This window comes from Ruegeria sp. N7, assembly GCF_056531345.1.
Genome location: NZ_JBQFLR010000013.1, coordinates 1 through 109855, shown reverse-complemented (window position 1 = coordinate 109855; position 109855 = coordinate 1). Strand labels below are relative to the sequence as shown.

The following is a 109855-nucleotide window of genomic DNA, read 5'->3' as shown; positions in this document are numbered from 1 at the left end:
CCAAGTAAGCACCCCGACCTAAGCAAATGGTCCCGTCTTTGGCGGGGCTTTTTTTGTTTTTACGCTCCCCTGTACCTTTACGCAGGATCAACCCGTTTACTTGATCCGTATCAATGTGAGCTCTGACGATTTCCGAACTAATCAGTTCAAGAGAAACCAAGGAGTTGCCACCATGCTGAACAAATCTCTTGTCGCGTTGATGATGATATCAGCCATGCTGCTGAGTGCCTGCGAAAACAAGGGCGAGACTTATCCTGTAACCGGCGAACAATGCGGACCGAACGATCCGGTCAAGACCCTGGATGCCGAAGATTGCTATATCCCACCCGCGGGTGTCTGACGCGGAACTGCATTTCCGTTGGTTTAGGGGGCCAACCGGCATCTAAACCTTTCTGGCAAAACATGTTACTCTGGCCTGACCCCAGCTGAATGGATGAATGAGGCGGCCATGCGTCTGATCTTGATCGCGCTGCTTTTGCCAGCCACCGCAACCGCCGACCCGGCGTTGGAATGTTCCGACGCCGGATCACAAGTCGAAATCGGATCCTGCGTCGGAGAGATGGAAGCACGGGTCTCGCGCGCGCTGCAGGTGAGTTTTGATTTGGCGGTACAATCTGCCAAGGAGCTGGACGAGGTCACCGGGCGGATAGTGGCTGAACCTGCCCTCATAGCGGCGCAACAGGCCTGGGAAACCTATCGCGATACGCATTGCACCGCCGTCGGCGCGTCGTTTGGTGGCGGATCGGGTACAGGTATCGCAATCACATCATGCCGGGTGAATTTAGGGCGGGCACGCGTTGAAGAACTGTTGAGTTTTGCCAACTGACTGAAACGATTCCTTTTGATCTTTGCACAGGTTCCTATATAGAGGCGCATCCCAAGCCAGAATCCTTGAAGATACGCCTCAGCAGGTACCACAATGTCGCCCAAAGCGCCGATCACTCAAGACGTCATGACCCTCCCTCGCAAATTGCCCGAGGGGAAGGTGAACCTTGTCGGTCTCACCCGCGACCGTTTGCGCGAGGTCCTGATCGAACATGGTACGCCCGAAAAGCAGGCAAAGATGCGCACCGGTCAGATCTGGCAGTGGATCTATCAATGGGGCGTGCGCGATTTTTCCCAGATGACGAATCTTGCCAAAGCCTACCGTGCGCAACTGGCCGACAACTTTGTGGTCGAGATACCCGAGGTGGTGACCCGACAGGTGTCCGAGGACGGCACCCGCAAATATCTGTGCCGGATCGCGGGCGGGCACGAGGTCGAGGTGGTCTACATCCCCGAAGAAGATCGCGGTACGCTGTGCATATCGTCTCAGGTCGGATGTACGTTGACATGTTCGTTTTGTCATACCGGCACCCAGAAGCTTGTACGTAATTTAACATCTGCCGAAATTGTCGGGCAGATCATGATGGCGCGCGACGATCTTGACGAATGGCCGACCCCCGGTGCGCCAAAGGATGAAACGCGCCTTCTGTCGAACATCGTTCTGATGGGAATGGGCGAGCCGCTTTACAACTTCGAAAACGTCCGCGATGCGATGAAGATCGCGATGGACCCCGAGGGGATTTCCCTGTCGCGCCGCCGCATCACGTTGTCAACCAGCGGAGTGGTGCCCGAGATTGCGCGCACCGCCGAGGAAATCGGCTGTCTGCTGGCGATCTCGTTCCATGCAACCACGGATGAAACCCGCGACGTGCTGGTTCCAATCAATAAACGCTGGAATATCGAGGAGTTGTTGCAGGCGCTGGCCAGCTATCCCAATGCCTCGAACTCCGAGCGGATCACGTTCGAATACGTGATGCTGGACGGTGTGAATGACAGCGACGCGGATGCCCATCGTTTGATCGACCACATCAAGCGTCACAAAATTCCGGCCAAGATCAACCTGATCCCGTTTAACGAATGGCCCGGCGCGCCGTACAAGCGCAGCTCGAACAACCGCATCCGCGCTTTTGCCAACATCATCTATCAGGCAGGCTACGCCTCTCCCATTCGCAAGACACGGGGCGAGGATATCATGGCGGCGTGCGGTCAGTTGAAATCGGCAACCGAACGTGCCCGCAAATCACGCAAACAGATTGAGTCCGAAGCCGGTTTAACCCGGTAGTTTTCCTGTCCGGTTCATCATGGATCGGGTGGTCGTGCTTTGATTGTCCAAGATGACCGCCTGCACGCATGAAGTGTGCCTGTAAACTTAATGTTTCAGATGCTGATTCAATATGCATAATTTGCTATATATTAATGATTCAATGCCGCAGGATGCAGGTTCAAATCGAAGCACAAGGCGGTGAGTTTCCGGGACCTGAGCTGGTAAGAGATCCCAGAGCCGCTAGAATAAGAACTCTGTCGTCACGTGGCGCTCAGGCGAACTGATTTTCAGGTGGGTCGTAATAATGGACTCGTATCTTCGAATAATTCTCCAGCACAAAGCCATTGCGTGCGCGATACTTCTGATTTCTTCAGGACTGGCAACGGCGGATGGTCACAACGCTCACATCGCGATCGAAAACCCGGCAGAGCTAAGCAAGGATGAGGCCGCGGCCCACTACCATTCACTAAGCCGTCGCATGGCACGGGGGTATGCTGCGGCGCAACTGGATCTGGTTCTAAACTACCAAAGCTGGCCGCTTTTCAACGATGCGCCATATATCTCGGCCACACACGGACAGCGTTTCGTAAACACGTATGCCAACCGAATGGCCCATAACTACGGGACATTGCAGCAAGGCGAAGAACTTCCCATGGGATCGGTGCTTGCCAAGGACAGCATGACGGTGACCGATGAAGGTCACATACATCCCGGCGCCATGTTCATAATGGAAAAACTGCCAGAGGGTACCAGCCCGAACACCGCTGACTGGCGTTATATCATGGTGCTGCCAGACGGGTCCTTGTATGGCGATACAATGGGCGCCCGTGCCAGCGAAGTTGCATATTGCCATGTCTGTCACGAACAAGTGGCGGATCGTGACTATACGTTCTTTGTTCCCGAAGAATATCGGGCGGGAAACTAAGCCGGTTCTCCCGGCAGCTTGAGTTCTGTCGCCTCGCGGCGGCTGAGTTGCTCGCCTTGCTTCCGTTTGGACAGTACCTCGCGGGCCAAAGCGTATTTGTCATCCTGCCAGAAGATCAGGCATCCGTTGCAGCCCTTGCCGCAGCATCCTTCCGTACCGATGCGGTTTGTCTTGAACCGGCGTTCGTTACCGTCTGCGCCGATCTTTTCAACCAGATCATCGCGACGGCGTGCATAAGCTGTTGGATTGTCTCGACCGGAGGTTTCCAATCCCTGCACGAGCTTGTCAAAGCGAATGCGGCTCCAGTGTTCGTCGGTCAGGGCGCGTTCCTTGCGCAGCACCGAGTAGACCGGAAAACGGGCGCGCAGGTCGTCGGTATCCTCGTGATCGAACAGGGTGAAAGGCATCCGAACGATGGTTTTTGTGCTGCCATGTACCACGCCCAACCGCGCACCATCATGGGCGCGTTCGAAATCATAAACCCGCAGCAGAACCGTCTCGCGCGAGATGGGCGAGACAAATTCCAGCACATCGCCCGGTTCCAGCTTGTTCTTTACCTCGACCAGAAAGGCATCCTCGGTCACTTCGGTGACGATCCCGGCATATTCCCACTGCGCGATGGACGCCGTGTGCTCGTAATCATGGGCGTAGTTGGTCAGACGCCCCTCGTGGAAGGCCAGCGTATAGCCGCGGTTTCCCACGGTCTCCAACTCGCGCATGTAACGCTTGGGGTCCCAATTCTCGGGGTCCGCGAAATAGTCATCGATGGCCATACGATAGGCCCGCGCGACGATCGCGGCGTAGTATTCCGATTTGCCGCGCCCTTCGACCTTGAGGCTGTCGACTCCGATTTTCAGGTACTCGTCCAGCTTCGGCATGATGCAGAGGTCGCGTGAGTTGAGGATGTATGAGCCGCGATCATCCTCTTCGATGGGCATCAGGTCACCGGGGCGACAGCCTTCTTCCAGCAGAAACTCGAACAAGTCGGCGTTTTCGTCGGTGATACGCAATTCCTGATGCGTGCCATCCTTGAGGCGCAGTTTCAGGCCATAGTTCCAGCGACAGGAATTGGCGCAGTTGCCTTGGTTGGCCCCGCGTTCGGCCATGAAGTTCGACAGCAGGCAGCGGCCCGAATAGGTCATGCACATGGCGCCGTGCACAAAGGCCTCGAGCTTGATATCAGGGCAATTCTCACGGATCTCGACCAGTTCGGGATAGGAAACCTCGCGGGCCAGAACCACCAGCTCGGCCCCCTGATCCTGCCAGAACTTCACCGACAGCCACGAACAGATATTAGCCTGGGTCGAGATGTGCAGCGGCAGTTCGGGCGCGCGCTCGCGGACGTATTGGAACACGCCCGGATCGGCGATGATCAACCCGTCGGGCTGCACCTTGCGCACCGTGTCGATATATTCGTCCAGCTTCGGGATGTCTTTGTTATGCGAGAACAAGTTCAGTGTCAGGTAGGCGCGCCGGCCATGGCTGTGACAGAACTCGACCCCTTCAATCACCTCGTCCAGCGAAAACTCGGACTTGGTGCGCAGCGACATATCTGGCGTGCCCAGATACACGGCGTCTGCCCCATAGAGGATGGCGAGCTTAAGTTTGCGCAGATTGCCCGCAGGCATCAGCAATTCGGATCTGGGCTGGGTCATGGAAGCTACCTGACAAAGGATCAAGGCGGCCTTCTACGCCAAAATCATTGCGCCCAAAACCCTGTTATCTGCGACGGAACCGCGCTGTGCCAATGACCTCGATCAGTTGTTGGCGCACCGGCTCGGGTTGCGCCTCGACTGCGTTCAGAACCTCACGCAGTTCAGCGCGCAGCCCATGCATCTGATCAATCAATGAGATCATCATCGACAGCGCATCGGCCTCCATGTCGTATTGCTCGTGCAACTCGCAAGCCAGTTCCAGCCGGGCAACGTCGATACTGTGATAGACCAGCCCCTGCTCCGATTGTTCAGGGATCACGATTTCGGCCGCAAGATACTCGGTCAGGCGGTCCGAGGTCAGGCGCGAGACGGTTTCGATCAGTTCCTTTTCGGTCAGGGTCATGACGGCATTCCTTTCCGCGGATCGTAGCGGTGCGTTTCGCGCCATGTCTCCATGAACTGCCTGAGATCATCATCGATCTTGTCGGGCATCGAGACAGTCAATTCGATCAGTTGGTCGCCGCGCAGGGACGAGCCGCGTTTCTTCACCCCCTTGCCGCGCAGGCGAAGGGTTTTGCCGCTGCTTGTGCCCGCCGGAACATTGACGTTCACACCGCCATCGATGGTGGGGGCGGCGACTTTCCCGCCCAGAATGGCCTCATCGATGCTGATCGGCAGCGTGATATGGATGTCGTCGCCCTGACGGTCAAACACCGGATGTTTGGCGACCGTGACGGTCACCAACGCATCCCCCGGAGGGCCTTCGCCATAACCCGGAGCACCCTTGCCGCGCAGGCGGATGGTCTGACCTTCGGTTATCCCGGCGGGGATCTTGACCTCGATCCGGTTGCCGTCTGGTAGCGTCAGTTTCTGACTGGCGCCAAACACGGCAACCAGAAAGCTGATTTGCAGGGAATAATTCAGGTTATGCCCCGGCGCATGAAACTCATGCCTTTGCTGGCCGCCAAATCCACCGCGGCCGCGCATGAATTCGGCAAAGATGTCCGACATGTCGTCCGGGTCCGCCTGACGCCCGCGATAGGGGTTTCCAGCGGCCTCGGCATAGTCCCGGTAATAGTGTTGTTGCGGGCGTTCCTGACCCGATGCGTCGATTTCGCCATTGTCGTAACGGGCGCGGGTTTCAGGATCTTTCAGCAAGTCATACGCAGCAGCTGCGGCCTTGAATTTGGCCTCGGCCTTGGCATCGCCGGGTTTCAGGTCCGGGTGGCACTCCTTGGCAATACGTCTGTAGGCTTTCTTGATTTCGTCGGCGCTGGCGTCCTTCGGTACGCCAAGGACGGAATAGGGATCGTCGCTCATCTCACACTCGCGGGTCAGGGACAGGTCTGATCTTGATGAATGTGTTCTACCACGTGTTTTCAACGGGTCAAAAGGAAGAGGCGATTGAATTGTCTCGAAAAAACTCAGAAGCCTGCTAATATCTTCATATTTCTGATTGTAGATTGACGGAGGCCATCCCATGTCGCGCAGAATCAAATCCGCTTTGGCCCTGCTGGCCGGCAATGCCATCGGGTTGTTGCTGGCTTCGCTGATACTGTCCGGTTTCGCGATCAAACCGATCTCATTTATCGTGGTTGTGATTGTTTTCACCGTCGTTCAGGTGATCGCCGAGCCCTTGATACTGAAGCTTGGCGAAAAGAAAGCGCCCGCATTGAAAGGCGGGATCGCCCTGGTCGTGACATTTGTGGGCCTGCTGGTGACCGACCTCATCGCGTCGGGGCTGACAGTTGGTGGTATCTCGAACCTGCTGGCGGCGACGCTGCTTGTCTGGCTGGGAGCGCTGATCGCCAGCGTGGTACTGCCGATCTACGTTTTCAAGGACCTGCGTGCCGCGAAGAAGTAATCACAGCGCGTTCAGGCTGGCCTCGATCGCTTGCCACAGTTCGTCCACCGGTTCGCATCCAACGGACAGTCGGATGAAGGCCGGGTCGACACTATCGCCCCAGCGCGCGCGGCGCTCGGCCGAGCTGTGAACACCACCGAAGGAGGTGGCGGGGCGCAAAAGCGGGCAAGTGTTGATGAAGGCCTCGGCCTTGTCTTCGCTTTCCAAAGTCAAGGATAGCAGAAATCCGAACCGTGCCGTTTGTGCCTGCGCCAGTGTGTGTGATGGATCTTCGGCCAGCCCGGGATAGCGGACCTGCTTGACCGCCGGGTGACCTGCCAACCGTTCCGCTATTACCTGAGCCGAGTTGCACATCCGGTCGAACCGGACATCCAGCGTTTCCAACCCGCGATGCAACAGCCATGCCTCATGCGGTCCGGGGATCGAGCCGGAGACTCTCCGCCATTCCTCGACCCGTTCCATGATGTCACTGTTGCGGCTGGCCACGTGACCCATCAGCATGTCGGAATGCCCGCCCATCGCCTTGGTGTCGGACGACACGACCACGTCGATGCCCAAATCCAACGGGCGCTGACCCAGCGGTGTCATCGTCGTATTGTCGGCAATCGTCACCCCGCCAGCAGACCGCACCTGTTCGGCTATAACTTTCAGGTCAATCATGTCCAGACCGGGGTTCGAAGGGCTTTCGGCGAACACAACGTCAAACTCATCAAAACCACCTGCGGCAAACGCTGTGGTCGGGCGCTCTTCAACTGTCACGCCAAGACGCGAAAGGAATCGGTCCGCCAGCAGACGGGTGACATAGTACCCGTCCGAAGGGATCAGAAGGCGCGACCCGGCTTGCACCGTTGCAAACAGAGCCGCAGAAATCGCGGCCATGCCGGACGGGAAGCTGAGACAAGGCGCGTCTTCCAGATGCGACAAAACATGCTCAAGATGTACCCAGGTGGGGTTATCGACACGGCCATAGGTCGGGTGGCCGTCCGGCGCACCGGGCAGATGGAACATGCTGCTTTGCGTCAGTGGAAGGGCGACGGGTTCGCCTTTTGACAACGCGTTGCCACGCAGGTGGAGCATTTCGCCTGTCTTTGGAGTTTTCATCGCTCAGCGCCCCGGAATTTCGTCGCGGGGCGGGGCGGGTTCCCAGTTCTCGATGATCTCGGCCGCCTCCTGCGCGGTATCGACAAAGCGGAACAGGTCCAGATCCTCGTCCGAGATCGTACCGGCATCCGCCAGTGCGTCCCAGTTGATGACCTTTTCCCAGAACGCGCGGCCAAACAGCAGGAAAGGCACACGATCCATTCTGCCGGTCTGGATCAGGGTCAGGGATTCGAACAGTTCATCCAGCGTCCCAAACCCACCGGGAAAGATGGTGATGGCGCGGGCGCGCATCAGGAAGTGCATTTTGCGGATCGCAAAATAGTGGAAATTAAAGCTGAGATCTGGCGTCACGAAGCTGTTTGGTGCCTGTTCGTGCGGAAGCACGATGTTCAGCCCGATCGAGCACCCGCCTGCTTCGTGTGCACCGCGATTGCCAGCTTCCATCACACCGGGGCCGCCGCCAGTGACGATCACATTCTCGCGGCATCCGGTTTCTTTCGATTTCACGGTCATCAGTCGCGCGAATTCGCGTGCCTCATCATAATATTTCGACAGACCGGCCAGGGTTTCTGTCCGCGCGGTGTGCTTTTGCGAGGGTTCGGGAATGCGGGCGCCGCCGAACATGACGATGGTCGACGTGATCTCCCGCTCGGTCATGATCATTTCGGGTTTCAGCAACTCAAGCTGCAACCGTACAGGGCGCAGCTCGTCCCGGCACAGAAACTCGTCATCCGCGAAAGCCAGACGGTAGGCCGGAGAGCGTGTTTGCGGTGTGTCCGGAACCTCTTTCGCGGTCGAGCGGTCGGTCTGCGCATCGCGAAACGGACTGTGGCGGTCTTCTCTCATCGGTGATCGATCCCTGCTTGCGTGTTTGACAAACAGCTATAGGGTTCGCGGGCAGAGTGCCAGTCACGGAAAGACGAGAATGAATTGGAAAAGTGAAATATCGGCAGCACGGGACCGCATCGCGGGATATGCGCAGGTGACCCCGGTTATGGAAAGCAACATTCCCGGCTATCCGGTTGAACTGAAACTCGAGCACATGCAGCATACCGGCAGTTTCAAGGCGCGGGGTGCGTTCAATACGCTGCTCAGCTCGGATGTGCCGGCTGCGGGTGTGGTCGCCGCATCCGGTGGCAATCATGGTGCGGCGGCGGCCTATGCAGCGCAGACGCTGGGGTATCCTGCAAAAATATTTGTGCCGGAACTGGCGGGCCCGTCCAAGATCGCACTGATCCGGCAAACCGGTGCCGACCTGAGTGTTGCTTCCGGTGAATACGCGAACGCGCTGACCGCAGCGCAAGAGCATGAGGCAACGACGGGTGCAATGCAGATCCATGCTTATGACGCCCCGGCCACGGTGGCGGGGCAAGGGACCTGTTTTGCCGAATGGGACGCCCAGGGCTTGCAGGCGGATACGGTACTGGTCGCTGTTGGCGGCGGCGGGCTGATCGCAGGGGCGCTGGCCTGGTTCGGTGGCGCGCGCAAGGTTGTGGCGGTCGAGCCGGAAACGTCCTGTGCGTTGAATGCTGCGTTGTGCGCTGGTGAGCCGGTTGATGTTTCCGTGTCGGGCATCGCCGCAAACGCGCTGGGCGCGCGGCGGATCGGCGAAATCTGTTTTGAACTGGCGCAGGGTATGAGTTCGGTTCTGGTGTCAGACGATGCCATCGCGGCGGCACAACAGGCGCTTTGGCGCGCGCATCGCATTCTGGTAGAACCTGCCGGCGCGACCGCATTGGCCGCCTTGACCTCGGGTGCGTACCGACCTGAACAGGGTGAACGCGTGGGTGTTCTGGTGTGCGGTGCAAATATCGCGCCGGACCCGTTCGCTGGGTGAATTATCGGGTTGTGGATGTGGATGGTGGATTTTATCTATAATCCATGACTGCAATGATTTCCGACACGATTTACCAAAGCCTCAGCCAGCGGATCATCACCGGAGAGCTGGCAGCCGGTGAAAAGCTACTGCAGGATCATATTGCCCGAACCTTCAATACCAGCCATGTTCCGGTGCGTGAAGCCTTGTTGCGGCTTGAGGCGCATGGATTGGCCCGGCATGAACCACGCAAGGGAATGCGGGTTACGGCGCTGGACCCGGCAGAGGTTCGGGAGGTGATCGAAATGCGCGTGGCGTTGGAAACGCTGGCGTTGCAGCAATCGATGCAAAACATGTCTCCGGTCGCGTTGGAAAAGATCGAAAACGCACGCATCGCCTGTGACGAGGCGCAGTCGATGCCGCAATGGGAGGCTCTGAACAGAACGTTCCATCGCGCCATTCTGACGCCTTGCGGGCTGCCTCGGCTTTTGCATGCAATCGACGATCTGCATATCGCAAGCGCGCGCCATCTGTTCGCGCAATGGCGGTTTAAATGGGTGCAACGGGCTGACACGGATCATGCGGCCATTGTGCGGGCTTTGAAGCGCAAGGAAATGGCCACAGCAACGGCGATCCTGACCCGCCATATTCGGCGCGCAAGCTGATGACCCTCTGCTTCAGACGCAATTGGGCCCGTCTACGTCGCATTGCGCCATGGGTCCGGCTTGCGTATAGGCCAAATCAACGTGAACAGATTCTGTAGGGAGACACCCCATGTCCAACGCGCAACTGGAAGCCGCCATCGAAGCCGCCTGGGAGGCACGCGAGACAATCACGCCCGCCACAACTGGCGAGCAGCGCGAGGCGATCGAGGATACGCTGAATGCGCTGGACAGTGGCTCGCTGCGCGTGGCGGAAAAGCTGGAAACCGGTGACTGGCACGTAAATCAATGGGCCAAAAAGGCGGTTCTGCTGGGCTTCCGTATCAAGGACATGGAAATCCAGCCGGGCGGTCCGCAGGACGGCGGCTGGTGGGACAAGGTGGACAGCAAGTTCGCCGGTTGGGGTGAAAACCAGTGGCGATCTGCCGGGTTCCGCGCGGTTCCAAACTGCGTGGTTCGCAAGTCGGCATTTATTGCACCGGGCGTGGTGCTAATGCCGTCTTTCGTGAACCTTGGGGCCTACGTTGACGAAGGCACGATGGTTGATACCTGGGCCACTGTCGGGTCCTGCGCGCAGATCGGCAAGAATGTGCACCTGTCGGGCGGCGTTGGTATTGGCGGAGTGCTTGAGCCGATGCAGGCTGGCCCCACCATCATTGAAGACAATTGCTTTATCGGCGCGCGCTCGGAAGTGGTCGAGGGATGTATCGTCCGCGAAGGCTCGGTTCTGGGGATGGGCGTGTTCATTGGTAAGTCCACTAAGATCGTGGACCGCGAAACCGGAGAAGTCATGTATGGCGAGGTTCCGCCCTATTCGGTTGTGGTCGCGGGTTCCATGCCGTCGAAGAACAACGTCAGCCTCTATTGCGCTGTGATCGTGAAGCGGGTCGACGAAAAGACCCGCTCGAAAACGGGCATCAACGAATTGCTGCGGGACTGATCGTTCTGGGAATGTCATAAGGCCGGAGCAGTTACGCTCCGGCCTTATTTGTTCTTTGGGTCAGGTCGGCTAAGGCAGATACCAAGCTTGTGGTCCTAGCCTGCCTTGAAGTGCTGCTTAGCGGCTCTCACCCTGCATGGCTTCCACTTCTGTGCTTCCTGCATTGGTTTCCGCACCACCGCCTTCGGCCTCGCCGCCGCCATCGGCTTCACTGCCACCTCCGGATTCACCATCGCCGCCGGATTCGCCTCCGCTTTCGGCCTCACTACCGCCTTCGGAATCGCTACCGCCCTCGGTGTCACTGCCACCTTCGGCCTCACCATCGCTGCCGGATTCACCTCCGCCTTCGGTCTGCGCGCCGCCTTCGGCCTCGCCGCCACCGGTGGTTTCGCCGCCTTCACCGCCCGCTTCTTGGGCATAAGCAGCATCACTTGTTACAAAGGACAGAATTGCAACAGCCGGTATACCGGAAAGTACAATCACGCTTGCTGTTGTTGTCATCAATCTGGACAGAACACTCATCTCAACTCTCCTTTGAAAATGACTTATGCAGTACCCGCAGCGTAGGGCCGGCATCGACGCTTAGTTGTGAATTGCTGGCGTCGTGTCCCGGCTAGCGGGAATTGGCCCAAAATGAAGAGGAAGACTGGCGCAAAAGTGCCGGATTCAACTCAACAGCTTTTCAGGCCGGAGGCCTTCAATCAATGAGGGAGGCCGAGACTCGCGTTCACTGAGTCTCTCACCCAGCTTATCCCTTGATCGGATATCGGTCCGGTTCCTCGAAAACATCTATGACCCGTGTGCCAGCCTTGATTTTGCCGCCATGTTCCACGCCTGATGGGATCGAATAACTGTCGCCCGAGCGGTAGGTCCGGGTCTGCCCGTCGATGGTCAATTCAATCTCACCCTCCACCACTATGCCCCATTGGGCTTTGTGAGAATGTAAGGGCAATTCGAAATCCTGAAGAAACGTAAAGAACGCCACCAATCCTGCATCCGACCGGATCACGGCCGTTTGCACCACGTCGTCGGGGAACGGTACGTCGAGGCTGGGAAAACTCGCTATGAAATCTGGGTAGGGCATGAAGACGTCCTTTGTATTCGGGATCGGTTTATTCCGGGTACTATGGGGGCAAGGCGGGGCTCCTGCAATTGTTGGCTGCTTGACCGCGAACCGGCGCGGGGCTATGGCCCGGTGCATGGAGAAGCAAAAGAAACCCTCGCGTCAGCAAGTCTATACCCTTCTGGTCCAGATTGGCCGCAAGGAGGGCGACGGGCTGCCCGATGGGGCGACCGGCGCGGCGCTGATGTGCTATGCCAGCGGCGTGGATGAGGCCGAGGCCGTGCGTGAGACGGTCGCGATCCTGAAGCAGGCCGACACCGCACCGCTGGATGTCACCGGATACGGCACATTGGCCGAACGTGAAGCGCAAGGTCACGATATCGAGGCGGACGAACGTGCGCTGATGCAAAGAGCATTGGATGAAAACGCAGTGATCGTCGCGCAGATGACACCGTTTTTCGGAGACGAGGCGCAGGCCTAGTTCCGCGATCCGAACCACTTGCGATAGATTTCGTCATAGGTTCCGTCTTCGCGCAAGCCAAGCAATGCCTGGTTTACATCCTCGACCAGTGGTGATCCGGTCGGGAAAGCGATGCCGTAGTTTTCGCGCAGGAAAACACCACCTGTCATCGACGCAATGCGCCGCCCTTCATGGGCCGCAAAATAGGACAGGATCGGCGCGTCGAATACGACGGCATCCAGATCTTCGGCCTTGAAAGCGTCCAGCATCTCATTCAGCCCCGGATAGCTGGTAAACTCGATCTCGCGCCGGTTCAGAAAACTTGCCGCAGTCGACCCTGATATTGTCCCGACAGTCTTGCCGTACAGGTCGTTCACCGAATTCACGCTGCCGGTAATGGCGTCCACGGTCATGACCGAGGTGATGCGGGCGGTGAACACCGAAACGATGAACAAGGATGACACCACCAGCACGACACCCAACATTCGACCGAACGGAGTGCGTGGCATTCGCTCTTCGAAGCCGCCATTCACAACCAAGTTCAGCGCCCACCAGAACGATGGGAACCACGCTTCGTTCAAGTCGCGGTCGAAATAGGGTTGGGCGCGGCGTTCAAAGCTCCACATCAACATGCCGCCACCGAGGAGAATGGCAAAGGCCAGCCCTATGGCGATGAACAGTTCTTTCGAGAGCAGGGCCTGCAACAGCGATGGTTTTCGTACCGCGTCCGAGGGTACCATGATCTGAAGACCCGCTTCGAAGATCGGCTGAGAGAAATCCATTTGCGTTTCACGCAGGGCGGTGATCGAGATATTGGCGATGGCAAGGTCTGCAGATCCGCTCTGCACGGCACCCAACATGTCAGAAAACGCCTCGACGCGGTTGACCGTGTGGTCCCAGTTCAGAGCCTCGGCCAAAGCCGCCAGCAAATCCATAGAGAAGCCGGTTTCGTCGCCATCCTCGACATAGGAAAATGGCGGGCGGGTCACGGTTGTGACCGAAAGGGACTGTGCCAGGCTTTGCTGTGCGATGACGGCGAAAGTCAGGCAGATCAGTGCGAAGAAGGCGCGCTTCATATTCAATTCACCTGTTTCGCGGCCCTGTAACGCGAATTTGTGGCGGGCGGCAAGGTGGTCGCAGGGTAAAGTGTCATGTTTTATTGGGGTGTCGCTTTGATATCTAAATATTCGGATGACCGTTTTTTTACGGATTGGGGTTGGAAAACCGGCCAAATCGTTGAATCTGTGCGCGAACCCGCGTCAGACACAGTTCCAGAGGCACCCGCATGATTGATCCCGTCCAATTGACAGCCGAACTGATCCGTTGCCCTTCGGTCACACCCTCAGAAGGCGGAGCACTTGTTTTGCTTGAGGCGGTGCTGTCGGAGGCAGGTTTCGAATGCACGCGCGTTGATCGCGGCGGCATCAGCAACCTTTTCGCGCGTTGGGGGCAGAAAGGTCATGCGCGCAGTTTCGGATTCAATGGTCACACGGACGTCGTCCCTGTCGGCGACGAAGCTGCCTGGACTGCGCCGCCCTTCGGGGCCGAAGTGCGGGATGGTGTGATGTATGGGCGCGGCACCACCGATATGAAATCCGGAGTTGCGGCTTTTGCGGCTGCCGCAATGGATTTCGTGCGTGACACCCCTCCGGATGGGGCAATTGTCCTGACAATTACCGGTGATGAGGAAGGCGATGCGTTGGACGGCACCACTGCGCTTCTCGATTACATGGAAGGCGCGGGTGAGCGTATGTCGGTCTGTCTGGTAGGAGAGCCAACATGCCCGAACAAAATGGGTGAGATGATCAAGATCGGTCGCCGGGGCTCAATGACTGCGTGGTTTAAGATTACAGGTGTGCAGGGGCATTCGGCTTATCCCCATCGGGCCAAAAACCCGCTGCCCGCAATGGCGCGGCTGATGGACCGGCTTGCCAGCCATGAACTGGATCAGGGCACGGACCATTTCGACGCCTCCACGCTGGCTGTTGTCACCATCGACACTGGAAACGCCGCGACCAACGTGATCCCGGCGCAATGCAGCGGCGCGGTCAACATCCGCTTTAACGATCTGCATTCCGGAGCCAGCCTGAGTGACTGGTTGCAGTCAGAAGCGGATCTGGTGGCAGCTCAGTACGGTGTCGAAATCGGTGTCACGATCAGTATTTCGGGTGAAAGTTTTCTGACCCCGCCGGGGCCTTTGTCGGATCTGGTGGCCAAAGCGGTCGAAGCCGAAACCGGCGTTACGCCTGAGCTGTCGACAACCGGCGGCACCTCGGACGCGCGCTTTGTCAAAGACCATTGCCCGGTGGTGGAGTTCGGCTTGGTCGGGCGCACGATGCATCAGGTGGACGAGTGTGTTGAGGTTGCGCAGATCGAGCAGCTCAAATCGATCTATACCCGTATCCTGACGGATTATTTCGCCTGATCCATGCAACGCACATTGGTGATCATGGTCAAGGAACCCAGACCGGGTCGTGTCAAGACGCGGCTGGCGCGCGATATCGGCATGGTTGGTGCCGCGTGGTGGTTTCGGCATCAGACCCGCGCCTTGATCCGCAGGCTACGTGATCCCCGTTGGCAGATTGTGCTGGCCGTGTCGCCCGATGCGGAGGGCCTTGTAAGCCGCGTCTGGCCCGTTGACCTGCCACGCGCGCCGCAGGGGTCCGGCGACCTGGGTGGCCGGATGAAGCGGATGTTGCGCGGAATGCCCAAGGGGCCGGTTTGCCTGATTGGTGCGGATATTCCGGGTATTTCGCGTGCACATATTGCCCGTGCATTTGGTGCGCTTGGGCGATCCCAGATGGTGTTCGGCCCCGCGCCGGATGGCGGCTATTGGCTGGTCGGTGCGCAGCGCTATGGCGCGCTGCCCGCAGGTCTGTTCCACGATGTGCGTTGGTCGACAGAACATGCTTTGGCTGACACACTTGCCTCAATCCCAAACTGCCGTGTGACCCTGCTGGACCAGCTGCGCGATGTGGATACGGTTGCTGATCTGAAACCCTGAGGTTTTTTGGTCATGACGCGGTCGCAAACGCGTGCTACGCCGGAAGCATGACTCGCATCCCCACCAAGCAGGAGGTCCTTGACTGGATCTCGGCGAACCCCACCCTGACCTCGAAACGCGACATCGCCAAAGCCTTTGGTATCAAGGGCGCGGATCGCATTGACCTCAAGCGCATCCTCAAAGAGCTTGAGGCCGAAGGACACCTTGAAAAACGCAAGCGCAGCTATCGCGATCCAGACCGTCTTCCACCTGTCAGTGTCTTGCAGGTGAAGGCCCCGAATGCCGATGGTGATCTGTTTGCCCGCCCACTGGAATGGCATGGCGAAGGCGTCGAGCCCATCGTTCTGATCATCGCGCGGGCCAGCGACCCGGCCCTGGGTGAGGGTGACCGCATTCTGGCCCGCCTGACCGTCGTGCACGAAGAAGATCACAATTACGAAGCCCGCCTGATCCGCCGAATCGGGACCAACCCGCGCAAGATCGTGGGCATATTCCGCAAAGGGGCCGAAGGGGGCAGAATCGTCCCTATCGACAAGGCGGGCCAGACTGAATGGCTGGTTGCCGATGGCGCGGTGCATGGTGCCAAAGACGGCGAATTGGTCGAGGCCGAACAGGCCGGGCCGAAAAATCGCATGGGCCTGCCGCGTGCGCGCATTGTTGAACGGTTGGGTGATCCGACCGCGCCCAAGGCTGTTTCGCTGATCGCGATCCACCAGCACGGTATCCCGGATGACTTTCCCGACAAGGTCATTGCTGAAGCAGACAATGCCAAACCCGTTGGCCTGAAGGGCCGCGAGGACCTGCGGGACATGCCGCTGCTGACCATCGACCCTTCGGATGCGCGCGATCGTGATGATGCCTGTTACGCGCACGCGGATGAAGACCCCAAGAACCCTGGTGGACATGTGATCTGGGTCGCTATCGCCGATGTTGCTGCTTATGTGCTGCCCGGCTCGGCCCTGGACCGCGAGGCGCGCAAGCGGGGCAATTCAAGTTATTTCCCTGACCGTGTGGTGCCGATGCTGCCTGATCGGCTGTCGGGTGATCTGTGTTCCCTGCATGAAGGTGTCCCGCGCGCCTGTGTCGCTGTGCGGATGCAGATTGACGCGGACGGTAACAAGATTGGTCATCGTTTCGTGCGGGGGTTGATGCGTTCGGTCGCGTCGCTGAACTATGCCGAAGTGCAGGAGGCCATCGACGGCAACCCGAACGACCGCACCGGGCCATTGCTGGAGACGGTCTTGAAACCGCTTTACGCCGCTTATGCCGCGCTGAAGAAAGCGCGAGCTGTGCGACAGCCACTGGAACTGGACCTGCCCGAGCGAAAGATCGTGCTCAGCGAGACGGGTCATGTCGAAAGCGTGGCGTTCCGCGACCGGTTGGATGCGCATCGGTTGATCGAAGAGTTCATGATCCTCGCCAACGTCTCGGCTGCCGAGACACTAATCGCCAAGCGCCGTCCGCTGCTGTTTCGCGTGCACGAGGAACCCGCACCCGAGAAGCTAGAAAGCCTGCGGGAAACGGCGCAGGCTGCCGGATTGAACCTCGCTAAGGGGCAGGTGCTGCAAACCCGACACCTGAATGCGCTGCTGAACGCCGCCGCCGGGACCGAGGATGCGGAACTGATCAACCTGACCACCCTGCGGTCGATGGCACAGGCCTATTACAACCCTGAAAACTTCGGCCATTTCGGGCTGGCGCTGCGGAACTACGCGCATTTCACCTCGCCGATCCGGCGCTATGCCGACCTGGTCGTGCATCGGGCGCTGATCTCAGCCCACGGTTGGGGCACGGACGGTTTGACCGAAGACGAGATTACCCGGCTCGAAGAAACGGCCACTCATATCTCGGATACTGAACGCCGATCCATGATGGCTGAACGGGACACGACTGACCGCTATCTGGCCGCATATCTCAGCGAGCGGGTTGGCAATGAGTTCACAGGCCGGATCAGCGGCATTGCCCGGTTTGGTGCATTTGTCAAAATGGACGAAACCGGCGCGGATGGCTTGGTTCCGGTGCGATCATTGGGGCGCGAGTTCTTCCATTTCGACCGCGAGGCCGGGACACTTATGGGGGCGGACACGGGGCTGATTATCGCCATCGGCCAACGTGTCACCGTTCGACTGACCGAAGCGACACCTGTGACCGGTGGATTGGAGCTGGAGCTGCTGTCCATTGACGACCAGACCCTGCCGCGTGGACATGGGCCAAAAGGGCGATCATCCCGGCGCAAAGCGATCAGCACCAAGCGCAAGAAAGACAAGATCAAGCGCAAGGTCGAACGCAGGCGCCGTCAGAGGTGATAGGTTAACGCGCGGGCAATCAGCCATCCGTGGCGTGTTGGATCGATTTGTGCGGTGTCATCAAACAGAACGGAACGGGTCCCATCGATCCGGTCCTCGGCCGGAAAGGCGGAAGTGAAATCGCTTATCAACCGGCTCTGACAGTGCACAAACAAGGCGAAACTTGCCGATTTGTGCGCGCCCAGCCGGATCGTTGACCCTTTGGGCGCAAGATAGGCGGGCTGACCCCAGCGCAGTTCCTCTCGCACCGTGCGGACGGCAGGCAGAGAGGCTGCCGTGTCAAACACAAGCTCCCGCAAGGCCAGCGCCCCCGCACGGGTTTGCGGGGGCAGGGTCTCAAAGGCCGAAGCGACCAAAGGGTTCTCAAAGGGTTTCATGCAATTGGTATCGCCTGTTCCAACCGGTCCACGTAGCTGTTCAGCAGGTTATCCTGTTTGATCCGGCGGGTCAGGGGGGTGTCCGCAGGTGTGGCGCGCATCGCGGCAAGCATTGGACCAACGCTCATGTCAGCCGATGTCGGACGGTCCCCAAGCAGGAAAGAGGATTGCCACAGATAGGCTGAGATCGCCTCGAGGTCACGTTCGATCCGGTCCAACCGTTCGGACAGCGAAAACCGCCCGATTCCCTGTGACGTAATCCCCTTCAGAACGGATTTCCGGATCGCATTGGATGCCGGTTTCCGGATCAACGCCGGAATTCCGGTAAAGAACGTATCGCGTAAGACTGGCCAGACTTCGTCATTGCCCCAACGATCCAGAACGATGTGAAAATACAGATGCTCTTCGGCCATGCGCACCAGTGCGCGGGACTGCGCCTTTTCGACATCCGTCAACCCTTTGTCGAAATCCGCGCCCTGCTGTTCCAACCAATCGCGGATCAGGTCGCTGTCCGGGACTAGGCGTTCCGGCGTCCGCAAAACGGGCAGCTTCTGGTGGGGCATCTTGCGGGGGTCAAGCATGTCCGAGCGCTGCCAGGTCTGGCCGGACTGCTGAAGCATCAATGCTGTCTTGACACAGAAGGGGCTGGCACTGAACAGGCCGAAGGCAGAGGGGAAGGTGAGAAGGGTCAGCATTATAAGGCTCCGTGTTATGGGGTGCTGACTGAGTATCGGGACCTAATGACAGTTTCTGTCATTAGGGATAAGCTATAATACATCATGTCCCGCACCGCCCGTTTGTTCCAACTGATGCAAGCCCTGCGTTCTGGTCCTTCGCCCAGAACATCCGAACAGTTGGCGCAGGATTTGGGTGTTTCGGCCCGAACAATTCATCGGGATATTGATGCATTGCGCGGACTGGGTGCCGTGATCGATGGCGAAGCGGGGTTTGGCTTTACGCTGATCGAGGACGCAACCCTGCCCCCATTGGGGTTCACTGATGATGAGCTTGAAGCGTTGGTTCTGGGCCTGCGCGAAGTTCAGGTGATTGGCGATCCGGCTTTGTCGGGCGCAGCGGGCACGGCCCTGCGGAAACTTCAGGGACGCTTGCCGCAACGCCAGTCCCACCGGCTCAGCCATGCGGTTCTGGCTGCTACGCGGTTCAACCGCCCGCCTGAACCCACGATTGACGTGGCCACTCTGCGGCAGGCGACGTGGGATGAGCGCGCGGTCGAGTTTTTCTATACGGACGCGAAAGGCGACGCTACGCACAGGCGCGTCAACCCTTTGAGCATCGTCTATCTGGATCACTCGAACGTGTTGTTGGGCTGGTGCCACCTGCGACAGGATTTTCGCGTTTTCCGGTTGGATCGCTTACAGGACATGTCAGTGACGGAACAAAGTTTCAGGCCGAACCGCGTGCCCCTGCTGCGCGAGGCATTGGAACGCATTCGGGCAGAGCGTGCTGCGCAGGAGCGTGAGGCGAACGTCTGAGCACTTTGTGAATTTCTGATTCTGCGCTACCCTGTGGTCGAGCAGTAATCAGGAAAAAACGGAATGCGAAAATGCGTAGGCGGCGTCATGACCGTCGCATTGTGGGCATCCATAGTGCAGGCGGAAACAACAGAAAACACCAGATGGGCAGACAGCGGGACTTCACGCGCAGCGCTGCAACTGGCTTCGGCGGATGTGACCGTTTCGATCCGTCCGGTCCCGCGCCCGTTGATTGAGGCCTTGCCCGTGGCTTCTGCGACAACGGCAAGGTTTCAGTCCTGGCTTGGCGCCTTTCAGGGACGCGCGCGGCGGCAGGGCATTTCGCAGGGAACACTGACTCAGGTGTTTTCGGGGATGAGCTATGACGAAGATGTCCTGGAACGGGATCGCAATCAGGCTGAGTTTTCGAAACCCATCTGGGAGTATCTTGAAACCGCAGTGTCGGAAACGCGCCTGTCGAACGGGCGCGCCGCCCTGCAGCGGCATCGGCAGGTGTTGAACCGGATCGAGGCTGAATACGGTGTCGAAAAAGAGGTGGTCGCTGCCATCTGGGGGCTTGAAACCTCTTTCGGGTCTTATCGCGGCAGCAGTCCAACGCTTCGTTCATTGGCAACGCTAGCCTTTGATGCGCGGCGGGCACAATTCTTTGAAACGCAGTTGGTCGCTGCCCTGCGGATTGTGCAGGCTGGCGATATCAGCGCCGGCAACATGCTTGGCAGTTGGGCGGGCGCAATGGGGCATACACAATTCATGCCCACGTCATATCTGGATCACGCGGTGGATTTTGACGGTGATGGCCGGCGGGACATCTGGTCGGATGACCCGACGGATGCGCTGGCTTCGGCGGCGTCTTATCTGGCGCGGCATGGTTGGACCAGGGGTCAGCCGTGGGGCGTGGAGGTTCGTCTGCCGACCGATTTCGATTACGCCTCAGCCCGTCGCGATTTTATGCTGATGCCGTCTGAATGGGCCGCTCAGGGTGTCGTGGCGCGGGATGGTACCGTCGTGCCGGATCATGGGAAGGCCGCGATCCTGCTTCCGGCCGGAAGTCAGGGCGTCGCGCTGATGATTTTTGACAATTTCAACGTGATCGAGGCGTATAACGGGGCCGACGCCTATGTGATCGGCATCGGGCATCTGTCTGACCGGCTTGTAGGGGGCGCACCGTTTCAATCCGACTGGCCGCGCGGCGACTTGGTGCTGAGTTTTGCCGAGAAAAAGGAACTTCAGACCCGTCTGACGGATGCGGGCTTTGACACAAAGGGTGTCGACGGGCGCACCGGGCCAAATACGATCAACGCCGTTCGGGCGTATCAACTGGCGCAGGGGCTGGTCCCGGACGGATACCCCACGCCAAACCTGCTGGAGAGGTTACGGTAAAGAAAAGGCGGCCCGAATGGGCCGCCTTTGAAGACGCATAAATCGCTAAATCAAGATGCGGCTTTCATCAGCCCTTGCGCAATGATCTCGGCCTGTGCTTCGTCCAGCGACTTGTAGATCCGCACGAACATCTCGTCGATATCCGCGGGTGTCAGGATCAGCGGGGGTGAAATGATCATCCGGTCGCCGACGTGGCGCATGATCAGGTTATTGGCAAAGCACCGATCACGGCAGATATAGCCGACCGTGCCGGGTTCGGATGCGAATTTGGCGCGGCTTGCTTTGTTCGGGGTCAGCGCGATGGAGGCCATCATGCCAACGATCTTGGCCTCACCCACCAGCGGATGATCTGCCAGTGCCTCCCATTTCTCTTTCAGATAGGGGGCGGCAACGTCGCGCACGTGCTCAACGATCTTCTCTTCTTCGAGGATGCGCAGGTTCTCCAACGCCACGGCAGCCGCGACCGGGTGGCCGGAATAGGTATAGCCGTGATTGAATTCGGTACCGCCGATCACTTCGGCGATTTCGTCGTTCACGATGGACCCGCCGATGGGTGCATAGCCCGAGCTAAGGCCCTTTGCGATGGTCATGATATGCGGTTTGATGCCAACGGTTTCCGATCCGAACCAGCTGCCTGTCCGGCCAAATCCGCAGATGACCTCGTCGGCTATCAGCAGGATATCGTACTTGTCGCAGATACGCTGAATTTCCGGCCAGTATGTATCGGGCGCGACGATCACGCCGCCTGCACCCTGAACCGGCTCGGCGATAAAGGCGGCGACCCGGTCTTCACCCAACTCTTCAATCGCCTCTTCCAGCTCGCGCGCGCGGGCCAGACCGAATTCTTCGGGCGACATGTCACCGCCTTCGGCCCACCAGTTGGGTTGGTTGATGTGGTGGATATTCGGGATCGGAATGCCGCCCTGCGCGTGCATCCCGGCCATACCACCCAGCGAGGCCGAGCCCACGGATGAGCCGTGATAGGCGTTTTTGCGGCTGATGATGACGTTCTTGTCTGGCTGGCCCTTCTGGGCCCAGTAGGTGCGCACGAGGCGGATATTGGTATCGTTTGCCTCGGACCCGCCTGCTGCGAAAAAGACATGGTTCAGATCGCCCGGGGCCAGTTCGGCAATCTTGGCGGCTAAAGCAATCGCGGGGACGTGGGTCGTTTTGAAGAAGGTGTTGTAATAGGGCAGCTCGCGCATCTGGCGCGCGGCAACATCGGCCAGCTCATCACGCCCATATCCGATATTGACGCACCACAGGCCCGCCATCGCATCCAGAATTTCCTCGCCTTCGCTGTCGGTCAGATAAACGCCATTGGCACGTGTGATCACGCGCGCCCCTTCCTTCCCCAGCGCACCATTGGCCGAGAAAGGGTGAATGTGATGCGCGGCATCCAGCGCCTGCAATTCGGCGGTCGGCATGTGGTTGGTGATGGTAGACATCGGAGAATCTCCTACAAGAACGCAGTTGGCGAACACAATATGATCAAATTTTTTCCTGTCAATCGAATCAAGTTAGATCAGACAGACGTCAATGCCTCCGCCATCAGGTCCATACCCTGTTCGATGTCCTGAGCGGTTGCCTTTGCAGTCATTTCTGCGTCACCGGCGCGCAAAGCGGCAATAATGTCCTTGTGCCGATCCGGAAGGCTCTGTGTGCCGAAGCGCCCGCAGACAACACGCAAAGAGGGGCCAAACCGCAACCAAAGTCTTTCAGCCAGATCACTGAGGATCGGCGCGTTTGCGTAAGAATACAGCGTTTCGTGAAAAGCTTGGTTCAAACGCAGATAGCCACCGACATCACCATCGGCGATCATGCGATCCAAATGCCTGTCCAGGCGTTCCAGGTGATCAATGTCCTGCGTTTTCAGGTTGGCGGTTGCACGTCTGGAAAGCTCTGATTCTATTGAAATTCTGGCGAAGATCATCTCTTCAATATCGTTCGAGTTCAGCAGCGGTACACTGACGCGCCGATTGCCCTGGAAAACCAACCCTCCATCCGAGATCAACCGGCGAATCGCTTCGCGGACCGGAGTCATCCCAACACCCAGCGAATCAGTCAGGCCCTGGATTGTGACGGGCTGACCTGGGACCAGTTCACCGAACAGAATCTGTGATCTGAGTGTTTGGTAAACCTGCTCATGCGCGGGTTGTTTGCCCCCTTCGGTCGACGGCGCATATGCCTTATTTTTGATCAAATCCAATTGGTTCTTCCCATTTCGACTAAGCCTGACTTGTCAGGTGACTGGCCACGTGAAACCATACGCTGGATCGAGGGAAAACGCAAAACTTGATCAAATCCAAAAAAACGGGAAAATACCCGTACACTTGCAGGGAGAAGAATATGACAATCAAAACGCTGACTATGACGGCGGTCATCGCATTGGGGACTTCGGCGGCATTTGCTGAAGAGGTGCGTGTTTACAACTGGTCCGACTACATCGACGAAGAACTGCTGAGCAAATTCGAAGCAGAAACAGGTCTGACCCTGATCTATGACGTGTTTGACAGCAACGAGGTTCTGGAAACCAAGATGCTGGCTGGTGGTTCGGGCTATGATGTGGTGGTGCCGTCAGGTACATTCCTTCAGCGCCAGATCCAGGCCGGCGCGTTTCAGCAGCTGGACCAAAGCAAGCTTTCGAACGCCGGAAACCTTTGGGATGTAATCGAAGAGCGAACCGCCGGTTATGACCCGGACAACGCGTATTCGATCAACTACATGTGGGGAACAACCGGGATCGGCGTGAATGTCGGTAAGGTCAAAGAGGTTCTGGGCGACGACGTTGCTCTGAACAGCATGGATCTGGTCTTGAAGCCCGAGAACATGGAAAAGCTGGCCACTTGCGGCGTGCATTTCCTGGATGCCCCGGCCGAGATCATTCCCATGGTGCTGCAATACCTTGGTGAAAACCCCGACAGCCACGACGCGGACGTGATTGGCAAGACCGAAGCGGTTCTGACGGCGGTCCGCCCGCATATCCAGAAATTCCACAGCTCGGAATACATCAATGCACTGGCAAACGGCGATATCTGCGTTGCTGTGGGCTGGTCGGGTGACATCCTTCAGGCACGCGACCGTGCTGCAGAAGCAGATAACGGTGTAGAGATTGAATACCACCCCTTCGCCGAAGGGTCGCTGATGTGGTTCGACCAGATGGCAATTCCTGTCGATGCTCCAAATCCCGAAGGCGCACACACGTTCCTCAACTTCATTCTGGACGCCAACAACATGGCGGCGGCATCGAACTATGTGTATTACGCCAATGGCAACAAAGCGTCTCAGGAATTTCTGGAAGAGGACGTGATCGGCGATCCGGCCATCTATCCGGATGATGCCACGATGCAGAACCTGTACATCACGACACCTTATCCGGCGAAAACACAGCGGGTCGTGACGCGTCTGTGGACCAAGGTCAAATCGGGTACCTGATCCGAATTGCACCGGCAGGGCGGCGCCGCCGCCTTGCCTCTCTTTCCAGCTATTCGAACGAGGGCCGTAGTGAATTCTGACGTCTTTGCGCCATGGGATGACCCGCAGGCGAAACCCTTGATCCAGTTCCGAAACGTGACCAAGCGTTTTGGTGAATTTACTGCCATCGACAACCTGTCTCTGGATATCTTCGAGCGAGAGTTCTTTGCCCTGCTTGGTCCGTCTGGATGTGGCAAAACGACGATGATGCGGATGCTGGCCGGGTTCGAAACACCGACCGAAGGCCAAATCCTGCTTGGGGGGAAGGATATCGACCCGATCCCGCCCAACAAGCGGGCCGTGAACATGATGTTCCAGTCCTATGCCCTTTTTCCTCATCTTAGCGTCTGGGAAAACATCGCCTTTGGCTTGCGCCGGGACAGAATGCCCAAACACGATCTGGAAGACCGGGTCGAAGAGATGCTGCGCCTGACCCGGCTTGAACAGTTCGCCCGCCGCAAACCGCATCAGATATCGGGTGGGCAGAGGCAGCGTGTGGCGCTGGCGCGCTCACTTGCCAAAGCGCCCAAGCTTTTGCTGCTGGATGAACCGCTGGGCGCGCTGGACAAGAAGTTGCGCCAGGATACCCAATTCGAACTGATGGATATTCAGGAAAAAACCGGCACCACATTCGTGATCGTTACGCACGATCAGGAAGAGGCCATGACAGTCGCCAGCCGTGTGGCGGTGATGGATCAGGGTCAGCTTATGCAGGTTGCCACTCCGGACCGGATTTATGAGAACCCCGCCTCGGTCTATGTCGCTGATTTCATCGGGGACGTGAACATCATCGAAGGGCGCGCGACATCTGTCGGAGAGGATACCTATCAGGTAGACTGGGCCGAAGGGCAAGCGCCGCTGACCGCCGCATCAGCGAAGAACTTTGAAAAAAGTCAGTTTTGCCATCTGGCGATCCGCCCGGAAAAAGTGACAATCTCGGCCGAGCGTCCGGCAGATGCAGTGAATGCGGTGCAAGGCAAGGTTCATGACATCGCGTATCTGGGCAATCTGTCCACTTACCACGTTGAGTTGGCAAACGGCACAATCATCAAGGCACAGACGGCCAACACCCGCCGCATCTCGCGCCGTTCATTCACCTGGGAAGACCCGGTCTGGCTGTCCTGGACGGCCACGGCTGCGGTTCTGCTGGCCGACTGATGCGCCGCGCTGTTCTGATCGCCATACCTTATGTCTGGCTGTTGGCGCTGTTCATGGTGCCATTCTTCATCGTTCTGAAGATTTCGCTGTCGGACACCGCGCTTGCGATCCCGCCCTATACACCGACACTGGATTTTTCAGCTGGTTGGTCGGGGATCAAAGAGTTCTTCAGCCAGCTTGATCTTGAAAACTTCATCTGGCTGACCGAGGACGACCTGTACTGGAAAGCGTATCTGTCCAGCGTCAAGATCGCTTTGATCTCAACCTTCCTGACTTTGCTGGTTGGCTACCCCATCGCCTATGGCATGGCCCGTGCGCCCGAGGAATGGCGGCCAACACTGATGATGCTGGTGATCCTGCCTTTCTGGACGTCATTCCTGATCCGGGTCTATGCGTGGATGGGCATTCTGTCGAATGAAGGGTACCTTAACCAACTGCTTCTGTGGACGGGCATCATTTCGACGCCTTTGACGATCCTGAACACCTCGACTGCCGTCTATATCGGTATTGTCTACACTTATCTTCCGTTCATGATCCTGCCGATCTATTCGTCATTGGAACGCATGGATGGTTCGCTGATCGAGGCGGCCGAGGATTTGGGTTGCTCGAGGGCACAAGCCTTCTGGCTGGTCACCATTCCACTGTCCAGACCGGGCATCATCGCAGGTTGTTTTCTGGTGATGATCCCCGTGATCGGTGAGTTTGTGATCCCGTCACTACTGGGTGGGTCCGGCACGTTGATGATCGGCAAGGTTCTGTGGGAAGAGTTTTTCTCGAACCGAGACTGGCCCGTGGCAAGTGCTGTCGCGATCGTGCTGTTGCTTATTCTGGTCGTTCCCATTGTGCTGTTCCAGCGCAACCAGCAGAAACAGGCGGAGGCTGACGGATGAACAGATTAAGCTGGTTCAATACAGTTTCGCTGACGCTGGGTTTTGCGTTCCTCTATATTCCGATGATCATCCTGATCATCTTCAGCTTTAACGAAAGCAAGCTGGTCACGGTCTGGGCCGGGTTTTCGACCAAATGGTATGGCGAACTGGTTCAGAACGAGGCATTTCTGGATGCCGCGTGGGTCACGGTCCGGGTTGCGGTGTTTTCTTCGACACTGGCAACGATTCTGGGGACTGCGGCCGCTTATGTGCTGGTTCGGGGCAAGCGGTTCTTTGGTCGGACACTGTTTTCCGGCATGATCTACGCGCCACTTGTGATGCCCGAGGTGATCACCGGCCTGTCGCTGTTGTTGCTGTTTATCGGGATCGGGCTGGACCGGGGTATCCTGACAATCGTTCTGGCTCACACAACATTTTCGATGTGTTTTGTCTCGGTTGTCGTCTCGTCACGGCTTGTGACATTCGACAAATCGCTGGAAGAAGCCGCTTTGGATCTGGGTTGTTCACCCGCGCAGGCCTTTGGTCTGGTCACCCTGCCGATCATCGCGCCTGCGGTAATCTCGGGCTGGCTGCTGGCTTTCACATTGTCGCTGGATGATCTGGTTATCGCGTCGTTCACATCGGGCCCGTCGGCGACGACCCTGCCGATCAAGATCTTTTCGGCCGTGCGGCTGGGCGTCAGCCCCGAGATAAACGCGCTGTCGACGATTATGATCGCGGTCGTGACGGTTGGGGTGATCACGGCCTCACTTGTGACCAAACGCGCGATGATGCGCCAACGGCAGGACGAGCAGGCCGCTGCGCGCACCGAATGAAACGGATATTTCCCGAATACACCTATGGCGCAGGTCCTCGTGGTGGTTGCTGGTGGGACGAAACCATTGCAAACCCGAACTGGCCAGAGCTTCAGGGCGATCTGAACGTTGATGTTGCCATCGTCGGTGGCGGCTTTACAGGGGTCTCAGCGGCTTTGCATCTGGCCGAAAACGCGACCTCGGTAGCTGTGTTCGAGGCAGGCCCGCCGGGGTGGGGCGCATCAGGTCGCAATGGCGGTTTCTGCTGTCTTGGCGGATCGAAGCTTGGGCAAAAGTCTATGGTGCGCCGCTATGGCCGCGAAGCGGCGCAAGCCTATGAGACGGCTGAACAGGATGCGGTCCAGCTTGTTGCCGATCTGCTGGCGCGGCATCGGATTGACGCCGATACGCATTCCAACGGTGAGACTCAACTGGCCCATTCGCGGCATGCGATGGATGTCCTGCGCCGATACGCGGACGAGACCGGCATTCTGCACCAAGCCGCTGAATTACCAGCGCTCGGTATGGGTGGTGCATTTTTCGGTGGGTATACTCTGCCGGTTGGCTTCGGGCTCAATCCCCGGAAATACCTGTTCGGGCTGGCAAGCGCTGCGGCAGCTTCGGGAGCGAATTTCTTCCAGAACAGCCCCGTTCTGAACATTGAAAAAACGACGTCCGGCTTCAGGCTGCAAACAAGCGCGGGGCAGGTTAACGCACAGGTCGTGCTGATTTGTACCAACGGGTATTCCAGCGAAGACATCCCCGATTGGATGTCCGGACGCTATTTGCCTGCGCAATCGACGGTTATGGTAACACGCCCACTTAGCCAGGCAGAACTATTGGCGCAGGGCTGGAACTCGGACCAGATATGTTACGACACGCGCAATCTTCTGCACTATTTTCGCCTGATGCCGGATGGGCGCTTTTTGTTCGGAATGAGAGGCGGCTTGTTGTCGTCGCCCCGGTCCGAGGCCGCGATCCGGGCAAAGGTTCAACAGGACTTCAAGCGCATGTTCCCGGCCTGGGCAGCGGTTGAGGCGACTCATATCTGGTCGGGGATGGTGTGCCTTTCGCGAAGCCTGATGCCTTATGTCGGTGCCGTGCCCAAGCAGCCAGGCATGTTTGCCGGATTTGCGTATCATGGCAACGGCGTCGCTATGGGGACTTACAGCGGGCGCGCATTGGCGCGGCTGGCATTGGGCAAGGAGGCCCACTTGCCAGCCCCGATGAGGCAAACTCCTGAACGGTTTCCGATGGGCCGCTGGCGTCGCGCATTGATGCCACCGGCATACGCCCTGTTTGCGCTTTCCGACCTCAGGTAAACTCAATCGGTTTCAGGGTTTCGATTTCCAGTTTCAACCCTTCGGAATAGTCGGGTGCACCGTTTTCTGCGCGCCACAGGCAATAAGCGGCCATGCGCCAAGCATACCATGGCTTGAGCCGTTGATAACGGGCGACAATCTCGGGTCTGCGATAGGCGGACAGAAACTGAACTTCTTCCGCGTCCGACAATGGTGAGCCCCGGTACAACCTTTGCATTGCCGGGGACAGAAACAGCGCAAGGTCTTCGCACGGGTCGCCAAAGGCCGGGCATTGCCAGTCGATCAAGGTCAGGCCGCGGGACGCGACCAGAATATTTCCAGCGACCGGGTCGCCATGGATCAGGCAAGTCTTGGTCGTGGAAGGAACAGATATCGAAGGTTGCAGTTTTGCCAGTTCGTTTCGGGTTTCTGACCTGCACCCTTGCAGAATTCTGTGCCCATGGGCCATCAGATCCGCGCTGCCGTTACACCCGGCGGGCGCTGGAATGGTGTTGGGCAGCGAGTGCAACCTGCGCAGCAGTTCACCAACCTTGTCCGACCCATTCCGCCAAGGTGTTCCGGGTGCGTGGTCGTAAAACACCCAATGCGCGTTCCTGTGCTGTCCTGCGGCGCGCAGCCTTGGTACAAATCCGGTCGGTCCAAGCGCCTTGAGGCAGAGAGCTTCCAGCTTTGCATCATTTCGAAACAAGGGGTTGCGTAAGGTCGGGCTGTAGAGCTTCAGTACTTTGTCGCCGTTGTCCCCCAGCACTTTCCACACCCTGTTGGTCCGACCACCATACAGGATTTCGAACTGCGCGTACATGTTGACCAACCCCATAGTGCTGAGGTGTTCAACCAGATCATGAGGGGGGGCAGGCAGGTCGGGCAGAGGTCTTTTCACTTCTTCTGGCGAGTCGAGTTGCCAACCTTTGGCCCGTACTGCCTGACAGATCAAGCGCCCGTTCGGACCGCAGTGATCAGATCTGCGGAAATCACTTGACCACCTTGCAGGGTCAGCAGAACAGCATCCTCTCCCACCTGCGCTTCGACGACGCGGTTATAGGCAGCAACCGGTTTCTCGGAAATCAGCCGGTCATTCTTATAGCTTTCCAGCGTCGCGGTGTAGTTGCCAGCGGCCATCGGATCGCCTGAGGAATTCACACCTGCCCAAGCAAACTCCGTCGCTGTTGTGGGAACAGAAACCGTGTCGACGACTGTGCCTTCATGATCACGGATCACCAGTCTGGTTGCGTCCGCGTCAGAATCCGCGTTCGAGAACAGGGTCACCGGCTGGCCGTTGAAATGGAACCCCGATGCAGATCGGACGTCCATTCCGACCCAGCTTGCAAGGTCGTTCAGATTGACACTGCCAAGCGTGCTGGTCAGGGCGGAAAGCAGGTCATTGGTTTGAACCTGTTGTTCAACCATCGAAAACTGCGCAAGTTGCGATGCGTATTCGGTTGAATCCATCGGCTCCAGCGGGTCCTGATTCTGGGCCTGCGCGGTCAGCATCAGCAGAAACGTTTCGAAATCCGAGGTGATCGCAGAACTCCGGGACGGACCGGCAGTTTGCTGAGAGGTGGCAGCCTGTGTGGCGGTGACGGGTGTGATCATTTTTCAATATCTCATATCGATGCCCCTGACCGGAGCAGGAGTTTGTGGAAGCGGCGTGGCTTGCGCGAGGTGTACGTTCTGAACCGGTTCGGATTCCGGTGCGGCCTGAGCGTCGAATTCATCTGTCCACTGATCCCGTGCACCTGAATCCGACGGAGTCCCCAGATCGATGTTCAGGTTCCCATAGCCCAGTTTCTGAAACTCCTCCGTAAGAACGGACAGGTGGCGGCGCAAAAGTTCCATCGTGTCCGGGCGTTCGGTGGCGATTGTCATCTGGAGCCCGTCATCCCGACCGTTCAGCACAATGGATACGCGCCCCAATTCTTCGGGGCTTAGCGAGATTTCCATGATGCCGGTTCCCGGTCGGGTCTGAATCGTTGCCGCCAATTGCCCGGCTATGGCACGGGCAATTTCAGCACGGGCGAACGGAGAGGGCATCGCCGAGTGTTGTGCCACCTCGCGGGGGGCTTGCTGAACGGGTTCGTCTAAGGCGATGGGCACAGAGTCAACCTCATGAACCGGTGCCGCCTGTTCCGCTTCGATTGAGTTGAGGATCAGCTGAAGCTGCGCAACGGGTGTCGCGCGGTTTGGACTTGTCGGATTGGGCGTGGCAGCGACTTCCGCTGTCTCGGGCGCCGTCTTTGCGCTTTCAAGGAGGGGTTCGGCTTTCAACCCGGCTGTCTGGTCCTTTGATCGGGTTGGCTGGCTCAGCACAGGCAAAGCCTCTGAGGGTTTTTGGGCTGGCGTGACCTGGGTCGAAGCGGTGTGAACCTGCTCTTCGATTGGTTGCCCGGGCACAAAGGGTTGAATGTCGGTCTGACGGGGCAAACCCATTGACGCAACGGTTTGTTCCGGTTCTGTCGTACCCGTTGCGGGGATATCCGCTGCGGCAGGAACAAACGGCGCGGGATGCACTGTATCTGCCCCAGGCGTTTCGGATGTCCCGGCCATCTCGGTCTGCGACGAAATGTTGTTTGCCAACTCTGGTGCCCGAGGTGAAATCGCCTCGACAGATGCCTCAGCCGTGTTTGACAGAACGGCCTCAACCTCAATCTCGGCAGTTTCGTCGGTGGTTTCGATAGAAGTGGCCAAAGCCGTGGTGCCGGGGAGAGGATGTGTTTGGTTTCCCTGTTCAAGGATGTCCTCGAAACTGTCCGACCCGGCAGTACGACCCGGATCTTTGGCGGGCGAACTGGGTTTCGCAGTTGCTGTTGGCGCTGCGGCTGCCAGCGTTAGTGGGTTGGGCATTTTGCTCTGGCTCCGTGTGATTGATCAGAACTCTGCCCGCAGGAAGTTACGTTTATTTTAACCGCTTTCACCTTTGATCGAGAAAGTTCGAAGCATTTTCGGAGAAAACCATGCACGTCTCAGCAATTCCCCAGGTGGCTCAAACGCCATTGGCCCAGACACGACTGAAAGACGCGGCCATCGAGTTGGAGGCCGCATTCCTCAGCGAAATGATGAAGTCGGCCGGATTGGGCAAAACGCGCCAGTCTTTTGGAGGAGGAGCCGGTGAAGATCAGTTTTCTTCGTTTCTTGTTCAGCATCAGGCACGCGAACTGGCCCGGGCTGGCGGGGTGGGTTTGTCAGAAATTCTGCTGAAATCACTGATGGAGAAAACCGATGACGTCTGAGGTCGACATGGCACTGATCAAATCTCTGGAAGAAGTTTTGGATCTGGAGCGTGCCGCGCTTGTCCAGGGTGATCTGGATCGTCTGACGCATATGGTGCCCGAAAAAGAAAAACTGATCGGCGCGCTCAACGACCTTCAGGTGCTTGACAGTGATGCATTGGTTCGAGTGCAGCAGAAAGTCGAACGCAACCAGGCATTGCTGAACAGTGCCGCCGAGGGGATTCGGGCCGTCGCCAGCCGCATGGCTGAACTGCGGCGGGTTCGGCAGGAGTTCAGTACTTACGGCGCTGATGGGCAACGAAGTGAGTTTCCCGTTCGTAACACGCCAAAGCTGGAAAAACGCGCATAGGCCTGGGTTTAATTCAAATCTGAAACTTCTGGTCCGGGCGTTTTAGCACTCCGTTAGGGGATCGGGCTCAAAAGTGATGCTGCACCTGAAACATCAGGTGGCGCGAACAGCCACGCGGCGCGTCGCACAAGTCAGAAAGACACAAATGCCCGCAGATACTGTGGGGTGAACATGGGCGAAAATGGCCCGAAGGCAAAAGGAAAAAGCTATGTCCAGCATTCTGACAAACAATGGCGCGATGGTGGCGCTGCAAACTCTCAAGTCGGTCAACAAGAACTTGGCAATGACCCAGAACGCGATTTCGACCGGTAAGGACGTCGCGACTGCCAAGGATAACTCGGCGGTTTGGGCGATCTCGAAAGTGATGGAGTCCGACGTTAAGGGCTTTAACGCGATCAAAGACAGCCTCGCGCTGGGCGAATCGACTGTTGCGGTTGCGCGAAATGCGTCTGAAACTGTCACCGACCTGTTGACTCAGATGAAAAGCAAGATCGTCGCGGCGCAGGAAGACAACGTTGATCGCGGTAAGATCAATGACGATGTGACCGCACTGAAGGATCAGATCGCATCGGTTGTCAGCGCGGCCCAGTTCAACGGTCTGAACCTTGTTGACGGCTCGACCGGCTCTGCATCGATCCTCGCATCGCTGGATCGGGACAACACCGGGGCGGTGACTGCGTCGTCAATCTCAGTCTCGGGGCAGAACCTGTCGACCGGTGGATATGTCACCAAACAGGTTTTCGACGGCTCTACCGGCGCATCGACCGGCAATGACCGCGTGGGGGCAACCATTGACAATGGTGCAACGGCCGCGACGGCGTTGGTGACCGATGAATCCAGCGGTGCTTTCGCGGCCGGAGATAAGGTTGTCGTCGCCATTAACGATCAGGTTGTTTCCTATACCGTTTCCGCGGAAGACGCTGCCGCGACGACGACCGGTGACCTTGTTGCTGTCGGATTGAAATCGAAGATCGAAGAGCTGGGAATTACCGGTCTGACTGTCGATTACGACTCCGGCACTGCGGGTACGTTGTCGGTTACAAACGGCACAGGATCTGACATCTCGTTCTCGGCTCAGTTCGTGAATGCGGGTGCCGGTGGTTTGGGCGCGCTGGCAGGTATTGATGTGTCGACAGGTGCGGGGGCGACCGCTGCGTTGGCGGCTGTCGAATCGCTTATCGACACGTCGATTGATGCCTCGGCCGCCTTTGGCTCGGCGCAGGGTCGTATCGAGACCCAGAAAGAGTTCATTTCGAATCTCTCTGACTCGTTCAAATCCGGTATCGGTGCGCTGGTCGACGCTGACATGGAAGAAACCTCGGCGCGTTTGCAGGCCCTTCAGGTGCAGCAGCAGCTGGCAACCCAGTCGCTTTCGATCGCCAACCAGGCGCCGCAGTCGATCCTGTCGCTGTTCCGCTAATACGCAACGCGGTCCGGGGCGCGGTTTTCGCGCCCCGGTCGTGACTATCTGACGACGGCTTTTTGGAAGGATTTCAAGTGACCCCGCAAACCCTCGCTCAATACACCTATGCGCAAGCCGCCGCGCCGACGCGAACGCCCCGTGACACTGAATATGAGGCAATTTCCAGAATTACACGGCGTCTCAAGGCGGCCACGGCGCGCAAGGCAACGGATTTCTCGGCGTTTGTTCAGGCCGTGCACGAGAACCGCCGGTTATGGGGGGTGTTGGCGACAGGTGTCGCGGATTCGGCAAACGCTTTGCCGAACGATATTCGCGCCAGGATTTTCTACCTTGCCGAGTTTACGGAACTGCACAGCAGCCGCATTTTGGCGGACGGCGCGTCCATCGAACCATTGCTTGAAATAAACACAGCGATTTTGCGCGGATTGCGCCAGATGAGGGCAACCTGATGAGCGGGCTGGTTTTGAAACTCGCCCCGAAGGAAAGGGTGCTGATCAATGGTGTTGTGATCGAAAACGGCGACCGCCGTGGCCGGTTTTCGATCATGACGCCGCAGGCCAATGTCCTGCGGCTGCGCGATGCGATACACCCGGATGAAGTAAATACTCCGGTGCGCCGTGTCTGCTATGCCGCACAGCTTGTTCTGTCCGGAGACATGGATCCGGCTCGGGCACGTCAACATCTGTTGCGCAGCGTCGAAGAGCTGAGCCAGGTTTTTACAGATACAGACAGCCGCCGTGTATTGTCCGAGGTGACAGATGCGTTGGTGGCCGAGCAATATTATAAATGCCTCAAATCACTTCGCTCGCTTCTTCCGCGCGAAGAACGGTTGATGGCCTATCAGCAATGAGCTTTCAACCTGTCATTCCGACTGGCGGAATCGTCGGCTGGCGGTTTCTGCAACGTACTTATCAAGGTCAGTTTCAAAGCTTCTCGTCTTCGGCAGTGAATGAGAGGGAGACAAGGTACTTCCTGGACAACATTGGGAAAGTGAAGACCGCCGAACAGTTGGTTTCGGACCGCAGATTGTTGCAGGTCGCTTTGGGTGCCTTTGGGCTGGAAGGGGATGTGGATAACCGGTTCTTTATCCGGAAAATCCTGGAGGATGGAACACGGGCGGATGACGCTTTGTCCAATCGTTTGGCGGATAAACGGTACCGGGAATTTTCAGATGCTTTCGGGTTTGGGCCAGGGGCTGTTCGAAAAACGGTGCTGGTAACCAATATGGAAAAGATAGCTCAGGCCAATCTGTCTGCGCGGTTTGAGGTTGCGGTCGGACAGTCGGATGAGACGATGCGCATTTCGCTTTATGCCCAGCGCGAGCTGTCTGACCTGGCGAAAAGCGGAAGCAGTAGAGATACGAAATGGTTCGATCTTATGGGATTGCCACCGTTGCGCAAAATGATGGAAACGGCGCTTGGGCTACCGCCATCATTCGCCCAACTGGATATCGACAAGCAATTGGTCGAGTTCAAAAGCCGGCTATTCCGTCTGACTGGATCGGATGATCTGGCACAGTTTTCCGACCAGAAGGCGGTTGAGAAACTGACCGACACCTATCTGGCCAGAAGTCAAATCGCGGGTCTTCAGAGTACGATTTCGCCAGCGCAGACCGCTTTGATCTTGCTTGGGGCTGTGTAATCAGAAGACGCGGGCAAAAGCCCGGGTCGCAATCTAGTACCCGACATCCCTCGTTTGACCTGCACAAACCAAAAGTTAACCGTTCAAAATCTCGTCGGCTGTGGTTTGCAATGCGTAGCATATAACGGGTCGAGTCACGTTGTGCAGGTTGACCGCGCCCAATGGTAAGGCGTTGGAACAAGCAGGCTCAATATCTTCGGACACGACTATGCGATGGCCTTCGGTTTTCCCATATTCGCCCAACCGCGCTGCTATGTTGGCCGCTTGTCCAATAACCGTAAAATCAAGTCGTTCACGAGAGCCCACATTGCCATAGGTGACGCGCCCATAAGCCACGCCAATAGAACAGTCGCAATGTATGCCGGTACCTGCTTTGCGCAACTCTCCCAACGTTTCGACGATTTTGATTGCCGAGCGCTGGGCGTTGGCACGGGCCGCGCTTGCGTTTTCATCGGCTGCCGGGAATACCGCCAGAACAGCGTCACCAATGAATTTCAGAACTTCGCCTTCGTTTTCGTGAACGATACCCGAGACGGTTTCAAAGAACTCGTTCAAAACACTGATATATGTGCCCCGCCCCAGTTTCTCTTCGAGGCTTGTCGAGTTGCGGAGGTCACAGAACATGATTGCAGCGTCGATTTCATCCCCGTCACCGCGCCGGATCTCGCCCCCTAGAACGCGTGCGCCAGAGCGTTTTCCAACATATGTTTCCAGCAAAACCTGCGCATTCTCGCGTTGCATGAACACTTCGTAAAAGCGGGCGATTACCGAAGAGCATTCGAATACAAGACCCAGATTCTCGGTGGTGAACCCGTTGGGATGGTCACAGGTCAGGGTCAGAACGTTGGTCCGACCGTCAGAGAAGGGCAACGGCATCGCGACATAGTCGGTGGCACCCTTTGCCCGCAACTCCTCCATGATTGGGAAGCTGTTATGCGGGTTATCGTCGTTCAGTCTTTGCCGTACGCCGCCCAACCCGTTCGAGACATGGCGCAACGGGCTGTTGATGAAAGCCGGGTGATCATAGATTTCGTAGGTCGGGGCGCGGGTCAGAATCTCGTCCTGATCCTTTTCCCAGATGTAGTGTTTGCCCGCGATCAGGGGGTGCAAGGACCATGCCAGAATGCTCAGCCGCTGGATGGCGATGCCGTGCTCCAGCATCTTCTCGGCCAATGCCTTGGTAAAGCTTTCGGGCGTGGTCGCGGCGGAAGCACCGCGCATCAGCCAGTCGATCAGTGGTCCGCTGATATTGCCGTCGTCAGGCTCGCGCAGGCGATTGTTGCCCAGGTCAATCCGGGTGTAGGCGCCGGACACAAACCCGATACAGCCCCGGATGTCAGCGCTTTCCGGCAGGGCTTGTTCATAAGCCCAGACGGAATTGGTCAGAGGCCCCGAGGCCAGCTGGATGTCGTGGTAAGTGGCGGTGCCTTTGAACGGGCAGAATGTTTGCAGGTCTGTTTCTTCGCTCAGATCCACACATACATCTGCGCGGGGAACGTAAATCGTTGGCGGCAAACGCGTTTCATACATCACCTTTGCGTTTGTGCTTTCAGCCAGAAGAATGTCGTTCCGGTAAATGGCAATCCTGCCTTCCAGCGGCTCAACTGAGATTCCATATCCATTCATCTGTGGCGCGGCGTGGACGTTCATAAGCGACCTCCTCTGCCTGGGGTTTGTTTAGAATGGGGCTTTCCACCTGACATTCCAAGAGGCTGCAACGGGAATTTACCGGGCGCGAGCGACGCGCCAAAACGTCAGACCATTTGAATGACGTCCTTCTCGATCGACAGCATATACCCCTTCTTGGCAATATTCTTGACCAGCAGTTCGCTGACCATCTGGTTGCCAAGCGCGTCGCGCAACCGCTTGATCCGTGTTGCGCCCGCGGCTTCGTCACAATCGGCGGCATCGCGACCGGAGATCATGGCCTCGATCTGGGCGCCGGACAATACCTCGTCATCCAACCGGGATTCCGCCAGAATCGACAAGGTTTCCATCGCGGCGGGCGTCAGTTTGAAATCCATGTTGTTAAGGTAGACAGTGTTTTCTTCGCGACTGATCAGCAGCGACGTTACCTGAATGCCGGTACGTTCGATCTGTGCCATGCGCCGGTTCAACAAGACCAGCATCACCAAAAAGACCAGTGCCGAGATCATCATCGCACTGGCAAAAACCAGCAGCACATAGATTACCATCCGGTAACTGGACAGGGTGTCAGCAAAGGCGGTGCCAGACTGGGCCAGAATTTCAAGCAGGCGAATCTCGGTCTGTGACGTCAGATCGGCCTCGACAAACAGCCGCTCGACACGTGCGTTGAACGCATTTGCGTCCGGCAAGGTCCAGAACAGGAAAACGGCAGCGGTGATCAGAATGACGACAATGGCCGCGATGCCCAGCACAACCAGACGGACACCCGACCGGCGTGCATCAGAAACGGAGATAGAATTGTCCGGCATTGCCTTTCCTCTGATCCAACCCTTCCGGCCCGAAAACGGACTGCACTTCAAGCAAGGTCCAACCTGACGCGTTCAGGCGCTGGGCGATATCTGCCCGGGCCTGCCCCTTGTCGCAACTTGTGACCTGCATGACGCCGTAATGCAAACGCAGCGGGTTGTCCTTCTTGGCTTTGTAGTCCGCATAACAATCTGCCGCTGTCGCAGCAGAACCAAGCGATAACAGGGCCGCAAAGGTCAGAGAAGAGAGGATCTGTTTCATAGGCCGCATCCTGCGCATGAGTTGCCGCGATATTCAATAACCCAAGGGGTTTGCTGCCCCTGATATCCGATAACACCGGGCCGTTATTGCTTGTCTTGGGCAGGTGCCCCCACTTTCAGGGCAATCAGCACGCGGTCCGTCATACGGTCGCACGAACATCCGAAAGGACAGGCATCATGCATAAGAAATTCATCGCTTTGATCATTGCGACCGCGGTTGCGATTACCGGTGTGTCGGCTTCTCAGGCGAAGGCGGCCGACGCAAAGGACATTCTTGGGGGGCTGGCGGCCATCGCTATTATCGGTGCCGGCGTTCATTACTATAACAAGGAAAAGAAAAAGGATCGGGCGACGCGTCAACAGACCTATACCCATACACCACATGTGACGCAGCCGGTGCGTCCGTTGCCGCCGCATGTGGCGCGTTACGACCTGCCCCAGCGCTGCCTGCGCACCTATGATGGGTATTCGCAGGACCATCCGCTGCTTGGGCCGAAATGCCTCGAGAAACATTACAAACATGCCAATAGCCTGCCGCAAGAGTGCAAGGTCGGTTTCTGGAATGGCAAAAAGGTCAGGCGGGCCTATGAACCTGCATGCCTGCGCCAGAAGGGATACCGCGTCGTTTATCAGTAGTTCGGGTTGAGCAGGAACGGCGCCAAAGAAGTGCCGTGAGAGAGAGGGTGGTGTGCGCCGCCCTCTCTTTTCTTCTTGCGGTGCTACGCGAAACGCGGTTTGCCAAGGGCATGACAATGCCAAACTTCGAACTTGAGCAGGCGCTGCTGGACATGGGCCACATCCGTATCGCCGGTGTGGATGAGGTCGGGCGCGGCCCATTGGCCGGGCCGGTTGTGGCTGCCGCCGTGATTCTGAACCCGAAGCACTTTCCTGACGGGTTGAATGACTCAAAAAAGCTGACCGCAAAACGCCGGGCCGTGCTGGACGCCGAGATTCGGGACACTGCTGAGTTCGCGGTGGCCGAAGCCTCTGTCGCCGAAATTGATGAGGTCAATATCCTGAGGGCGTCGCACTTGGCGATGATGCGCGCGGTGGAGGCGTTGACCCCGGCACCTGATTTCCTGTTGATCGACGGCAACCTGATTCCGCAGGGTCTGAGATTTCCGTCACAGGCCGTTGTGAAGGGCGATGCACGATCGGTGTCGATCGCGGCTGCTTCGATCTTGGCGAAAAACTGGCGCGATCAGGTGATGGTGGATTTAGCGCAACAGCACCCGGGTTATGGGTGGGAAACCAACGCAGGCTATCCGTCAAAACAACACAAGGAAGCGCTGCGAAATCTTGGCGTGACCCCACACCATAGGCGTTCATTCAAACCGGTGCACAACATCTTGTATCAAGAGTAAATCGTAAGCTGCTGATTCAAAAAAGAATTTGACGGCGAATCGACTTTGACTCATCCTTGTCTCAACCAAATGAGCGCAAAAGCGCCGTGGACACTTGAGGCAGTGATATGACAACAACCACCAAAAAGGGCGCAAGAGCGCTCCCTTTAAACACGATTCTATCCGGGGACTGCATCGATGTGATGAACAGTCTGCCCGAGGCGTCAGTGGATCTGATTTTTGCGGACCCGCCGTATAACCTGCAATTGAAAGGTCAGTTGCATCGTCCGGATAATTCGCAGGTCGATGCGGTGGATGATCACTGGGATCAGTTCGCAAGCTTCGGGGCGTATGACCAGTTTACGCGCGAATGGCTGAAGGCGGCGCATCGTCTGCTGAAACCCAATGGTGCGATCTGGGTGATCGGGTCTTATCACAACATTTTCCGCGTGGGGTCAGCGCTGCAGGACGCCGGATACTGGATACTGAACGACGTCGTGTGGCGTAAGTCGAACCCGATGCCGAATTTCCGCGGCAAGCGGTTCACCAATGCGCATGAAACGATGATATGGGCGTCCAAGCGCGAAGGCGCGAAATACACCTTCAACTATGAGGCGCTGAAAGCTCTGAACGAAGGTGTGCAGATGCGCAGCGACTGGGTGCTGCCGATCTGCACCGGGCATGAGCGGCTCAAGGATGAAAATGGTGACAAGGCGCATCCGACGCAAAAACCGGAATCGCTTTTGCACCGCGTGCTGGTCGGCTCGACCAACCCCGGCGATGTGGTGCTGGACCCGTTCTTTGGCACCGGCACCACCGGGGCCGTCGCCAAGATGTTGGGGCGCGAATTCATTGGTATCGAGCGAGAGGAAAGCTATCGCAAGGTGGCTGAGAAACGCATCGCCAAGGTCCGCAAATTCGACCGCGAGGCGCTGGAGGTCAGCGCAAGCAAACGTGCCGAGCCACGCGTGCCATTCGGCCAGCTGGTCGAACGCGGGATGTTGCGCCCGGGTGAAGAGCTTTATTCCATGAACCAGCGCCACAAGGCAAAGGTGCGTGCGGATGGAACGCTGGTGGGTGACAATGTCAAAGGGTCAATCCATCAGGTCGGCGCGCATCTGGAAAACGCCCCGTCCTGCAACGGCTGGACATACTGGTGCTTCAAGCGGGACGGCAAGACCGTACCGATTGACATCTTGCGGCAACAGATCCGCGCAGAGATGCACAACTGAATTCACGAACACCGCCGGTGCCTGTGGCCTGACACATGGCACTATGCCTTGCCCCGCCGATCAACCGGCGGGGTCTTTTGTTTTGCCTTCAACAGTGATTGCATAAGGCTGCCTAGCCTCCGCAAGAAAGACCACGGCCATGACCGAAACGACCGCACAGCCCCGCCGAAGCCTGTTTTTCACCCAGCCCGATGCGTTTGATCTGGACAACAAATATACCGAGGCCGCGTTGGAACGGCACAAGCGCGAGGGTCTGGAACTGGCTGTGCGTGCGCGATGGGTAGCGATGGCGCTGACTGCGGTGCTGCTGGTTTTCCTGAACCCGCAATGGGAGGTGCTTTGGTATCACTTCATTCTGCTGCTGATCTGCGGCAACGGGTGGTTGATCCGCCGTGCAGGTCGTGTCGGGCAATCGCGGGGCGAGTTGTTTTTGATTTTCGTCGACCTGCTGATCATGACGCTTGGGATGATCGTACCAAATCCCTTCAGCGATGATGTCAGGCCATTGGCCATGCAATACCGGTTCGACAACTTTCAGTACTTCTTCATCATTCTGGCGGCAGGCACATTGGCCTATTCTTGGCGGACCGTGATCGCCATCGGGACCTGGACGGCGATGATGTGGACGATCGGGTGGATCGTTGCCTGGTGGGTCGCAACGCCCATTCCCGGGATCAGCGAAAAAGTTGCGACTGCTTTGCAAGGCTACCCGGATGTTGCCGAGCTTCTGGATCCGAACAGTTTCATGGCGCCTCAGCGCATCCAGCAGGTGATCGTTTTCATGATGGTGGCCGTGACTTTGGGCCTTTCGATGCAGCGGCTGAACCGGCTATTGATGAGCAATGCAGGGCTGGAACGGGAACGGGCCAACCTGTCACGCTATTTCTCGCCCAACGTGGTGGAGGAGCTGAGCCAGAATGACGAGCCGCTGAAACAGGTCCGAAAAGAGAATGTGGCCGTTCTGTTCATCGACATCGTCGGGTTTACAAAATACGCCGCCGGGCGCGACCCCTATGACGTAATCGAAGTGCTGCGGGGCTTTCACGCCCGCATGGAAACCGAAGTTTTTCGCCACCACGGAACCCTGGACAAGTATTTGGGGGATGGCCTGATGGCGACCTTTGGCACCCCGGTGCCCACACCGCTGGACGCAAGCAATGCGCTGGGATGCGCACGCGCGATGGTCAGCGTGATTGATCGATGGAATCTGGACCGCCGCCGGGTGGGAGAGCCTGAAATCCATGTCGGGATCGGGGTGCACTATGGCTCGGTCGTGCTGGGAGACATTGGCGCGAACCGGCTTGAATTTGCTGTCATCGGGAATGCCGTCAATGTCGCGGCCAAGTTCGAGGCGCTGACGCGTGATTTGCAGGCGCGTATCGTGGTCAGCGATGCCGTGCGCGCGCGGATCGCAGAGGAAAACCAGTCTGCGTCTGTCGCCATGACTGGCTTTACAGAGCTTACCGATCAATCTGTGCGCGGCGTGGAAACACCGATGGATATCTGGGTGATGAAAGGCTGAAGACCTTACACCTCGCCAGAACAGTACCCAAAGCGCCGGGCCTGATGCGCCCGCCCGGCGCGCATCGTTTACGCATCAGGTACCGGGTTCAGGGCCTTGTTATAGGCGTGCCAATCGGTGATCTCGGGGTAGTACTGGCGCCGCCATTCCCTGACCCGCGGGTTCATAACCCGTCGCCACAGCGGTGGGATCATCGCAGCCACAGTCATGACGGGATAGCCATAGGGCAGTTGCGGTGCCGTTTCGGGCGTGTGGTGTTGAAGCAGCGGGAACCGGCGGTTTGGCTTGTAGTGGTGATCCGAATGGCGCTGAAGATTGATCAGCAACCAGTTTGAAGCCTTTTGCGAGGCGTTCCAGGAATGCCGGGGCAGGACGTGCTCATACCGCCCGTCGCCCAGATATTTCCGGGTCAACCCGTAATGTTCAACGTAGTTGACCAGTTCCAGCTGCCAGATCGCGACCCCGGCCTGCAAGAGAAAAAGGGCCAGACCGGACCATCCTCCGATCAGGGCCGCCAGTGCCAGCATCCCCCCTTGCAACGCCCAATACCGCCAGAACGGGTTGGAGCGGTCGGTCCAGGGGCGGTCCTTGCGGGCCAGTTTTCCGCGCTCGGCGTTGAAGGCCGAGATCAGACTTTGCCGCAACACCCTAGGGTAAAAGCGGTGAAACCCTTCGTTGTATCGCGCCGTCACCGGATCGCGTGGCGTTCCCACATGACGGTGATGGACCAGCAGATGCTCGGACCGGAAATGAGAATAGAGCACCATGGCAAGAAGGATATCGCCCAGCCAGCGTTCCCAACGGCTTTTCTGATGCATCAGCTCGTGGCTGTAATTGATACCGACCGTACCCGTGATAACACCCATGCCAAAGAACAGGCCGATTTTCTCAGGCGTCGAAAGCTGACTGCCGTGGCTCGCGTACCAGATCAGGCCAAACAGGGTAAGGAACTGAAGGGGTGCCCAAAGCTTGGTCAGCAGGATATACCGTTGCAGAGCATCGTCTGGCGTCTCAGGGTCCGCATTTCCCACGTTGAGCCCGGTGATCCGGTCCAGCACGGCAAAGACCCACCAGGTCGAGATCGGGATCAGCAGAACCCACCATCCGCCCGCGAAAGCAGTGAACCAGATCAGTGGGATCAACAGAAGGGACACCCAGAAGGGTGATGCCGGTTGCCAGCGTGCCAACGAGACTGTTGCGCTCATCTCTGGTGCTCCTACTAGATGGGGACAGCCTAGCCGCGAGGCCAGGGAATGCACAGCGGTGTTATTGCCCTTTCCACAGATCATAGGCTTTGCGCATCACCGTGGGCAGGTCGCTGGGTTTGAAGCTGTGCTTTCCCACTGCGATCAGATGATCGGGAACATCTTGACCGGTGGTTTCTGCGGTCCAGATTCTTAAAATCAGATGAAAATGCGTAAAAGTGTGGCGCACCTCGCCCGGCACCATCTTCCAATCTGCCGCAAGCGGGGGGTGCTCGACCGGATCGTCAGCCCATTCCGATCCGGGCCAGCCCAGCATTCCGCCCAGCAAACCTTTGTCCGGTCGGCGCTCCAGCAGCAAGGCCCCATCTGGCATGCGCGCGATGTAAACGTGACCGTGACGGGTGGGTTTGGGCTTTTTCGGTCTTTTTCGGGGAAGATCAGCCTGTGTTCCCGCAAGCTGCGCTTGGCATGGATCGCGCAGCGGGCAGATGCCACATGCCGGGGATTTCGGCGTGCAGATCGTGGCCCCCAGATCCATGACTGCCTGTGCGTAGTCACCGGGCCGAGAAGAGGGTGTCAGCGCTGAAGCTTTTTCCTTCAGCAGGGGTTTCGAGCCGGGCAGCGGCGCATCAATGTCGTAAAATCGGGCCATGACGCGTTCGACATTGCCATCCAGAACTGTTTCAGGCTGATCAAAGGCAATGGCCGAGATTGCCGCAGCTGTATAAGGGCCGATTCCGGGTAACTTCAGCAGCGCATCATAAGTTTCGGGGAACTGACCATTGTGATCCCGCGTCACAACGCGGGCGCACTTCAAAAGGTTTCGCGCACGTGCGTAATACCCAAGGCCGGCCCATTCCCCCATGACCTGCTCATCCGGCGCGGCGGCCAACGCCTGAACCGTAGGCCAACGTGTCACGAAGCGCAGAAAGTAATCCCGCACCGCTGCTACAGTCGTCTGTTGCAACATCACTTCGGATAACCAGATCCGATAAGGGTCAGGGCGCACCCCGGCGGCGCGCTCTGCCGGTCCTGTGCGCCATGGCATGGCGCGAGCGTTGTGGTCATACCACTCCAGAAGCGCAGCGCTGACGGTGAATTCAAAGGAATCACGCAAGTTTTATTCGTCTCCCTGTCAGGTTTCGCTGGCACCCGGTGTTCTGCCTATTACAATAGCGGTGCAGGAGTTGGAAACCAGATGCAACGCAGACGTTCGTCAACCCGCGGGTTCAAGCGCACCGCGTCTTTGCTGAATGACCAGATCAGGCGCGCCGGGGAAAGCCGGGGCTTTGCTGTGTCACGTCTGTTGACCCATTGGGCCGAGATCGTGGGTCAGGATACCGCCGCTATCGCGCGCCCAGTCAGTGTCGGCTATGGCAAAGGTGGTTTCGGCGCGACCCTGACCGTTCTGACCACAGGTCCGCAGGCCCCGATGCTGGAAATGCAGAAGGAACAGCTGCGTGGTAAAGTGAACGCGGTTTACGGTTACAATGCCATTAGCCGTGTCCGCATTACTCAGACCGCTCCGACCGGATTTGCCGAGGGGCAGGCCAGTTTCGACCATAAACCGAAGCAAGCAAAACCCGAGATTGCACCTGAAATTGCTGCCGAGGCAGACAAAGTGTCACGCAGTGTAAATGATGAAGAATTGCGCGCGGCCCTTGAACGTCTTGGGCGCAACGTTTTATCCAAACAGAAACGCTGAGAAAGGGCTGAGAATGAGCCGTATTGCAACCGTAATCTGTGCGGCCGTCGCCGTGGCCGCAGGCGGCTATTGGGTGTCGCTGTCAAATTCCAACACAAGTTTTCCGCTGGTCAGCGCCGCCGAGGCGCAAGAGGCGGACCTGGATACATCCACCATCATTGACATGGTTCAGGGCGCCGAGGGCGCGCCTGTCGAAATCATCGAATACGCATCCTACACCTGCCCGCATTGCGCGAATTTCCACAAGAGCGCGTATAAACAGCTCAAGAAGGATTTCATTGATACTGGTAAGGTCAAGTTCACCTATCGTGAGGTCTATTTTGATCGCTATGGTCTGTGGGCGTCAATGGTGGCCCGCTGCGCCGGTCCCGAGAAATTCTTTGGCATCACCGATCTGATCTATGAAGGTCAGTCAGAATGGACGCGCGCAGGAGGTCCGGCCGAGATCGTCGATGAACTGCGCAAGATCGGTCGTCTGGCAGGTATCGATGGCGACCAGCTTGAGGCCTGTTTGCAGGATGGCACCAAGGCGCGGACATTGGCCGCGTGGTATCAGGAAAACGCTGAACGCGATGGAATTCAGGCAACCCCGTCCTTCATCGTGAACGGCAAGAAAGTCGACAATCAGTCCTACGCGGATTTCAAAAAGCTGATCGAAGCAGAGCTCGGCAGCTGACTCGACCCCAGCTGGCCCCGCCGGGGGCCAGCCTGAGTTACTTTGGTGAAGGGGCGGCTTTCAAAAGCATGTCCCTGACCCTGTCGGCATCTGAAATTTGAAGCCGAACCGGCAAAGTGATCACCTTGCTTCGGAAAGCGGGGGGCAGGCGAACGGCGTCTTTTTCGGTGGTGACCATCTGAGCGTCCAGCAAACGCGCCTCGTTTTCCAGTCGGGTCATCAGGGCTTGTGTCAACGGCTGGTGATCGTCCAACGCCTCGGCCCGTACCAGATCCACACCCAGCCGTCGCAGGGTTTGGAAGAACTTTTCGGGATAGCCGATGCCTGCGAACGCCAACGCACGCGTTTCTGACCAATCCATACCGGTTTGCAGGGGTTCGACTGCCCCGGTGACATGAGGAACGGTCAACCGGCCTTTCCAGTTGTTGGCAAATACCTTTTGTGCCGCCTCTTCCCCCAAGGACAGTACAAGATCGGCCCGTTGCAGGCCGGTATCGACGGGCTCTCGCAGTGGACCGGCTGGCAGGCATAAGCCGTTTCCAAATCCGCGCTGGGCGTCCACAACGATAATCGAGAAATCCTTGGCGACCGAAGGGTTCTGAAAGCCATCATCCAGAACGATCACTGTTGCCCCCGCTGCGGCCGCTGCACGCGCGCCCGCCGCCCGATCCTTGGCAACCCAGACCTCGGCAAACATCGCCAGCAACAGCGGCTCGTCCCCCACCTCGGCGGCGGAGTGCCTGCCCGGATCGACCTGCACCGGGCCTTCCAGTGACCCGCCATGTCCTCGTGTCACGACATGGGGCTTGTGCCAGGCATTACCCAGTTGTTCGAGGGTCCAGATCACGGTGGGCGTTTTCCCGGTTCCTCCTGCATTCAGATTGCCGATGCAGATCACGGGCACACCGGGATTTTCCCCTGATTTCGAGGCAATCCTGCGGGCCGTCGCCGCAGCATAAAGGCGGCCCAGCGGGGCCAGAAGCCGCGCCCTCAGATCCGGCTGGTCCGGAGGACTGTTCCAGAAATCAGGTGCCCGCATGATCTGCGCTCCGCTGGTCCAGAATATCCTGCACCATTTCGATGAGGGTGTCTGCCTGCGGCGCACCTTCGGTGATTATCTGCCATCCAGCCAAAGCCATGTCAGCGGCGCGGTCTGGTGCCAGAAGCTGTACGACGGCATCGCCCAACTCGGTTGCTGACTTGACCTCATTGGCTGCCCCTGCCTGTTGAAGGTGGGCGTAAAGCTCGTGATGGCGATGCACAAATGGTCCAGAAATTATGGCCGACCCCAGCGCGATTGCGTCGGACGGGTCCTGACCACCAGCGCCGCGTTCCAGTGAACTGGCCATGAACGTCACTGCCGACACCCGGTGCCACAACCCCAGATTTTCGGGGTCGGCAGTCAGAACGACCTGCGTGCTGTCTTCGATCAAGCCACCATCGTCCCAGTTGACACAGCGTAAATCCATCGTCTCCAGCCGCCGTTTTAGGGGGGCAGCCTCGTGAACGTCGGCGACGTGAAGTACCAGAACCAGCCGGTGCAACAGGCGCAATGCCTGACGATGTGCTGTCAGAACCGAAATGAACTCTTTGTCCTGCACCCAGGCAGCCAGCCAAACAGGCCGCCCTGCCAGCGTGTGGTTGGTTTCGATCAGCTCGTCTTCTGGCCAAGGTCTTGGATTTGGGCTGATGCGCAAAGGTGGCGATTCTTCGACTGTTGAAAACGGGATGCCAAGTCTCCGGATGTGCCGGGCGGTTTCAGAATTTGCAGTCAGTATCTTGCGAAAGCAGCTAAAGGTCACTCTGGTTATGTCTGGCAGCCAGCGCGCGTTCCTGGACAGTGCAACGGTAAATTGGGCGTCGAACAACACCAAGGGTACGGCCTGTTCATCGGCTCGGGTTATGATGTTGGGCATCAGATCACCACCGACCCAAATCCCGATACCTGGGCGCCAATATTCGATAAAGTCACGCGCGGCCCCGCTCTGTTCCTGAGGCAGGTTGATCAGGGGAAAACTGCATTCCGGCCAGGCAGACAGTTCCGCGTCCGGCGGGGCGGTCAGTAGAAAGTGCAGCTCGGATCGGGACTGAAGCAACCGGCGGCAAAAATCACTCACCGCCCGCAGGCGGTCTGGCGTGGCGACGTGCATCCACACGACCTCGCCTTCGGGGCGTGGCAGGTCGGTTTTTACACCAACGCCGTTCCGCATTCTCCAGGACAGCACCCGATAAGCGGCAAGGCTTAATGAGCGCGGTTTGCTCATGCGCCGATTCCGGGCCCGATCGGGTCCAGCTGAGCCCACAGTTGCCCGTGGATCGCGGTGCTGGCGGCGATTACGCCATTCAGCCTGGGGTGGGCATTGTTGAAGATCAGCGGTTGACCCAAACGGTCTGAACAGACGCCGCCTGCCTCTCGGATGATCAGATCGCCAGCGGCAATATCCCATTCCCAGCTGGGGCGAAGGGTCAGCATGGCATCGAACCGCCCCTGCGCGACCAGAGCCATGCGATAGGCAAGCGAGGGTCGATATGCGCGGTGGAAGGCTGGAACATTCTGATTGCGCCAGTGCTGTGCGTCCAGATTTGGTTTGGCGGCCAGAACCTGAGATTGCAGTAGCTCAGGCGTTTTCGACGTCGTAATCTTTTGCCCGTTGAGAGTGGCGCCCTGACCCTGCGCCGCAGCATAAAGCAAGTCGCGCATCGGCAGGTAGATTACAGCGGCAGTCACAATGCCATCGACTGCAACGGCCAGCGAATGCGCCCAAGTGCGCGCGCCTTCGGTAAAGCTGCGGGTGCCGTCAATCGGATCAACGATAAAGGCGTTGCTGCGGTCCAAGCGCTCGGGCGAATCCTCGGATTCCTCGCTGAGCCAGCCATAGCCCGGTCGCGCAGCGCACAGCTTTTCTTCCAGCATCGCGTTGACGGCCAGATCGGCCTCGGTCACCGGACCGGCGCCACCGGGTTTGTCCCAACGCTGTGCTTGCGTCCCGGAATAGCGTGTAGCGATCTTGCCGGCCTCAATCGCGGCCTCAATCAGAAGGGGCAGATCAGTTGCCGGCAAGTGTCATTCCTTCGATCAACAGCGACGGGACCACGCGCGACAAATATCTGCGCGCGTCATTGGCGGGAATGATCCGCCGCAACATATCACGCAGATTACCTGCGATGGTGCATTCGTTGACAGGATGCGTGATCACACCGTTTTCGACCCAAAACCCTGATGCACCACGGGAATAGTCGCCTGTATTGGGGTTGATCGTCGATCCGATCATGGACGTGACCAGCAAACCGGTTCCCATATCGCGCAGCAGATCTTCGCGACTGCGGGTCCCTTGCGTCAGGCTCAGGTTCCAGTTGCTGGGCGAGGGTGGGCCGGACACCCCGCGCGCAGCGTTGCCTGTGGAGTCCATGCCCAGCTTGCGGCCACTCGACAGATCCAGCGTCCAGCCCGTCAGGACACCGTTTTCCACGATCACCCGGCGCTGCGTTGGCAGGCCTTCTGCATCAAATGGGCGCGAGCCTGAGATACGCGGGCGGTGCGGATCTTCGATCAGCGACAGATGCGCGGGCAGAACATCCTGCCCAAGACAATCCTTGAGCCAAGACGCGCCCCGCGCAATAGCGGCCCCATTGCTGGCGGCCAGAAGATGCCCGATCAGCGAAGACGAGATACGTTCATCAAACAACACCGGGAAACTGCCGGTCGCAGGTTTGCGCGCGCCAACCTGTTGCACAGCGCGTTCCCCTGCGGTGCGCCCAATCTCAGCCGCGTCGCGCAGGTCGGATTGAAACGTCCGGCTGTCACCGTCATAGTCGCGCTCCATCCCGGTGCCTTCACCCGAGATCGCAACGCATGAGATGGATCGGCTGCTGCGCTCATACCCACCGGAAAACCCGTTTGTAGCCGCCAGATGCACCCGGTGTGTTCCGTAGCTTGCAGCAGCATCCGACACCTGCGTGACGCCTTTTACCGCCAGTGCTGCGGCTTCGGCGGCCAGCGCATCCTGCATCAGGCTTTCCGCGGACGGGGCCGGGGCAGTGTCCAGCAATTCCAGTGACTGAATATCCCAGTCACTGGCCAGTTGGCTTTTGTCCGCCAGCCCGGAATAGGGGTCTTCGGGCGCTTCTTTTGCCATGGCCACGGCGCGTTCGACCATCGCCGCAAGGGTTTCCGGGCGGCTGTCAGAGCTGGACACAATGGCTGAGCGTTTACCCAGAAACACGCGCAAACCCAGATCAGCGCCTTCCGAGCGTTCCGCATGTTCCAGTGCGCCGCCCCGCACATCGACCGAGACCGAGGACCCTTCGAGAACGATGGCATCTGCTGCCTCTGCGCCTGCCCGGCGAGCAACATCGAGCAATTGTTGGCTGATTTCTTCTGGTGTGCGGGTCATGAGGTCTCCGGGTTGATTGCCAAGGACCTAGCCTCGCACTGCCCGCCCCGCAAGACCTGTGACCGGATTGGGCTGTGTGGATCGTGATTAATCCATGCCGCTACCAAGTTTTGCACAAGGTTCACAGGAATGGAAAGGGCCGCACTGCGCGGCCCTTTCAGATAGGTATCACTTGATACGCTGGCCATTCGCTAAAATCTGGCCGTCTTCGGTGAATTCGATGGTCGAGTTCAGGGTGTCAGGCTCATCGCCGGGGACAGCCATCAGACCCATCATCATCCGCGCGCCCAGCGCATCGTCATCCGAAATGAGGCCCATGCCGATCAGCGTATCGATCAGCTGATTGGCGCCAACAAGTTTCAGGTTCGCCACGCCGCTTGGGCTGGGCATTCCCCCAAACTCTTCTGTGTTCGAATTGTCGAAGGCGAAATCGCCATCACCTGTCAGTTTGGCACCAACCAACGAAACCAGAAGCTGGCTGATTTTCAGCGAATGCAGCTCGCCCGGAGCTTCGTCCGACTCAACGTCGATTTCTGGATCGAAGATGTTCATCAGAACTTTTGCCGTGCCGGTCGTGTCCAGCGCAATTGTCGCCGGATCGCGGGGCAGCGCGCCTGCCGGGTCAAAAATGCCCCACAGGACATCAGACATGGTGAAATCGGTCATGTTGAGGCCAAAGGCGAAGGGCTGTATTTCGTCCGATTGCTGGATCGGGAATTCGAAATTCAACCCTGCGCTGGCCATGGACAACTCGATCGGGAATGGCAGGTCTGCTGTTGTAACCGCCAGTTTGGTGCTGTTCTGCGCGATGTCATAGGCGATACGCTCGGCGTCGATGCTGGCGGCAAAGCGTCCACCCTCCGAGGTGCTGTTCATCGAGAACGCCTGGCCTTCGCTGGTCCCGCTCAGATCGGTGCTGCCGGATGCATAGGTAAACGTGCCATCAAAGGCGAAACCCGCTTGGTAAAACGCCTGCGGATCAGACATGTCAAAATCCAGCGGGATCACGTTTTCGCCTTCAAAGGCCAGTTGGCCCAGTTGGCCATTGATCAGCCCGCTTTCACCGTTTTCCGGATCCTGAAAGTTCAGGTCATAGGTCAGTGTATCGCTGTTGAATGTCTGGGTGATGCTTCGGTGTTCGCCGATTTGCATCCGCGACCGACCGGCCAGATCACCTGCCTCGACCGCGATGCTGAAAACCTCGTTCGGCAGCGGTTCGCCATCAACTTCAATCGAATCCAGCGCAATGCCCAGTTTGTCAGCAGTGTAGTCATAGGTCATGTCTTCGGGTGTACCCGAAACAACCATGTTCAGTTGGCTGTGCGAATAAATCACTTTGGCTGCAAACTCTTCATCATCGGCTTTTCCCGTGACATCCATGGGAAAGCTTTCGGGCAGTCCGATGGTAACGGTTCCGTCACCATTTTCGGTCAGCGTCATTTCAGGCATGACCATCTGGAACTGCCCGTCTTCTTCCGGAAAGGTCAAAGAAAGTGTCATGTTCGAAATAGTGGTGACGTCACCGGCGATGCTTTCGTCGCCTGTAACGGTGTAGCCCATTGAAGTGAAATAGCTTTGCCAGTCGGACCAGACATCATTTGCAGTAAGGTCGGCGAACGCGCCCTGGGTCGCAACTGCGTAAGCCAGAACAGCACCGCAGCTGCGGTGGAGGAAAACGGACATAAGGTAACCCTTCTTGATCAATTTGCGGCGCATGGTCGGGGTTGTGGCACCTATCGTCAAGGGGGCAAGGGCTGGACCATCTCCCCGTTTCCGCGTTACGGCTGTTGCCGGGATCGATAACAATGCGTGAGGAGAGGCGAATGCAGGGGAAAACAGTTCTGATAACCGGGGCCAGCCGTGGCATCGGGGCCGAAGCGGGGCGCGTTTTTGCCGCAGCCGGGGCCAATGTCGCATTAGTGGCCCGCAGCCGAAATCAGATTGATGCCTTGGCCGCTGAACTGGGTGATCAGGCCATCGCGCTGGCCTGCGATGTCAGCGATTTCGCGCAGGTCGAGCAGGCTGTGGCCACATGTGTGGATCGGTTCGGTGGGCTGGATGTTCTGATTGGCAATGCCGGTGTGATCGATCCAATCTTTCATCTTACAAACGCCGATCCTGAGGCCTGGAGCAAAGCCATCGATATCAACCTCAAAGGTGTTTTCTACGGGATGCGTGCGGCATTGCCGGTGATGCGGGCCGCCGGGGGCGGAAGCATTCTGACCGTCTCGTCCGGCGCGGCGTCCAACCCGGTTGAGGCGTGGAGCCATTATTGCGCGTCAAAGGCCGGGGCAAAAATGCTGACGGAATGCCTGCATCTGGAAGAAGCCCAACACGGTATTCGCGCCATGGGGCTGTCGCCGGGGACGGTTGCCACGGATATGCAGCGGTCCATCAAGGCAAGCGGCATCAATCCGGTCAGTCAACTGGACTGGGACGCGCATATTCCCGCAGACTGGCCTGCACGTGCCTTGTTGTGGATGTGTTCCAAGGACGCGGATGAGTATTTGGGAACGGAAATCTCGCTGCGTCTGGAAGACATCCGAAAAAGGGTCGGGTTGATATGATCGACCTGAGGAAAGAGGATGGCCTGTGGGTCGTTACGATCAACAATCCCGAAAAGGCAAACGCCCTGACCGGAGCGATGCTGAATGAACTGGTCGGGATTGCCGAGGCCGCAACCAGCGCGCGGGCGCTGATCCTGACGGGCGCGGGCAAAGTGTTCAGCGCGGGGGCCGATCTGGACGAGGCGCGCGCCGGTCTGGCCACCTCTGACGTCTGGGAAAGACTGTCCGGTGCCATCGCCGCATTGCCCTGTCTGACTATTGCCGCGTTGAACGGAACTTTGGCTGGCGGGGCCAATGGCATGGCTTTGGCCTGTGACCTTCGCATTGCGGTGCCAACAGCCAAGTTCTTCTATCCGGTGATGAAGCTGGGGTTCCTGCCACAACCGTCCGATCCGAAACGGCTGGCGGCTTTGGTGGGCCCGGCCAGAACCAAGTTGATCCTGATGGCAGGTCAGAGGATCACCGCGCAAGAGGCGTATGACTTTGGTCTGGTTGACCGGATCGTCGAGCCCGATCATCTGATGCAAACCGCGCGTGACTTTGTGGCAGACAGCGTGAACGCTGACCTCGTTGTCGCCAGGGATATCGCAAGGATGTGTTCATGAGGATTTCGGCCGTTCGGTTGCGGGTCGCTGACCCGGAAGGACTGGCCGTATTCTATCGCGACGTTCTGGGTATGCGGGTTGACCGGCAGGGATCAGGTTACCGCGTCGGCTACAATTCGGAAGATGCGGACCTTCTGCTGTTGCCGGGTGGTGGCGGATACACCCATGACCGGGGCCAAAGATATTGGAAGATCGGAATTACCGTTCCTGATGTCGATCTTGCGGCAGCGCATCTGCGCGCGCTGGGTACTGCGGTAAGCACGCCGAGCCAGTTTTTGGATATCGGGTATATGTGCCATCTGGCTGATCCCGAAGGGTTTGTCATCGAATTGCTGCAACATGATTTCGAAGGTAACAAACCGGCGCAGGCGGCGGACCGGGACGCTCCGATTGCGCAGGCCCGGATCGGTCAGATAACCCTTCGGACCGGTGATATCGCAGGTGAAGACGCGTTTTGGCGCGCGCAAGGTATGTCCTTGCTGTCGATGCAGGAGGTGGCCCCCCATGGCTTTGATCTGCATTTCTACGCCTTTACCGACGAAACCCCTCCAAACCCCGATTTGTGGGCCGTCGAGAATCGCGAATGGTTGTGGAAGCGACCGTATACGACATTGGAGTTCCAGCATCTTGCGGGTGCGCAGTTTGCGCCCGTACCGGATTACCAGGGAATAGAAGTCGAGGGGTTGGCCGCACCTTTGAAAGACGCCTTTGGCGATCCGGTCCTGCCTGGCTGATCACCTGTTGCGTCGCTTGCCCGGAACTTTCGACCGAAATCCAGGTGGGCGTTTACGCACCCAGATCAGGAATTTCTCAAGCCTGGGATGCGCGCGCAAGGCTGCGACCGTGTTGTAACTGCGCGCCAGTTCGGCCTCGGTCAGGGTGGCATGGACCTCTTTGTGGCAAATCTGGTGCAGAAGAACGGTGGGTCCGCCCTTGCCTCCTTTGAGTTTTGGGATCAGATGATGCAGGCTGCCACCCCCGCTGGGGATTGAGCGGTCGCAGAGCGGGCAGATCGGATCGGTGTTCGTCATAATGGTTTGAAACTTGCGCCGATGGATGGCGAAGGCAAGAGGGTGCGAATGGCGCAGGCAGTGGTGATCGGAGCAGGCCCCGCAGGGTTGATGGCGGCCGAGCAACTGGCCGAGGCCGGGCATTCCGTACTGGTTGCCGAAGCCAAGCCCTCGGTTGCGCGCAAATTTCTGATGGCAGGTAAATCGGGGCTGAACCTGACAAAGGACGAACCGCCTGAGACACTGATGCGGTCGTATGCCAATGCGGCGGACTGGTTGCGCCCGATGATCACCGCCTTTGATGCGCAAGCCGTGCAGCACTGGGCGCGTGGATTGGGCCAGACATTATTCACGGGCTCCACCGGGCGGGTTTTTCCCGAGGCCATGAAGGCGTCGCCCTTGTTGCGCGCATGGCTTGCGCGACTGGACGCAGCCGGGGTTGAGATCAAAACCCGTTGGCGATGGAAAGGTTGGGAAGCTGATGCGCTGGTATTTGAGACCCCGGACGGGCCGCAAAACCTGATTGCTTCTGTAACCGTTCTGGCACTGGGCGGGGCAAGCTGGGCCCGCCTTGGGTCGGATGGTCAGTGGGCGCAAATCTTGTCCAGCAGGGGCGTGGAACTGGCACGGTTCGAACCTGCGAATTCAGCCCTGTCGGTGGACTGGAGCCCTCATATGCAGCCACATTTCGGGGCGGCGCTGAAATCGGTTCGGTGGATGGCCGGTGACCAGGATAGCCGCGGCGAGGCCGCAATCTCGGCAACCGGGCTGGAGGGAGGCGGGCTTTACACCCTCACCCCTGCTTTGCGCAATGGGCAGCCACTTTATGTCGATCTGGCACCTGATCTGGACCTGCAATCCTTGCGGGCGAGATGGTCGTCCAGAAAGTCGAAAACCACGTTTTCGCAATGGATGAGAAAATCGTTGAACCTGTCACCGCAGAAGATTGCCGTGTTTCACGAGATGGCAAAACGCAGTCAGTTGCCGCTGCCCGGCGAAGTGGAGGTTCTCAAGAAACTGCCAATCCTGCACGCGGGGCTGCGACCGATGGATGAGGCCATTTCGACGGCAGGCGGCGTGAAACGATCCGCGTTGGATGACGGGTTGATGCTGAAAACCATTCCGGGTGTATTCTGCGCAGGTGAGATGCTGGATTGGGAAGCGCCAACCGGGGGCTATCTTTTGACGGCCTGTCTTGCCACGGGTCGCTGGGCCGGTCGGGCCGCTGCCGATAGGCTGGATCAGGTCAGATAACTCAGCGCGACCGCGCAAGCATCGCCAGACGAATCATAGCACGCTCAACCAGAGCCATTGAGGGGGCTGTCTGTCCGGCGGATCGCAGGGAGAGGTCGGTATCCGTTAGAACGGTCAGCGCAGTTTGCAGCTTGGGCGCCCCCCAGCCCTGTGCCTGACGCAGAATACGGTCACGGCGTTTGCCGTAAACCGGCGGACGCAACTTACCGATACCCTGCGCAGCACCACCCGGATCCGAGGCGCAGGCATAAAGTGTGCGGAAATGCCGGGTTGCCCCAATACACAGGGTTACCCCGTTGGTGCCTTGTGCCTGCAACCGCCGGATCAGCGGCCCGATCTCACCGGCGCGGCCTTCGGCAACCACGTTCAGCACGTCGTCAAGCGCCGCCTCGGTCGAACGCGGGGCGCAGACTTCGATGTCTTCCATGGTCAGCTCAGAGTTGTCACCACGCTTGTAAAGCGACAGTTTCTCAACGGTTTGGGTGAAGTCACCGGGGCTGAGACTGTTGGCCAGTTCGCTGATGGCAGACATGACATCGTGGGGGATGTTTTTCAGCTGCGCTTCGGTCAGAACCCGCTCGACCTCTGCGCGCGATGGCGGGTCGTCATAAATGCCTATCGCATAGGCCGCAGAATGCCCTTCGAACGCTTTACGGATTTTCGAGTTTGGTTTCAGCTGACCAGCCGTCACGATGATCTGAGCGTCGCCGGGGACCCAATCTTCAAGCGCGGCCAGAATCACAGGCGCGGCGGTTTCGGTGGCGTCTTCCACAAACACCGCACGCGGGCCGGGGAAAAACCCAACCGCCTTGACCGCGTCCAGCAGCGACGCCGGATCGCCGCGCAAATCACCGCCCGGCAGGCGGGCCAGGCGCATTTCCTCTTCCGCACCGGGACCAAGCAGTGCGGCCAGAACCTGTTGCCGCTTAAGCGCCACCCGCATGGCATCCGCACCATAGATCAGCAGCCCGGTCTTGTCCGCATCCGGCTTGGCGAAATACCCGTCAGCCTCGCGCGGGCTCAACTTCATTTGGACAAGCCCGGCGTAGAATACAGGCGGTTCACGATATGCCCGGACAGGATTACCATCAGGCGTTCTTTCGCATCGCGTTCGTCAGCCAGCGTCGACACGGTAGAGCCCGAAGCAGAATAGCCCACAAAATCGGTTACGGTGCCGGACGCCGCGACTTGCCCGGTTTCGTTGGATTTCAACGCGTATTGCGCCCGTCCATCAATCGTGTACCGCGTTGTCTCGTTCGTCGTGGTTATGGCCGCGCCGCGGGTTTCGGTCGAGACCTGAACATCCAGAGTGTAATCGCTGACAGATCCCGCGCTGCGGCCCAGTTGGTGTTCAAGGTTTTGAACCAGAAGATAGCTTTCGACGGTATTTGGCGCAGATACCGCCACCCGACCGAACAAGGCTGAGCCTGACCCGCCCGGAGCATAAACCGGTTGGAAGCCGCAGGCAGCCAGTACCAGCGGCATCACAAGCAATGTTCTGCGATCAAACAACGACATTCACAATCCGGCCCGGAACAACGATCACTTTTTTCGGCGCGTTGCCATCCAGCGCCTTTTGGACAGCTTCGGTGCTGAGCGCGATATTTTCAACCTCGGCTTTGTCCATATCTTTCGGAACGCTGATTTCCGCGCGACGCTTGCCGTTGATCTGGATCGGCAGGGTGACGGTGTCATCAACCAGCATCGCCTCATCCGCGACGGGCCACGGGGCGACGGCCACAAGGCCCTCACCACCCTGATGCGCCCAGATATCTTCCGCCAGATGTGGTGTCATCGGTGACATCAACTGGGCCAGTGTTTTGATCGCTTGTTTCTGAGCCGCCGCACCGGCCTTGGATTTTGCCAGCGTATTAGTGAAAGCATAAAGCTTGGCTATGGCGGCGTTGAAACCAAAGCTTTCGACACCCAATGTCACGTCGCGGATGGTTTTGTGCATCTCGCGCAACAGGTCCTCATCGCCTTCGCCCGCTGCATTGGCCTCCATGGTACCGATCCTGTCACACAGATTCCAAACGCGATTCAGATGCTTATAGGCGGCTTCGGCTCCTGCCGCCGTCCATTCCACGTCTCTCTCGGGTGGCGAATCGGACAACACGAACCAGCGGGCCGTGTCGGCGCCAAAGGCCGAAATGATGCTGACTGGATCGACCACGTTTTTCTTGGATTTCGACATCTTGGCCGAAGGGATGATTTCGACCTCAGTACCATCGGCCAGTTTGCCGTCGGTCACATCCTCGGGCAGGTGATAGACCGGGCGGCCGTTGGCGTCGCGCGTCTGGTAGATCTCATGCGTCACCATGCCTTGTGTGAACAGCGCGTCGAACGGCTCGATGGCCTTTTGGGGCAAGTGACCGGTGAGGTTCATCGCCCGCGCGAAGAAGCGTGAATACAGCAGGTGCAGAATCGCGTGTTCAATGCCGCCGATATACTGGTCGACATTCATCCAGTATTCGGCCTCGTCCAGATCGGTGGGTGTTTCCGCACGCGGAGCGGTGAAACGGGCGAAATACCACGACGAATCGACGAAGGTATCCATCGTGTCGGTCTCGCGCTTGGCCGGTGCGCCACAAGACGGGCAGGCGCAATCGCGCCAGGTCGGGTGTCGATCCAGCGGGTTGCCGGGCTTGTCGAATGTCACATCGTCGGGCAGGCGGACCGGCAGGTTTTCTTTCTTCTCGGGCACCACACCGCAGCTTTCGCAATGCACGACGGGAATCGGACACCCCCAATAGCGCTGACGGCTGAGGCCCCAGTCGCGCAGACGGTATTTGGTGACACCCTCGCCCCAACCCGCTTTTTCAGCAAAATCGACGGTGGCGTTGATCGCCTCGTCACCTGTCGCCTCGGTCAAACCTGCAAAATGGTTCACCCAGCGAACTTTCTCGGTTTTCGGCGGGACGAATGCAATTTTGTCGACCGGCGTGTCGTCATCCAGCGCAAAGAAGGTATCGACCACGGGCAGGCCGTACTTACGGCAGAAGTCGAGGTCGCGCTGGTCATGTGCAGGGCAGGCAAAGATTGCGCCAGTGCCGTAATCCATCAGGATGAAATTGGCGATCCAGACCGGCAGTTCCCAGCTCGGGTCCAGTGGGTGCTTAACCTTGATGCCTGTATCAAAGCCCAGCTTTTCGCCAGTTTCGATGGCTTCTTCCGTGGTGCCACCTTTGCGACATTCGGCCACAAATTCAGCCACTTCGGGGTTTTCGGCCTCAAGCTGTTTTGCGATCGGGTGATCGGGCGAGATGCCAACGAAAGATGCGCCCAGCAGCGTGTCGGGGCGGGTTGTATAAACGGTGATCGGCTCTCCGCCATCAGTGCGTTCAAAGCCGAATTGCAGACCGCGCGACTTGCCGATCCAGTTCTCCTGCATCAGGCGCACCTTGGCGGGCCAGTTGTCCAAAGTGTCCAGCGCGTCCAGCAATTCTTCGGAATAGTCCGAGATCTTGAAGAACCACTGGGTCAGTTCGCGCCGCTCTACCAATGCGCCCGAACGCCAGCCACGACCATTTTCAACCTGCTCGTTGGCCAGAACGGTCATATCGACCGGGTCCCAGTTCACCACAGCGTTTTTGCGATAGACCAGCCCGGCATCAAGCATATCGAGGAACAGCGCCTGTTGTTGGCCGTAATACTCGGGGTCGCAGGTCGCGAACTCACGTGACCAGTCGATGGACAGGCCAAGTGGTTTCATCTGATCGCGCATGTCTGCGATGTTGCTGTAGGTCCAGTCCTTCGGATGACCCCCGATAGCCATCGCGGCATTTTCCGCAGGCATCCCGAATGCATCCCAGCCCATCGGGTGCAGCACGTTGTGACCCGTCGCCAATTTGTGCCGCGCGATGACGTCACCCATCGTGTAGTTGCGCACATGCCCCATATGGATTCGGCCAGACGGGTAGGGAAACATCTCAAGCACATAGTATTTCGGCTTGTCCGCCTTGTGGTTGGCGGTGAAGATCCCGGCCTTGTCCCAGGCCTCTTGCCATTTTGCTTCGATTTCGGTGGCCGAGTAGCGCGACATTTTGCGGTCCTTCGTGAATGAAAACGCCGGGTAGGAACCCGGCGTGGTAATATTGTGATTTTCGGCGGGTTGCTAGAACTTGTTGTCCGCTATGCGTAGCTGTCGGGCGCGCGACAGAATCGCATCCTCGACTGCGCGGGATGTTGCCGCACTCACCGGGGCCCCTCCGCTCGATTGAAGCGCTACCGACAACGAGCGCGCGGCAAGCGCCGGATCGCTGATATGAACAGTAGCCCGGTAGGATCGGCCGCCGCCCGGAGGTGTGCCGTAACCCGTTACGATTACACCGGTAAACGGATCAACCTCCTGCACGGGCAGGAAGCTCAGTACATCCAGTGAAGCCGCCCACAGATACCGGTTTACGTTTGTGGTCTGCTCGGCGGTGCTGCGGTCAAAGATATCCCAGATAGTTGCCCGATCGGGGTCATTCAGCTCTTGTTCGTCCGAATTGCCGCCAGCGATGTTCGGGGAGTATGTTGTCGAAGCGTTTCGATTCTGCCCACATGCCGAAAGAGCAGCGGTCAGCAGGATCATTCCCAAAATCGTCGGCAGGCGCATTGCAAACAGGTCCTGTTTCACTTGTTCTACAGTATTCAGGGGATACTCCTAGCCAAGGACCCCCGCTGCAACAAGCCCATTCTTCTGAAATGTAAGTGTATCAGCTGCATCGGGGCGAAAACTGACTGTGGCATCCTTGCACCAATTTGACCTCAATGACGCCGACGTCTTTATGCCAAGCTTGCGCAAAGGGGGCAAAAAGAGCGAAACGGTGTCCGTGCTGAGACATGTGCCGAGGCATATGTCGAGTAGATAACTCTTTTGAAACCGAGGGAAACAAGATGAAAAAAGTTCTCTTCGCATCGACGGCGCTGATTGCGACCGCAGGCGTTGCAGCAGCTGAAGTTAACTTCAGCGGTTATGGCCGCTTTGGTATTGGTTACGTTGAAGATCGTAGCGGTACCGTTGTAAACGTCCAGACAACCGGTACCGCGACAGGCGTTGGTACTGCCGTTGTTCAAACTGATGACGCGATCCTGGTTTCGCGCTTCCGTCTGAACATCGACGGTTCTGCAGAAACCGACGGTGGCGTTCGTTTCGAAGGCCGCGTTCGTCTGCAAGCTGACGAAAACAGCGGCAACGGCGAAGCAAACCGCGCTGGTCTGAACGGTGCACGCTTCTCGGTCATCTACGGTGGCCTGCGTGTTGACGCCGGAAACGTTGCAGGTGCCTTCGACAACCTGGCAAACTACTACGGCAACGAAGTTGGTCTTGAGCTGTTCGCTGGTCAGTACTCGGGTGTTAACTACAACTTCCTGGGCTACACTTCGACCGGTTCGGGTTCGAACGCCGTGTTCTTCCAGTACTCGGTTGGTGACTTCTCGTTTGGTGCATCGTACGACCAAGCGACTGTAGCTCTGAACGGCGTGCCTATGGACGCAGACCGTTGGGACATCAGCGCAACCTACACCTTCAACAACATCACAGCTGCTTTGGCCTACGGCCAGACCGACGCTGGTGTTGCTGGTGTAAGCGATCCGAGCCTGACCGTTCTGACCCTGGGTGGTGAATGGGGTGACTTCGGCGGTACTCTGTTTGTTGCAGACGACGCAACTCAGGTTGCAGCAACTGACGGCACCGCATGGGGTCTGTCGGCAACCTACAACGTTGGCGCTGCAACAACCCTGATCTTCGCTTACGGCGACGGTAACGCATCTGCTGATACTCAGCAGGTTGCTCTTGGCGCGATCTACGACCTGGGCGGCGGTGCATCGCTGCGCGGTGGTATCGGTGTCAACGACTGTGACAGCTGCACAGACTCGACCTTCGTTGCTGACTTCGGTGCTCAGTTCAACTTCTAAGCTGATCTGAACCGCAAGGTTTAAGGGCGGGTCTTCGGACTCGCCCTTTTCTTTTGTGTCGACTTGGTGTTTTTCTGCGCAAAACAGGATGAGGGTCCCATGTCGTTGCAAGACGTCACCGCACGTATCGCCAAAGCCGAAGCCAAGTCGAACCGACCGGCAGGTTCCGTCAAACTGATTGCTGTGTCCAAAGTGCAGCCGAATGACAGGGTGCAGGCAGTTCTAGAGCAAGGGCACAGATGTTTTGGCGAGAATCGCGTGCAGGAGGCGGCAAGCAAGTGGCCCGCTTTCAAAGAACAGTTCGAGGGTATTGATCTGCACCTCATTGGCCCGTTGCAGACCAACAAGGCTCGTCACGCAATGGAACTGTGCAATGCGATCCATTCGGTAGATCGACCCAAACTGGCCAACACACTGGCGCGTTTGGCACAGGAAATGGGAAACTGCCCGAACCTGTTCATTCAGGTCAACACCGGCGAGGAAGACCAAAAGGCCGGTATCCTTCCTGTGGACGCGGACAGTTTCATTGCCGAGTGCAGGTCGTTGGATCTGCCCGTGCGTGGATTGATGTGCATTCCTCCGGTCGATGAGGAGCCTACTTTGCACTTTGCGCTATTGGCCAAAATCGCTGCACGTAACGGGCTTGATGGATTGTCTATGGGGATGAGTCACGATTTCGAACAGGCCATCGCTTTGGGCGCAACCCACGTCCGTGTTGGCTCGGCCATCTTTGGCGAACGGGTTAAACCTCAGGAATGATCAGCCATGATCCGGGGGCAATGCGCTGTGATATCCAGTGCAGATGGTCCCGGCGAAAGGCAACGCAGCCTTCGGTTGGATAGCCGGGTCTGCGCCATTGGTGCAGAAAAATTGCCGATCCCCTGCCCGGAACGGCGTTTGGCCAGTTCCAGTCGGTTAACAGAATCAGGTCGTATAAGGGGTCGGCGCGGCGCAACTTTTCATGGCTGAATGCATAGGGTGCGCTGACCATGTGGTTGTATCTGCTTTCAGACACGTCGTCAGACCACAAGTCCCGCGGGCCAATGGCGCGGGCCCATTTGCTGGGGGCGGCCATTCGGTCGGCCCGGTATAGCATGCCGACGATTCGATGATGTCCAGTTGGGGTCGCGCCATCGCCTTCGCGTTTTGCGTTGCTCAACCCGCCTTTGCCCACGGAACAGGGGAACACCCTGCCAAGAAACCGGATGCCTCGTGGAGTTAGAACAAGATCGTTTGGGGTCAAAGCAGATGCCCTGACTTCTTGGCCTTGGTCGCCAGGTATCCCCGGTTGTGAGAGGTTTCGCCAACCTTCAGAGGGACACGCTCGGTTACTGCGATACCTGTCCGTTCCATCATGGCGATTTTGGCCGGGTTGTTGGTCAGCAAGCGGACAGAGTTGAAACCCAGCGATTTCAATATGTCCGACCCAAGCCGAAAATCACGCTCATCATCCTCAAAACCCAGCCTGTGGTTCGCCTCAACGGTGTCAAAACCCTGATCCTGAAGGAAATAAGCGCGCATCTTGTTCGCCAGACCGATACCGCGCCCTTCCTGATTCAGATACAGAAGAACGCCTGCACCTTCTGCCCCCATCTGTGCCAGGGCACCGCGGAGTTGCGGGCCGCAGTCACATTTCAGGCTTCCCATCAGATCGCCGGTGAAACAGGCAGAATGCAATCGGGCCAGCACAGGCTTGTCGCGGTCCGGGCGACCGATCTCGACGGCATAGTGCTCTTCACCACCGTCTTCAGGTCGGAAGACGTGTAACCGACCGGCTTCGGACACCTCCATCGGAAGGCGGGCCGCGACGACTTCGTGCAAAGTACTGCGATCCGCCAGATGAGGCGTGGCGCGCGTGTGATCAATGCAGGTCAAACCGTGCAAAGCGGCAAATGCCCTGCCGTCCTCGACAGGTACCACGACCACAGCGGGAAGGATGCGCGCGGATTTGGCCAATGCTATTGCGATACGGTGCAGATTGGCATTGCCGTGCCGCTCGGTCATCAACGGGCCCTTCATGGGCGCGTTCAGATCGTCGGAAGGATCAGCAACCGCCTGTACCCACGCGATATCTGCATCCGCCGGGATCGAAACCCGCGCCAGATCCCCGTCGTACGCCCGCGCTTTCAGGGTTTCAGCGCGTCGCCCAGTTATGGCCACCACCGGATTCCCTAGTTTTTTCAGGTCGGCCAGACGCTGCGGGCTGAGCGTTTCGGCAGAAACCGCAAGCACGCTGAAGCCACTGTCATCGGTCAGCGCAACGGGAACGCCCATGCGCAGATCGGCCCGGGCCCGGGCGAGAAGTTCCGTGATATCGGGGATGAGACTCATCAATGTTACCCTATAACGCTCAATCTTTCTCCTAGCCCTTTCGAAAGGAAATGTGAAACATTTCCGCGAACTCTGACACGAAGGCGTGAAACGGTTGCAGCAAATCTTGTTGATTGCATATTCCACGCGCAAGTGATGGAAAAGCGTTTGGAGGACCGGGAAATGGCTCAACTCAAGAAAATCCTGCTGGTGGACGATGACGAGGACCTGCGCGAGGCGCTCAGCGAGCAACTTGTCATGACCGAAGACTTTGACGTGTTTGAGGCGTCAGACGGTCACTCTGCCATGGAGCGCGCGCGCGAAGCGATCTATGACCTGGTCATTCTTGATGTGGGTCTGCCGGATACCGACGGGCGCGAACTGTGCCGCCTCATGCGCAAACAGGGTGTCAAAAGCCCGATCCTGATGCTGACCGGTCATGACAGCGATGCCGATACGATCCTGGGCCTGGATGCCGGCGCGAATGACTATGTTTCGAAACCATTCAAGTTCCCGGTGCTTCTGGCACGTATCCGTGCGCAGCTTCGCCAGCATGAACAATCCGAGGACGCAGTATTTGTACTTGGCCCCTATACGTTCAAACCGGCGATGAAGATGCTGATCACGGAAGAGGACAGAAAAATCCGCCTGACCGAGAAGGAAACCAACATCCTCAAATTCCTGTACCGCTCGACCGACGGCGTGGTGGCGCGGGATGTGCTGCTTCACGAAGTTTGGGGATATAATGCTGGTGTTACAACGCATACGCTGGAAACCCACATCTACCGCCTGCGTCAGAAGATTGAGCCCGATCCGTCAAATGCGCGCCTTTTGGTCACAGAATCCGGTGGATATAGGCTAGTGTCTTAACTGGGTGTGGATTGACTTGGATCAAAGTGATACCCTGTACTCATAATTAGGTTACTCCCAACCCGCGCATGTCCGGGTTATGACATGCACCTCCCTGTTGGACTGCCGGGCCGAATGGCCCGGCTTTTTTCTTTTCCGAAGGACGAAATCATGTGCCGCCTGTACCGTCACAGGCGTTGCGAAACCCTGAATGTTCCTGTAATGTTCTATTTCTCGCGAAAGGTTGGAGGAGCGCGTGATGATTGAAGGAAGCTGTTTGTGCGGGGCGGTGAAGTTTAACCTGAAGTCTCAACCATCCGTGATGGGAACCTGCCACTGCTCAAGATGCAGAAAAGCCGGGGCCAGCACAGTCGTATTTGTCAACAAAGAAGACTTGGTGTGGGTTCGGGGCAGGGAAAACGTAACGCTGCACCAGCCCGATCCGCCCTACAAATACGGCAGGTGTTTCTGCACGAAATGCGGGACATCTTTGGGCGAAATCATTTCAGAAGCAGATAGTTTTCCAATCGCAGCAAATGCACTGGATACCGGGTTAGAGCAGAAAGTTCAGTTTCACGAATTTGTTTCGGAAAAACCGGACTGGTACGAGATTTGCGATGATGCCCCCCAAAATGAAAGCCACCCGTCCTAGATTTTCTTTTCTGATGGTACCCCATCCCCCACCGCGTTAACCTCCGCCCAACCGCGACAGAGGATTCCCTGACCATGCCCTTCACCCTTGCCACCTGGAACATCAACTCGGTCCGACTGCGCGAACCAATCGTGCTGAAACTGTTGGAAGAAGAGGCGCCGGATGTTCTGTGTTTGCAGGAATGCAAGTCTCCGGTTGAAAAGATTCCGACCGAAGGGTTCGCGGCGCTGGGCTATACCCACATGATTGCCCGTGGCCAGAAAGGATATAATGGCGTCGCCATCCTGTCCCGCCTGCCGATAGAAGAGGTGGGCGACAAGGATTTCGCTGATCTCGGCCACGCGCGCCACATAGCCGGGCGGCTGGAGAATGGTGTCACGATCCACAACTTCTATGTCCCCGCGGGCGGTGATGTGCCGGATCGTGAAGTGAATGAGAAATTTGGCCAAAAGCTCGACTATCTGACGGACATGCGCGATTGGTTCCACGCGGAAAAGCCGGAAAAATCCATCCTCGTCGGCGATCTGAACATTGCCCCGCGTGAGGATGACGTCTGGTCGCACAAACAATTGCTCAAGGTCGTCTCGCACACTCCGATCGAAGTGGAACATCTGGCCGAGACCCAGGACGCAGGTGGTTGGGTCGATATCACCCGGCAGGATATTCCCGAAGGGCAGCTTTTCAGCTGGTGGTCCTACCGGGCCCGCGACTGGGATACGGCAGACAAGGGGCGGCGGCTGGATCATGTCTGGGCCACGCCCGATATTTCAAACGCGGGCCATTCCAGTCGCATTCTGCGCGACGCGCGTGGGTGGGAAAAGCCCAGCGATCATGCGCCGGTCTTTGCGACTTTCGACATTTGAACTGAAACTCTGCCCTTGGTTTCTGCGACAAGCGATTGCATATAGAGCGCAAGTTCGAACGAAAGAGTGATTGCCATGGACATCCTGAACGGCGCAGCCGCCCCAGCCACCGATCTGATCAAGGACGGGACCGAGGCCACTTTCATGGTCGATGTGATCGAAGCCTCGCAGGAAACGCCTGTTATCGTTGACTTCTGGGCACCCTGGTGCGGCCCGTGCAAGACGCTGGGCCCGATGCTGGAAGACGCGGTTACCGCCGCCAAAGGCGCGGTGAAGATGGTCAAGATCAACGTGGACGAGGCACAGATGATCGCCTCGCAGATGCGCATCCAGTCGATTCCAACGGTCTACGCGTTTTTTAAAGGGCAACCCGTGGACGGTTTTCAGGGCGCGCTGCCGGGGTCCGAGATCAAGGCTTTCGTGGATCGCGTGATCGAGGCGTCAGGTGGGGAAAGCCCGGGCGGCCAATTGGATGACGCCGTAGTTGCCGCCGAAGAAATGCTGAGCGACGGCGCCGCGGCAGATGCTGCGCAGACTTTTGCCGCCATTCTTGGCGAAGACCCGAACCACGCGGCAGCATATGGCGGGCTGGTGCGGGCACATATCGCCACTGGCGATCTGGAACATGCCGAGGCCATCCTGAACGGTGCACCCGCCGAAATATCCAACTCGGCCGAGGTCGAGGCTGCGCATGCGCAATTGCAGCTGGCCAAGCAGGCGGCTGATGCAGGTCCGGTGGCGGATCTGACAGCGGCCGTTGATGCTGATCCCGATAATCTTCAGGCCCGGTTTGACCTGGCGCAGGCCTTGCACGCGAACGGCGAAGTGGAAGAAGCCGTGGCGCAATTGCTGGAATTGTTCCGCCGGGATCGTGAGTGGGATGACGGGGCCGCCAAGACCCAGCTTTTCACGATCTTTGACGCGCTCAAGCCCAATGACCCGATCGTTCTGAATGGTCGCCGCAAACTCAGCTCGATGATATTTGCCTAATTTCTGATCAGAGCTAGAATTGGGACATGATGCATCCCGCCGACTTGCCGGACACCGTATCCGTTTTCCCCTTGCCCGGGGCGCTGTTGTTGCCCCGCTCGCGCTTGCCGCTTCACATCTTCGAGCCGCGCTATTTGCAGATGCTGGACGATGCCCTCAAGACCAAGGAACGGCTGATCGCGATGGTCCAGCCAAATCCTTCGGCCCATGATGAGAACAAACTGCACCGCATCGGATGTGTCGGGCGCGTGACCCAGTTTTCCGAAACGGAAGATGGCCGTTATCTGATCACGCTGACCGGTGTGTCCCGGTTCCGGGTGGTGTCAGAGCTGGACGCTTTCACGCCATATCGGCGATGCGAAGTCTCGTGGGACGGCTTTGACAGGGATCTTGGCAAGGCCGAACACGACGACAGGTTCAATCGCACCAAGTTCCTGGCTTTGCTGGAACGTTTCTTTTCGTCCCGGCAATTGTCCACTGACTGGGATTCGCTGAAAGATGCCGAGGATGAATTGCTGGTAAACTCACTGTCCATGCTGTTGGACTTTGACCCGGAAGATAAACAGGCCCTCTTAGAGGCCCCTTGCCTGCGCACACGGCGCGAGACGCTGATGACATTGATAGAATTCACAATGCGAGGCGGATCGAATGAGGAAAAACTGCAATGACTGACCCTGAACACGCCTTTGATCGCCGTATGCTCGAAGCTTTGGTCTGCCCGCAGACGCAAACGACCCTGCGCTATGACGCCGAAAGGCAGGAACTTGTGTCACAGGCCGCTGGGCTGGCTTTTCCCATCCGCAACGGCATTCCGGTCATGCTGGTCGACGAGGCACGGCAGCTGGACTAAATTGGCTGCCCTTGCAACAGCTTGGGCAAATCCCCGGTCAAACCCGCGGCTTCGCGGACGAAACCGCGCCGCAACCCCGGCAGTGCGCCGACAATTCCCATACCAACGTCGCGCCCAATGCGCAGCAACGGGTTGTCGTTCGAGAACAGTTTGTTGAAGACATCCGTTGCCATCGCAAGAGCAGCGGTGTCGAACCTGCGCCATTCCTGGTAGCGTTCCAGCACCATAAGCGACCCGATGTCTTCGCCGCGCCGTCCTGCCAAGGTCAGAACCTCTGCCAACGCGCCGACGTCACGCAAACCGGCGTTCAGGCCCTGACCGGCAATCGGGTGCATCCCGTGGGCAGCATCCCCGACAAGTGCCAGACGATCAGCGATAAAGGAATTGGCGATGGTCAGGTTCAAAGGATAGGTGAAACGATCACCAGCCAGGTGGATGTCACCGAGGAAATCGCCAAACCGCGGGCGTAGCACTTGCAGATACTCATCCTCGGGCAGGGCGTTGATCCGGTGCGCGACCTCGGTGCGTTCGCTCCATACAATGGAACTGCGATTGCCGGTCAGCGGCAGAATCGCCAAGGGGCCCGGCGGCATGAAGAATTGATGGGCAATGCCGTGATGCGGCAACTCGTGTTCAATGGCGCAGACCAGTGCGGTCTGGCCATAATCCCAACCGGTGCGCTTGATACCTGCGCGGTCCGCAGTGCCGCTGCGGCGACCGTCGCACCCGATCAGCAGTCTGCTGTTCATCGTCGAACCATCGTCCAGCGTCACGGTTACTCCAGTGGTGTCGGCTTGTTGCGACACAACAGTCTTGCCACTCAGCTGAGTGATGCGGGGCTCTTCGGCCATAGCGTCCATAAAGGCACGGCGCAGGTGACGGTCTTCGACCATATACCCCATCGGACCTTCTTCTATTTCGGCATGGTCGAAATGCATGAAAAACGGTGACGGGCCTGTACCTGCGTGACCGTCCGTGACCTTGATTTCCAGCATCGGTTGTGCGTGTTCCGCAACACGGTCCCAGACGCCGATGGCAGCCAACAAGCGCTGTGATGCCAAGGCCAGCGCATAGGCTCGCCCGTCGAATGCCGCATTCTTGCGGACCTTCTCTTCCAGCGCATCAATCACTGTGACCGAATGTCCGGTTTGTGCCAGAGCCAATGCCAAAGCCGGGCCGTTCAGCCCGCTGCCCACGATCAGAATGTCAGATGCCTGTGTCATGCCCTGCAATATGCGCGCCCTTTCGGGATTGTCCATGTGCAGTCCTGTCGCTACCGTTCTTTCAAGCCAAAAAGCAGGAGGGGGCGGGATGCAGGATTGGTTGACCATGACGGCGTGTGATTTGGGCCGTGGAATTGGGATGGGCCAGATCGATCCGGTTGAATTGACGGAAACCTACCTGTCCGCAATAGACGCCCATCCGCACCGCGACCGCATCTATGCCCGCGTCACCCATGACCGCGCCCGCGCTGAGGCCGAAGCCGCGCAGCAACGCGCGAAGATGGGATTGCGGCGGTCGTTGCTGGATGGGGTTCCCATTAGCTGGAAAGACCTGTTCGACACCGCTGGTACTGCGACCGAGGCCGGGTCGGCGCTTTTGAAAGACCGGGTGCCGGACGCGGATGCACTTGTGGTACGCAACGCAACCCAGATGGGAACGGTCTGTCTGGGTAAGACGCATATGAGCGAGCTGGCCTTTTCCGGCCTTGGATTGAACCCGATCACCGAAACGCCCCCTTGTATCCATGATGAAACGGCGGTGCCGGGCGGGTCTTCATCTGGCGCGGGCGCGTCGGTTGCCTGGGGGCTGGCGGCCTGCGGGATTGGTTCCGATACCGGCGGTTCGGTGCGAATTCCAGCGGCATGGAATGATCTGGTAGGGTTGAAAACCACGGCCGGACGGCTGAGCCTTGAAGGCGTGGTGCCGCTCTGCCTGCGGTTTGACACTGTCGGGCCACTGGCGCGATCTGTTGAAGATGCAGCACATATGCTGGCCCTGTTGGAAGGCGGGGCACCTGCGGACCTGAGGGGTGCTTCGCTGAAAGACCGTCGCTTTGCCGATTTGCAGAACATTGCCAAGGACGACCTGCGCGATGCACCGCGAAAAGCTTATGACGAGGCCATTGCGAAACTTGCAGATGCAGGCGCTGAGATTGTTCCCTTGGACGTGCCCGAGCTGAACGAGGCGATGCCCCTGTCCAGCATCGTCTACACGACCGAGGCCTATGGGTTGTGGCGCGATGTGATCGAGGCCAACCCAGGGGCAATGTATCCCGAAATCCTGGAACGGTTTCGCATTGGTAAGGGCTATTCCGGCCCCGATTATGTCGCGGCCTGGGCCAGGCTCAAGGCGTGCCGCAGTGCCTGGGATGCGGCAACTGCCGGGTTCGATGCGGTTCTGGCACCTACAGCACCGATTTTGCCACCCAATCTGGACCGGTTGATGACCGATCACGACTATTACGTGACTGAAAACCTGCTGGCCCTTCGCAATACGCGGATCGGCAACCTGATGGGGCTTGCGGCGCTGACCCTGCCCACCGGAACGCCCGGTTGCGGGCTGATGATGATGGGGTATCCGAACTCGGAAGAGGCCCTGTTGCGGTTGGGGTCAGCGGCAGAATCGGCATTGGCCTGAATGCCACAATCCACTGATTCGGAACCTCTTTGTCTGGACGAAGAGGTATGCGGACTGTAATCTGCCAAAAAAACGGGGCGCAAATGACCCCGATATTGAGGCAGTAACATGGATTTTCCCGAGCGGTTTTCGAACCTACCGGAATATGCATTCCCGCGTTTGCGCGCCCTGTTGGATCACCATCAACCGGGTGGTGACGTCGTTCATATGACGATTGGCGCGCCCACGCATGATTTTCCGGCCTGGGTGACGGATGTCATCATGGAAAACGCGGCCGGGTTTCAGGGCTATCCGCCGAACGAAGGCTCGGAAGACCTGCGCGGTGCAATCTCGGGCTGGATCAAGCGGCGCTATGGGGTCGAAATGGACCCTGACGCCAACGTCATGGCGCTGAACGGCACACGTGAGGGGCTGTATAATGCGGCCATGGCACTGTGCCCGGAACAAAAGAACGGCAAACAACCGATCATCCTGTGCCCGAACCCGTTTTATCAGGTCTACATGGTCGCGTCGATTTCTGTGGGTGCGCAACCCTATTTTGTCCCTGCAACCGCCGCGACGGGTCATCTGCCGGATTATTCCGGCCTGCCCGAAGATGTGCTGAACCGAACAGCGGTGGCTTATATCTGTTCCCCGGCCAACCCGCAGGGCGCGGTTGCGTCGCGCGACTATTGGGCTGACCTGATCCGTCTGGCCGAGGCATATGATTTCCGCATCTTCGCCGACGAATGCTATTCCGAGATTTACCGTAACCAAGCCCCGACGGGGGCTCTGACCGTCGCGCAGGAACTGGGGGCTGATCCCGAACGGATCACGCTGTTTAATTCCCTGTCCAAACGCTCGAATCTGGCCGGTTTGCGCTCAGGCCTGATTGCAGGTGGACCAAAGTCCATCAGCCAGGTGAAAAAGCTGCGCACCTATGCCGGATCCCCACTGCCTTTGCCCTTGCAAGCCGCCGCCGCGCGCGTCTGGGCGGATGAGACACATGTCGAGCAAAACCGCGCGCTCTATCAGGAGAAATACGCCATTGCCGATAAGGTGTTTGCGGGCGTGCAAGGTTACATGTCGCCAGTGGCCGGGTTCTTTCTGTGGTTGCCGGTCGAGAACGGCGAGGACGCAGCATTGAAGGTTTGGAAGGATACCGGGGTTCGGGTTCTTCCGGGCGCATATCTTTCACAAGGTGATCCGGGAAATAACCCGGGCGAAAGCTTTATCCGGGTTGCATTGGTAGCCCCAAAAACAGAGTTGCAGCGTGGTTTGATCACACTCCGCGACTGCATCTATACGTGAGGTACGAGGGCAAAATGGCATCATATAACGCGCGAAACCGCGACCCATTGCTGGACAGCACAACACAGGCAGCCCTGGAGCGACGCAGTAAGGAACTGATCGGTATCGCGCTGATCCTGTTGGGCTTGGCCGCGGCTGCGATGATCTGGTCCTATACGCCCGATGATCCTAATTGGATGGTTTCGACCGACGCGCCGGTGCAAAACTGGATGGGACGGGTCGGCGCGTCTATTGCAGCCCCCTTGTTCATGATCGTGGGCTGGGGAAGCTGGGGCATCGCGCTTGTTGTGGTTGGATGGGGGCTGCGTTTTGCTGGCCATTTCGGTGAAGACCGGGCCATTGCCCGCCTGATCTTTGCCCCGATCTGGATCGCTGTAGCCTCGGTCTATGCCGCTACCCTTGTTCCCGGTGCCGAGTGGCGTGCAACGCATAGCTACGGTTTGGGCGGTTTGTTCGGCGACACGGTCATGGGCGCGTTGCTGACGCTGGTGCCGATCTCTTCGCATTTTCTGGTCAAACTGATGTCGCTGGCCATGGCCGTCGGGATGACCACGCTGGGTGTTTTTGTGCTGGGCTTCACCAAGGCCGACGTGAAACGCGGCTTCCGCGCCTTCCTACTGGGTCTTGTTATGTCTTATGACATGCTGATGACGCTGATGGGGCGTGGTGCGGCCTCGGCCGCGCAAGCCGCGCGGGATCGCCGAGCACAGTGGGAAGAACGCAAGCTTGCCCGCGCTGAAGCGGCTGAGGCGATGTTTGACGACGAACTGGTCTATGCCGATCCTGTTTTTGAAGAACCTGAATTGGGACGTCCTGAACCTCCGGTCAAATCAGGCCTGTTGGCGCGAATGCCGTCACTTATCCGGCGCCCCGATCCAATGCCCGAGCCTGAGTTGGTGGATCCTGAACCGATCGCCGGCTTTGACGACATGCCCGGAGAAGATCGCATCCGCTCCAAAATCTCGGCCGCCGTGCGAAATCGCAAGGTTGCCGTGGGCGAAATGACACCCGAGCCGGATCCCAACCTGCCGCTGACCAAGGGTCGTGGACGCGGTCCCGATCCGCTAATCCTGAACCAGCATACCTCGTCCGAACTGCCACCCGAACCGCCGATGACGGCGTATGGTCTGCGCCCCGAGCCGCAGGTGTCCGCTGGTGACACGCCAGAGGCGCAAGAGTCCGCTGTGTTCGGTTATGAGGCCGGGACAGAACAATACGACTACGCGTCCGAGTTGGATATCGATGATGAGTCGGTTTTCGAGGATGTCACCGACGCCGCGCCGCAACCGCGTCAAGCGATGAAGATCCCGGTGGCTGAACCGCGCAAGCCTGTGGTGGCGCAGCCCGTGCGCCGGACACCGTTGCCGTCTCGTCGTGCGCAGGCTGAAGCGCAACCAGCATTGTCCTTCGAGGAACGGCACTCTGACTTCGAACTTCCGCCTCTGGGCTTGTTGTCCAACCCCGCCAGTATCCAGCGCCATCACCTGAGCGATGAGGCCTTGGAAGAAAACGCACGGATGTTAGAAAACGTTCTGGACGATTACGGCGTCAAGGGTGAGATCGTCAGCGTACGCCCCGGCCCGGTCGTGACCATGTACGAGCTGGAGCCCGCCCCGGGCCTGAAAGCCAGCCGTGTGATCGGTCTGGCGGACGATATCGCGCGCTCGATGTCGGCGCTGTCGGCGCGGGTTTCGACCCTACCGGGCCGCTCGGTGATCGGGATCGAACTGCCGAACGAAAACCGCGAGATGGTGGTTCTGCGGGAAATCCTGGCCAGCCGCGATTTTGGCGATGGCAATCAGGCGCTGCCGCTGGCGCTGGGCAAAGATATCGGCGGTGAATCCGTTGTGGCGAACTTGGCCAAGATGCCTCACCTGTTGATTGCCGGGACCACGGGTTCGGGTAAATCGGTGGCGATCAACACGATGATCCTGTCGCTGCTCTACAAGCTGACGCCGGATGAATGCCGCCTGATCATGATCGACCCCAAGATGCTGGAACTGTCGGTTTACGATGGCATCCCGCATCTGCTGTCACCCGTTGTGACCGATCCAAAGAAGGCGGTTGTCGCCCTGAAATGGGTCGTGGGCGAAATGGAAGACCGCTATCGCAAGATGTCCAAGATGGGTGTGCGCAACATCGCGGGCTACAACGGCCGGGTGAAAGATGCGCTGGCCAAGGGCGAGTTGTTCAGCCGCACGGTGCAGACCGGGTTTGACGATGAAACCGGTGAACCTACGTTCGAGACGGAACAATTCGCGCCCGAAGCGATGCCCTATATCGTCGTCATCGTCGATGAGATGGCCGATCTGATGATGGTCGCGGGCAAGGAAATCGAAGCCTGTATCCAGCGTCTGGCGCAAATGGCACGGGCCTCGGGCATTCACCTGATCATGGCCACGCAGCGCCCCTCGGTTGACGTGATTACCGGCACGATCAAGGCCAACTTCCCTACGCGGATTTCGTTCCAAGTGACGTCGAAAGTCGACAGCCGCACCATTCTGGGCGAGATGGGCGCCGAACAACTGCTGGGGCAGGGCGACATGCTTTACATGGCCGGTGGCGCCAAAATTACCCGTTGCCACGGACCGTTTGTGTCGGATGAAGAGGTCGAGGAAATCGTCAACCACCTCAAACAATACGGTCCGCCCGATTACGTGGGCAGCGTTCTGGACGGCCCGGCCGAGGACAAGGTCGACAACATTGACGCCGTTCTGGGGCTGAACACTGGCGGCAACACGAACGGAGAGGACGCGCTGTACGATCAGGCGGTGGCAATTGTGATCAAGGATCGCAAATGCTCGACCTCTTATATTCAGCGAAAACTCGCCATCGGGTATAACAAGGCGGCGCGTCTTGTTGAACAAATGGAAGACGAAGGTGTTGTTTCGTCAGCAAATCATGTCGGGAAACGCGAAATCCTCGTCCCCGAGCAATAGGATATTTAATAACAAGGGCAGACAGCCTATCTGTACAGCATGAAACAGATTGCTTTTGCCCTTGCTTTGACACTGGCCGCACCCGCCGCATGGGCGGCGGAAAAACTGCCGCTTTCACAGATTTCCAATTATCTGAACGGATTGAAAACGGTTCAGACAACGTTCACGCAGGTGAATGATGATGGCTCGTTGAGCACCGGACAGCTGTGGATGCAGCGCCCTGGCAAGATGCGTTTCGAATATGACCCGCCCAACAGCGCTGTGGTACTGGCACGCTCGGGCAGTGTTCAGATCTTCGATCCGAAATCGAACCAGCCGCCCGAGCAATACCCGCTGAAGCGCACGCCTCTATCCATTGTGCTGGCACGCAACGTGAATCTTGATCAGGCCAATATGGTTGTCGGCCACAGCTTTGACGGCACGGCCACAGTGGTCACCGCGCAAGACCCCAAGAACCCTGAGGCAGGTCGGATTGAACTGATGTTCACCGATAATCCAGTCGAGCTGCGCAAATGGGTGATTCATGACAACGCCGGCAGCCAGACCACCGTTCTTTTGGGTGCGTTGACCGAAAGCAATGGTCTTGATCAGGGTCTTTTCTCGAACAAGGAAAGACGCGGGTCAGTCAACCGCTGACCCGCTTTTTGCTGGTCAATACCGGCAGTTTGCCAACTGTGCCTGATACAGTTGCGCGCGCGCGTCCACGTCATTGGCCACGCTCAACAACCACGACTTGCTGTTGTGGGTGCCGCGAGCGTACCCCGTGTGACCTTCGTGATAGGCTAGGTATTGATTGCGTGTGTCGCCGGGGTGGATGCCGTTGCGCTCATAGCTTTTGTTCATATACCAGCCGATGAAGTCCGAGGCATCGCGGATGCGATCCCGCTTGGCCCGGCGCTTGCCGGTTTCGCGCTGATATTGATCCCAGGTGCCGTCCAGTGCCTGGCTGAACCCATAGGCGCTGCTTTGCCGCCCCATCGGGATCACGCCCAGCACGTAACGGTGCGGGGTACGCGCGTCGTGGCGATATCGGCTTTCTTGATAAATCGTGGCCATCTGAACGTGAACCGGAACACCCCATTTCTGCTCGGTGCTTTTGAAAGCCTTGATAAAATCCGGTCGTTCGTGCGCAATGCTGCACGCGTCGTTCAGTTTGCTGGGCGGTTGTTTTGACCCGCCGCCACAGGATGCCAAAAGCAGCACCCCGAAGAGTACGATAAGAATTCTGCTCATGTGCCTCATGCCTTTTTTTGTTTATTCTAGCGCAGATTGAGCTCTGAGGAAATCACAATCGCTATAAAATAATGGCAAGAATTATGGGTAACGCCGCCACGGAAAGTACGGTGGACACCAAGACCATGCCGGCAACGGCATCGGAATCGGCTTCAAATCGTTCTGCCAACAAGTATGAGGTAACAGCGACCGGTGTACAAATTTGCAATACCAGAACGCCAAAGGCGACAGTGTCCAGATCAAACAACACCCCAATCCCCCAGCCCAACGCAAAGCAGACGATAAGTTTCAGGACTGACAGCCAGAGCGCTTGCCCCAGACTACGCGAGGTCAGGCGGGCGATTGCCACACCGACCGTGACCAACATCAGCGGAACAGCCATTTGCCCCAAAAGCTCTAACGTGTTGGTTAGAAATGTCGGAGTTTGCCACCCCTGCCACAAAAACACCGCACCCAGAATGGTCGCCCAAGCCATCGGCTGGCGTAAGACCTGTCCCCATGCGCCTTTTCCGGCGACTAGGTAGATCCCATAGGTGAAAGAAAACAGCGCGGTTACAGACAGAAAGATGACCGCGTAACCCAAACCAATCTGCCCGAACGCAAAGATACATAGCGGCAGGCCAAGATTGCCGGTATTGCCGAAAATCAGCGGTGACAGGTACGTGCGCTGATCCAGTTTCAATCCGCGAACAATCAACCAGAACACCCCAGCCAGCAGAAGATTTGCGACCAGAGTTGCCGACGTGAAACGCGACAAATCTCCGCCCGGAATGTCGGTTTGCATGAGTGCAACAAAGATCAGACTGGGCATTGCCAGCGTCGTTGCAAAGCGTGTCACAAATTGCAGCCGGTATTCGAACCCCAGTTTGACCCACGTAAAGCCAATGGCCGCCAAGAGAAAAACCGGGGCCACGATTTCGAACACTGTCAGTATTAGGTTCACAGACTGTTTCCCTGAATTTCACATCAATGATTGGCATTTCGGGCCAAAAACCGTTAGTAAATGCGGTGGGGGCCGAAACAATGTTAAAGACACGCGCGAAATACGGATTGGGCCAGGTGGTCCGTCACAAGAAACACCCTTTTCGAGGGGTGATTTTTGACGTGGACCCGGAATTTTCGAACACAGAAGAATGGTATCAGGCCATTCCGGAAGACAGCCGTCCGCGGAAAGAACAGCCGTTCTACCACCTGCTGGCAGAGAACGACCAATCCTTCTATGTTGCTTATGTTTCAGAACAAAATCTGGTTGCAGACTATTCTGGAGAGCCGGTCGAGCACCCGGATATCTCCAACATGTTCGGCCCGTTTGAAGACGGTGCTTACCCTCTGCATTTCCACCTGAACTAGGTTTGGCGAACCGGTCGGCATTGTACTGCCGCTGATCAGTATCCAAGGGCGCACCCATCTTTGCGCGGGTCGCTGGCACCTTCCAAAACACCGTCTTTTCGGATTCGGATTGCTTGCGCTCCTCCAAGTGGCGTTTCTGGAATTTCAATATTGTGTCCAATTTCAGACAATTGTTTCGCTACCTCGTCGGAATAGCCCCGCTCCAGCTTCAGGACATTCCCATCGAAAAAGGCACGCGGCGCGTTGATGCTTTCCTGTAGCTCCAGCCCAAAGTCCCTAAGGTTCGAAACGAAACGCGCGTGCCCGGTCGGTTGATAAGCACCGCCCATGACGCCGAATGGCATCGTGACACGGTCATTCTCGGTCAACATCCCCGGTATGATCGTGTGCATCGGGCGCTTGCCGCCAGCCAGTTCATTGGGGTGACCCGGCTGAAGCGTGAACCCCGCGCCCCTGTTCTGAAGCAAGATACCGTATTTCTCGGATGCGATCCCTGATCCAAAGCCATGAAAGATCGAATAGATCAGCGACACAGCCATAAGGTCGCGATCGACCACCGTGATATAGACCGTGTCCTTGTGAATGGCTTCCGTCAAAGGTGCTGCTGCGGGCATTGCGCCTTTTGGGTCAATCAATGCAGCCAGCCGGACCGCAACATCCAAATCAAGAAACCGCTCGGCCCGTGCGACATGATCGGGATCAGCAATGAACCGGTTGCGCGCGTCATAAGCCAGCTTGGTGGCTTCAGCCTCGATATGAACCCGTTCCGCTCCAAATGGATCCATACTGGCCAGATCGAATTGCTTTAGAATGTTCAGCAACAGGATCGCGGTCGCTCCTTGGCCGTTTGGCGGGTGTTCGACCAGATCAACACCCTTGTAGGCTCCACGAATGGGCTGCGTTTCAGTGCACTTGGTGCAGTGAAAGTCTTTGGCGGTGTGGACACCTCCGCGTGCAGACAGGGCCCGGATCATATCCTCGGCAATGTCTCCTGAATAAAATGCGTCGCGTCCCTGACTGGCGATCCTGCGCAAGACCTCAGCCTGACCGGGGGCGCGAAAGATCTGACCGATCACCGGTATCTGCCCATTGATCAGATAATGGTCACGCGCAGCACCCTGTAATGTGGCCGCCCCGGTTTTCCAGTCAAAAGCAACCCGAGGGGCCACCGGAACGCCAGCCTCGGCATAGTGGATTGCGGGTTCCAGAATCGCGCCCAGCCCCAATCGCCCTTCGGTTTCTGCAAGGTGACAGAAGGCGTCCACGGCACCGGGAACAGTCACCGCATCCGGACCGCTCAACGGTACAGACGACAGGCCTTTGTCCCGCAAGGGCTGCGCCCGCGCGGCGGCCGGTGCGCGACCCGATCCGTTCAATGCGCGTATCCGGTTTTCGCCCGCACGGCTGAACAAAACGAAACAATCGCCCCCCAACCCGGTCATCTGCGGTTCGCAGATGCCAAGCAGAACCGCACCTGCTATCGCGGCGTCCATGGCGTTGCCGCCGCGCTCAAGAATATCGATTGCCACTTTGGCGGCTAGCGGGTGCGACGTTGCGCACATCCCCCGCGTTGCAAAAACTTCCGACCGGCCAGGTTTGTGCAGATCACGCATGGTGGGTTCTTTCTCCTTCAAACAAGGGAAAGCTATTCTCTGATTGCCGGTTGTCCAGTCATTTCAAGGGAGGAGATCCTCGGCGCCGTTCACTGGGTGGGGGCTGTGATAATTGGCGCCGAGGGAAGCTATCTGAGCTACGAGTCACTGTATGGCGGCGATTTGCGGCGCGACAATGTTTCGAAAAAGGCGTTATTGTGGCCAATTTCGGCGGGCTACCCGTTTTTTTCAAAGTTAAATCGCAAGGAAAGTCGATTGCACCCGTCGCGGCGTTCATAACAAATGTCGCTGGTAAGTTGATGAATCAGGAACCAGCCGAACCCGCCTTCGGGCAAATCCTGAATGCGGGTTCCCAGCGGCGCTGGTGTTCCGTCTGGTGGTTCGTAGCCAGGCAATGGATGGCCCGTGTCCGAAATCAGAATGTCCAGCCGGTTTCTGTCCAACCGGCATGTCACCTGAACCCCGGCCGGGGCCACGTCCATGTAGGCATGTTCCACAACGTTGTTGATTGCTTCTGCCAGTGCGATCTTGACGTCATCCGCCTTGTGCGGCGGCAACCCTCGTTTCGCCAGTCCGGCGCTGAGTTTCGCAATCCCCGCGCTGGCTTCTGTTTCCGTTGCGGGAAAGCTCAGTTCCAGGCAGGTCGCGTTACAAATGGGCTCCACGTTGTCGCACTCCTGCTGTTGTCACCTGTCTGGTTCCGACAGGGCGTCATCCAGTGTTGCAAACAAGTTGAAGACGGTATCCATGCGCGTCAGGCGAAAGACCTTTTCCACCACGGGCTGCGGGCCTGCCAGATCGAGTTTTCGGTTCAGACCCAGTTGTTTCATGGAGGCCACGATTGCACCCAGTCCGCTTGAATCGATGAACTCGACGCCTGAAAGGTCCAGGACAACCCGATCGGCGCAGGCCTCGGTCTCTGCGCGCATGTCTTCTTTGAACTGAATGGCCATCGCAGCGTCGATCCGGTCAGAGTGAACCGTGATAATCTGTGTCGTTCCGTCTGATGTGCTGGTCAGCCCCATGGTCCGGCTGCCTCCAATCTGAAAATGAGTCGTAGAAATACGCTAGACGCGAATTCTTACCATTCGGTATTCAAGGGCCGGACGACAGGAGGATTATCCGGATGAGAGATGTTGTTATTGCAGGTGCTGCCAGAACGCCAATGGGTGGTTTTCAGGGCATGTTCGACGGTGTCGCAGCATCCGAGCTTGGCGGCGCAGCGATTCGTGCCGCGTTAAAGCAGGCAGGGGCGCAGACGGTTGACGAGGTGTTGATGGGATGTGTCCTGCCCGCAGGCCAGGGGCAGGCACCGGCGCGCCAGGCGGGTTTCGCGGCGGGCTTGGGCGAGGAAGTTCCTGCCACCACGCTGAACAAGATGTGTGGTTCCGGGATGAAGGCGGCGATGATGGCCTTCGACCAGATCGCATTGGGTCATGCGGAAACAATGGTCGCCGGAGGGATGGAGAGCATGACCAACGCGCCCTACCTGCTGCCGAAAATGCGGGGCGGTGCGCGCATCGGTCATGGTCAGGTGATCGACCACATGTTCCTTGACGGGCTGGAAGACGCCTATGACAAGGGCCGCCTGATGGGAACCTTTGCCGAAGACTGCGCCGAGGCGTATCAGTTCACCCGCGAAGCGCAGGATGAATATGCCTTGAAATCCTTGTCTAACGCACTGTCCGCGCAAGAAAGCGGTGCTTTCGACGGCGAGATCGTCCCCGTCACAGTGCGCACGCGAAAGGGTGAGGTTGTACAGACCGTCGACGAGCAACCCAAATCCGCCCGTCCCGAGAAAATTCCGACACTGAAACCGGCTTTCCGCAAGGACGGGACAGTGACCGCCGCCAATTCCTCGTCAATTTCCGACGGCGCGGCGGCGCTTGTTCTGGCATCGGCTGAGGTGGCAGAAGCGCGAGGACTGACAGTTCGGGCCCGGATTCTGGGACATGCCAGCCATGCTCAAGCGCCCGGACTTTTCACGACTGCACCGGTTCCGGCGGCGCAAAAGCTTCTGTCCCGCATCGGTTGGAACAAGGATGATGTCGACCTGTGGGAGGTCAACGAAGCCTTCGCAGTTGTGCCGATGGCTTTCATGCACGAAATGGGATTGCCGCGCGACAGGGTAAACGTAAATGGCGGGGCCTGCGCCTTGGGCCATCCTATTGGCGCATCTGGCGCCCGTATTCTGGTCACTTTGTTGAACGCGCTCGAGAAACGAAATCTCAAGCGGGGGGTTGCTGCAATCTGTATCGGCGGCGGTGAAGGAACAGCTATCGCGATCGAACGCATTTGACCCTTCATCTTTTTCGAAATACTCCGGGGGTTCGGGGGCGGCGCCCCCGAGTTTTCCAAGGGGTTCGGGACCTATGACCGTCGATTACAGCGCGCTGGCAAGTACAATTGCAGCATTGACCGAAGGCGAAACCGATCAGGTTGCCCTGATGGCTACCGTTGCTTGCGAGGTCCACTATTCCGACGACCGTTTCGACTGGACCGGGTTTTACCGGGTGACAGAACCGGGCTTGCTTAAAATTGGCCCGTATCAGGGTGGCCATGGCTGCCTCGTCATCCCGTTCGAACGCGGCGTCTGCGGGGCGGCAGCGCGCACCGGCGAAGTGCAACTGGTGCCGGATGTGGATGCGTTTCCAGGTCACATCGCCTGCGCCTCGTCCACCCGATCCGAATTGGTTCTGCCGGTCCGGAACGCATCGGGCGAACTGATTGCAGTTTTCGACATCGACAGCAATCAACCCGACGCGTTCTCAACCGAAGATGCGGATAACCTGTCCGCGATCCTGTCAAAGACCTTCGCACAGGCCTGATTGATTTTCGGTCTGTACAAGGTGCGCCTACCGGTTTCCTCTTTTCGATTTCGCTCGGGGTTTGATAAAACAGGAAAGCCCGAACCGTATTGGATTAACCATGGTCCCAGGCCATTTCCGAACTCCGCGCCTCTCGGTTCGCAACTGGAAGGTTGAACTCGCCGATCCGCGATTGCGGGTTCGGCTTGAAGATGATCTTGTCACGCTTCTGACCCCTGAGGTCCTGAAACACCTGCCGCCCCCGATGCAGTTGCAGGGCCGGGAGATTTCGAACTGGATTGATGAAAGACGTGCTGAAAGCGATATTCTGCTTGCGCGCCAAAGCCGCGGTAACCACCTGATCGGCCTCATGGTGTTGGCCATGAGTTCTGACACCGAGGCAATTCCAAGCCTTCACATCGGCTATTTGATTGCTCAAACCGCTTGGGGGAATGGTTACGCCCCCGAGTTGCTGCAAGGCTTGCAGGACGCATTGACGCCTGGGCCTGCCGTGCGTCTCATTGCCGGGGTCGGGCGTGACAATCCAGGTTCAGCCCGCGTTCTGGAAAAAACAGGCTTTACGCTTTGGCCGGAGCGCGCCTCGGACACCGCCGATATTTATGTTTACCATATTAGCTGAGTGCCCGAGCCGTCAGGGCATTGCCAATCCGAAATATAGATTCACGTGAAAAAATGCTTGGAAATTTCATGAAATCGAGTCATCGTGAAAAAAGAGGTGAAATTTTCACGAACGTTGGAGCTATCCTTGAACAGTCAGGCCCCGCAAAGTGCGACACTCGGTGCTGATATCCGCGCGCTGCGCAAGGCGCGAGGATTGACGCTGAGTGACATTGCGATCCGGCTGGACAGGTCTGTGGGCTGGCTCAGCCAAGTTGAGCGTGACATGTCCGAGCCGTCGATTTCGGACCTCAGGCAGATCGCGGAATGCCTTGGCGTACCCATGTCGATGTTGTTTGCGCATTCGGCGGCACCGGCGGACGAGCAGGGATATGTCGTGCGTGCCGGCTCGCGCCGCCCCATGGGGTCGGGCGAAGAAGGGTTGATCGAAGAGCTGCTCTCACCGGATCTGACCGATGATTTTGAAATGGTGCATTCCACCTTCAAACCCAACTCGCAGATGCAGACACCGGCCAATCGCCCGACTCAGGAAGTCGGATACATGATCTCGGGCAAGTTGGACCTGACAATCGGGGCGCGCGCGTTCACGGTTGGGCCAGGTGACAGTTTTCGGATCCGACACGAACCTTATCAATGGGCCAACCCTTACGACGAGCCCGCTGCGGCCATCTGGGTCATCGCCCCGCCGGTCTACTGATGTCGTTCGAAGCCTGGACCATATTCGCGTTTTTCTGGGTGGTTTTCGTAACCACGCCGGGCCCAAATGCGGTCAATTGCATCTCGAACGGGATGAGCCTTCCGTTTCCAAGGGCAATGCTAGGCGTATTGGCTATTCTCACGCAGGCCAGCGCCTTTCTGATCCTGTCTGCGCTGGGTGTGACCGCCCTGATCGCTGCATCGCCGACCGGGTTCTTTGTCGCCAAGTTGATTGGCGCGGGATTTTTAATCTGGTTGGGGATTCGCGGCTGGATGAATGCGACAAGACCCGCACCAGCCTCCGAGCGTCCGGCGCGACATGTGTATCTGCACGCGCTTGCAGTGGCCACGATCAATCCCAAAAGCGTCGCCGGATATCTGGCCGCGTTTTCGCAGTTCGTTCAGCCCGAGGTCCCAATCTGGCAGCAGATGGGGGTTATCATGCCGACCGCGCTGGTCATCACCACACTCAGCTACACCGGCTTTACGGCGCTGGGCGCCTTGATGGGCAGGGCAGCGCTGGGCGCGGTGTTCAATATCTGGGTGCGCCGGATCATGGCGGCCTGTTTTGTCATCTACGGTGTGTTGTTGGGGACCAGCACCACACCCGCAATAAGGGGGTAGTCAGATGCACAAAGGATCCTGCCTTTGCGGCTCGGTCGCGTTCACGATCGACGGAGACCTGTCGCCACCTTCGGTCTGCCATTGCGGACAGTGCCGCAGACAGTCGGGCCATGTCTGGGCTTCGACTTCGACCCATAAGGACAACCTGAGTTTCTCGGCCAGTGACACACTCAGCTGGTATTGCGCGTCTGACATCGCCCGGCGCGGATTTTGCAGCAAATGTGGCTCGTTCCTCTTCTGGCAACACAACCAGGAAGACACGATTTCGATTTCCATGGGCGCGCTGGACGCACCCACAGGTCTTTCGCTCTCGAAGCACATCTTTGTGGCTGACAAGGGCGACTATTACGACATCACGGACGATCTGCCTCAAGAGGCACAGTAACAAGGATCAAAAACGCATGAGTGATTTTCCAACAAAAGCCCGCGTGGTCATAATCGGTGGCGGTGTGGTGGGGGCTTCCTCGCTGTATCACCTTGCCAAGAAAGGCTGGACCGATTGTGTTCTGCTGGAAAAGAACGAACTGACTGCCGGGTCGACCTGGCATGCGGCAGGGAACGTTCCGACCTTTTCGACCTCATGGGCGATCATGAACATGCAGCGCTATTCGACCGAGCTGTATGCGCGTCTGGGTGAGGAAGTCGATTACCCGATGAACTACCACCAGACCGGTTCGATCCGACTGGCGCATTCGAAAGAACGTGTGCAGGAGTTCGAGCGCGCCATGGCGATGGGCCGCTATCAGGGTATCCCGATGGAAATGTGGACCCCGGAAGAGGCGAAAGAGCGCTATCCCTTCCTGGAAACGCACGATCTTGAGGGTGTTCTCTACGACCCGACGGATGGTGATATCGATCCGGCGCAGCTGACCCAGGCGCTGGCCAAGGGCGCGCGCGATATGGGGCAGAAGATCATCCGTTTCTGCCCGGCGACAGGCGTGACGCAGCATAATGACGACACCTGGACCGTGCACACGGACAAAGGCGATATAGCCTGTGACTATGTTGTGAACGCAGCCGGATACTATGCGCAGCGTGTGGGCGAATGGTTCAAGCCCTTCGGTGGCCGCACCGTTCCGGCAATGGTCATGAGCCACCAGTACCTGCTGACCGATGAAATCCCCGAGATCGATGCATGGACCAAGCAAAGCGGTGCCAAGCTGCCGTTGCTGCGTGATGTGGATGTCTCTTACTACCTGCGGCAGGAAAAGAACGGCTTCAACCTTGGTCCTTACGAGCCCAACTGCAAGGGCCACTGGATGACCGAAGACGATCCGATGCCGGATGATTTCAGCTTTCAGCTGTGGAATGACGATCTGGACCGCATCGAAGATATCGTCACCGATGCGATGGAGCGAGTGCCGCTGATGGCAACCTCGGGCGTTGGACGCGTCATCAACGGGCCGATCCCCTATGCGCCTGACGGGCTGCCGCTGATCGGCCCGATGCCCGGTGTGAAAAACGCGTTCGAGGCGCATACTTTCACCTTCGGCATCGCGCAGGGCGGTGGCGCAGGCAAGGTTCTGGCCGAGTGGGTCGTTGATGGCGCGACCGAATGGGATATGTGGGCCGTCGATCCGCGCCGCTATACCGATTACACCGATCAGGATTATTGCAACCAGAAAGGCATGGAAGTTTATGGCAACGAATATGCCATGCACTTCCCGCACCATGAATGGCCTGCCGCACGCGACAAGAAGCTGTCGCCCGTGCATGACAAGGTGATCGCGCACGGCGGTGTCATGGGGGCCTATAACGGCTGGGAACGCGCCAACTGGTTTGCACAGCCCGGTGATGACACCTCGCTCGACGCGACCCACACTTGGGGACGGTCCGGACCGTGGGAACAGCGGATCAAGGAAGAATGTGAGGCCGTGCGCGATCATTGTGGCGTGTTGGACCTGCCGGGCTTCTCGCGGTTCAAAATACAGGGGCCGGGTGCTGATGAATGGCTGCGCGGTCTGGTTGCAGGGGCATTGCCCAAGATTGGTCGGGTTGGGCTGGTTTACTTCGCAGATGACCGCGGGCGCATCCTGACCGAAATGTCGGTCACGCGCGAGGCCGAAGACCTGTTCGTTCTGGTCACTGCAGCGACCGCGCAATGGCATGACCGTGAATGGCTTGAGCGTCACATACCTGCCGATGCCGAGTTCACGCTGGAAGACTGGACAACGCGGATGAGCACGCTGATCGTTACCGGGCCTCGATCTCGGGACATTCTCAGCAAAGTTACCGAGGCCGATCTGACCTTGCCGTGGCTCAGCTTTCAGGAAAGCGAAATCAAAGGCGGATGGGTCGCTCTGCTGCGTGTCTCATTCGCTGGTGAGCTGGGCTGGGAAGTTCACGCTGAAAATGCGGATATGCCTGCGATCTACGACGCGATCATCGATGCCGGTGCCAAGCCGTTCGGGATGTATGCGCTGAACTCGCTGCGGATCGAAAAAGGGTACCGCGCCTGGAAGGGCGATCTGTCGACCGACTATTCCCTGCTTGAAGGCGGGTTGGAGCGTTTCGTCAAGCTGGACAAACCGCAGGACTTCCCGGGCAAGGCTGCAATCCTGAACGAAAAGCAGCAAGGCGTGAAAAAGTCCTTCGTCACCCTGACTGTTGATGCGGGCGATTGCGACGCGCCGTATATGTCCTGCATCTGGCATGGCGATGAGATCGTGGGCGAAACCACATCCGGCGCATGGGGCTACCGTGTTGGTAAATCCATCGCGCTGGGCATGATCCGGGCCGAGCTTGCCAATCCGGGAACTGAGCTTGAGGTCGAAATCTACGGCCAGAAATGCCGCGCCGTGGTAGAGCTGGACCAGCCGCTCTGGGACCCCGAGAACGAGCGGTTGCGCGCGTGACGCTTCCGGCGACCATGTCCGGCGTCTATCTGACCGGCCATGGCGGGCCAGAGGCGCTGGAATGGCGTGACGATATCCCTGTCCCGGCCCCTGGGCCAGGGCAGGTGCTTGTTCGGGTCGCTGCAGCAGGCGTGAATAACACGGACATCAACACGCGGGTCGGCTGGTATTCATCGGATGTCACCGGTGCGACGGATGCCGTCGATCAGGATATTGAAGCCGGCGGATGGGGTGGCGCACTGAACTTTCCCCGCATTCAGGGGGGCGATCTGTGCGGGATCGTTGAAAAGGTTGGGCCAAACTCGGGGTTCAAAAAGGGCCAGCGCGTGACTTGCCCGATCAACCTGCCGCGTCCGCGCCCCGGCAGCCCTCAGGGCTTTATTGCGCTCGGGTCTGAGATTGATGGCGCTTTTGCCCAATACTGTCTGGTTGAAGCAAATGACCTTTATGACGTAAGTGCATCGCCCCTGTCAGACGTGGAAATTGCGGCCATTCCATGTGCCTTTGGTACTGCCGAAAACCTGCTGACGCGCGCGGGCGTGACGGCAGGGCAAAAGGTTCTGATCACCGGCGCGTCAGGCGGCGTTGGTCTGGCGGCGGTGCAGCTTGCTGCGCTGCGCGGAGCGTCGGTTTGGGGTGTGACGGCGGCAGCGAAGGCAGAGGTCGTCAAATCCCAAGGCGCGTTGGGCACATTTGGCCGGGATGAGCTGCCGCCGCAGGATATGTTCGACGCGGTTATAGATGTGGTGGGCGGGCCCGCATGGGCATCGCTGATCCTTGCCCTGAAACCCGGCGGGCACTACGCCGTTTCGGGGGCAATTGCCGGCCCGATTGTCGAGGCTGATCTGCGAGACATCTATTTGCGCGATATCACCATCCACGGCTGCACGCATCAGGCGCCCGAAGTCTTTGGCCGCCTTGTGGAGTTGATGAATACCGGACGGATCAAACCACTGGTTTCCCGAACCTACCCGTTGAAGGATATCGCCCGCGCACAGGCTGATTTTCAGGCAAAGACCCTTCCGGGTAAACTCGTGCTGCTGCCTTAAGGAGCAAGGACATGACAAAGATCACTCTGTTGGACGGTTCAATCGGACAGGAACTGGTCAAACGCAGCGGAGACCGGGCGACGCCGCTATGGTCCACACGTGTGATGATCGACCACCCTGATCTGGTCGGCGCGGTGCATGGCGACTACTTCCGCAGTGGTGCCACGGTTGCGACCACCAATACCTACGCCGTCCACCGCTCACGCCTGGTGCGGGTGGGGATGGAGGACCAGATGCCCGCCCTTATCGACAGTGCCCTGACGCAGGCCGAACGTGCCCGTACTGAGACCGGGGGGCGGATTGCCGGGTCTCTGGGGCCGCTTCTGGCATCTTACCGACCCGACCTGAATCCCGACCCGGCAGAAGCGGCGGAAAAGTTCGCTGAACTTGTGGCCTTGATGGCTGCACGCGTCGATCTGTTTCTGATCGAGACAGTATCTTCGGTGCAGGAGGCCGAGGGCGCGCTGCGTGGAACGACCGGATGTGGCAAACCAGTCTGGCTGTCATTCACGGTCAATGACGACGATGGCCGTCGCCTCAGGTCCGGCGAACCACTAAGGGATGTCGCGCCTTTGGTAGAAGAGTTTTCGCCTGACGCGCTGCTGATCAATTGTTCGCGCCCCGAAGCGATCCCGGCTGCTCTGGGCATCCTGTCCGGCATGAACAAGCCCTATGGCGCTTACGCCAACGGCTTTACACATATTTCGGATGAGTTTCTAAAGGACGCGCCGACAGTGGATGCGTTGGATCAACGCCATGATCTTGGTCCCGATGCCTATGCGGATCACGTCATGCGTTGGGTCGGTCAGGGGGCTACGATTGTCGGCGGGTGCTGCGAAATTGGCCCGGACCACATCGAAGCGCTGGCCAAGCGGCTGCGTGCTGTCGGGCACGAGATCGTCTAAGGTGACAACGATGAGGAAAGTTGCTTTTGAATCACCGCAGGCGATACAGCAACATTTCGATATTCTGGTCGCACCCGGATTTGTGCTGCTTGAACTGGCCTCATTGGTCGAGGTTCTCAGGCTGGCAAATCGTGTGTGTCCGAAGCCGCCGTTCACTTTTGCCTATCGGTCGCTCAGAGGTGGCCCGATCTCCAGCAGCAGCGACGCGGTGGTGCAAACGGAACCCGTGCAGAACCAGCCCAAGGCGAATTATCTTTTCGTGATCGGCAATTCTGACCCGGATCACCCAGACTTGTCTTTGGGGCGGGTGGTGTCGGACTATACTTTCCGCGATGCCAAGGTGTTTTTGCTGGCGGAAGCGGCCAGCCGGTATATCGACGAACAGGGTTCAGACGATTTGGCAACCCATTGGGAGAATGCCTCGTTCCTGCGGGAACGCGGGGCCCGGTTTGAAGCCAAGCTGTCGATTGCAACCGAACAGGGCGCCGTTGTGACCTGTGCCGGAATGGAGGCGACAACAGATGTCGCGCTGGCAGTAATCGGTCGCCATATCTCAGGGCCTGCAAAGATGACCGTGGCGGACATCATGTTGCATGAAAACATCCGGGATTTCGCCTCGATGCAGCCATTCTCGGGGGTAAAGTTGACGGCGACCGGAGATGTGAAGCTGGATCAGTGCATCAAGCTCATGCAGGCCAATATCGAAGACCCTCTGCCGATCAATCAGATCGTCGATTCGCTACAACTGTCGAACCGTTCGCTTGAGCGTAAGTTCAAAACCTTCTTTGGCACCACGCCCAACGGATTCTATCGCGAAATGCGGCTCGCCAAGGCCAATAACCTGCTTCTGAACACCACTATGAGCGTTCGCGAAATCGGATTGGCCTGTGGTTTTCCGAACGGGTTTTCCTCTGTTTACAAAAGCTTCTTCGGGGTCACACCTTTTGTCGTTCGGCGGGAAAAGCGGGCCTCGACACATCGGTGAAAACTGCTGATCTTGTGACGTTTTTGGTGCATTTGTTGTCGATCTTCCGTGGCAGTTTACGCCAAACCTGACACAGCGGAGATTTCAGGATGGTTGATCTTCCCAGCAAGGCCCGAGTGGTCATCATCGGTGGCGGCGTCATCGGATGTTCGGTCGCCTATCATCTGACCAAGAAGGGCTGGACCGATGTTGTTCTGCTAGAACGCAAGCAACTGACCAGCGGCACCACCTGGCACGCGGCGGGCCTGATCGGGCAACTGCGCGCGTCTTCCAACATGACCAAACTGGCGCGCTATTCCGCAGAGCTCTATCTGGGCCTTGAGGAAGAGACCGGTGTCGCCACCGGCCTGCGTCAGGTCGGGTCCGTTTCGGTCGCCCTGACCAGTGAGCGGTTGGAGGAGCTTCACCGAAATGCGGCAATGGCCCGCGCCTTTGGCGTGCCGGTCGAAGAGCTTTCTCCGACCGAAGTCAAAGAGCGATATGAGCATATCAACCTCGACGGCGTGGCAGGTGGCGTTTGGTTGCCAACCGATGGCCAGGCGGATCCTGCTAATATTGCCTTGGCGTTGGCCAAGGGTGCGCGTCAACGCGGTGGGGTGATCAAGGAACGGGTGAAGGTGACCGGGATTTCCCGGCACGGACGGCGCGCGACCGGTGTCGACTGGGTCAGTGATGACGGGCAATCCCAAGGGCATATCGCCTGTGATATGGTTGTCAATTGCGCGGGAATGTGGGGGCGCGAGGTAGGCAAGATGGCCGGCGTGAATGTGCCGCTGCACGCCTGCGAACATTTCTATATCGTCTCTGAACCCATTGAAGGGTTGAGCCAGATGCCGGTTCTGCGGGTGCCAGATGAATGCGCCTACTACAAGGAAGACGCGGGCAAAATGATGTTGGGCGCATTCGAGCCCAATGCCAAACCCTGGGCCATGAACGGTATTCCCGACAACTTCGAGTTCGACCAACTGCCCGAGGATTTCGATCACTTCGAACCGATCCTCGAAGCGGCGTGCAACCGGATGCCAATGCTGTCCGAGGCGGGTATTCACACCTTCTTCAACGGCCCCGAATCCTTTACTCCCGACGACGCCTATCACCTGGGTCTGGCGCCCGAGATGGACAATTTTTGGGTCGCGGCCGGGTTCAACTCGATCGGTATCCAGTCCGCCGGTGGCGCGGGCATGTCCCTGGCCGAGTGGATGGATACCGGTGAAAAGCCCTTTGATCTGGGCGATGTTGATATCGGACGGATGCAGCCGTTTCAGGGCAATAAGAAATACCTTTATGAACGCTCAAAAGAAACGTTGGGGCTGCTCTACGCCGACCACTACCCCTATCGCCAAAAAGCTACGGCACGCGGTGTGCGCCGAACCCCGTTCCACCATCACCTGAAAGAACAGGGCGCCGTTTTTGGTGAAATCGCTGGTTGGGAACGGGCCAATTGGTACGCGAATGAAGGGCAGGAGCGCGAATACCAGTACAGCTGGAAGCGCCAGAACTGGTTCGAGAATTCCGCAGCCGAGCACAGAGCCGTGCGCGAGAATGTGGGCATGTACGACATGTCTTCCTTCGGCAAGATTCGCGTGGAAGGCCCTGATGCCGAAAAGTTCATGAACTACATCGGCGGGGGTGACTACTCAGTCCCTATCGGCAAGATCGTTTATACGCAGTTTTTGAACCGCACAGGCGGGATCGAAGCAGACGTCACCGTGACCCGCCTGACCGAAACCGGCTATCTGGTCGTGACCCCCGCAGCAACACGCTTGGCGGATCAGACATGGATGATGCGCCATGTCGGCGATTTCAGTGTGGTCATTACAGATGTCACAGCGGGTGAAGGCGTTCTCGCTGTCATGGGGCCAAACGCCCGGGCTCTGCTGGAAAAGGTCTCGCCCAACGATTTCACAAACGCGACCAACCCCTTTGGTACTGCCCAGCAGATCGAGATCGGAATGGGCCTGGCCCGTGCACATCGCGTGACCTATGTGGGTGAGCTTGGGTGGGAAATCTATATTTCCTCAGACATGGCGGGCCACGTCTTTGAGACCCTGCATGAGGCTGGTCAGGACATGGGGCTGAAGCTGTGTGGTATGCACATGATGGACAGCTGCCGGATCGAAAAGGGTTTCCGGCACTTCGGCCACGATATCACCTGTGAGGATCACGTGGTTGATGCTGGTCTTGGCTTTGCCGTCAAGGTGGACAAAGGCTGTGATTTCATCGGGCGTGAGGCGGTGATTGCACGAAAAGAAAGCGGCCCGAAAAGCCGTCTGGTACAGTTCCGTCTGACCGACCCTGAACCGCTGTTGTTCCACAACGAGCCGATCGTGCGTGATGGCGAATATGTCGGCTACCTGAGTTCCGGCAATTACGGTCATAGCCTCGGTGGTGCCGTCGGAATGGGCTATGTCCCGTGCGAAGGTGAAAAGGCCGCAGACGTTCTGGGTTCAACCTATGAGATCGATGTTTGCGGCGTGAAGGTTAAAGCCGAAGCATCGCTTAAACCGATGTATGACCCGAAATCCGAACGGGTGAAGGTCTGACAGACAGGGTAGGGGGCGCTGCCCCCGCCGCCCGTGCCGGGCGACTCCCCCGGGATATTTTGGGCCAGATGAAGTGCGGATCCCTTGCTTCACCTGGCTCTAAATATCCCGGAGCGCGAGGCAGAGCCTCGCAATTTTAGGGGCAACAGCTGCGGTCAGCAAACTTATCACAAATCGTTATGTGACACTTCACTGTTTTCAGAGTTTTCAATCCGTTCAGTTCTGCCGTAAACGGAACCGGTATAAACCGGAGAGCCTTCGTGACACCCACGCCATTACCACCTCAGAATGTGGATACTCCCAAAGGTTTGGCTTTGGCTGTCACAGCGTACGTCATGTGGGGATTCCTGCCGCTTTATATGAAGGCGATGGATCACATTGGACCTGTCGAGGTGGTGGCGCATCGGGTTATCTGGTCTGTTCCGGTTGCAGGTTTGCTGCTGGTCGCGCTGGGGCGCACCCGGGACTTGAAAGCTGCACTGGGCAATCCCCGGATGCTGGCCATGGCGGCTTTGACGGCGGCGCTGATTTCCGTGAACTGGGCGATCTATGTTTGGGCGATCTCGACGGGGCACGCGCTGGACGCGGCGTTGGGGTATTACATCAACCCGCTGTTCAGTATCGCGTTAGGCGCGATTTTGCTGCGTGAGCCCCTGACGCGGACCCAGCTGTTCGCGGTGGGGCTTGCCGCGCTGGGCGTTCTTGTGCTTGTGCTTGAGGCTGGGCGACTTCCCTGGGCGGCGCTGGGTTTGATGGTCAGTTGGGGTTTCTATGCATTCTTTAAGAGATCCCTTCCAATTGGTCCCAACCAGGGTTTTCTGCTTGAGGTCCTGATCCTTTTGATCCCGGCCCTGGCCTATGTCACCTGGCTGGGTGTGCAAGGCACAGGCCATTTCGGCGCAGCGATGTCCGATACCGCATTGTTGTCCTGCGCCGGTATCGTCACGGCGGTGCCATTGCTGGTCTATGCGAACGGAGCCAAGCTGGTGCGCCTGTCGACCATGGGCATCCTACAATACATTGCGCCGACTATGATTTTCATTACAGCCATCACTCTGTTCGGTGAGAAGATCGACACCGGACGCATGATCGCATTCCCCCTGATCTGGGTGGCTTTGGTCATTTACTCGATCCCATTGATCCGGCAGGCGCGGGCTCAGGCCTGAAGCAACAGGCGTGCTGCAGCATCTGCCCACAGCGCATAGGCCCGGGGGCTTGGGTGATAGCCGTCCGGTGCCGCCAGGGCCGGGTCGTCGGGCAGATCAAGCCTCAGGTGCAGCACATGGGGATGGACGGACACAACCTGTTGCAACGCATTATCCAGCCGCGCAGCCTGACGGCCAAGCACCCAGGCCAATGGATGTGGCAGGGCCGGAAACCTGTTCATTTGCGGAACGCCGGTGATGACTATTCGCCGCGCCCCCAGTTCGTTTGACAGGATGTTGATAAGCTGCGCCTGGCGATCCGCAAATGTGCGGCAAGAGACGGCGCGGGTGACGTCATTCACCCCCAAAGCCGTGACCACCGCATCGAATTCGCCCTTTATGCCCCTCAGGCGGTCAATCGTATCCAGCGTCGTGTACCCTGTGGTGGCCTCAAGTTGCCACTCAACCGTGTGATTTCTGGCCAGCCGGTCCACAAGCTGTCCCGACAAGGCCTGCGCCTGAGTTCCCGCGCCCACTCCGGCCGCCGAGCTATCGCCGGTGATCAGCAAACGAAGGCGGGGGCCACGCCCTGTTCGGCCCTCTCGCGGGCCAGTTGGCTCTGGCAAAAGCCGGGCGTTGCGGCGCACCAAAAGCGCTTGCGTGGCCAGAACGGGCAGCAAGGGCACACGTAGTACCTGGTCGGGTGCTATCAGGGCGCGCATCATCAAGTCACGTCAGGGCGTTTTTGAATTCCAGAAAACGAGCGTCAGTCATCACGCGCGCCATCATCGCCTCGCGTAAAGCGCCGACTGTTTTGTAGGGGCGCATGGCGACTTCGAAGATTTGGATCAAACCGGCCTCGTTCAGTGTAATGAGGTCAACGCCAATGCCGTCCAAATCTCCAATCTTGCATTGAAATTCCAGCGCCCAATCGTTGCCGGCGCCCATGACCCGGCGATACCGGAAGTCGGAAAAGACCTGCCCGACATGGCCAAGTACGGCAGCCACAGGTGCGCGCCCGGTCCACGTACTGTAATAGGTTGGTGGCAGGAACTGCACATCTTCGGCCAGCAGATCGTGAATCAGCGCCTCATCGCCCTTGGCGACAACCTCTTGTAGTCGTTCAATTGTCGGGTGCATGTCCTGTCCTCCTGCGCAGAAGTTCACCGAACATGGCCGGGCGCGCAAGGACGACGTTGCGGGAAGGTGCGCGCTGAGATAGGCAGGCCCGCATGAGCGAAACCTATGCCCCCCCGCAAACCGCGCTGGACGTGCTGCACGAAGATGCGCAGCTGATTGTGGTGAACAAACCGTCGGGTCTGCTTTCCGTACCGGGGCGGGGCGAGCATCTGGCTGATTGCCTTCTGACACGCGTGCAGGCGGCTTTCCCTCAGGCGTTGCTTGTGCATCGACTGGACCGGGACACATCAGGTGTCATGGTTTTTGCCCAAACACCCCATGCGCAACGGCATCTGAGTATGCAGTTCGAAAAGCGGCAGACCCGGAAAACCTATATTGCCCGTGTCTGGGGGCGGATGGAGCCAAAGACCGGCACGGTTGACCTGCCGTTGATCGTGGACTGGCCCAACCGACCCAGACAAATGGTGTGTCATGATACGGGCAAACCTGCGGTCACCGATTGGCGCGTTGTGAAACATGAGGGCGAGACCTCTCGCGTGCGCCTGTTTCCCAAAACCGGGCGGTCTCATCAGCTGCGCGTTCATATGCAGGCATTGGGTCACCCGATCCTGGGCGATCCGTTCTATGCAACAGGTGCGGCGAGGGAGTTTCCCAGATTGATGCTGCATTCCGAAGAATTGCGCCTGAAGCATCCCGAGGGCGGGCATTCGATGAAGTTTCGCGCCCTGCCCGATTTCTGATCTCAGGCAATTCTGGCCCACAGCATCTTCAGGTTGCCCAGCGAAATGCGTCTTGTTCGTTTCGTCGAAACCGATTGGCGGCGATGGCGCTCCTGCGCGATCTCACGTTCAATCTCGAAGGCACGCAGTGTGTGGTCCTGTGACCATTGGCCAAGTTTCAGTGTCATCATGACGTGGTTGTCGAGGTGCGGCATTTCTTGGCTCCTTGTGTGATATCCCCCCATAATCGCGCGTCACTGCTGACAGCATGTTGTCAGTGGGGTGTGCTAGGGTGTCAGCAGAGTGTCAGGAGAATGCGATGCGCCGTTCGACCCGTTTGTTTGAAATCATCCAGATCTTGCGGGCCGCAAGTGCGCCGGTCACGGCAGAAGCACTGGCCACCCGGCTAGAGGTGTCCAGCCGCACTGTCTATCGTGACATTGCCGAATTGCAGGCCCAGCGAACACCTATCGAAGGTGAGGCCGGTGTCGGTTACATGATGCGGCGCGGTTACGATCTGCCGCCTCTGAATTTCGACGCGGAAGAGGTTGAAGCCCTGTGGGTTGGCCTGTCTCTTCTGGCGCGCACCGGCGACAGCCACCTGCAGCGCGCCGCCAGTCGGATCTGTCAGAAGATCGATGCGCTGCATAGCCCGACTGATTGGTTGCAGGTTTCACCCTGGGGGGCTCCGGCGGATGATCCCGAGAAGGGGTGTGTTTCTGTTTCGCATTACCGCGAAGCTATTCGGGCAGAACGGAAAATCCGCATCACTTACGTAGATGGTGAAGGCGAACAAACCATCCGCGTGGTGCGCCCACTGGCGCTGATCTATCACGTCGAATGTTCGTTGCTGGCAGGGTGGTGCGAGATGCGAAACGGCTTTCGCCATTTCAGAACCGATCGCATCTGGTCCAGTGAATACACTGACGAAGGATTTCTGGGGCAGGGTAAATCTTTGCGCGATCTCTGGCAGGAGCAACAGCACGCGGGCACCTTTGCGGAACCGGTATGAGTGGCCTTTGGCGGGTATTCGCCTATTTCACCGCATTGTTGCTTGAGCCTGTGAGCAAGCGCAGTGATATACTGGGTGAAATGGATCAAGCCCGAAGAACGGGTACCGGAGCAGAAGGTGATATCATGACGATTTCAAAGTTTTTCCTGGCGACAGGCTTGTGTTCAATCATGGCCGTGACGGCCTGTACCGATCCGGGCACCCTGACCGTGCAGAACGACCCCAATAAAAATACCAAGCAGGGTGCGGTTCTGGGGGGGCTTATCGGTGCGGGTGTCGGCGCGATCGCCAATAATTCGAACCCGGGTCTTGGGGCGCTGGCTGGTGCCGCCATTGGTGCCACAGGTGGCGGTCTGATCGGCAACCAGTTGGACAAGCAGGCTGCGGAATTGCGTCAGCAACTGGCAAATGACGGGATTACTATCGTCAATGCGGGTGACCGGCTGATCGTGACTGTTCCGAATGACATTACGTTTGACACGGACAGCTCGACCGTGCGCCCGGCGCTGCGGGCGGATCTGGTGAAAGTGGGCCAAAACCTTGTCAACTATCCCAACTCGAACGTGCAGATCATCGGTCATACCGACAGCGATGGTGACGCGTCTTATAATCAGGGATTGTCCGAGCGTCGCGCAAACGCGGTCGCGGATATCCTGCAGGCCAATGGTGTCAGCTACAGCCGTATCAGAACCTACGGTCAGGGTGAAAACAACCCGGTCGCGTCCAACCTGACGCCGCAAGGGAAAGCGCAAAACCGTCGGGTTGAGATTGTCGTAGTCCCCAGCGGAAACGCGTGATCCTGAAACGCAGGACCGGTCTGGCCCGGCCCCTGTTGCGCAATGACTGTGCGTCAATGGGGGTTTGGTCAGGGTCAATCTCGGTCTAACTATTGGGAAACACTGAAACGGAGTTGTCCCTGATGTCTCAACCGACCCTGCTTGGCCTGTCCGGCTCCCTGCGCAAGGGCGCGACGAACCGCAAATTGCTGCGCGAAGCGGCCCGGTTGTTCGACCCTGTCAGCTATACCGAAGCCGACCTGAACCTGCCGCTTTATGATGGCGATCTGGAGGATGCCGAAGGGATACCGGCACCTGTTCAGATGCTGGCCGACCAGATCGGGCAGGCAGATGCGGTGATCATCTCGACGCCCGAGTACAACAAAGGGCCTTCGGGTGTTCTGAAAAACGCTCTGGACTGGGTCAGCCGGACGAAAGGCAATCCATGGGCGAGCAAGCCGGTTGCTGTAATGTCGGCTGCGGGTGGCCGCGCCGGCGGGGAAAGGGCACAGATGATCCTGCGCGCCTGCATGGTGCCCTTTCAGCCCCGTATCTTGCAGGGTCCGGAAATTCACCTTGCTAACAGCTCGAATGAGTTCGACGATCAGGGTAGGTTGTTGTCCGAGCGATACGAAAACTCGCTGCACATGCTGATGCAGAAACTCAGGGCCGAGGCCGGTTTCTAAGCTTGGACTGCCCATATGTTGGAACAGCGTCAAAGCGATATCCTTGATCCGGCCCGTGCCGCATCGCTTCAGGTTGCGTTGGGCTCTGAGCCAACAATTGCCAAAGGCTCAGCTCTGCCGCCATTCTTCCATCAGCTCTATTTCTGGGCGCCGCAACCGCCTGCTGCGCTGGGGCGGGATGGGCATCCCAAGGTGGGTGGCCTGATCCCGGATATGGGATTGCCCCGCAGAATGTGGGCCGGTGGGCAATTGGAATTTCATGCACCACTGATCGCGGGTATCCCTGCTGACAGGACATCGGTTCTTGATAACCAAAGCACAAAAGAGGGGCGGTCCGGCCCGTTGGGTTTTGTCACTTTGCGCCACGAGATACGGCAAAGTGGCCAACTTTGTCTGACCGAATGGCAGGATCTTGTTTATCGTGAAGACCCCACGCCGGGTGTGACGGCTCAAACGCCGCCCCAGTCGCGCACGGATGAAACGGATGTCCGCGCGGTTGCGTTCGATACCACCCTGCTGTTTCGCTACTCGGCGCTGACCTTCAACGGCCATCGCATTCACTATGATCTGGACTATGCGCGTGATGTGGAAGGATATGAAGGGCTGGTTGTGCACGGGCCACTTCTGGCGCAGCTTCTGATGCTGTTTGCAGTTGATCTTGGCGGACCGCTCAAATCGTTTTCTTTCCGTGCGACCTCGCCGTTGATGCATTTCGAGACTGCCCAGCTGTGCCGGAACGGTCAGGACATGTGGGTGCGCGGCCCGGACGGGCGGGAATGCATGAAGGCTGTGGCCCTATCACAGTGAGGCTTCGGGGCGGAAGTCATCGGGGATCGAATCCCGATCCTCCAGCATCAGATCGGCCATGACTTCTGCCACTTTCGGAGCCATGCCAAATCCGATCTTGAAGCCGCCATTGGCGATGAATTGACCCTGGTGCAACGGATGCAGGCCCAACATCGGGGCGCGACTTTTGCTGCGAGGACGCACCCCAGCCCAACGTTCGATCACCTCGGCCCCGTGCAAAAGCGGCAGCGCGCGCGTGGCGCGGTCTATGACATCGTCCAAAGCACTGTCTGTGCTGGTCGGGTCGTCATAATCCCGTTCAGACGTTGATCCGATTGCCAGCGTTCCGTCCGCATGTGGCACGATATGGACCGCATCTGCGAATAGCTGTGGCATCTCTCCTGCATCAAAGCGCAACAGGGCGGCCTGACCTTTGACACCGTTTCCGACGGTTTTTCCGTACGCGTCGTTCAGTTCCAGTAATCCTGCTAGGCCCGTGGCGTGGACAACCTGTCCTTTATCATCGGCGTTACTGACAACGTGAACGCCCATCACCTCAAGGGCTGCAACCAACGCAGCGCAGGCCCGCCGGGGATGCATGCGCGCTGTCAGTGTATCGCGGATGACAAAGCCGGTGGGGCTGGGCGGGCACCACGATCCGGCCTGCGATGTTTTGATCACCCGCCACTCTGCCAGCCCCTGCCAAAGTTGATCGGCTGAACCTTCGCGTTGCCGGGCCAGATCAAGGCTGCGGGTGTCAGGAATGGGTTGAAGACGGCCCAGACGGCCATAGCCGGGGGAAACGCCGCCGGTACCCTCGACCTGCTGCCAAAAGGGTTCAGCCATGATCAGGCTGTCGAACTGAAAAGCTTTCTTGGCGTTCCAGTTTTCGGGCACATGCGGGGCCAAGGCCCCCACCAGACCGCCACTGGACCCGGAGCCCGGCCCAAAAGGGTCGACAACCTGTACCTTCGCGCCCCGCCGGGCGCAGGTCCAGGCGATGGACAGGCCGAAAATTCCTGCCCCGCGAACCGTCACATCGACCATTGCCAATTCCCTTTTCCTTGTTCAGTGTCGCGCCGCTTAGCTACAGGATTCCCCGATGGCAGACCAGCACGCCGAATTAACGTGGACCGAGGATCAGATACCGGTCTCGGACCGTTTCGACGATCCCTATTACTCGTTGCAGAACGGGCTGGAAGAGACGCGCCATGTGTTTCTGGCAGGCAATGATCTGCCAGAACGCTTTGCGCCGGGGTTTCATATTGCCGAGTTGGGCTTTGGCACCGGTCTGAACCTGCTGACGGTTTGGTCTGAATGGGAGAAATCCGGCCAAACAGGCCCGCTTCGGTTCACCAGTTTCGAAGCCTTTCCCATGGCCACGGATGATATGCGTCACGCGCTTGAGGCCTTCCCCGAGTTACACCCGTGGAGCAGCCGGTTTCTAGCCCATTGGACAGGTCACGCCTGCAATCTTGAAACCCTTCAATGCGAAGTGATCATCGGCGATGCGCGCAACAGCCTGCCGCAATGGGCAGGCATGGCCAACGCCTGGTTCCTTGACGGGTTCTCTCCGGCTAAGAACCCTGAATTGTGGGGGGCAGAGCTGATGCAGCAAGTGGCGGCGCATACTGCCACCGATGGCACGGCAGCCACATATACGGCCGCCGGGTTTGTTCGCCGCGGGCTTCAGGATGCCGGTTTCACCGTCACCCGTACATCCGGCTATGGCCGCAAGCGGCACATGACGCGGGCGCTCAAGGCATGACGCAGAAAAACAATGCAGGTGCGGGTATCGCCCTGATGGTGGGCGCGACGATTGTCTTTGCCTTGCAGGACGGTATCTCACGCCATTTGGCCGGAACCTATAACACCTACATGGTGGTGATGATCCGCTATTGGTTCTTTGCGGCCTTTGTCATTGCATTGGCGGCGCGATCTTCCGGCGGGTTAAGGGCGGCCATGCAGACGAACCAGATGGGGCTTCAGATACTGCGGGGCCTGCTGCTGGCCACCGAGATCTGCGTCGCCGTGTTCGGTTTCACAGTGCTCGGTCTGATCGACAGTATGGCCGTTTTCATAAGCTATCCCCTGCTTGTCGCCGCGCTGAGCGGTCCGGTTCTGGGTGAAAAGGTTGGATGGCGGCGCTGGGTTGCGATCGGTGTCGGTTGCATTGGTGTTCTGATCATTCTGCAGCCGGGCGTTGGTGTTTTTGATCCTTGGGCCGTCATACCGCTGATCTCGGCGTTTTTGTTTGCGATTTACGGCCTGCTGACGCGCTACGTCGCACGTCAGGACAGCACGGCCACCAGCTTTTTCTGGACCGGCGTTGTTGGTGCCATCGCCATGACCCTTTTTGGAATGTGGTTCTGGGAGCCAATGGCCCGCAGCGACTGGCTGTGGATGGCGTTGCTGTGCGTCAGCGGGGCAACGGGGCACTGGCTGCTGATCAAATGTTATGAGATGGCCGAAGCCAGCGCCGTCCAACCCTTCGCCTATTTCCACCTTGTCTGGAGCGCGATTCTGGGGATTTCGATCTTTGGTGAAAAACTGCGCCCCGAAGTTGTCACGGGCGCAGCGATTGTTGTGGCCGCAGGTCTGTTTACCTTATGGCGCGAACGCCGCCAGCGATGATCCGATCAGTTCCTGCGAAAACGGAACCGGCAGGGCGGGCTGCCCCAGACGGGCGCGGTAGACCGGCAGGCTTTCGGTCACGCGCATCACATAATTGCGCGTTTCATTGAACGGAATGGTCTCAATCCAGTCTACGATATCCACCTCACCGGTGCGCGGATCACCATAGCGTTCCATCCACGAGATCGGGCGCTTTGGACCGGCATTGTATCCAGCCGCCATCATGACGACATTCCCGTTGAACTCGGTTGCAAGGCCCGAAAGATAGTTGGCGCCAAGCTTGGCATTGTATTGCCAGTCCGACGTCAACCGACCGGTCTGATGGCCGCTGAGTATCCCCAGTTCTCCAGCCACCAGCTTGGCTGTTGCAGGCATCACTTGCATCAGGCCGCGCGCCCCCGCGCCGCTGACGACAACCGGATCAAATTCGCTTTCGCGCCGCGCGATGGCCAGCGTCATTTCCTTGGCCATTGGCAGGCGCATGTCGGCCACCGGATGAACCGGGTAATAGGCCGCAGGCAAAACGGTGCCGGTGGTCGCTGCCCGCTTGGCGATCATCACGGCCAGATGTGGCTGTTTCAGCTCAATCGCAAGGTCGCCCAACTGATTGGCCTGCACAGGGTCAAGACCTTCGACAAGATGGGTCAGGAACCTCTCGGACAAGTTGTCTTCGCCGGCCTTGAGCAACAGCAGCCCGGCTTCCAGAACGCTGGAATCGGCGAAATCTGCCTGACGCCAATGCGGGGCGCGACGCGGATTGGCCAGTTCCTTGTCAAATGGTCGTCCGATCCGTTCCGCCGCCAGAAGACCATAAAAAGAGGTCTGATGGTCCGCGCCCATGGCGTAGGCCTCATAGGCTTTGTCTGCGTCCCCAAGCTCGGCGTAAGCCCGCCCCAGCCAATAGCCGCCGCGCCCTTTCGAGATTGGCGATTGCACGGCATCCGAAAAATTCTGGAAGTGTCGCACGGCTGTGGCGGGGTCATTCAGTTTGCGCAGGGCCAAAAACCCGGCCAGCCACTCCAGATCCGCATAGGAATATCCCATTTCCGGGGTCATATGGTGCTTGGCCGCTACGTCATAAGCACGCGCCGCCCGCCCCGATCGCATCTCGAGCCGGGCCAGACGGCGACGACCCTCGGCCCATTTGTCAGGCTCGCCCAGGGCTTCCGGTCCGCTTGACCGTGCCAGCATCAGGTCGACGGCGCTGTCATCCAGTTCTTTCTTGTCCCGCCAGACAAAACGGTCGAATGCCAGCCCCGGCGTATCTGCCAGCGACTTCGGCACCGCCGCCACCTTGCCGTCAACGCCTGGCTGGCGTTTCTGCAATGCGATCCGCGCTTCGGCCAACTTGCGCTCGTCGGTGCTGACTAAGGGCAGCATCTGTTCTGCGCTGACCAAATGGCCATCCCACAGCATCCGGTCCAGCCGCGCGGCATGGTGCGGCTTCAGCAGTTTGGCAAAATTCTCCAGATAGTCCTTTTGCAACCCCGACCCCATCGGCATGGTACGCCAGGCTGTCACGATATCGGCTTCCGCCTCGCCAATGCGCCCTTTGGCCTTAAGGGCCACCGCATAGTTCAGCGCGCCTTCAGCAGTCTGAGGGGGCAAGCCAGCGTAAAACTTCAGAACTCTGTCGGGATCGGCCCCGGTAAAGACCGGCTCGCTCTTGCGGCGCAGCCAGTCCAGCCCGGGCCAGTCCGGGCGGCGTTCGAGAAACACCAGCACATCGCCCGAGCTGCCAAATCCCTCACGTAACCAGTGCCAGACGATGACATCGCGCGAGACCGAGCCGCGCTGGCCCGATACGCGCAGCGCCGCATTCCAGTCGCCCTTGCGCATTTCATACAGCCCGGAGCGCAAATCATCGGCCGCATCCGCGCGTGCGGCTTGCGGTGTCGTCACTGCGTATAGAATCAAACCGGTCAACAGTGCCAGAAAGCGTGTCATCCCTTGCATTTCCCAACCAACCGAGGATAGAGCCTGTGAGGATAAACCCTGCGCCGGCGGGATCAACTCACAAAGCTGGAAACGTGAGTGACCAGGGCGCAAAAACCGCAATATGCACCTTAAGGAGCGTGTCATGTTCAAAGGCTCGATGCCAGCCCTCGTCACTCCGTTCAACAACGGCGAGTTGGACCTGAAGACGCTTAAACATCTGGTTGAATGGCAGATCTCCGAAGGCTCGACCGGGCTGGTGCCTGTTGGAACCACCGGCGAAAGCCCGACGCTCAGCCACGACGAACACGAAACGGTCATCGAAGAAGTGGTCAAAACGGCTGCTGGCCGTGTTCCGGTTATTGCCGGTGCCGGGTCGAACAACACGGTCGAAGCCGTCCGGTTCGTTCAGTTCGCCGAAAAAGTTGGTGCCGATGCGGCGCTGGTTGTCACGCCTTACTACAACAAACCGACTCAACGCGGCCTGATCGCGCATTTCCAAGCCCTGCACGAGGCTGCGGATATTCCGATCATCATCTACAACATTCCCGGGCGATCGGTCATCGACATGACCCCGGCCACCATGGGCGAACTGGCCCGGTTGCCGCGTATTGTCGGGGTCAAGGATGCGACGGGCGATCTGGCGCGCGTCAGCCAGCAGCGTGCGATCTGTGGCAAGGACTTCTGCCAGCTATCCGGTGAAGACGCCACTGCACTGGGTTTTAACGCCCATGGCGGTGTCGGATGCATTTCAGTCACCGCAAACGTGGCTCCCAGGCTATGCGCCGAATTCCAGCAGGCCACATTGTCGGGCGATTATGCAAAGGCACTGGAATACCAGGACAAGCTGATGCCGCTGCACGAAGCGATCTTTATAGAACCCGGGTTGGTCGGCGCCAAATACGCGCTCAGCAAACTGGGTCTCTGCAGCACCGAAGTCCGCTCACCTCTGACTGAGCTGGAAGACAACACAAAAGCCGCGATTGATGCGGCAATGGCACACGCGGGCCTCATCTAACCCGGCCTTCAGAAACCAGTAAAGGCGGCCTCGACTACCGAGTGCCGCCTTTTTGGTTTTCAGGATCCAAACTTCATCTGGCCAAAAATATCCCGGGGGAGCCGCGGCTTGCCGCGGCGGGGGCAGAGCCCCCTCAGCGTTTGCCGTAATAAAGCCCTACGACATGTTCAGCCTGCGCAAAGAACAACCAGCGCGAGGTCGCGATGCCTGCCAGATGCGATGCCACTGCCAGCAGGGCCAGGAAATGGTTGAATGGCAGGACCAGAAACAGAACCGGCAGGACAAAGGCCAATACAAACGAGATCACCCTTAGCTTATCGGCATGTTTGCGCCCGACCACATGAACAAACTCACGCAGCAGATAGTTGGTACCGGTATGCGGTGGCTCGAACGCTCTGACGGTACCCCGGTTACCCAAACCTGTGGCTGTGCCCAGATTCGTTCCGGATGCTTCCAGCGCTTTGTCGCCTTTCTTCCAATACAGGATTTGAACCAAAGCGGCGATCAGCAGAAGCGGAATGGCAACCCGTGTCTGGCCAGCCAGCAACGCACCACCTGCCAGGCTGAAGCTCAGGAACATGGCGGGGGTCAGGTTCATATTCCAGCGCGGGATGGTCTTGAGTTGCGTGTAGATCATCGAAGTCGTGAACACGGTCGCCAGTGACATCAACGCTCCGATCCAACCCAGCAGGCTCCATTGCCGATCCAGAAACACCACGCCAATCGCGTAAAGCCCCATGACGACCAGGGCGAGCACGGCACACCAGCCCTCACGGCTGAGCCAGCTCGTTTTCCATTGAGTAAAAGCCTTCCAGGCCCGTTCTGGGTGGCCGAGATGGAAGGTCGAGGCCATCAGCCCTCCGACGGCCAGACCGTAAGCAATGGCGAAGAACACAAAGGCCACCCAACCCGAGACAGCCGGAAGGCCAAGACCAAGAAAGAAGAGCAGGCCGAAGCCCAGACCGGACAGGGTGGTAAAGAGGATGACGGAGGGTGCAGGATGCATCAGAGTTTCTCCAACGTCTTGTCGAGCCAGCCGAGGAAGCCCTTGGGCTCTTCAGCGACAGGTGCCAACAGGGGGGCCAGGATGTCGATCTGATCTTCCACCGTGTCTTTCGGGCGCGGCGGCAGATATTTATTGACGGGTTTGGTGCCCATTTCGGGCATCAGGTCCATTCCGCCGCGATCCGCAACAAGCTTGCTGACGTCGCTGTCCGGATCGCCCAGATCGCCAAAGTGCCGCGCGCCCGCCGGACAGGTTCGGACACAGGAGGGAATCCGGTCCACCTCGGGCAGGTTCTCGTTATAGATCCGGTCGACGCAGAGTGTGCATTTCTTCATCACCCCCTCGGCCTTGTCCAGTTCACGCGCGCCATAGGGGCAGGACCAGGCACACAGGCCGCACCCGATACAGTCGCTTTCATTAACCAGCACGATGCCATCTTCGACCCGCTTGTAGCTGGCCCCGGTCGGGCACACGGTAACACAGGGCGCATCTTCGCAATGCAGGCAGGATTTAGGGAAATGGATCAGTTGCGCGTGCCCTTCCGCCGGTTGCACCTCGTAGGAATGCACGCGGTTCAAGAAAGTGCCCGAAGGATTGGCGCCATAGGCATCCTGATCGGACAGTGGCGCGCCATAATTCTCCGTGTTCCAGCCTTTGCAGGAAATCACGCAGGCATGGCAACCAACGCAGGTGTCCAGGTCGATCACCAGACCCATCTTGCGCTCGGTGGAGTTCGGTAGCTGGGTCATGTCAGGATACCTGTGCTGTTGAGGACGGGTGAGGGGGCCAGCCCCCTCTTGAGCCTGCGGCTCAATTCACCCCCGGGATATTTGTGGCCAGATGAAGTGCGGATCCGGGTCATTTGCCCACCTTCCACGCCAAATTCGCAGGGCCCGTTCCTACCGGTGATTTGATTGGGTCAAAATGAGGCTGGCTTTGGGCATCGGCGGGCGCGTCGGCCTTTTCGATTTTCACCTTCAGGTCAAACCATGCGGCCTGACCAGTAATGGGGTCGGAATTGGCCCAACGTAGCCCGTCGCCTTTTGGCGGCAGCAATTCGTGGATCAGGTGGTTGAGCAGGAAACCCTTGGTGGCCTCGGGCGCGTCCTCTTGCAGGGCCCAGGCGCCTTTGCGCTTGCCGATGGCGTTCCATGTCCAGACGGTGTTGTCGTTCAGCGCGGCCATTTCCATCACAGGGACGGTGATCTCACCATGAGGGGATGTGATTTTAGCCCAATCTCCGTCGCTCAGCCCATGCTTGCGCATCAGCCTGGTCGGAACATAAAGCGGATTTCGCCCGTGCAACTGCCGCAGCCAGGCGTTTTGCGTGCCCCAGCTGTGATACATCGCCATCGGGCGCTGGGTCAGCGCGTTGACTGTGAAGCCGTCGTTGCCGTGCTGATCGGTTTCGTACCAGATCGGAAGCGGGTCCATCGTGTCTTTGATCCGCTGGCGCAGATGATCAGGCGGCTGTCGGTCGCCATGGCCTTCGGCTGCCAGCTGAAACTTGCGCATCGGTTCGGAGTAGAGTTGGAATAGGTATGGCTGCGGGCTGTCATAGAGCCCCATGCCCACGGCCCATTCCTGATAGGCTGCATTCCACGGTTTGTAGTAATCCGCGCCTTGCGGGATATGCGCCACGTAGAAGCCACCGTTTTCGATATAGCGGTTCAACTGATCCGGGTTGACCTCTCCGCGCCCTTCCTTGTCGGCGTTTTCACCGCGGAATCCGGCCAGCGGGCCAATACCCGGCTTGCGTTCGTGATTGACGATGTAGTCGGCGTAATCGACCCATTTTGCGCTGCCGTCTTCATGGGTGAAACCCGGAAGTTTCATTCGGTTAGCGAGATCGATCAATACTGACTGAAATCCGCGCACGTCGCGGTCCGGTTCGATCACAGGCCAGCGGATTGCGTCAGCGGCCGCATCCGCCTCGCAAATCGGGCGATCCAGCAGCGAGATACAGTCGTGGCGTTCGAGGTAGGTCGTGTCCGGCAGGATGAGGTCCGCGTAAGCCACCATCTCGGAAGAATAGGCGTCCGAATAGATGATGCGCGGGATTACGTAATCGCCGTTTTCATCTTTGTCCGTCAGCATCTCGATGACACCCTTGGTGTTCATGGTCGAGTTCCACGACATGTTGGCCATGTACATGAACAGCGTATCGATCTTGTACGGGTCGCCCGCATGTGCGTTCGAGATCACCATATGCATCAGCCCGTGACTGGACATCGGGTTTTCCCAGGTGAACGCCTTGTCGATCCGCGCGGGGCTGCCATCTTCCTTCAGTGCAAGGTGTTCCGGGCCGCGGACAAACCCCAGATGCGGGCCATCCAGCGGAGAATTGGGCGTCACCTTGCAATGCGGTGTCGGGTGCGCCTCGACCGGTTTGGGGTAGGGGGGCTTGAAGCGGAAGCCGCCGGGAACCTCGACCGTGCCAAGGATGATCTGCAGCACATGCAGCGCGCGGCAGGTCTGGAAACCATTGGCATGAGCCGAAACGCCGCGCATCGAGTGCATCGCGACAGGGCGGCCAATCATCTTGGTGTGTTTCTCGCCCCGGAAATCGGTCCATTCGTGATCGAGCTCAAACGCCTCGTCAAAGGCGACACGCGCCAGTTCCGCTGCAATCGCGCGAATGCGATTGGCGGGGATACCGCATTTTTCGGCAACAGCTTCGGGCGCGTGCTCCTCGGACAGGTATTTTTCCGCCATCAAGTGAAATACAGGGCGATGAACGACACCGTCGTTTTCGTAGACCGCCGACAAATCCGGGCGAACGCCAGGCGTATCGAAAGCCGTCAGCTTGCCTGTATTCCGGTCGATGACCAGAGGCTTTCCGTCATCGTCGCGCAGGAACAGGCCTCTTCCGGCGCCTTCGGACGCGTTCACCAAAACCGGGGCATTGGTATAGCGGCTGAGATAGTCGAGATCGATCTTTCCGGCTTTCATCAGCACATGGATCAACGACAGGATGAACAGCCCGTCAGTTCCCGGTGTGATGCCGACCCAATCATCAGCGACGGCGTTGTATCCGCTGCGGATGGGGTTGACGCCGATAACACGTGCACCGCGCGCCTTGATCTTTCCAATACCCATTTTGATCGGGTTGGAGTCGTGGTCTTCGGCCACGCCAAACAACATGAACAGTTTGGTGTGGTCCCAATCAGGCTGGCCGAATTCCCAGAATGCGCCGCCCATCGTATAAATGCCGCCCGCAGCCATATTGACCGAACAAAAGCCTCCATGCGCCGCATAGTTGCAAGTTCCGAAATTTTGCGCCCAGAAGCTGGTGAAGCTCTGGCTTTGGTCCCGTCCGGTGAAAAAGGCCAGCTTTTCCGGGTTGTCTTTGCGGATTGGCTCCAGCCAGCTGACCGCCAGTTCCAGCGCTTCGTCCCAGCTGATCTCTTCAAATTCACCCGAGCCACGCGGGCCGACCCGTTTCAGTGGCTTGCGCAGGCGCGAGGGGGCATTGACCTGCATGATCCCGGCGGATCCCTTGGCACACAGGACACCCTTGTTCACCGGGTGGTCGCGATTGCCTTCGATATAAGCAACCTTGCCGTCTTTCATGTGGACGTTGATGCCGCATCGGCAGGCGCACATGTAGCAGGTGGTCCTGCGGATTTCGTCCGAGACTTTCGGTGACGTATCAAGGATCGGCTGCTGATGGGTCATTTGCGGGTCCAGTTGGTTATGTCAGGAGGATTTTGTCAGTTTCCTCGGTACTTTAGAACATCGTTCCGGGAACGGTGCGAAAATTAAGTGTCACAGTCCAGTTGCCTGCAGCGCGGTCACGGCGATCATCTGGGTCACATCCTCGGCGCTGCATCCGCGGGACAGGTCGTTGGCGGGTTTGGCCAGCCCCTGCAAAACCGGACCGATAGCGGTGTAGCCCCCCAACCTTTGGGTGATCTTGTAGCCGATATTACCAGCATCAAGGTTGGGAAAGATCATCACGTTGGCCTGCCCGGCGACAGACGATCCCGGCGATTTTCGCTCGCCAACCGAAGGTACAAAGGCGGCGTCAAATTGCAATTCACCGTCGACATTCAGGTCCGGCGCGGCTTGGCGCAGCGCCTCAGTGGCCTCGATCACTTTGTCCACGTCGGGATGCTTGGCGCTGCCCTTGGTGGAAAAGCTGAGCATCGCGATCTTTGGATCGACCTGCAGCAGCGTCCGGGCCGATGTGGCGGATGCGATGGCGATCTTGCTCAGCTCGCTCGCGGTCGGATTGATGACCAGCCCGCAATCGGAATACAGCATCGCCCGCGCCCCGGGCTGAGCGTTTTCCGGCGGGTACATCAGGAAGAAAGACGACACCATTCCTGCATCGGGGGCCATGCCAATCACCTGGATCGCCGCACGGACGATTTCGCCGGTCGTGTGAACGGCCCCGCCTACGGTGCCGGTGGCGCGTCCGCTGCGCACCAGCATGGCGGCATAGACGGGGGGTGTTTCAACGGCAGCACGGGCTTTGGCCCGATCGACGCCTTTATGCTGGCGCAGTTCGAAAAAGGTCTGGGCAAATTCTTCGGTCAGGTCCGAAGTCACAGGGTCATGGATCTCAACGCCCTGAGAGGCCGCAGCCCCCTGATCTTTCAGGGCTGCTTCGACCTCGGCGTACGGGCCAACCAGAATGATATCGGCCAGATTGGCCCTCTGCGCGTTGAGGGCCCCTTTTGTGATGCGGGGGTCGTTGCCTTCGCTGAGGGCGATTATGGGACGGGTGGCCGGAGCGTTTTGCCGCAACAGCTCGACGGGTGTCAGGGTCA

Annotated in this window: 116 protein-coding genes (1 of these 116 cut by a window edge); 69 read left to right on the top strand and 47 right to left on the bottom strand. The window is 58.3% G+C overall.

What is annotated here, in order from left to right; genetic code table 11:
- From ACR0ES_RS14740 to ACR0ES_RS14720, 5 genes are all read left to right on the top strand, one after another.
- A protein-coding gene (locus ACR0ES_RS14740; protein WP_209505046.1) for an invasion associated locus B family protein crosses the window boundary here: on the top strand, nucleotides 1–8 show its end. Its footprint begins 529 nt before the window's first position; 8 of the gene's 537 nt are visible here — the last part of the coding sequence; its start codon lies off the left edge, out of view; the stop codon is at nucleotides 6–8.
- 164 nt (nucleotides 9–172) lie between these two features.
- The gene (locus tag ACR0ES_RS14735) at nucleotides 173–340 is read left to right on the top strand and encodes a hypothetical protein (protein ID WP_209505044.1); all 168 of its coding nucleotides are present in this window, start codon (nucleotides 173–175) and stop codon (nucleotides 338–340) included.
- Nucleotides 341–448: 108 nt separating this feature from the next.
- Nucleotides 449–826: a lysozyme inhibitor LprI family protein gene (locus tag ACR0ES_RS14730; protein WP_480554986.1), complete on the top strand. Its 378-nt coding sequence runs from the start codon at nucleotides 449–451 to the stop codon at nucleotides 824–826.
- A 93-nt stretch (nucleotides 827–919) separates the two neighbouring features.
- Complete coding sequence (gene rlmN, locus ACR0ES_RS14725; RefSeq protein ID WP_480871169.1) at nucleotides 920–2107, top strand: dual-specificity RNA methyltransferase RlmN; 1188 nt, start codon at nucleotides 920–922, stop codon at nucleotides 2105–2107.
- 286 nt (nucleotides 2108–2393) lie between these two features.
- Nucleotides 2394–3014 (top strand): cytochrome P460 family protein, encoded by a 621-nt coding sequence (locus tag ACR0ES_RS14720; RefSeq protein ID WP_480871167.1) that lies wholly within the window; start codon nucleotides 2394–2396, stop codon nucleotides 3012–3014.
- Here the strand turns inward: ACR0ES_RS14720 and ACR0ES_RS14715 are convergent.
- From ACR0ES_RS14715 to ACR0ES_RS14705, 3 genes are all read right to left on the bottom strand, one after another.
- Nucleotides 3011–4669 (bottom strand): U32 family peptidase, encoded by a 1659-nt coding sequence (locus tag ACR0ES_RS14715; RefSeq protein ID WP_480871166.1) that lies wholly within the window; start codon nucleotides 4667–4669, stop codon nucleotides 3011–3013. The genes ACR0ES_RS14720 and ACR0ES_RS14715 overlap by 4 nt on opposite strands.
- Before the next feature lie 64 nt (nucleotides 4670–4733).
- Nucleotides 4734–5072 carry a hypothetical protein gene (locus ACR0ES_RS14710; protein ID WP_480484160.1) on the bottom strand — a complete coding sequence of 113 codons (339 nt, stop codon included), beginning with the start codon at nucleotides 5070–5072 and terminating at the stop codon, nucleotides 4734–4736.
- Nucleotides 5069–5989, bottom strand: a complete 921-nt coding sequence (locus ACR0ES_RS14705; protein WP_480871165.1) for a DnaJ C-terminal domain-containing protein — start codon at nucleotides 5987–5989, stop codon at nucleotides 5069–5071. Before ACR0ES_RS14705 ends, ACR0ES_RS14710 begins: the two co-directional genes overlap by 4 nt.
- 160 nt (nucleotides 5990–6149) lie before the next feature.
- On the opposite strand from ACR0ES_RS14705, the gene ACR0ES_RS14700 reads away from it, so the two are divergent.
- Nucleotides 6150–6533: a hypothetical protein gene (locus ACR0ES_RS14700; RefSeq protein ID WP_267363718.1), complete on the top strand. Its 384-nt coding sequence runs from the start codon at nucleotides 6150–6152 to the stop codon at nucleotides 6531–6533.
- Here ACR0ES_RS14700 and ACR0ES_RS14695 read toward each other — a convergent pair whose 3' ends face one another.
- Both ACR0ES_RS14695 and ACR0ES_RS14690 read right to left on the bottom strand, forming a co-directional pair.
- Nucleotides 6534–7634 carry a cystathionine gamma-lyase gene (locus ACR0ES_RS14695; RefSeq protein WP_480871163.1) on the bottom strand — a complete coding sequence of 367 codons (1101 nt, stop codon included), beginning with the start codon at nucleotides 7632–7634 and terminating at the stop codon, nucleotides 6534–6536. It abuts the gene before it with no gap.
- A gap of 3 nt (nucleotides 7635–7637) precedes the next feature.
- Nucleotides 7638–8480: an LOG family protein gene (locus ACR0ES_RS14690; protein WP_267363716.1), complete on the bottom strand. Its 843-nt coding sequence runs from the start codon at nucleotides 8478–8480 to the stop codon at nucleotides 7638–7640.
- Nucleotides 8481–8559: 79 nt separating this feature from the next.
- On the opposite strand from ACR0ES_RS14690, the gene ACR0ES_RS14685 reads away from it, so the two are divergent.
- The 3 genes from ACR0ES_RS14685 to dapD all read left to right on the top strand — a co-directional run bounded on the left by ACR0ES_RS14685 (nucleotide 8560) and on the right by dapD (nucleotide 11052).
- Nucleotides 8560–9471, top strand: a complete 912-nt coding sequence (locus ACR0ES_RS14685; protein ID WP_480871161.1) for a threonine/serine dehydratase — start codon at nucleotides 8560–8562, stop codon at nucleotides 9469–9471.
- 44 nt (nucleotides 9472–9515) lie between these two features.
- Nucleotides 9516–10115: a GntR family transcriptional regulator gene (locus ACR0ES_RS14680; RefSeq protein WP_480506459.1), complete on the top strand. Its 600-nt coding sequence runs from the start codon at nucleotides 9516–9518 to the stop codon at nucleotides 10113–10115.
- Nucleotides 10116–10224: 109 nt separating this feature from the next.
- Nucleotides 10225–11052 carry a 2,3,4,5-tetrahydropyridine-2,6-dicarboxylate N-succinyltransferase gene (dapD, locus tag ACR0ES_RS14675; RefSeq protein WP_480506458.1) on the top strand — a complete coding sequence of 276 codons (828 nt, stop codon included), beginning with the start codon at nucleotides 10225–10227 and terminating at the stop codon, nucleotides 11050–11052.
- Between the two features lie 117 nt (nucleotides 11053–11169).
- On the opposite strand, the gene ACR0ES_RS14670 is transcribed toward dapD, so the two are convergent.
- Complete coding sequence (locus ACR0ES_RS14670) at nucleotides 11170–11574, bottom strand: hypothetical protein (protein WP_480774120.1); 405 nt, start codon at nucleotides 11572–11574, stop codon at nucleotides 11170–11172.
- Between the two features lie 226 nt (nucleotides 11575–11800).
- Nucleotides 11801–12136: a cupin domain-containing protein gene (locus ACR0ES_RS14665; RefSeq protein ID WP_480774119.1), complete on the bottom strand. Its 336-nt coding sequence runs from the start codon at nucleotides 12134–12136 to the stop codon at nucleotides 11801–11803.
- A gap of 115 nt (nucleotides 12137–12251) precedes the next feature.
- Here ACR0ES_RS14665 and ACR0ES_RS14660 point away from each other — a divergent pair, with 115 nt between their 5' ends.
- Nucleotides 12252–12596: a hypothetical protein gene (locus ACR0ES_RS14660; RefSeq protein ID WP_209598381.1), complete on the top strand. Its 345-nt coding sequence runs from the start codon at nucleotides 12252–12254 to the stop codon at nucleotides 12594–12596.
- Here the strand turns inward: ACR0ES_RS14660 and ACR0ES_RS14655 are convergent.
- Complete coding sequence (locus ACR0ES_RS14655; protein WP_480871159.1) at nucleotides 12593–13651, bottom strand: transporter substrate-binding domain-containing protein; 1059 nt, start codon at nucleotides 13649–13651, stop codon at nucleotides 12593–12595. The genes ACR0ES_RS14660 and ACR0ES_RS14655 overlap by 4 nt on opposite strands.
- A gap of 209 nt (nucleotides 13652–13860) precedes the next feature.
- Between ACR0ES_RS14655 and dapE the strand changes: the two genes are divergently transcribed.
- Genes dapE through rnr form a run of 3 tightly spaced genes read left to right on the top strand, consistent with a single transcriptional unit; the run spans nucleotide 13861 to nucleotide 17885 of the window.
- Nucleotides 13861–15000 carry a succinyl-diaminopimelate desuccinylase gene (gene dapE / locus ACR0ES_RS14650; RefSeq protein WP_480871157.1) on the top strand — a complete coding sequence of 380 codons (1140 nt, stop codon included), beginning with the start codon at nucleotides 13861–13863 and terminating at the stop codon, nucleotides 14998–15000.
- 3 nt (nucleotides 15001–15003) lie between these two features.
- The gene (locus tag ACR0ES_RS14645; protein ID WP_480871155.1) at nucleotides 15004–15579 is read left to right on the top strand and encodes a TIGR04282 family arsenosugar biosynthesis glycosyltransferase; all 576 of its coding nucleotides are present in this window, start codon (nucleotides 15004–15006) and stop codon (nucleotides 15577–15579) included.
- A 47-nt stretch (nucleotides 15580–15626) separates the two neighbouring features.
- Nucleotides 15627–17885 (top strand): ribonuclease R, encoded by a 2259-nt coding sequence (rnr, locus tag ACR0ES_RS14640; protein ID WP_267363705.1) that lies wholly within the window; start codon nucleotides 15627–15629, stop codon nucleotides 17883–17885.
- Here the strand turns inward: rnr and ACR0ES_RS14635 are convergent.
- On the bottom strand, nucleotides 17876–18262 hold the full coding sequence (locus tag ACR0ES_RS14635; RefSeq protein WP_480871153.1) for a DUF1801 domain-containing protein: 387 nt from the start codon (nucleotides 18260–18262) through the stop codon (nucleotides 17876–17878). The genes rnr and ACR0ES_RS14635 overlap by 10 nt on opposite strands.
- The gene (locus ACR0ES_RS14630; RefSeq protein ID WP_480506452.1) at nucleotides 18259–18957 is read right to left on the bottom strand and encodes a glutathione S-transferase family protein; all 699 of its coding nucleotides are present in this window, start codon (nucleotides 18955–18957) and stop codon (nucleotides 18259–18261) included. The genes ACR0ES_RS14635 and ACR0ES_RS14630 overlap by 4 nt, the downstream gene beginning before the upstream one ends.
- Before the next feature lie 84 nt (nucleotides 18958–19041).
- Here ACR0ES_RS14630 and ACR0ES_RS14625 point away from each other — a divergent pair, with 84 nt between their 5' ends.
- Together ACR0ES_RS14625 and ACR0ES_RS14620 are read left to right on the top strand one after the other, a co-directional pair.
- Nucleotides 19042–19755 carry a helix-turn-helix transcriptional regulator gene (locus ACR0ES_RS14625; protein WP_480484146.1) on the top strand — a complete coding sequence of 238 codons (714 nt, stop codon included), beginning with the start codon at nucleotides 19042–19044 and terminating at the stop codon, nucleotides 19753–19755.
- Nucleotides 19756–19842: 87 nt separating this feature from the next.
- Complete coding sequence (locus tag ACR0ES_RS14620) at nucleotides 19843–21135, top strand: lytic murein transglycosylase (RefSeq protein WP_480871151.1); 1293 nt, start codon at nucleotides 19843–19845, stop codon at nucleotides 21133–21135.
- Between the two features lie 50 nt (nucleotides 21136–21185).
- Here ACR0ES_RS14620 and ACR0ES_RS14615 read toward each other — a convergent pair whose 3' ends face one another.
- A complete protein-coding gene (locus tag ACR0ES_RS14615) occupies nucleotides 21186–22583 on the bottom strand; it encodes an aspartate aminotransferase family protein (RefSeq protein ID WP_480871149.1) in 1398 nt (465 codons plus the stop codon).
- A 77-nt stretch (nucleotides 22584–22660) separates the two neighbouring features.
- A complete protein-coding gene (locus tag ACR0ES_RS14610; RefSeq protein WP_480484143.1) occupies nucleotides 22661–23344 on the bottom strand; it encodes a GntR family transcriptional regulator in 684 nt (227 codons plus the stop codon).
- Between the two features lie 140 nt (nucleotides 23345–23484).
- Between ACR0ES_RS14610 and ACR0ES_RS14605 the strand changes: the two genes are divergently transcribed.
- The 5 genes from ACR0ES_RS14605 (at nucleotide 23485) to ACR0ES_RS14585 (ending at nucleotide 28773) form a co-directional block, all read left to right on the top strand.
- A complete protein-coding gene (locus ACR0ES_RS14605; RefSeq protein WP_267363696.1) occupies nucleotides 23485–24570 on the top strand; it encodes a polyamine ABC transporter substrate-binding protein in 1086 nt (361 codons plus the stop codon).
- A gap of 69 nt (nucleotides 24571–24639) precedes the next feature.
- Nucleotides 24640–25767, top strand: a complete 1128-nt coding sequence (locus ACR0ES_RS14600) for an ABC transporter ATP-binding protein (RefSeq protein ID WP_480484142.1) — start codon at nucleotides 24640–24642, stop codon at nucleotides 25765–25767.
- On the top strand, nucleotides 25767–26657 hold the full coding sequence (locus tag ACR0ES_RS14595; RefSeq protein WP_480484141.1) for an ABC transporter permease subunit: 891 nt from the start codon (nucleotides 25767–25769) through the stop codon (nucleotides 26655–26657). Before ACR0ES_RS14600 ends, ACR0ES_RS14595 begins: the two co-directional genes overlap by 1 nt.
- Nucleotides 26654–27472: an ABC transporter permease gene (locus tag ACR0ES_RS14590; protein ID WP_480474178.1), complete on the top strand. Its 819-nt coding sequence runs from the start codon at nucleotides 26654–26656 to the stop codon at nucleotides 27470–27472. The genes ACR0ES_RS14595 and ACR0ES_RS14590 overlap by 4 nt, the downstream gene beginning before the upstream one ends.
- Entirely contained in the window at nucleotides 27469–28773 is a 1305-nt protein-coding gene (locus tag ACR0ES_RS14585; protein WP_480484140.1) for an NAD(P)/FAD-dependent oxidoreductase, read from the top strand. The genes ACR0ES_RS14590 and ACR0ES_RS14585 overlap by 4 nt, the downstream gene beginning before the upstream one ends.
- Here ACR0ES_RS14585 and ACR0ES_RS14580 read toward each other — a convergent pair.
- From ACR0ES_RS14580 to ACR0ES_RS14570, 3 genes are read right to left on the bottom strand one after another with little or no spacing between them, the layout of a single operon-like run.
- Nucleotides 28766–29653: a phosphotransferase gene (locus ACR0ES_RS14580; protein ID WP_480871147.1), complete on the bottom strand. Its 888-nt coding sequence runs from the start codon at nucleotides 29651–29653 to the stop codon at nucleotides 28766–28768. The genes ACR0ES_RS14585 and ACR0ES_RS14580 overlap by 8 nt on opposite strands.
- 50 nt (nucleotides 29654–29703) lie before the next feature.
- Nucleotides 29704–30366: a flagellar hook capping FlgD N-terminal domain-containing protein gene (locus ACR0ES_RS14575; protein WP_480506444.1), complete on the bottom strand. Its 663-nt coding sequence runs from the start codon at nucleotides 30364–30366 to the stop codon at nucleotides 29704–29706.
- A gap of 3 nt (nucleotides 30367–30369) precedes the next feature.
- Nucleotides 30370–31614, bottom strand: coding sequence for a flagellar hook-length control protein FliK (locus ACR0ES_RS14570; protein ID WP_480774112.1), 1245 nt, complete (start codon nucleotides 31612–31614; stop codon nucleotides 30370–30372).
- 110 nt (nucleotides 31615–31724) lie between these two features.
- Between ACR0ES_RS14570 and ACR0ES_RS14565 the strand changes: the two genes are divergently transcribed.
- From ACR0ES_RS14565 to ACR0ES_RS14540, 6 genes are all read left to right on the top strand, one after another.
- Nucleotides 31725–32000: a rod-binding protein gene (locus ACR0ES_RS14565; protein ID WP_480871145.1), complete on the top strand. Its 276-nt coding sequence runs from the start codon at nucleotides 31725–31727 to the stop codon at nucleotides 31998–32000.
- Nucleotides 31990–32349, top strand: a complete 360-nt coding sequence (locus ACR0ES_RS14560; RefSeq protein WP_480871143.1) for a flagellar biosynthesis protein FlgN — start codon at nucleotides 31990–31992, stop codon at nucleotides 32347–32349. Before ACR0ES_RS14565 ends, ACR0ES_RS14560 begins: the two co-directional genes overlap by 11 nt.
- 208 nt (nucleotides 32350–32557) lie before the next feature.
- Nucleotides 32558–33769 (top strand): flagellin N-terminal helical domain-containing protein, encoded by a 1212-nt coding sequence (locus ACR0ES_RS14555; protein WP_209505009.1) that lies wholly within the window; start codon nucleotides 32558–32560, stop codon nucleotides 33767–33769.
- A 77-nt stretch (nucleotides 33770–33846) separates the two neighbouring features.
- Nucleotides 33847–34221 (top strand): flagellar biosynthesis regulator FlaF, encoded by a 375-nt coding sequence (gene flaF, locus ACR0ES_RS14550; protein ID WP_267366590.1) that lies wholly within the window; start codon nucleotides 33847–33849, stop codon nucleotides 34219–34221.
- A complete protein-coding gene (gene flbT, locus ACR0ES_RS14545) occupies nucleotides 34221–34622 on the top strand; it encodes a flagellar biosynthesis repressor FlbT (RefSeq protein WP_480871141.1) in 402 nt (133 codons plus the stop codon). Before flaF ends, flbT begins: the two co-directional genes overlap by 1 nt.
- On the top strand, nucleotides 34619–35413 hold the full coding sequence (locus ACR0ES_RS14540; RefSeq protein WP_480871139.1) for a DUF1217 domain-containing protein: 795 nt from the start codon (nucleotides 34619–34621) through the stop codon (nucleotides 35411–35413). Before flbT ends, ACR0ES_RS14540 begins: the two co-directional genes overlap by 4 nt.
- A gap of 75 nt (nucleotides 35414–35488) precedes the next feature.
- On the opposite strand, the gene ACR0ES_RS14535 is transcribed toward ACR0ES_RS14540, so the two are convergent.
- The 3 genes from ACR0ES_RS14535 to ACR0ES_RS14525 form a co-directional block, all read right to left on the bottom strand.
- A complete protein-coding gene (locus ACR0ES_RS14535; RefSeq protein ID WP_480774109.1) occupies nucleotides 35489–37063 on the bottom strand; it encodes a DUF427 domain-containing protein in 1575 nt (524 codons plus the stop codon).
- A 104-nt stretch (nucleotides 37064–37167) separates the two neighbouring features.
- Nucleotides 37168–37869, bottom strand: coding sequence for a winged helix-turn-helix domain-containing protein (locus ACR0ES_RS14530; protein ID WP_267365085.1), 702 nt, complete (start codon nucleotides 37867–37869; stop codon nucleotides 37168–37170).
- Nucleotides 37841–38128, bottom strand: coding sequence for a hypothetical protein (locus tag ACR0ES_RS14525; protein ID WP_480774108.1), 288 nt, complete (start codon nucleotides 38126–38128; stop codon nucleotides 37841–37843). The genes ACR0ES_RS14530 and ACR0ES_RS14525 overlap by 29 nt, the downstream gene beginning before the upstream one ends.
- A gap of 176 nt (nucleotides 38129–38304) precedes the next feature.
- On the opposite strand from ACR0ES_RS14525, the gene ACR0ES_RS14520 reads away from it, so the two are divergent.
- The 4 genes from ACR0ES_RS14520 to ACR0ES_RS14505 all read left to right on the top strand — a co-directional run bounded on the left by ACR0ES_RS14520 (nucleotide 38305) and on the right by ACR0ES_RS14505 (nucleotide 42224).
- Nucleotides 38305–38763, top strand: coding sequence for a hypothetical protein (locus tag ACR0ES_RS14520; protein ID WP_480488575.1), 459 nt, complete (start codon nucleotides 38305–38307; stop codon nucleotides 38761–38763).
- A gap of 110 nt (nucleotides 38764–38873) precedes the next feature.
- Nucleotides 38874–39491: a ribonuclease HII gene (locus ACR0ES_RS14515; RefSeq protein WP_480506604.1), complete on the top strand. Its 618-nt coding sequence runs from the start codon at nucleotides 38874–38876 to the stop codon at nucleotides 39489–39491.
- Between the two features lie 107 nt (nucleotides 39492–39598).
- Nucleotides 39599–40702, top strand: coding sequence for a DNA methyltransferase (locus tag ACR0ES_RS14510; RefSeq protein WP_480484129.1), 1104 nt, complete (start codon nucleotides 39599–39601; stop codon nucleotides 40700–40702).
- A 139-nt stretch (nucleotides 40703–40841) separates the two neighbouring features.
- On the top strand, nucleotides 40842–42224 hold the full coding sequence (locus tag ACR0ES_RS14505) for an adenylate/guanylate cyclase domain-containing protein (protein ID WP_480871137.1): 1383 nt from the start codon (nucleotides 40842–40844) through the stop codon (nucleotides 42222–42224).
- Nucleotides 42225–42292: 68 nt separating this feature from the next.
- Here ACR0ES_RS14505 and ACR0ES_RS14500 read toward each other — a convergent pair whose 3' ends face one another.
- Entirely contained in the window at nucleotides 42293–43429 is a 1137-nt protein-coding gene (locus ACR0ES_RS14500) for an alkane 1-monooxygenase (RefSeq protein WP_480871135.1), read from the bottom strand.
- 61 nt (nucleotides 43430–43490) lie between these two features.
- Nucleotides 43491–44546, bottom strand: a complete 1056-nt coding sequence (gene mutY / locus ACR0ES_RS14495) for an A/G-specific adenine glycosylase (RefSeq protein WP_480871133.1) — start codon at nucleotides 44544–44546, stop codon at nucleotides 43491–43493.
- A gap of 81 nt (nucleotides 44547–44627) precedes the next feature.
- On the opposite strand from mutY, the gene ACR0ES_RS14490 reads away from it, so the two are divergent.
- Both ACR0ES_RS14490 and ACR0ES_RS14485 read left to right on the top strand, forming a co-directional pair.
- Nucleotides 44628–45134 (top strand): DUF721 domain-containing protein, encoded by a 507-nt coding sequence (locus ACR0ES_RS14490; RefSeq protein ID WP_480539642.1) that lies wholly within the window; start codon nucleotides 44628–44630, stop codon nucleotides 45132–45134.
- Between the two features lie 13 nt (nucleotides 45135–45147).
- A complete protein-coding gene (locus ACR0ES_RS14485) occupies nucleotides 45148–45810 on the top strand; it encodes a DsbA family protein (RefSeq protein ID WP_480506435.1) in 663 nt (220 codons plus the stop codon).
- Between the two features lie 37 nt (nucleotides 45811–45847).
- Here the strand turns inward: ACR0ES_RS14485 and lpxK are convergent, their stop codons facing one another.
- The 5 genes from lpxK to ACR0ES_RS14460 all read right to left on the bottom strand — a co-directional run bounded on the left by lpxK (nucleotide 45848) and on the right by ACR0ES_RS14460 (nucleotide 51887).
- Nucleotides 45848–46849: a tetraacyldisaccharide 4'-kinase gene (gene lpxK, locus ACR0ES_RS14480; RefSeq protein ID WP_480506434.1), complete on the bottom strand. Its 1002-nt coding sequence runs from the start codon at nucleotides 46847–46849 to the stop codon at nucleotides 45848–45850.
- On the bottom strand, nucleotides 46836–48074 hold the full coding sequence (locus ACR0ES_RS14475) for a 3-deoxy-D-manno-octulosonic acid transferase (RefSeq protein WP_480774103.1): 1239 nt from the start codon (nucleotides 48072–48074) through the stop codon (nucleotides 46836–46838). The genes lpxK and ACR0ES_RS14475 overlap by 14 nt, the downstream gene beginning before the upstream one ends.
- Nucleotides 48071–48871 carry an inositol monophosphatase family protein gene (locus ACR0ES_RS14470; RefSeq protein ID WP_480774102.1) on the bottom strand — a complete coding sequence of 267 codons (801 nt, stop codon included), beginning with the start codon at nucleotides 48869–48871 and terminating at the stop codon, nucleotides 48071–48073. The genes ACR0ES_RS14475 and ACR0ES_RS14470 overlap by 4 nt, the downstream gene beginning before the upstream one ends.
- Nucleotides 48858–50204 carry a TldD/PmbA family protein gene (locus ACR0ES_RS14465; protein ID WP_480871131.1) on the bottom strand — a complete coding sequence of 449 codons (1347 nt, stop codon included), beginning with the start codon at nucleotides 50202–50204 and terminating at the stop codon, nucleotides 48858–48860. The genes ACR0ES_RS14470 and ACR0ES_RS14465 overlap by 14 nt, the downstream gene beginning before the upstream one ends.
- A gap of 168 nt (nucleotides 50205–50372) precedes the next feature.
- A complete protein-coding gene (locus tag ACR0ES_RS14460; RefSeq protein ID WP_480871129.1) occupies nucleotides 50373–51887 on the bottom strand; it encodes a DUF2125 domain-containing protein in 1515 nt (504 codons plus the stop codon).
- A 140-nt stretch (nucleotides 51888–52027) separates the two neighbouring features.
- Here ACR0ES_RS14460 and ACR0ES_RS14455 point away from each other — a divergent pair, with 140 nt between their 5' ends.
- From ACR0ES_RS14455 to ACR0ES_RS14445, 3 genes are read left to right on the top strand one after another with little or no spacing between them, the layout of a single operon-like run.
- Nucleotides 52028–52771 carry an SDR family oxidoreductase gene (locus ACR0ES_RS14455; protein WP_480539630.1) on the top strand — a complete coding sequence of 248 codons (744 nt, stop codon included), beginning with the start codon at nucleotides 52028–52030 and terminating at the stop codon, nucleotides 52769–52771.
- Nucleotides 52768–53376, top strand: coding sequence for an enoyl-CoA hydratase/isomerase family protein (locus ACR0ES_RS14450; protein WP_480871126.1), 609 nt, complete (start codon nucleotides 52768–52770; stop codon nucleotides 53374–53376). Before ACR0ES_RS14455 ends, ACR0ES_RS14450 begins: the two co-directional genes overlap by 4 nt.
- A complete protein-coding gene (locus tag ACR0ES_RS14445) occupies nucleotides 53373–54110 on the top strand; it encodes a VOC family protein (protein WP_480871124.1) in 738 nt (245 codons plus the stop codon). Before ACR0ES_RS14450 ends, ACR0ES_RS14445 begins: the two co-directional genes overlap by 4 nt.
- Here ACR0ES_RS14445 and ACR0ES_RS14440 read toward each other — a convergent pair whose 3' ends face one another.
- Complete coding sequence (locus ACR0ES_RS14440; RefSeq protein ID WP_480588317.1) at nucleotides 54111–54407, bottom strand: HNH endonuclease; 297 nt, start codon at nucleotides 54405–54407, stop codon at nucleotides 54111–54113.
- A 48-nt stretch (nucleotides 54408–54455) separates the two neighbouring features.
- Here ACR0ES_RS14440 and ACR0ES_RS14435 point away from each other — a divergent pair, with 48 nt between their 5' ends.
- Nucleotides 54456–55640 (top strand): TIGR03862 family flavoprotein, encoded by a 1185-nt coding sequence (locus ACR0ES_RS14435; RefSeq protein WP_480871122.1) that lies wholly within the window; start codon nucleotides 54456–54458, stop codon nucleotides 55638–55640.
- 1 nt (nucleotide 55641) lies between these two features.
- On the opposite strand, the gene holA is transcribed toward ACR0ES_RS14435, so the two are convergent.
- The 4 genes from holA to ACR0ES_RS14415 form a co-directional block, all read right to left on the bottom strand.
- Nucleotides 55642–56670 (bottom strand): DNA polymerase III subunit delta, encoded by a 1029-nt coding sequence (gene holA, locus ACR0ES_RS14430; RefSeq protein ID WP_480774098.1) that lies wholly within the window; start codon nucleotides 56668–56670, stop codon nucleotides 55642–55644.
- Nucleotides 56667–57158 (bottom strand): LPS assembly lipoprotein LptE, encoded by a 492-nt coding sequence (gene lptE / locus ACR0ES_RS14425; RefSeq protein ID WP_267364334.1) that lies wholly within the window; start codon nucleotides 57156–57158, stop codon nucleotides 56667–56669. Before lptE ends, holA begins: the two co-directional genes overlap by 4 nt.
- A complete protein-coding gene (gene leuS, locus ACR0ES_RS14420) occupies nucleotides 57145–59682 on the bottom strand; it encodes a leucine--tRNA ligase (RefSeq protein ID WP_480539621.1) in 2538 nt (845 codons plus the stop codon). Before leuS ends, lptE begins: the two co-directional genes overlap by 14 nt.
- Before the next feature lie 72 nt (nucleotides 59683–59754).
- The gene (locus tag ACR0ES_RS14415) at nucleotides 59755–60240 is read right to left on the bottom strand and encodes a DUF3576 domain-containing protein (protein ID WP_480484184.1); all 486 of its coding nucleotides are present in this window, start codon (nucleotides 60238–60240) and stop codon (nucleotides 59755–59757) included.
- Nucleotides 60241–60521: 281 nt separating this feature from the next.
- Between ACR0ES_RS14415 and ACR0ES_RS14410 the strand changes: the two genes are divergently transcribed.
- Together ACR0ES_RS14410 and ACR0ES_RS14405 are read left to right on the top strand one after the other, a co-directional pair.
- Nucleotides 60522–61541 (top strand): porin, encoded by a 1020-nt coding sequence (locus tag ACR0ES_RS14410; RefSeq protein ID WP_480539619.1) that lies wholly within the window; start codon nucleotides 60522–60524, stop codon nucleotides 61539–61541.
- Nucleotides 61542–61640: 99 nt separating this feature from the next.
- Nucleotides 61641–62300, top strand: a complete 660-nt coding sequence (locus ACR0ES_RS14405) for a YggS family pyridoxal phosphate-dependent enzyme (protein WP_480774096.1) — start codon at nucleotides 61641–61643, stop codon at nucleotides 62298–62300.
- On the opposite strand, the gene ACR0ES_RS14400 is transcribed toward ACR0ES_RS14405, so the two are convergent.
- Together ACR0ES_RS14400 and ribA are read right to left on the bottom strand one after the other, a co-directional pair.
- Entirely contained in the window at nucleotides 62284–62784 is a 501-nt protein-coding gene (locus ACR0ES_RS14400; protein ID WP_480488605.1) for a L,D-transpeptidase family protein, read from the bottom strand. The genes ACR0ES_RS14405 and ACR0ES_RS14400 overlap by 17 nt on opposite strands.
- Nucleotides 62781–63872, bottom strand: a complete 1092-nt coding sequence (gene ribA, locus ACR0ES_RS14395; protein WP_480539617.1) for a GTP cyclohydrolase II — start codon at nucleotides 63870–63872, stop codon at nucleotides 62781–62783. The genes ACR0ES_RS14400 and ribA overlap by 4 nt, the downstream gene beginning before the upstream one ends.
- A gap of 162 nt (nucleotides 63873–64034) precedes the next feature.
- Here ribA and ACR0ES_RS14390 point away from each other — a divergent pair, with 162 nt between their 5' ends.
- The 6 genes from ACR0ES_RS14390 to ACR0ES_RS14365 all read left to right on the top strand — a co-directional run bounded on the left by ACR0ES_RS14390 (nucleotide 64035) and on the right by ACR0ES_RS14365 (nucleotide 68055).
- Nucleotides 64035–64721, top strand: a complete 687-nt coding sequence (locus ACR0ES_RS14390) for a response regulator transcription factor (RefSeq protein ID WP_171724917.1) — start codon at nucleotides 64035–64037, stop codon at nucleotides 64719–64721.
- 238 nt (nucleotides 64722–64959) lie between these two features.
- Complete coding sequence (locus ACR0ES_RS14385; RefSeq protein WP_267364337.1) at nucleotides 64960–65352, top strand: GFA family protein; 393 nt, start codon at nucleotides 64960–64962, stop codon at nucleotides 65350–65352.
- A 74-nt stretch (nucleotides 65353–65426) separates the two neighbouring features.
- Nucleotides 65427–66215: an exodeoxyribonuclease III gene (locus ACR0ES_RS14380; RefSeq protein WP_480774093.1), complete on the top strand. Its 789-nt coding sequence runs from the start codon at nucleotides 65427–65429 to the stop codon at nucleotides 66213–66215.
- A 75-nt stretch (nucleotides 66216–66290) separates the two neighbouring features.
- A complete protein-coding gene (trxA, locus tag ACR0ES_RS14375; RefSeq protein ID WP_267364326.1) occupies nucleotides 66291–67205 on the top strand; it encodes a thioredoxin in 915 nt (304 codons plus the stop codon).
- Nucleotides 67206–67231: 26 nt separating this feature from the next.
- On the top strand, nucleotides 67232–67873 hold the full coding sequence (locus tag ACR0ES_RS14370; protein WP_480871120.1) for an LON peptidase substrate-binding domain-containing protein: 642 nt from the start codon (nucleotides 67232–67234) through the stop codon (nucleotides 67871–67873).
- Complete coding sequence (locus ACR0ES_RS14365; RefSeq protein ID WP_209504973.1) at nucleotides 67870–68055, top strand: Trm112 family protein; 186 nt, start codon at nucleotides 67870–67872, stop codon at nucleotides 68053–68055. Before ACR0ES_RS14370 ends, ACR0ES_RS14365 begins: the two co-directional genes overlap by 4 nt.
- Here ACR0ES_RS14365 and ACR0ES_RS14360 read toward each other — a convergent pair.
- On the bottom strand, nucleotides 68052–69314 hold the full coding sequence (locus tag ACR0ES_RS14360) for an FAD-dependent monooxygenase (RefSeq protein ID WP_480871118.1): 1263 nt from the start codon (nucleotides 69312–69314) through the stop codon (nucleotides 68052–68054). The genes ACR0ES_RS14365 and ACR0ES_RS14360 overlap by 4 nt on opposite strands.
- A 52-nt stretch (nucleotides 69315–69366) precedes the next feature.
- On the opposite strand from ACR0ES_RS14360, the gene ACR0ES_RS14355 reads away from it, so the two are divergent.
- From ACR0ES_RS14355 to ACR0ES_RS14340, 4 genes are all read left to right on the top strand, one after another.
- On the top strand, nucleotides 69367–70695 hold the full coding sequence (locus ACR0ES_RS14355; protein WP_480871116.1) for an amidase: 1329 nt from the start codon (nucleotides 69367–69369) through the stop codon (nucleotides 70693–70695).
- A 108-nt stretch (nucleotides 70696–70803) separates the two neighbouring features.
- Complete coding sequence (locus tag ACR0ES_RS14350; protein ID WP_480488615.1) at nucleotides 70804–71985, top strand: aminotransferase class I/II-fold pyridoxal phosphate-dependent enzyme; 1182 nt, start codon at nucleotides 70804–70806, stop codon at nucleotides 71983–71985.
- Nucleotides 71986–71999: 14 nt separating this feature from the next.
- A complete protein-coding gene (locus tag ACR0ES_RS14345; protein WP_480871114.1) occupies nucleotides 72000–74924 on the top strand; it encodes a DNA translocase FtsK in 2925 nt (974 codons plus the stop codon).
- A 39-nt stretch (nucleotides 74925–74963) separates the two neighbouring features.
- The gene (locus ACR0ES_RS14340; protein WP_209504969.1) at nucleotides 74964–75560 is read left to right on the top strand and encodes a LolA family protein; all 597 of its coding nucleotides are present in this window, start codon (nucleotides 74964–74966) and stop codon (nucleotides 75558–75560) included.
- Between the two features lie 15 nt (nucleotides 75561–75575).
- Here ACR0ES_RS14340 and ACR0ES_RS14335 read toward each other — a convergent pair whose 3' ends face one another.
- Both ACR0ES_RS14335 and ACR0ES_RS14330 read right to left on the bottom strand, forming a co-directional pair.
- Complete coding sequence (locus ACR0ES_RS14335; protein ID WP_209504968.1) at nucleotides 75576–76157, bottom strand: transglycosylase SLT domain-containing protein; 582 nt, start codon at nucleotides 76155–76157, stop codon at nucleotides 75576–75578.
- Nucleotides 76158–76218: 61 nt separating this feature from the next.
- Complete coding sequence (locus ACR0ES_RS14330; RefSeq protein WP_480871112.1) at nucleotides 76219–77100, bottom strand: AEC family transporter; 882 nt, start codon at nucleotides 77098–77100, stop codon at nucleotides 76219–76221.
- An 80-nt stretch (nucleotides 77101–77180) separates the two neighbouring features.
- On the opposite strand from ACR0ES_RS14330, the gene hspQ reads away from it, so the two are divergent.
- Nucleotides 77181–77507, top strand: a complete 327-nt coding sequence (gene hspQ / locus ACR0ES_RS14325; protein ID WP_209504966.1) for a heat shock protein HspQ — start codon at nucleotides 77181–77183, stop codon at nucleotides 77505–77507.
- A 35-nt stretch (nucleotides 77508–77542) separates the two neighbouring features.
- On the opposite strand, the gene ACR0ES_RS14320 is transcribed toward hspQ, so the two are convergent.
- The 3 genes from ACR0ES_RS14320 to ACR0ES_RS14310 all read right to left on the bottom strand — a co-directional run bounded on the left by ACR0ES_RS14320 (nucleotide 77543) and on the right by ACR0ES_RS14310 (nucleotide 80145).
- Complete coding sequence (locus tag ACR0ES_RS14320) at nucleotides 77543–79120, bottom strand: gamma-glutamyltransferase family protein (protein ID WP_480774088.1); 1578 nt, start codon at nucleotides 79118–79120, stop codon at nucleotides 77543–77545.
- A gap of 215 nt (nucleotides 79121–79335) precedes the next feature.
- On the bottom strand, nucleotides 79336–79785 hold the full coding sequence (locus tag ACR0ES_RS14315) for an ATP-binding protein (RefSeq protein ID WP_480506409.1): 450 nt from the start codon (nucleotides 79783–79785) through the stop codon (nucleotides 79336–79338).
- A 21-nt stretch (nucleotides 79786–79806) separates the two neighbouring features.
- Nucleotides 79807–80145 carry an STAS domain-containing protein gene (locus ACR0ES_RS14310; protein WP_209504963.1) on the bottom strand — a complete coding sequence of 113 codons (339 nt, stop codon included), beginning with the start codon at nucleotides 80143–80145 and terminating at the stop codon, nucleotides 79807–79809.
- Between the two features lie 101 nt (nucleotides 80146–80246).
- Here ACR0ES_RS14310 and ACR0ES_RS14305 point away from each other — a divergent pair, with 101 nt between their 5' ends.
- The 12 genes from ACR0ES_RS14305 (at nucleotide 80247) to rarD (ending at nucleotide 93389) form a co-directional block, all read left to right on the top strand.
- Entirely contained in the window at nucleotides 80247–81419 is a 1173-nt protein-coding gene (locus tag ACR0ES_RS14305; RefSeq protein WP_480871110.1) for a thiolase family protein, read from the top strand.
- A gap of 73 nt (nucleotides 81420–81492) precedes the next feature.
- The gene (locus ACR0ES_RS14300; RefSeq protein WP_267365668.1) at nucleotides 81493–81948 is read left to right on the top strand and encodes a GAF domain-containing protein; all 456 of its coding nucleotides are present in this window, start codon (nucleotides 81493–81495) and stop codon (nucleotides 81946–81948) included.
- 100 nt (nucleotides 81949–82048) lie between these two features.
- The gene (locus tag ACR0ES_RS14295) at nucleotides 82049–82567 is read left to right on the top strand and encodes a GNAT family N-acetyltransferase (protein ID WP_480484097.1); all 519 of its coding nucleotides are present in this window, start codon (nucleotides 82049–82051) and stop codon (nucleotides 82565–82567) included.
- A 126-nt stretch (nucleotides 82568–82693) separates the two neighbouring features.
- Nucleotides 82694–83263: a helix-turn-helix domain-containing protein gene (locus tag ACR0ES_RS14290; RefSeq protein ID WP_480774086.1), complete on the top strand. Its 570-nt coding sequence runs from the start codon at nucleotides 82694–82696 to the stop codon at nucleotides 83261–83263.
- Nucleotides 83263–83886, top strand: coding sequence for a LysE family translocator (locus tag ACR0ES_RS14285; protein ID WP_480774085.1), 624 nt, complete (start codon nucleotides 83263–83265; stop codon nucleotides 83884–83886). The genes ACR0ES_RS14290 and ACR0ES_RS14285 overlap by 1 nt, the downstream gene beginning before the upstream one ends.
- Before the next feature lie 4 nt (nucleotides 83887–83890).
- Complete coding sequence (locus ACR0ES_RS14280) at nucleotides 83891–84271, top strand: GFA family protein (protein ID WP_267365883.1); 381 nt, start codon at nucleotides 83891–83893, stop codon at nucleotides 84269–84271.
- Nucleotides 84272–84287: 16 nt separating this feature from the next.
- Nucleotides 84288–86741 (top strand): GcvT family protein, encoded by a 2454-nt coding sequence (locus ACR0ES_RS14275; RefSeq protein ID WP_480871108.1) that lies wholly within the window; start codon nucleotides 84288–84290, stop codon nucleotides 86739–86741.
- Between the two features lie 14 nt (nucleotides 86742–86755).
- Nucleotides 86756–87790, top strand: coding sequence for an alcohol dehydrogenase family protein (locus ACR0ES_RS14270; protein WP_480871175.1), 1035 nt, complete (start codon nucleotides 86756–86758; stop codon nucleotides 87788–87790).
- An 11-nt stretch (nucleotides 87791–87801) separates the two neighbouring features.
- Complete coding sequence (locus ACR0ES_RS14265; RefSeq protein ID WP_480871106.1) at nucleotides 87802–88695, top strand: homocysteine S-methyltransferase family protein; 894 nt, start codon at nucleotides 87802–87804, stop codon at nucleotides 88693–88695.
- A 10-nt stretch (nucleotides 88696–88705) separates the two neighbouring features.
- Nucleotides 88706–89680, top strand: a complete 975-nt coding sequence (locus ACR0ES_RS14260; protein WP_480871104.1) for a GlxA family transcriptional regulator — start codon at nucleotides 88706–88708, stop codon at nucleotides 89678–89680.
- An 89-nt stretch (nucleotides 89681–89769) separates the two neighbouring features.
- Nucleotides 89770–92223 (top strand): GcvT family protein, encoded by a 2454-nt coding sequence (locus tag ACR0ES_RS14255; RefSeq protein ID WP_480871102.1) that lies wholly within the window; start codon nucleotides 89770–89772, stop codon nucleotides 92221–92223.
- A gap of 260 nt (nucleotides 92224–92483) precedes the next feature.
- Entirely contained in the window at nucleotides 92484–93389 is a 906-nt protein-coding gene (rarD, locus tag ACR0ES_RS14250) for an EamA family transporter RarD (RefSeq protein WP_267363579.1), read from the top strand.
- Here the strand turns inward: rarD and ACR0ES_RS14245 are convergent.
- Both ACR0ES_RS14245 and ACR0ES_RS14240 read right to left on the bottom strand, forming a co-directional pair.
- Nucleotides 93380–94093 carry an SGNH/GDSL hydrolase family protein gene (locus ACR0ES_RS14245; protein WP_480484090.1) on the bottom strand — a complete coding sequence of 238 codons (714 nt, stop codon included), beginning with the start codon at nucleotides 94091–94093 and terminating at the stop codon, nucleotides 93380–93382. The genes rarD and ACR0ES_RS14245 overlap by 10 nt on opposite strands.
- Before the next feature lie 4 nt (nucleotides 94094–94097).
- On the bottom strand, nucleotides 94098–94508 hold the full coding sequence (locus tag ACR0ES_RS14240; RefSeq protein ID WP_209504951.1) for a nuclear transport factor 2 family protein: 411 nt from the start codon (nucleotides 94506–94508) through the stop codon (nucleotides 94098–94100).
- 92 nt (nucleotides 94509–94600) lie between these two features.
- Between ACR0ES_RS14240 and ACR0ES_RS14235 the strand changes: the two genes are divergently transcribed.
- Nucleotides 94601–95248 (top strand): RluA family pseudouridine synthase, encoded by a 648-nt coding sequence (locus ACR0ES_RS14235; RefSeq protein WP_480871100.1) that lies wholly within the window; start codon nucleotides 94601–94603, stop codon nucleotides 95246–95248.
- 2 nt (nucleotides 95249–95250) lie between these two features.
- On the opposite strand, the gene ACR0ES_RS14230 is transcribed toward ACR0ES_RS14235, so the two are convergent.
- Nucleotides 95251–95442, bottom strand: a complete 192-nt coding sequence (locus ACR0ES_RS14230; protein ID WP_267363584.1) for a hypothetical protein — start codon at nucleotides 95440–95442, stop codon at nucleotides 95251–95253.
- A gap of 104 nt (nucleotides 95443–95546) precedes the next feature.
- Between ACR0ES_RS14230 and ACR0ES_RS14225 the strand changes: the two genes are divergently transcribed.
- The 4 genes from ACR0ES_RS14225 to ACR0ES_RS14210 all read left to right on the top strand — a co-directional run bounded on the left by ACR0ES_RS14225 (nucleotide 95547) and on the right by ACR0ES_RS14210 (nucleotide 98508).
- Nucleotides 95547–96239 (top strand): helix-turn-helix transcriptional regulator, encoded by a 693-nt coding sequence (locus ACR0ES_RS14225; protein WP_480774077.1) that lies wholly within the window; start codon nucleotides 95547–95549, stop codon nucleotides 96237–96239.
- Between the two features lie 125 nt (nucleotides 96240–96364).
- A complete protein-coding gene (locus ACR0ES_RS14220) occupies nucleotides 96365–97036 on the top strand; it encodes a YiaD family glycine zipper/OmpA-like lipoprotein (RefSeq protein WP_209505259.1) in 672 nt (223 codons plus the stop codon).
- 122 nt (nucleotides 97037–97158) lie between these two features.
- Complete coding sequence (locus ACR0ES_RS14215; RefSeq protein WP_480774076.1) at nucleotides 97159–97701, top strand: NADPH-dependent FMN reductase; 543 nt, start codon at nucleotides 97159–97161, stop codon at nucleotides 97699–97701.
- A gap of 15 nt (nucleotides 97702–97716) precedes the next feature.
- Nucleotides 97717–98508 (top strand): HTD2 family dehydratase, encoded by a 792-nt coding sequence (locus ACR0ES_RS14210; protein WP_480871098.1) that lies wholly within the window; start codon nucleotides 97717–97719, stop codon nucleotides 98506–98508.
- Here ACR0ES_RS14210 and ACR0ES_RS14205 read toward each other — a convergent pair.
- Nucleotides 98500–99534 (bottom strand): NAD(P)/FAD-dependent oxidoreductase, encoded by a 1035-nt coding sequence (locus ACR0ES_RS14205; RefSeq protein ID WP_480774074.1) that lies wholly within the window; start codon nucleotides 99532–99534, stop codon nucleotides 98500–98502. The two genes, ACR0ES_RS14210 and ACR0ES_RS14205, sit on opposite strands and share 9 nt — an antisense overlap.
- A 55-nt stretch (nucleotides 99535–99589) precedes the next feature.
- On the opposite strand from ACR0ES_RS14205, the gene mnmC2 reads away from it, so the two are divergent.
- Together mnmC2 and ACR0ES_RS14195 are read left to right on the top strand one after the other, a co-directional pair.
- The gene (gene mnmC2 / locus ACR0ES_RS14200) at nucleotides 99590–100255 is read left to right on the top strand and encodes a tRNA (5-methylaminomethyl-2-thiouridine)(34)-methyltransferase MnmC2 (protein WP_480539591.1); all 666 of its coding nucleotides are present in this window, start codon (nucleotides 99590–99592) and stop codon (nucleotides 100253–100255) included.
- Nucleotides 100252–101121 (top strand): DMT family transporter, encoded by an 870-nt coding sequence (locus ACR0ES_RS14195; RefSeq protein WP_480484082.1) that lies wholly within the window; start codon nucleotides 100252–100254, stop codon nucleotides 101119–101121. Before mnmC2 ends, ACR0ES_RS14195 begins: the two co-directional genes overlap by 4 nt.
- Here ACR0ES_RS14195 and ACR0ES_RS14190 read toward each other — a convergent pair.
- The gene (locus tag ACR0ES_RS14190) at nucleotides 101095–103068 is read right to left on the bottom strand and encodes a lytic transglycosylase domain-containing protein (RefSeq protein ID WP_480484081.1); all 1974 of its coding nucleotides are present in this window, start codon (nucleotides 103066–103068) and stop codon (nucleotides 101095–101097) included. The two genes, ACR0ES_RS14195 and ACR0ES_RS14190, sit on opposite strands and share 27 nt — an antisense overlap.
- Nucleotides 103069–103201: 133 nt before the next feature.
- On the opposite strand from ACR0ES_RS14190, the gene dapA reads away from it, so the two are divergent.
- On the top strand, nucleotides 103202–104074 hold the full coding sequence (gene dapA / locus ACR0ES_RS14185) for a 4-hydroxy-tetrahydrodipicolinate synthase (RefSeq protein ID WP_267363596.1): 873 nt from the start codon (nucleotides 103202–103204) through the stop codon (nucleotides 104072–104074).
- 133 nt (nucleotides 104075–104207) lie between these two features.
- On the opposite strand, the gene ACR0ES_RS14180 is transcribed toward dapA, so the two are convergent.
- From ACR0ES_RS14180 to pta, 4 genes are all read right to left on the bottom strand, one after another.
- Entirely contained in the window at nucleotides 104208–105080 is an 873-nt protein-coding gene (locus tag ACR0ES_RS14180; protein WP_480484080.1) for a dimethyl sulfoxide reductase anchor subunit family protein, read from the bottom strand.
- Nucleotides 105080–105829 (bottom strand): 4Fe-4S dicluster domain-containing protein, encoded by a 750-nt coding sequence (locus tag ACR0ES_RS14175; RefSeq protein WP_267363598.1) that lies wholly within the window; start codon nucleotides 105827–105829, stop codon nucleotides 105080–105082. The genes ACR0ES_RS14180 and ACR0ES_RS14175 overlap by 1 nt, the downstream gene beginning before the upstream one ends.
- A 109-nt stretch (nucleotides 105830–105938) precedes the next feature.
- On the bottom strand, nucleotides 105939–108758 hold the full coding sequence (locus tag ACR0ES_RS14170; protein ID WP_480871096.1) for a molybdopterin oxidoreductase family protein: 2820 nt from the start codon (nucleotides 108756–108758) through the stop codon (nucleotides 105939–105941).
- A 90-nt stretch (nucleotides 108759–108848) separates the two neighbouring features.
- Nucleotides 108849–109855 (bottom strand): phosphate acetyltransferase (gene pta / locus ACR0ES_RS14165; RefSeq protein WP_480871094.1); only part of this gene is annotated, 1007 nt, incomplete at its 5' end.

What these genes read in the sequence shown, in the direction of transcription:
- ACR0ES_RS14490 (WP_480539642.1), top strand. Translation starts at nt 44,628, where the DNA reads ATGCAACGCAGACGTTCGTCAACCCGCGGGTTCAAGCGCACCGCGTCT.
- ACR0ES_RS14485 (WP_480506435.1), top strand. Translation starts at nt 45,148, where the DNA reads ATGAGCCGTATTGCAACCGTAATCTGTGCGGCCGTCGCCGTGGCCGCA.
- lptE (WP_267364334.1), bottom strand. Translation starts at nt 57,158, where the DNA reads ATGTCGTTGTTTGATCGCAGAACATTGCTTGTGATGCCGCTGGTACTG.
- ACR0ES_RS14630 (WP_480506452.1), bottom strand. Translation starts at nt 18,957, where the DNA reads ATGCTGACCCTTCTCACCTTCCCCTCTGCCTTCGGCCTGTTCAGTGCC.
- ACR0ES_RS14435 (WP_480871122.1), top strand. Translation starts at nt 54,456, where the DNA reads ATGGCGCAGGCAGTGGTGATCGGAGCAGGCCCCGCAGGGTTGATGGCG.
- leuS (WP_480539621.1), bottom strand. Translation starts at nt 59,682, where the DNA reads ATGTCGCGCTACTCGGCCACCGAAATCGAAGCAAAATGGCAAGAGGCC.
- ACR0ES_RS14525 (WP_480774108.1), bottom strand. Translation starts at nt 38,128, where the DNA reads ATGAAACAGATCCTCTCTTCTCTGACCTTTGCGGCCCTGTTATCGCTT.
- ACR0ES_RS14245 (WP_480484090.1), bottom strand. Translation starts at nt 94,093, where the DNA reads ATGATGCGCGCCCTGATAGCACCCGACCAGGTACTACGTGTGCCCTTG.
- ACR0ES_RS14560 (WP_480871143.1), top strand. Translation starts at nt 31,990, where the DNA reads ATGACGTCTGAGGTCGACATGGCACTGATCAAATCTCTGGAAGAAGTT.
- ACR0ES_RS14465 (WP_480871131.1), bottom strand. Translation starts at nt 50,204, where the DNA reads ATGACCCGCACACCAGAAGAAATCAGCCAACAATTGCTCGATGTTGCT.
- ACR0ES_RS14570 (WP_480774112.1), bottom strand. Translation starts at nt 31,614, where the DNA reads ATGCCCAACCCACTAACGCTGGCAGCCGCAGCGCCAACAGCAACTGCG.
- ACR0ES_RS14690 (WP_267363716.1), bottom strand. Translation starts at nt 8,480, where the DNA reads ATGAGAGAAGACCGCCACAGTCCGTTTCGCGATGCGCAGACCGACCGC.
- ACR0ES_RS14515 (WP_480506604.1), top strand. Translation starts at nt 38,874, where the DNA reads ATGACAATGCCAAACTTCGAACTTGAGCAGGCGCTGCTGGACATGGGC.
- ACR0ES_RS14255 (WP_480871102.1), top strand. Translation starts at nt 89,770, where the DNA reads ATGGTTGATCTTCCCAGCAAGGCCCGAGTGGTCATCATCGGTGGCGGC.
- ACR0ES_RS14280 (WP_267365883.1), top strand. Translation starts at nt 83,891, where the DNA reads ATGCACAAAGGATCCTGCCTTTGCGGCTCGGTCGCGTTCACGATCGAC.
- ACR0ES_RS14300 (WP_267365668.1), top strand. Translation starts at nt 81,493, where the DNA reads ATGACCGTCGATTACAGCGCGCTGGCAAGTACAATTGCAGCATTGACC.
- trxA (WP_267364326.1), top strand. Translation starts at nt 66,291, where the DNA reads ATGGACATCCTGAACGGCGCAGCCGCCCCAGCCACCGATCTGATCAAG.
- ACR0ES_RS14705 (WP_480871165.1), bottom strand. Translation starts at nt 5,989, where the DNA reads ATGAGCGACGATCCCTATTCCGTCCTTGGCGTACCGAAGGACGCCAGC.
- ACR0ES_RS14505 (WP_480871137.1), top strand. Translation starts at nt 40,842, where the DNA reads ATGACCGAAACGACCGCACAGCCCCGCCGAAGCCTGTTTTTCACCCAG.
- ACR0ES_RS14190 (WP_480484081.1), bottom strand. Translation starts at nt 103,068, where the DNA reads ATGACACGCTTTCTGGCACTGTTGACCGGTTTGATTCTATACGCAGTG.
- ACR0ES_RS14170 (WP_480871096.1), bottom strand. Translation starts at nt 108,758, where the DNA reads ATGACCCATCAGCAGCCGATCCTTGATACGTCACCGAAAGTCTCGGAC.
- ACR0ES_RS14350 (WP_480488615.1), top strand. Translation starts at nt 70,804, where the DNA reads ATGGATTTTCCCGAGCGGTTTTCGAACCTACCGGAATATGCATTCCCG.
- ACR0ES_RS14260 (WP_480871104.1), top strand. Translation starts at nt 88,706, where the DNA reads ATGAGGAAAGTTGCTTTTGAATCACCGCAGGCGATACAGCAACATTTC.
- ACR0ES_RS14340 (WP_209504969.1), top strand. Translation starts at nt 74,964, where the DNA reads ATGAAACAGATTGCTTTTGCCCTTGCTTTGACACTGGCCGCACCCGCC.
- ACR0ES_RS14625 (WP_480484146.1), top strand. Translation starts at nt 19,042, where the DNA reads ATGTCCCGCACCGCCCGTTTGTTCCAACTGATGCAAGCCCTGCGTTCT.
- ACR0ES_RS14450 (WP_480871126.1), top strand. Translation starts at nt 52,768, where the DNA reads ATGATCGACCTGAGGAAAGAGGATGGCCTGTGGGTCGTTACGATCAAC.
- ACR0ES_RS14720 (WP_480871167.1), top strand. Translation starts at nt 2,394, where the DNA reads ATGGACTCGTATCTTCGAATAATTCTCCAGCACAAAGCCATTGCGTGC.
- ACR0ES_RS14390 (WP_171724917.1), top strand. Translation starts at nt 64,035, where the DNA reads ATGGCTCAACTCAAGAAAATCCTGCTGGTGGACGATGACGAGGACCTG.
- ACR0ES_RS14555 (WP_209505009.1), top strand. Translation starts at nt 32,558, where the DNA reads ATGTCCAGCATTCTGACAAACAATGGCGCGATGGTGGCGCTGCAAACT.
- ACR0ES_RS14710 (WP_480484160.1), bottom strand. Translation starts at nt 5,072, where the DNA reads ATGACCCTGACCGAAAAGGAACTGATCGAAACCGTCTCGCGCCTGACC.
- ACR0ES_RS14195 (WP_480484082.1), top strand. Translation starts at nt 100,252, where the DNA reads ATGACGCAGAAAAACAATGCAGGTGCGGGTATCGCCCTGATGGTGGGC.
- ACR0ES_RS14680 (WP_480506459.1), top strand. Translation starts at nt 9,516, where the DNA reads ATGACTGCAATGATTTCCGACACGATTTACCAAAGCCTCAGCCAGCGG.
- ACR0ES_RS14620 (WP_480871151.1), top strand. Translation starts at nt 19,843, where the DNA reads ATGACCGTCGCATTGTGGGCATCCATAGTGCAGGCGGAAACAACAGAA.
- ACR0ES_RS14305 (WP_480871110.1), top strand. Translation starts at nt 80,247, where the DNA reads ATGAGAGATGTTGTTATTGCAGGTGCTGCCAGAACGCCAATGGGTGGT.
- ACR0ES_RS14410 (WP_480539619.1), top strand. Translation starts at nt 60,522, where the DNA reads ATGAAAAAAGTTCTCTTCGCATCGACGGCGCTGATTGCGACCGCAGGC.
- ACR0ES_RS14695 (WP_480871163.1), bottom strand. Translation starts at nt 7,634, where the DNA reads ATGAAAACTCCAAAGACAGGCGAAATGCTCCACCTGCGTGGCAACGCG.
- ribA (WP_480539617.1), bottom strand. Translation starts at nt 63,872, where the DNA reads ATGAGTCTCATCCCCGATATCACGGAACTTCTCGCCCGGGCCCGGGCC.
- ACR0ES_RS14180 (WP_480484080.1), bottom strand. Translation starts at nt 105,080, where the DNA reads ATGCATCCTGCACCCTCCGTCATCCTCTTTACCACCCTGTCCGGTCTG.
- ACR0ES_RS14685 (WP_480871161.1), top strand. Translation starts at nt 8,560, where the DNA reads ATGAATTGGAAAAGTGAAATATCGGCAGCACGGGACCGCATCGCGGGA.
- dapE (WP_480871157.1), top strand. Translation starts at nt 13,861, where the DNA reads ATGATTGATCCCGTCCAATTGACAGCCGAACTGATCCGTTGCCCTTCG.
- rlmN (WP_480871169.1), top strand. Translation starts at nt 920, where the DNA reads ATGTCGCCCAAAGCGCCGATCACTCAAGACGTCATGACCCTCCCTCGC.
- ACR0ES_RS14230 (WP_267363584.1), bottom strand. Translation starts at nt 95,442, where the DNA reads ATGCCGCACCTCGACAACCACGTCATGATGACACTGAAACTTGGCCAA.
- ACR0ES_RS14735 (WP_209505044.1), top strand. Translation starts at nt 173, where the DNA reads ATGCTGAACAAATCTCTTGTCGCGTTGATGATGATATCAGCCATGCTG.
- ACR0ES_RS14385 (WP_267364337.1), top strand. Translation starts at nt 64,960, where the DNA reads ATGATTGAAGGAAGCTGTTTGTGCGGGGCGGTGAAGTTTAACCTGAAG.
- ACR0ES_RS14355 (WP_480871116.1), top strand. Translation starts at nt 69,367, where the DNA reads ATGCAGGATTGGTTGACCATGACGGCGTGTGATTTGGGCCGTGGAATT.
- ACR0ES_RS14635 (WP_480871153.1), bottom strand. Translation starts at nt 18,262, where the DNA reads ATGAAACCCTTTGAGAACCCTTTGGTCGCTTCGGCCTTTGAGACCCTG.
- ACR0ES_RS14210 (WP_480871098.1), top strand. Translation starts at nt 97,717, where the DNA reads ATGTTGGAACAGCGTCAAAGCGATATCCTTGATCCGGCCCGTGCCGCA.
- ACR0ES_RS14225 (WP_480774077.1), top strand. Translation starts at nt 95,547, where the DNA reads ATGCGCCGTTCGACCCGTTTGTTTGAAATCATCCAGATCTTGCGGGCC.
- ACR0ES_RS14520 (WP_480488575.1), top strand. Translation starts at nt 38,305, where the DNA reads ATGCATAAGAAATTCATCGCTTTGATCATTGCGACCGCGGTTGCGATT.
- dapD (WP_480506458.1), top strand. Translation starts at nt 10,225, where the DNA reads ATGTCCAACGCGCAACTGGAAGCCGCCATCGAAGCCGCCTGGGAGGCA.
- ACR0ES_RS14205 (WP_480774074.1), bottom strand. Translation starts at nt 99,534, where the DNA reads ATGGTCGATGTGACGGTTCGCGGGGCAGGAATTTTCGGCCTGTCCATC.
- ACR0ES_RS14175 (WP_267363598.1), bottom strand. Translation starts at nt 105,829, where the DNA reads ATGACCCAGCTACCGAACTCCACCGAGCGCAAGATGGGTCTGGTGATC.
- ACR0ES_RS14360 (WP_480871118.1), bottom strand. Translation starts at nt 69,314, where the DNA reads ATGGACAATCCCGAAAGGGCGCGCATATTGCAGGGCATGACACAGGCA.
- ACR0ES_RS14455 (WP_480539630.1), top strand. Translation starts at nt 52,028, where the DNA reads ATGCAGGGGAAAACAGTTCTGATAACCGGGGCCAGCCGTGGCATCGGG.
- flbT (WP_480871141.1), top strand. Translation starts at nt 34,221, where the DNA reads ATGAGCGGGCTGGTTTTGAAACTCGCCCCGAAGGAAAGGGTGCTGATC.
- ACR0ES_RS14310 (WP_209504963.1), bottom strand. Translation starts at nt 80,145, where the DNA reads ATGGGGCTGACCAGCACATCAGACGGAACGACACAGATTATCACGGTT.
- ACR0ES_RS14590 (WP_480474178.1), top strand. Translation starts at nt 26,654, where the DNA reads ATGAACAGATTAAGCTGGTTCAATACAGTTTCGCTGACGCTGGGTTTT.
- ACR0ES_RS14510 (WP_480484129.1), top strand. Translation starts at nt 39,599, where the DNA reads ATGACAACAACCACCAAAAAGGGCGCAAGAGCGCTCCCTTTAAACACG.
- holA (WP_480774098.1), bottom strand. Translation starts at nt 56,670, where the DNA reads ATGAAGTTGAGCCCGCGCGAGGCTGACGGGTATTTCGCCAAGCCGGAT.
- ACR0ES_RS14530 (WP_267365085.1), bottom strand. Translation starts at nt 37,869, where the DNA reads ATGCCGGACAATTCTATCTCCGTTTCTGATGCACGCCGGTCGGGTGTC.
- ACR0ES_RS14335 (WP_209504968.1), bottom strand. Translation starts at nt 76,157, where the DNA reads ATGAGCAGAATTCTTATCGTACTCTTCGGGGTGCTGCTTTTGGCATCC.
- hspQ (WP_209504966.1), top strand. Translation starts at nt 77,181, where the DNA reads ATGTTAAAGACACGCGCGAAATACGGATTGGGCCAGGTGGTCCGTCAC.
- ACR0ES_RS14535 (WP_480774109.1), bottom strand. Translation starts at nt 37,063, where the DNA reads ATGAACGTCCACGCCGCGCCACAGATGAATGGATATGGAATCTCAGTT.
- ACR0ES_RS14540 (WP_480871139.1), top strand. Translation starts at nt 34,619, where the DNA reads ATGAGCTTTCAACCTGTCATTCCGACTGGCGGAATCGTCGGCTGGCGG.
- ACR0ES_RS14645 (WP_480871155.1), top strand. Translation starts at nt 15,004, where the DNA reads ATGCAACGCACATTGGTGATCATGGTCAAGGAACCCAGACCGGGTCGT.
- ACR0ES_RS14405 (WP_480774096.1), top strand. Translation starts at nt 61,641, where the DNA reads ATGTCGTTGCAAGACGTCACCGCACGTATCGCCAAAGCCGAAGCCAAG.
- ACR0ES_RS14365 (WP_209504973.1), top strand. Translation starts at nt 67,870, where the DNA reads ATGACTGACCCTGAACACGCCTTTGATCGCCGTATGCTCGAAGCTTTG.
- mnmC2 (WP_480539591.1), top strand. Translation starts at nt 99,590, where the DNA reads ATGGCAGACCAGCACGCCGAATTAACGTGGACCGAGGATCAGATACCG.
- ACR0ES_RS14660 (WP_209598381.1), top strand. Translation starts at nt 12,252, where the DNA reads ATGGAGAAGCAAAAGAAACCCTCGCGTCAGCAAGTCTATACCCTTCTG.
- ACR0ES_RS14345 (WP_480871114.1), top strand. Translation starts at nt 72,000, where the DNA reads ATGGCATCATATAACGCGCGAAACCGCGACCCATTGCTGGACAGCACA.
- ACR0ES_RS14670 (WP_480774120.1), bottom strand. Translation starts at nt 11,574, where the DNA reads ATGAGTGTTCTGTCCAGATTGATGACAACAACAGCAAGCGTGATTGTA.
- ACR0ES_RS14320 (WP_480774088.1), bottom strand. Translation starts at nt 79,120, where the DNA reads ATGCGTGATCTGCACAAACCTGGCCGGTCGGAAGTTTTTGCAACGCGG.
- ACR0ES_RS14370 (WP_480871120.1), top strand. Translation starts at nt 67,232, where the DNA reads ATGATGCATCCCGCCGACTTGCCGGACACCGTATCCGTTTTCCCCTTG.
- ACR0ES_RS14730 (WP_480554986.1), top strand. Translation starts at nt 449, where the DNA reads ATGCGTCTGATCTTGATCGCGCTGCTTTTGCCAGCCACCGCAACCGCC.
- ACR0ES_RS14605 (WP_267363696.1), top strand. Translation starts at nt 23,485, where the DNA reads ATGACAATCAAAACGCTGACTATGACGGCGGTCATCGCATTGGGGACT.
- ACR0ES_RS14445 (WP_480871124.1), top strand. Translation starts at nt 53,373, where the DNA reads ATGAGGATTTCGGCCGTTCGGTTGCGGGTCGCTGACCCGGAAGGACTG.
- ACR0ES_RS14575 (WP_480506444.1), bottom strand. Translation starts at nt 30,366, where the DNA reads ATGATCACACCCGTCACCGCCACACAGGCTGCCACCTCTCAGCAAACT.
- ACR0ES_RS14415 (WP_480484184.1), bottom strand. Translation starts at nt 60,240, where the DNA reads ATGCGCCTGCCGACGATTTTGGGAATGATCCTGCTGACCGCTGCTCTT.
- dapA (WP_267363596.1), top strand. Translation starts at nt 103,202, where the DNA reads ATGTTCAAAGGCTCGATGCCAGCCCTCGTCACTCCGTTCAACAACGGC.
- ACR0ES_RS14220 (WP_209505259.1), top strand. Translation starts at nt 96,365, where the DNA reads ATGACGATTTCAAAGTTTTTCCTGGCGACAGGCTTGTGTTCAATCATG.
- ACR0ES_RS14215 (WP_480774076.1), top strand. Translation starts at nt 97,159, where the DNA reads ATGTCTCAACCGACCCTGCTTGGCCTGTCCGGCTCCCTGCGCAAGGGC.
- ACR0ES_RS14500 (WP_480871135.1), bottom strand. Translation starts at nt 43,429, where the DNA reads ATGAGCGCAACAGTCTCGTTGGCACGCTGGCAACCGGCATCACCCTTC.
- ACR0ES_RS14565 (WP_480871145.1), top strand. Translation starts at nt 31,725, where the DNA reads ATGCACGTCTCAGCAATTCCCCAGGTGGCTCAAACGCCATTGGCCCAG.
- ACR0ES_RS14715 (WP_480871166.1), bottom strand. Translation starts at nt 4,669, where the DNA reads ATGACCCAGCCCAGATCCGAATTGCTGATGCCTGCGGGCAATCTGCGC.
- lpxK (WP_480506434.1), bottom strand. Translation starts at nt 46,849, where the DNA reads ATGCGGGCACCTGATTTCTGGAACAGTCCTCCGGACCAGCCGGATCTG.
- ACR0ES_RS14475 (WP_480774103.1), bottom strand. Translation starts at nt 48,074, where the DNA reads ATGAGCAAACCGCGCTCATTAAGCCTTGCCGCTTATCGGGTGCTGTCC.
- rnr (WP_267363705.1), top strand. Translation starts at nt 15,627, where the DNA reads ATGACTCGCATCCCCACCAAGCAGGAGGTCCTTGACTGGATCTCGGCG.
- ACR0ES_RS14285 (WP_480774085.1), top strand. Translation starts at nt 83,263, where the DNA reads ATGTCGTTCGAAGCCTGGACCATATTCGCGTTTTTCTGGGTGGTTTTC.
- ACR0ES_RS14240 (WP_209504951.1), bottom strand. Translation starts at nt 94,508, where the DNA reads ATGCACCCGACAATTGAACGACTACAAGAGGTTGTCGCCAAGGGCGAT.
- ACR0ES_RS14460 (WP_480871129.1), bottom strand. Translation starts at nt 51,887, where the DNA reads ATGTCCGTTTTCCTCCACCGCAGCTGCGGTGCTGTTCTGGCTTACGCA.
- ACR0ES_RS14665 (WP_480774119.1), bottom strand. Translation starts at nt 12,136, where the DNA reads ATGCCCTACCCAGATTTCATAGCGAGTTTTCCCAGCCTCGACGTACCG.
- ACR0ES_RS14615 (WP_480871149.1), bottom strand. Translation starts at nt 22,583, where the DNA reads ATGTCTACCATCACCAACCACATGCCGACCGCCGAATTGCAGGCGCTG.
- ACR0ES_RS14275 (WP_480871108.1), top strand. Translation starts at nt 84,288, where the DNA reads ATGAGTGATTTTCCAACAAAAGCCCGCGTGGTCATAATCGGTGGCGGT.
- ACR0ES_RS14265 (WP_480871106.1), top strand. Translation starts at nt 87,802, where the DNA reads ATGACAAAGATCACTCTGTTGGACGGTTCAATCGGACAGGAACTGGTC.
- ACR0ES_RS14595 (WP_480484141.1), top strand. Translation starts at nt 25,767, where the DNA reads ATGCGCCGCGCTGTTCTGATCGCCATACCTTATGTCTGGCTGTTGGCG.
- ACR0ES_RS14585 (WP_480484140.1), top strand. Translation starts at nt 27,469, where the DNA reads ATGAAACGGATATTTCCCGAATACACCTATGGCGCAGGTCCTCGTGGT.
- ACR0ES_RS14270 (WP_480871175.1), top strand. Translation starts at nt 86,756, where the DNA reads ATGTCCGGCGTCTATCTGACCGGCCATGGCGGGCCAGAGGCGCTGGAA.
- ACR0ES_RS14295 (WP_480484097.1), top strand. Translation starts at nt 82,049, where the DNA reads ATGGTCCCAGGCCATTTCCGAACTCCGCGCCTCTCGGTTCGCAACTGG.
- ACR0ES_RS14235 (WP_480871100.1), top strand. Translation starts at nt 94,601, where the DNA reads ATGAGCGAAACCTATGCCCCCCCGCAAACCGCGCTGGACGTGCTGCAC.
- ACR0ES_RS14700 (WP_267363718.1), top strand. Translation starts at nt 6,150, where the DNA reads ATGTCGCGCAGAATCAAATCCGCTTTGGCCCTGCTGGCCGGCAATGCC.
- ACR0ES_RS14440 (WP_480588317.1), bottom strand. Translation starts at nt 54,407, where the DNA reads ATGACGAACACCGATCCGATCTGCCCGCTCTGCGACCGCTCAATCCCC.
- ACR0ES_RS14655 (WP_480871159.1), bottom strand. Translation starts at nt 13,651, where the DNA reads ATGAAGCGCGCCTTCTTCGCACTGATCTGCCTGACTTTCGCCGTCATC.
- ACR0ES_RS14380 (WP_480774093.1), top strand. Translation starts at nt 65,427, where the DNA reads ATGCCCTTCACCCTTGCCACCTGGAACATCAACTCGGTCCGACTGCGC.